This window comes from Bradyrhizobium sp. CCBAU 51627, from assembly GCF_028128765.1.
In the GTDB taxonomy this organism is placed as follows: Bacteria; Pseudomonadota; Alphaproteobacteria; order Rhizobiales; family Xanthobacteraceae; genus Bradyrhizobium.
In genome coordinates this window covers 1-93,522 of record NZ_LBJG01000012.1, presented here as the reverse complement: position 1 = coordinate 93,522, position 93,522 = coordinate 1, and the positions used below count along the sequence as shown (strand labels likewise).

The 93,522-nt window shown below is 64.6% G+C and carries 77 protein-coding genes and 1 pseudogene; 28 read left to right on the top strand and 50 right to left on the bottom strand.

Annotation, left to right across the window (positions count from 1 at the left end):
- A pseudogene (locus tag XH88_RS07145) lies at window positions 1–1,495 on the bottom strand (DUF1522 domain-containing protein); the annotation flags it as partial.
- A 361-nt stretch (window positions 1,496–1,856) separates the two neighbouring features.
- Here XH88_RS07145 and flbT point away from each other — a divergent pair.
- Entirely contained in the window at window positions 1,857–2,297 is a 441-nt protein-coding gene (flbT, locus tag XH88_RS07140; protein ID WP_271614701.1) for a flagellar biosynthesis repressor FlbT, read from the top strand.
- 71 nt (window positions 2,298–2,368) lie between these two features.
- On the opposite strand, the gene XH88_RS07135 is transcribed toward flbT, so the two are convergent.
- The 9 genes from XH88_RS07135 to XH88_RS07095 all read right to left on the bottom strand — a co-directional run bounded on the left by XH88_RS07135 (window position 2,369) and on the right by XH88_RS07095 (window position 16,435).
- Window positions 2,369–3,865 carry a pyridoxal phosphate-dependent decarboxylase family protein gene (locus XH88_RS07135; RefSeq protein WP_271614700.1) on the bottom strand — a complete coding sequence of 499 codons (1,497 nt, stop codon included), beginning with the start codon at window positions 3,863–3,865 and terminating at the stop codon, window positions 2,369–2,371.
- Entirely contained in the window at window positions 3,862–5,109 is a 1,248-nt protein-coding gene (locus tag XH88_RS07130) for an ATP-grasp domain-containing protein (RefSeq protein ID WP_271614699.1), read from the bottom strand. Before XH88_RS07130 ends, XH88_RS07135 begins: the two co-directional genes overlap by 4 nt.
- Window positions 5,110–5,128: 19 nt before the next feature.
- Complete coding sequence (locus tag XH88_RS07125; RefSeq protein WP_271614698.1) at window positions 5,129–6,730, bottom strand: hypothetical protein; 1,602 nt, start codon at window positions 6,728–6,730, stop codon at window positions 5,129–5,131.
- Window positions 6,731–6,740: 10 nt separating this feature from the next.
- Window positions 6,741–7,526, bottom strand: coding sequence for a hypothetical protein (locus tag XH88_RS07120; RefSeq protein ID WP_271614697.1), 786 nt, complete (start codon window positions 7,524–7,526; stop codon window positions 6,741–6,743).
- A gap of 69 nt (window positions 7,527–7,595) precedes the next feature.
- On the bottom strand, window positions 7,596–9,989 hold the full coding sequence (locus tag XH88_RS07115; RefSeq protein ID WP_271614696.1) for a beta strand repeat-containing protein: 2,394 nt from the start codon (window positions 9,987–9,989) through the stop codon (window positions 7,596–7,598).
- 18 nt (window positions 9,990–10,007) lie between these two features.
- Entirely contained in the window at window positions 10,008–11,882 is a 1,875-nt protein-coding gene (gene flgK / locus XH88_RS07110) for a flagellar hook-associated protein FlgK (RefSeq protein WP_271614695.1), read from the bottom strand.
- A gap of 34 nt (window positions 11,883–11,916) precedes the next feature.
- Window positions 11,917–14,172, bottom strand: a complete 2,256-nt coding sequence (locus XH88_RS07105) for a flagellar hook-basal body complex protein (RefSeq protein ID WP_271614694.1) — start codon at window positions 14,170–14,172, stop codon at window positions 11,917–11,919.
- A 191-nt stretch (window positions 14,173–14,363) separates the two neighbouring features.
- Window positions 14,364–14,876 (bottom strand): peptide-methionine (R)-S-oxide reductase MsrB, encoded by a 513-nt coding sequence (gene msrB, locus XH88_RS07100; RefSeq protein ID WP_271614693.1) that lies wholly within the window; start codon window positions 14,874–14,876, stop codon window positions 14,364–14,366.
- A gap of 86 nt (window positions 14,877–14,962) precedes the next feature.
- The gene (locus tag XH88_RS07095) at window positions 14,963–16,435 is read right to left on the bottom strand and encodes an NAD(P)/FAD-dependent oxidoreductase (protein ID WP_271614692.1); all 1,473 of its coding nucleotides are present in this window, start codon (window positions 16,433–16,435) and stop codon (window positions 14,963–14,965) included.
- A 106-nt stretch (window positions 16,436–16,541) separates the two neighbouring features.
- Here XH88_RS07095 and XH88_RS07090 point away from each other — a divergent pair, with 106 nt between their 5' ends.
- Together XH88_RS07090 and XH88_RS07085 are read left to right on the top strand one after the other, a co-directional pair.
- Complete coding sequence (locus tag XH88_RS07090) at window positions 16,542–17,078, top strand: SixA phosphatase family protein (RefSeq protein ID WP_271614691.1); 537 nt, start codon at window positions 16,542–16,544, stop codon at window positions 17,076–17,078.
- 56 nt (window positions 17,079–17,134) lie between these two features.
- Window positions 17,135–17,560, top strand: a complete 426-nt coding sequence (locus tag XH88_RS07085) for a universal stress protein (protein ID WP_271614690.1) — start codon at window positions 17,135–17,137, stop codon at window positions 17,558–17,560.
- Between the two features lie 885 nt (window positions 17,561–18,445).
- Here the strand turns inward: XH88_RS07085 and XH88_RS07080 are convergent.
- Window positions 18,446–18,682 (bottom strand): DUF1127 domain-containing protein, encoded by a 237-nt coding sequence (locus XH88_RS07080; protein ID WP_271614689.1) that lies wholly within the window; start codon window positions 18,680–18,682, stop codon window positions 18,446–18,448.
- Window positions 18,683–18,867: 185 nt separating this feature from the next.
- Between XH88_RS07080 and XH88_RS07075 the strand changes: the two genes are divergently transcribed.
- Window positions 18,868–20,211 (top strand): aminotransferase-like domain-containing protein, encoded by a 1,344-nt coding sequence (locus XH88_RS07075; protein WP_271614688.1) that lies wholly within the window; start codon window positions 18,868–18,870, stop codon window positions 20,209–20,211.
- Window positions 20,212–20,219: 8 nt separating this feature from the next.
- Here XH88_RS07075 and XH88_RS07070 read toward each other — a convergent pair whose 3' ends face one another.
- Together XH88_RS07070 and XH88_RS07065 are read right to left on the bottom strand one after the other, a co-directional pair.
- A complete protein-coding gene (locus XH88_RS07070) occupies window positions 20,220–20,798 on the bottom strand; it encodes a YdcF family protein (protein WP_442868419.1) in 579 nt (192 codons plus the stop codon).
- Between the two features lie 86 nt (window positions 20,799–20,884).
- Complete coding sequence (locus XH88_RS07065) at window positions 20,885–21,472, bottom strand: hypothetical protein (protein ID WP_271614775.1); 588 nt, start codon at window positions 21,470–21,472, stop codon at window positions 20,885–20,887.
- Window positions 21,473–21,536: 64 nt separating this feature from the next.
- Here XH88_RS07065 and XH88_RS07060 point away from each other — a divergent pair, with 64 nt between their 5' ends.
- The gene (locus XH88_RS07060; protein ID WP_271614686.1) at window positions 21,537–21,971 is read left to right on the top strand and encodes a hypothetical protein; all 435 of its coding nucleotides are present in this window, start codon (window positions 21,537–21,539) and stop codon (window positions 21,969–21,971) included.
- A 4-nt stretch (window positions 21,972–21,975) separates the two neighbouring features.
- Here the strand turns inward: XH88_RS07060 and XH88_RS07055 are convergent, their stop codons facing one another.
- Window positions 21,976–24,375: a bifunctional diguanylate cyclase/phosphodiesterase gene (locus tag XH88_RS07055; protein ID WP_271614685.1), complete on the bottom strand. Its 2,400-nt coding sequence runs from the start codon at window positions 24,373–24,375 to the stop codon at window positions 21,976–21,978.
- Between the two features lie 104 nt (window positions 24,376–24,479).
- Window positions 24,480–25,892, bottom strand: a complete 1,413-nt coding sequence (locus tag XH88_RS07050; protein WP_271614684.1) for an MFS transporter — start codon at window positions 25,890–25,892, stop codon at window positions 24,480–24,482.
- 309 nt (window positions 25,893–26,201) lie between these two features.
- Between XH88_RS07050 and XH88_RS07045 the strand changes: the two genes are divergently transcribed.
- Window positions 26,202–27,341 (top strand): MFS transporter, encoded by a 1,140-nt coding sequence (locus XH88_RS07045; protein ID WP_271614683.1) that lies wholly within the window; start codon window positions 26,202–26,204, stop codon window positions 27,339–27,341.
- A gap of 65 nt (window positions 27,342–27,406) precedes the next feature.
- On the opposite strand, the gene XH88_RS07040 is transcribed toward XH88_RS07045, so the two are convergent.
- A complete protein-coding gene (locus XH88_RS07040) occupies window positions 27,407–27,913 on the bottom strand; it encodes a YciE/YciF ferroxidase family protein (protein ID WP_271614774.1) in 507 nt (168 codons plus the stop codon).
- Between the two features lie 424 nt (window positions 27,914–28,337).
- Here XH88_RS07040 and XH88_RS07035 point away from each other — a divergent pair, with 424 nt between their 5' ends.
- The 12 genes from XH88_RS07035 (at window position 28,338) to XH88_RS06980 (ending at window position 44,837) form a co-directional block, all read left to right on the top strand.
- Entirely contained in the window at window positions 28,338–29,420 is a 1,083-nt protein-coding gene (locus XH88_RS07035) for a lysylphosphatidylglycerol synthase transmembrane domain-containing protein (protein ID WP_271614682.1), read from the top strand.
- A 110-nt stretch (window positions 29,421–29,530) separates the two neighbouring features.
- The gene (locus XH88_RS07030; RefSeq protein ID WP_271614681.1) at window positions 29,531–31,483 is read left to right on the top strand and encodes a hypothetical protein; all 1,953 of its coding nucleotides are present in this window, start codon (window positions 29,531–29,533) and stop codon (window positions 31,481–31,483) included.
- 223 nt (window positions 31,484–31,706) lie between these two features.
- Window positions 31,707–33,182 carry a DUF1800 domain-containing protein gene (locus XH88_RS07025; RefSeq protein ID WP_271614773.1) on the top strand — a complete coding sequence of 492 codons (1,476 nt, stop codon included), beginning with the start codon at window positions 31,707–31,709 and terminating at the stop codon, window positions 33,180–33,182.
- Window positions 33,183–33,197: 15 nt separating this feature from the next.
- The gene (locus tag XH88_RS07020; protein ID WP_271614680.1) at window positions 33,198–34,391 is read left to right on the top strand and encodes a DUF1501 domain-containing protein; all 1,194 of its coding nucleotides are present in this window, start codon (window positions 33,198–33,200) and stop codon (window positions 34,389–34,391) included.
- Window positions 34,392–34,592: 201 nt separating this feature from the next.
- A complete protein-coding gene (locus XH88_RS07015) occupies window positions 34,593–36,191 on the top strand; it encodes an alkaline phosphatase family protein (RefSeq protein ID WP_271614679.1) in 1,599 nt (532 codons plus the stop codon).
- A gap of 246 nt (window positions 36,192–36,437) precedes the next feature.
- A complete protein-coding gene (locus XH88_RS07010) occupies window positions 36,438–37,778 on the top strand; it encodes an MFS transporter (protein ID WP_271614678.1) in 1,341 nt (446 codons plus the stop codon).
- A gap of 122 nt (window positions 37,779–37,900) precedes the next feature.
- Window positions 37,901–38,806 (top strand): LysR substrate-binding domain-containing protein, encoded by a 906-nt coding sequence (locus tag XH88_RS07005; protein WP_271614677.1) that lies wholly within the window; start codon window positions 37,901–37,903, stop codon window positions 38,804–38,806.
- A 127-nt stretch (window positions 38,807–38,933) separates the two neighbouring features.
- A complete protein-coding gene (kdgD, locus tag XH88_RS07000; RefSeq protein WP_271614676.1) occupies window positions 38,934–39,878 on the top strand; it encodes a 5-dehydro-4-deoxyglucarate dehydratase in 945 nt (314 codons plus the stop codon).
- 24 nt (window positions 39,879–39,902) lie between these two features.
- Window positions 39,903–41,246, top strand: coding sequence for a glucarate dehydratase (gudD, locus tag XH88_RS06995; RefSeq protein WP_271614675.1), 1,344 nt, complete (start codon window positions 39,903–39,905; stop codon window positions 41,244–41,246).
- Window positions 41,247–41,273: 27 nt separating this feature from the next.
- Entirely contained in the window at window positions 41,274–42,722 is a 1,449-nt protein-coding gene (locus XH88_RS06990) for an aldehyde dehydrogenase family protein (protein ID WP_271614674.1), read from the top strand.
- Window positions 42,723–42,841: 119 nt separating this feature from the next.
- Complete coding sequence (gene garD / locus XH88_RS06985; RefSeq protein WP_271614673.1) at window positions 42,842–44,383, top strand: galactarate dehydratase; 1,542 nt, start codon at window positions 42,842–42,844, stop codon at window positions 44,381–44,383.
- 184 nt (window positions 44,384–44,567) lie between these two features.
- Window positions 44,568–44,837: a hypothetical protein gene (locus tag XH88_RS06980; protein ID WP_271614672.1), complete on the top strand. Its 270-nt coding sequence runs from the start codon at window positions 44,568–44,570 to the stop codon at window positions 44,835–44,837.
- A gap of 52 nt (window positions 44,838–44,889) precedes the next feature.
- Here XH88_RS06980 and XH88_RS06975 read toward each other — a convergent pair whose 3' ends face one another.
- Window positions 44,890–45,246, bottom strand: coding sequence for a hypothetical protein (locus tag XH88_RS06975; RefSeq protein ID WP_271614671.1), 357 nt, complete (start codon window positions 45,244–45,246; stop codon window positions 44,890–44,892).
- A gap of 344 nt (window positions 45,247–45,590) precedes the next feature.
- On the opposite strand from XH88_RS06975, the gene XH88_RS06970 reads away from it, so the two are divergent.
- Entirely contained in the window at window positions 45,591–46,736 is a 1,146-nt protein-coding gene (locus XH88_RS06970; protein ID WP_271614670.1) for a hypothetical protein, read from the top strand.
- A gap of 21 nt (window positions 46,737–46,757) precedes the next feature.
- Here the strand turns inward: XH88_RS06970 and XH88_RS06965 are convergent, their stop codons facing one another.
- Window positions 46,758–47,357, bottom strand: a complete 600-nt coding sequence (locus XH88_RS06965) for a DUF2147 domain-containing protein (RefSeq protein WP_271614669.1) — start codon at window positions 47,355–47,357, stop codon at window positions 46,758–46,760.
- Window positions 47,358–47,458: 101 nt separating this feature from the next.
- On the bottom strand, window positions 47,459–48,487 hold the full coding sequence (locus tag XH88_RS06960; protein ID WP_271614668.1) for an NAD(P)/FAD-dependent oxidoreductase: 1,029 nt from the start codon (window positions 48,485–48,487) through the stop codon (window positions 47,459–47,461).
- A gap of 182 nt (window positions 48,488–48,669) precedes the next feature.
- Between XH88_RS06960 and XH88_RS06955 the strand changes: the two genes are divergently transcribed.
- Complete coding sequence (locus XH88_RS06955) at window positions 48,670–49,137, top strand: acyl-CoA thioesterase (RefSeq protein ID WP_271614667.1); 468 nt, start codon at window positions 48,670–48,672, stop codon at window positions 49,135–49,137.
- 16 nt (window positions 49,138–49,153) lie between these two features.
- On the opposite strand, the gene XH88_RS06950 is transcribed toward XH88_RS06955, so the two are convergent.
- Window positions 49,154–49,474, bottom strand: coding sequence for a 2Fe-2S iron-sulfur cluster-binding protein (locus XH88_RS06950; protein ID WP_008143731.1), 321 nt, complete (start codon window positions 49,472–49,474; stop codon window positions 49,154–49,156).
- Window positions 49,475–49,649: 175 nt separating this feature from the next.
- Entirely contained in the window at window positions 49,650–50,024 is a 375-nt protein-coding gene (locus XH88_RS06945; RefSeq protein WP_271614666.1) for an Hpt domain-containing protein, read from the bottom strand.
- Between the two features lie 390 nt (window positions 50,025–50,414).
- Here XH88_RS06945 and XH88_RS06940 point away from each other — a divergent pair, with 390 nt between their 5' ends.
- Window positions 50,415–56,129, top strand: a complete 5,715-nt coding sequence (locus XH88_RS06940) for a negative regulator of septation ring formation (protein ID WP_271614665.1) — start codon at window positions 50,415–50,417, stop codon at window positions 56,127–56,129.
- Window positions 56,130–56,203: 74 nt separating this feature from the next.
- Here XH88_RS06940 and XH88_RS06935 read toward each other — a convergent pair whose 3' ends face one another.
- The 7 genes from XH88_RS06935 to XH88_RS06905 all read right to left on the bottom strand — a co-directional run bounded on the left by XH88_RS06935 (window position 56,204) and on the right by XH88_RS06905 (window position 65,382).
- The gene (locus XH88_RS06935; RefSeq protein ID WP_271614664.1) at window positions 56,204–56,857 is read right to left on the bottom strand and encodes a response regulator; all 654 of its coding nucleotides are present in this window, start codon (window positions 56,855–56,857) and stop codon (window positions 56,204–56,206) included.
- Window positions 56,854–60,405, bottom strand: coding sequence for a hybrid sensor histidine kinase/response regulator (locus XH88_RS06930; protein WP_271614772.1), 3,552 nt, complete (start codon window positions 60,403–60,405; stop codon window positions 56,854–56,856). The genes XH88_RS06935 and XH88_RS06930 overlap by 4 nt, the downstream gene beginning before the upstream one ends.
- Window positions 60,406–60,642: 237 nt before the next feature.
- Window positions 60,643–62,133, bottom strand: coding sequence for a monocarboxylate uptake permease MctP (mctP, locus tag XH88_RS06925; RefSeq protein ID WP_271614663.1), 1,491 nt, complete (start codon window positions 62,131–62,133; stop codon window positions 60,643–60,645).
- Window positions 62,123–62,299, bottom strand: a complete 177-nt coding sequence (locus XH88_RS06920; protein ID WP_027552712.1) for a DUF3311 domain-containing protein — start codon at window positions 62,297–62,299, stop codon at window positions 62,123–62,125. Before XH88_RS06920 ends, mctP begins: the two co-directional genes overlap by 11 nt.
- Window positions 62,300–62,571: 272 nt before the next feature.
- Window positions 62,572–63,447 (bottom strand): MlaD family protein, encoded by an 876-nt coding sequence (locus tag XH88_RS06915; RefSeq protein WP_271614662.1) that lies wholly within the window; start codon window positions 63,445–63,447, stop codon window positions 62,572–62,574.
- Window positions 63,448–63,463: 16 nt separating this feature from the next.
- Window positions 63,464–64,246: an ABC transporter ATP-binding protein gene (locus XH88_RS06910; protein WP_209957084.1), complete on the bottom strand. Its 783-nt coding sequence runs from the start codon at window positions 64,244–64,246 to the stop codon at window positions 63,464–63,466.
- Between the two features lie 2 nt (window positions 64,247–64,248).
- On the bottom strand, window positions 64,249–65,382 hold the full coding sequence (locus tag XH88_RS06905; RefSeq protein ID WP_271614661.1) for an MlaE family ABC transporter permease: 1,134 nt from the start codon (window positions 65,380–65,382) through the stop codon (window positions 64,249–64,251).
- Window positions 65,383–65,516: 134 nt separating this feature from the next.
- On the opposite strand from XH88_RS06905, the gene dgcA reads away from it, so the two are divergent.
- A complete protein-coding gene (dgcA, locus tag XH88_RS06900) occupies window positions 65,517–66,512 on the top strand; it encodes an N-acetyl-D-Glu racemase DgcA (protein ID WP_271614660.1) in 996 nt (331 codons plus the stop codon).
- On the opposite strand, the gene XH88_RS06895 is transcribed toward dgcA, so the two are convergent.
- A complete protein-coding gene (locus XH88_RS06895; RefSeq protein ID WP_271614659.1) occupies window positions 66,482–67,678 on the bottom strand; it encodes an MFS transporter in 1,197 nt (398 codons plus the stop codon). The genes dgcA and XH88_RS06895 overlap by 31 nt on opposite strands.
- Window positions 67,679–67,753: 75 nt before the next feature.
- Between XH88_RS06895 and XH88_RS06890 the strand changes: the two genes are divergently transcribed.
- Together XH88_RS06890 and XH88_RS06885 are read left to right on the top strand one after the other, a co-directional pair.
- On the top strand, window positions 67,754–69,115 hold the full coding sequence (locus XH88_RS06890) for a hypothetical protein (RefSeq protein WP_271614658.1): 1,362 nt from the start codon (window positions 67,754–67,756) through the stop codon (window positions 69,113–69,115).
- Window positions 69,116–69,371: 256 nt separating this feature from the next.
- A complete protein-coding gene (locus XH88_RS06885) occupies window positions 69,372–71,111 on the top strand; it encodes a caspase family protein (protein WP_271614657.1) in 1,740 nt (579 codons plus the stop codon).
- 193 nt (window positions 71,112–71,304) lie between these two features.
- Here the strand turns inward: XH88_RS06885 and XH88_RS06880 are convergent, their stop codons facing one another.
- From XH88_RS06880 to thiD, 4 genes are all read right to left on the bottom strand, one after another.
- On the bottom strand, window positions 71,305–72,288 hold the full coding sequence (locus tag XH88_RS06880; protein WP_271614656.1) for a threonine/serine dehydratase: 984 nt from the start codon (window positions 72,286–72,288) through the stop codon (window positions 71,305–71,307).
- Between the two features lie 62 nt (window positions 72,289–72,350).
- Complete coding sequence (locus XH88_RS06875; RefSeq protein WP_271614655.1) at window positions 72,351–73,394, bottom strand: glycosyltransferase family 4 protein; 1,044 nt, start codon at window positions 73,392–73,394, stop codon at window positions 72,351–72,353.
- Window positions 73,394–74,206 (bottom strand): UDP-2,3-diacylglucosamine diphosphatase, encoded by an 813-nt coding sequence (locus tag XH88_RS06870; RefSeq protein WP_271614654.1) that lies wholly within the window; start codon window positions 74,204–74,206, stop codon window positions 73,394–73,396. Before XH88_RS06870 ends, XH88_RS06875 begins: the two co-directional genes overlap by 1 nt.
- A gap of 204 nt (window positions 74,207–74,410) precedes the next feature.
- Entirely contained in the window at window positions 74,411–75,211 is an 801-nt protein-coding gene (thiD, locus tag XH88_RS06865; RefSeq protein WP_271614653.1) for a bifunctional hydroxymethylpyrimidine kinase/phosphomethylpyrimidine kinase, read from the bottom strand.
- Window positions 75,212–75,499: 288 nt separating this feature from the next.
- On the opposite strand from thiD, the gene XH88_RS06860 reads away from it, so the two are divergent.
- Both XH88_RS06860 and XH88_RS06855 read left to right on the top strand, forming a co-directional pair.
- Entirely contained in the window at window positions 75,500–77,473 is a 1,974-nt protein-coding gene (locus XH88_RS06860) for a hybrid sensor histidine kinase/response regulator (RefSeq protein WP_271614652.1), read from the top strand.
- 96 nt (window positions 77,474–77,569) lie between these two features.
- Complete coding sequence (locus XH88_RS06855; RefSeq protein ID WP_018642903.1) at window positions 77,570–77,815, top strand: Lrp/AsnC ligand binding domain-containing protein; 246 nt, start codon at window positions 77,570–77,572, stop codon at window positions 77,813–77,815.
- Between the two features lie 27 nt (window positions 77,816–77,842).
- On the opposite strand, the gene XH88_RS06850 is transcribed toward XH88_RS06855, so the two are convergent.
- Window positions 77,843–78,769, bottom strand: coding sequence for a c-type cytochrome (locus tag XH88_RS06850; RefSeq protein ID WP_271614651.1), 927 nt, complete (start codon window positions 78,767–78,769; stop codon window positions 77,843–77,845).
- A 154-nt stretch (window positions 78,770–78,923) separates the two neighbouring features.
- Between XH88_RS06850 and XH88_RS06845 the strand changes: the two genes are divergently transcribed.
- Window positions 78,924–79,343, top strand: coding sequence for a CHRD domain-containing protein (locus XH88_RS06845; RefSeq protein WP_271614650.1), 420 nt, complete (start codon window positions 78,924–78,926; stop codon window positions 79,341–79,343).
- 76 nt (window positions 79,344–79,419) lie between these two features.
- Here the strand turns inward: XH88_RS06845 and XH88_RS06840 are convergent, their stop codons facing one another.
- The 6 genes from XH88_RS06840 to XH88_RS06815 all read right to left on the bottom strand — a co-directional run bounded on the left by XH88_RS06840 (window position 79,420) and on the right by XH88_RS06815 (window position 85,267).
- On the bottom strand, window positions 79,420–80,703 hold the full coding sequence (locus tag XH88_RS06840) for a cystathionine gamma-synthase family protein (protein ID WP_271614649.1): 1,284 nt from the start codon (window positions 80,701–80,703) through the stop codon (window positions 79,420–79,422).
- A gap of 240 nt (window positions 80,704–80,943) precedes the next feature.
- Window positions 80,944–81,393, bottom strand: coding sequence for a cytochrome c (locus XH88_RS06835; RefSeq protein ID WP_271614648.1), 450 nt, complete (start codon window positions 81,391–81,393; stop codon window positions 80,944–80,946).
- A 99-nt stretch (window positions 81,394–81,492) separates the two neighbouring features.
- Window positions 81,493–83,802 (bottom strand): xanthine dehydrogenase family protein molybdopterin-binding subunit, encoded by a 2,310-nt coding sequence (locus tag XH88_RS06830; RefSeq protein WP_271614647.1) that lies wholly within the window; start codon window positions 83,800–83,802, stop codon window positions 81,493–81,495.
- 114 nt (window positions 83,803–83,916) lie between these two features.
- The gene (locus XH88_RS06825) at window positions 83,917–84,126 is read right to left on the bottom strand and encodes a hypothetical protein (RefSeq protein WP_271614646.1); all 210 of its coding nucleotides are present in this window, start codon (window positions 84,124–84,126) and stop codon (window positions 83,917–83,919) included.
- The gene (locus XH88_RS06820) at window positions 84,127–84,510 is read right to left on the bottom strand and encodes a DUF1127 domain-containing protein (protein ID WP_271614645.1); all 384 of its coding nucleotides are present in this window, start codon (window positions 84,508–84,510) and stop codon (window positions 84,127–84,129) included. It abuts the gene before it with no gap.
- A 307-nt stretch (window positions 84,511–84,817) separates the two neighbouring features.
- Window positions 84,818–85,267, bottom strand: a complete 450-nt coding sequence (locus XH88_RS06815) for a c-type cytochrome (RefSeq protein WP_271614644.1) — start codon at window positions 85,265–85,267, stop codon at window positions 84,818–84,820.
- Between the two features lie 495 nt (window positions 85,268–85,762).
- Here XH88_RS06815 and XH88_RS06810 point away from each other — a divergent pair, with 495 nt between their 5' ends.
- Complete coding sequence (locus tag XH88_RS06810; protein WP_271614643.1) at window positions 85,763–85,912, top strand: hypothetical protein; 150 nt, start codon at window positions 85,763–85,765, stop codon at window positions 85,910–85,912.
- A 176-nt stretch (window positions 85,913–86,088) separates the two neighbouring features.
- On the opposite strand, the gene XH88_RS06805 is transcribed toward XH88_RS06810, so the two are convergent.
- From XH88_RS06805 to XH88_RS06760, 10 genes are all read right to left on the bottom strand, one after another.
- Window positions 86,089–86,544: a DoxX family protein gene (locus XH88_RS06805; protein WP_271614642.1), complete on the bottom strand. Its 456-nt coding sequence runs from the start codon at window positions 86,542–86,544 to the stop codon at window positions 86,089–86,091.
- 2 nt (window positions 86,545–86,546) lie between these two features.
- Window positions 86,547–86,750 (bottom strand): hypothetical protein, encoded by a 204-nt coding sequence (locus XH88_RS06800; RefSeq protein WP_271614641.1) that lies wholly within the window; start codon window positions 86,748–86,750, stop codon window positions 86,547–86,549.
- Complete coding sequence (locus XH88_RS06795; protein ID WP_271614640.1) at window positions 86,747–87,406, bottom strand: NrsF family protein; 660 nt, start codon at window positions 87,404–87,406, stop codon at window positions 86,747–86,749. The genes XH88_RS06800 and XH88_RS06795 overlap by 4 nt, the downstream gene beginning before the upstream one ends.
- 4 nt (window positions 87,407–87,410) lie before the next feature.
- Window positions 87,411–87,926 carry a sigma-70 family RNA polymerase sigma factor gene (locus XH88_RS06790; RefSeq protein ID WP_271614639.1) on the bottom strand — a complete coding sequence of 172 codons (516 nt, stop codon included), beginning with the start codon at window positions 87,924–87,926 and terminating at the stop codon, window positions 87,411–87,413.
- A 46-nt stretch (window positions 87,927–87,972) separates the two neighbouring features.
- On the bottom strand, window positions 87,973–88,680 hold the full coding sequence (locus XH88_RS06785) for a cytochrome c biogenesis CcdA family protein (RefSeq protein WP_271614771.1): 708 nt from the start codon (window positions 88,678–88,680) through the stop codon (window positions 87,973–87,975).
- 38 nt (window positions 88,681–88,718) lie between these two features.
- Complete coding sequence (locus XH88_RS06780) at window positions 88,719–89,114, bottom strand: thioredoxin family protein (RefSeq protein ID WP_271614638.1); 396 nt, start codon at window positions 89,112–89,114, stop codon at window positions 88,719–88,721.
- A 162-nt stretch (window positions 89,115–89,276) separates the two neighbouring features.
- Window positions 89,277–90,803, bottom strand: a complete 1,527-nt coding sequence (murJ, locus tag XH88_RS06775) for a murein biosynthesis integral membrane protein MurJ (protein ID WP_271614637.1) — start codon at window positions 90,801–90,803, stop codon at window positions 89,277–89,279.
- A 234-nt stretch (window positions 90,804–91,037) separates the two neighbouring features.
- The gene (locus XH88_RS06770) at window positions 91,038–92,225 is read right to left on the bottom strand and encodes a DegT/DnrJ/EryC1/StrS family aminotransferase (protein WP_271614636.1); all 1,188 of its coding nucleotides are present in this window, start codon (window positions 92,223–92,225) and stop codon (window positions 91,038–91,040) included.
- A 9-nt stretch (window positions 92,226–92,234) separates the two neighbouring features.
- Window positions 92,235–93,239 (bottom strand): Gfo/Idh/MocA family protein, encoded by a 1,005-nt coding sequence (locus XH88_RS06765; protein ID WP_271614635.1) that lies wholly within the window; start codon window positions 93,237–93,239, stop codon window positions 92,235–92,237.
- A 180-nt stretch (window positions 93,240–93,419) separates the two neighbouring features.
- The coding region (locus tag XH88_RS06760; RefSeq protein ID WP_271614549.1) for a hypothetical protein at window positions 93,420–93,522 on the bottom strand (103 nt) is incomplete at its 5' end.

Below are 93,522 nucleotides of genomic sequence, written 5' to 3'. Positions count from 1 at the left end.
GCGTCTTGACCGTGCCGCCGGTGCCGTCGCCGAACGTGACGTTGACCGCCGTGCCGCCGTTGAAGGAGGTGAAGGTCAAGGTCTTGCCCGAGATGCCGCCGGCTGCCGCGGAGCGGCTCGCGGTGAACGAGGTGCCCGTACCCGTCGAGCCGGTCAGGCCGAGCGTGGACAGCGCATTCTTGGTGCCGGTGATCGACAGATCCGCGTTCGCACCGGTCGAGAGGTTGAGTGCGCCGGCCACGATCGACGAATTCTTCGCGCCTGCGGTGGTCTGCAAGGCACCACCGGCACCGGCCGTCTTGACGGTCTGCACGCCGGTCGCGAGATCAATGGCGTTCAGAACGTCGTTGACGTTGCCGGCCTGAAGGTAAACGGTCGAGTTGCCGTTTCCATCCGTGACCAAATTGCCAACCTGGGTAGAACCCGTTGCGACGGTGGTGGGCGTCTTCGCGTTCAAGAACGTAATCGTCTTGCCGTCCACGTTCAGCGTCGAGCCGTCCTGAATCAGGGTTCCGAGCGTGGCCGAAGAGGTCGACCGTGCCTGAGTGACGGTAACCTGGCCGCTGCCGGCCGCGCCGGTCAGACCGAGGGCCTTCAGGAGGTCGGACCGGCCGGTGATGCTGAGGTCAGCGCCGGTACCCGTGTTCAGGGTGACCGCTCCGCTAGCCACGCTGTTGGCAGTTGCGCCGCCGCTCAGGGTAGCAACGCCACTGGCGATAGATACCGTCTGAGCCCCGCTGGCAATGTCGATGGCATTCAGCAGGTCCTGCGCCGTACCCGTCGCAGCCGTAGCGCCGAGATAGACGGTGGAGTTGCCACTTCCGTCCGTGAGAACGTTGCCGGTCACACCGGATCCCGACGGGATGTTCGCGCCCGTCGGAACGTCCGCGGCCTTGAAGGTGATCGTATGACCATCGACGGTCAGCGTTTCGCCGTCAGAAGGTGCACCGTTGGCAGCGATGGTGCCCGCGCCGGCCGTACCGGCGAGCTTCAAGGTGGCGACGAAAGTCGTCGTGCCGTCGCCGGCCTTGACGGCTGAGCCGGTCAGCGCAGCCGAGACACCACCGAGCGTCGTCGTGCCGGTCGCAACAGTGGTGCCGCCGGCAGCGCCGGAGAACAGCACGTTGGAGAGCGCGGTCGTGCTGGAATAGGTCGTGGTGCCGCGCAGGTCGGTCGCGGTCGCGCCGGCGATCGTGGTCGAGACGTTCGACTTGGTGGAGTAGCCGACCGTGGTCTGCAGCGCCTGGTTGGCGATCGACTTGGCGGAGTCGAGCAGCTTCTGCAGCGAGGTGATGCCGGTGTTGGCGGCCTGCAGCACCTGCACGCCGTTGGCGATGCCATCGAGCAGGTTGTTGATGTCGCTGGCGCGGTTGTCGAGCGACTGTGCCGTGAAGAAGTTGGTGGGGTTGTCCAGCGCCGAGTTCACCTTCTTGCCGGTCGACAGACGGGACTGGGTGGTGGCGAGGAGATCGGCGGTGGACTGGAGGGAGAGCAGGTTCTGGCGAACCGATGCGGAGAGGACGATACCGGACATACTGTTACCTTTCTGGTAGCTACGCGTCCTGTTTGACCGACATTGATCAAACGACCGCCGGACGGTGCCTTCGAGCCTCTAACAATCCGTGAAATGAAACCGCCGGTTTGTCCGCTTCGGGCCGAAACGGCTCATCGGGAAGTTCCGGCTGGAATCTTCGCAAGCGCGCAACACGTTGGTGCCGCTTCATTTTTCGGCGACTGGGCAAATGTTTACGGCCCGTTAACCACATTCAGGAAGGATCGGACCCAAATCAGGATCGGCAGCCGTCGTTTTGGGAAGCGCGCGCCGCTCGTTACAAAAGCGTTGATGGAGAACAGGCATGGCTCTCAAGGTCGAGCTCAAACCGCACGAACGCATCATCGTCGGGAACTGCGTCATCACCAACACCGACCAGCGCGCCCGCCTTCTGATCGACGGCGAGAACGTTCCGATCCTGCGCGAGCGCGACATCCTCACGCCGGAGACCGCCGACACGCCCGCCAAGCTGGTCTATCTGGCCGTGCAGCTGATGTACATCTCGCCGGATCCGCAGAGCCAGCACGGCACCTATTTCAACCTGGTGCGCGACATCGTCACGGCCGTGCCGAGCGCCTGGTCCATCATCGAGGGCATCAACAACAACATCATGAGCGGTGACCTCTACCGGGCCCTGAAGGATGCCCGCAAGCTGATCGCTTACGAAGACAAGCTGCGTGAGCAGTTCGAGGCCACGCATCCCAAGACCGATCCGGGCAAGAGCGACGTCAGCACGGCCGCCTGATCTCAGGACCAGGCAGACGACAACGGCCCCGGATCATCTTTCGGGGCCGTTGTCGTTTCAGCCGATGACAATCACTGCGTCGCGAGCGGCGGCGCCTCGACCTCGATCAATCCGCCGGTGCGCTTCGCACCGAACTTGATCACGGCCGACACCAACGCGTCGATGTCCGTCTCGGCGGTGCGATGGTTGACGATCGCAGCGCGTATCGCGAACTTGCCGTCCAGCGTGGTGCCCGACGGCACTGCGATGCCGGACTCCTGGATGTCGGCGACGATCTCGCGATTGACCGCATCATCAGTGCGGTAACGGAAGCAGACGATATTGAGATTGACAGGCGCGAGCAGCTCGAGCCTCGGGTCGGCAAGCACGCGCGTCTCGAGATATTTTGCGAGCGCGCAGCTTCGCGCGATCACCGCACCCAGCCGTTCGATGCCGAATGTCTTCAGCGTGAACCACGTCTTCAGCGCGCGGAAGCCGCGCGACAGATCCGGACCGAGATCGCACGGCCACACCGTGCCGGCCGCAAGCCCCCTCGCTTCACGGCTCAGATAGGCCGCCGGCTGCGCAAAGGCCTGCCTGTGACGTTCGCCGTCGCGCACCAGCAGGAAGCCGGCGTCATAGGGCACCTGGCCCCATTTGTGGAAGTCGAGTGCGATCGAGTCGGCAAGCGCGATGCCGTCGAGCAGCGGCGCAAGCCCGGGCGAAAAGATCGCGAGCGCCCCGAAGGCGCCGTCGACGTGAAACCAGATCCCCTCCTCGCGGCACAGCTCCGCGATCGCCCTGAGATCGTCGATCGCGCCGATGTCGACGGTGCCGGCCGACGCCGTGACCAGGAACGGCCTGAACCCGGACTCGCGATCGACAGTAATCTGCGCGCGCAGCGCGGCGACGTCGATGCGATGGTCGGCATCGACATCGATCCTGCGCAGCGCATCGGTGCCGAACCCGGCGATGTCCATCGCGCGGGAGATGCATCCATGCGCGGCCTTCGACGCGTAGGCCGTGAGCAGCGCGCCGTCGTTGCCGAGACCGTGTTGCCGCGCCAGCGCGCCCAGCACGCTCGTACGCGCCACCAGCACCGCCATCAGGTTGGCCATCGACGTGCCGGTGACGAAGATGCCGCTTGCTCCTTTCGGAAAGCCGAACAGGCCGCGCATCCACTCGACGATCTGGCGCTCGACCTCGATCGGCATGTGATCGCGTCCGCCGAGATTGGCATTGAGGCCGGCCGCGAGCATTTCCGCGATCATGCCCACCGCAGTGCCGCCGCCATGCACCCAGCCCATGAAGCCGGGATGAACATTGCCGGTGGCGTAAGGCGCGACATGCTCGGAGAATTCATGATAGACCTCGGCGAGATCGGTCGCCTCGCGCGGCACCTCGGTCCTGATCGCCGCGCGAACCTCGTCGGGAATCGGCTGCCAGACCGGACGCGCGCGGACATTGGCAATGCCGTCGATGGCATCGTCCAGCATGCGATGAGCGAGCGCACGAAACTCGCTCCAGTCCTGCGGATCGAGCGATCCAGTCGAAACGCCGGCTTGCGGATTGCGGATGACCTCGTTCATGCCGCACTCTCCACGCCCGCCGTTGCAGTGCCCTTGGCATGCCGGGACAGCATCGCTGTGAATGCGGCAAAGATCTTGCGCATCTGTGGCGGCTTGTAGGGAAACACAACGGGAGAATCCATGTTGTGTACGACGGCGGTGTTGTCGGCTTCGAACACCAGAAGCTCGCCGTTCTGGTTCTCGGCGCAATCGACGATGAAATAATCGAGCCCGACGCGCCGGCTCATTTCGTCGAGCGCGTGTCTGTGACGCGCTGCGAAGGCATGATCGAAGTCTTGCATGAAGACGGCTTCTTCGGCGCGCTTCTCCTCGCTGAATGCCATATAGGCGTTGAGATACCAGATGTCCCAGCGATCGGCGATCGCCATGTGGCAGGCATAAGGCTTGCCGTCGACCATGGTGAGCCGGATCTTGCGAAACAGTCCGTCGGGGCTCGCATAGTTGACGAAGCGGGCGACGAAGAAGTTCTGCTCTTGCCGCTCGGCGAGGTAGGCCGCGAGCGCGGGCACATCGTCGAGCTTCGCAAGCCCGACGCCGGCATGGGTGCCGCGCGGCCGCGCGATCATCGGAAAGTGCAATTCGCCCGTGATGTCTCCGCAAGCGATCCGGCCTTCTGCGAGATCAGTCAATTGCGCACGCGTTGCGTGGGCCGTCACGGGAATGTCGAGGCCGGGGATATCGGCCAGCAGCCGGAACAGTTTGTCGCGATCGAGATTGCCGATCAGCTCGGGGCGATTGAGCAGCGGCCGCGGCCAGTGCGGCGCAGCCTTTTCGATCAATGCAAGCGCTTCGCGGCATTCCTCGGAATCGGATGCGACCACGATGGCAACGTCATGCTCGGGCAACGCTTCCGGCAGGCCTTTGTCCTTGGTCACATAGAGCGTCAAGAGTTCGATGTCCGAGCCTTCGAGCAGGAACTCGATCGGCGTGTTGCCGCCCATGTCGATGTCGGCAGCAAGCGCAAGCACGCGCAACCCCGGCTTTGGCGCAGCAGCGGGCGTACGAAACAGCTGATGAAACGACAGCACCTCGGACTGGATCACGAGGCCGGCTTCCTTTTCGCCCATCAACTGGGCAATCAGCGACAGATCCAGCCCCTCGCCCGCCTGTGCGGTGCCCTCCGCGATCCGCGCCAGGAGCTGATCACGCAACGGATGCAGATCGACGCCCTCGAAGGCCTGGCGGGTCAACTGCGCAAAGCCGATACGGTCGGCATAATTCGGCGCGGCAAGCGGATGCAACATCTGATACCTCGGATACTGACTACGCCGGCACGGCGGCCGTGCGGTCAAGCAGCAGCTCGATCTTCACCAGGACATTGGCGATGCGATCCAGGATATGCTGCATATTTGCTTGCGCCTGCGCGCGGTCGGATGACCAGGCTTCGGTGACGAGCCGCGCGCCGACACACAGCCGCAGCGCGGCTTGCGGCGCAGCATCAGCTTGCTCCAGCCGCACCGGCTGGCCGACGAGGGCGCGCTGCGCGGCAACCTGGCGGTCCGCCGCACTGCCGACGATATCGTCGCTCATGTCGCGCGCAAGCGCGCGATAGACGGCGGCGGTGTCGGCGACGGATACCGGCTTGCCGTTACGCAGCAGCGTGAATGGAAAGATCGAACGCTGCATAAATTCTTCATCATCGGCTTCACCCGTGCCGACCGCTGCCGGCACGGCCCGCAGCGACGGTGACAACGCAATCATGCTGTCGATGCCTGCCGCAAGCTCAGCCATTGCCTTGGCGCGGAACGCGCCGGGCACGGCGTAATAGCTTCCGATGTCGGCCAGCGCGGCTTCCCAACGCAGCCATTGCCCGAAATTCGGCCGACGTTCGAAGCGCGAGCGCAGCGCCGTCCATGCCATCGGCCAATCGCAGCGACCGGCATAGTCGAAGAAGCCGGGCGCGATCCCTTCGATCCGGTCGAGCGCCCGCGACAATCCTTTGGGCACCAGCAGCGCGCCACTGAAGGCAGGCCCGCCGAAGAATTTCGAACCTGATATCAGCACCATATAGCCGCGATCGAGATATGAGCGCAGCCGCCGGCGGCCGAGCCGCGCCTGACAGGCATCGACGACGACCTGAACCTTGCGCGGCCAGCGCCGCGCGATCTCATCGAGACAGGCGGCACTCGGCGCGCGCCAGCCGAGCTTTGACGAATCCATGATGTGCAACAGAACGCGCCGGCCTTGCGCGAGGCTGTCCTCGATGGCACGCACGACCGCGGCATCCGCGTCAGCTCGCATCGCAAGGCCGGCGACGTCGAGCAGCGGCACCGCGATGCTCTCGCCGGCAAGACCCGCGATTGCGGCGTCCTTGCGTACGGCGACGCCGCCCGCCGTCATCGCGCCGAAATGGTGGCCGCGCGCCGTATGAACGGTGCCGCTGCCGGTCTGGTCGGCGCCGACCACGATCGTCACCGGCGAAGCACCGAACACCGCGTGGGCCAGGAACAAGGCATGGAGCTGGGAGTCCGTGCCCGACGGCGAAAACACGATGTCGACGCGCGGCGGAAGCTGGAAGTGCCCGCGCAATTCCTCACGCATATCCTCACAGCGTCGGTCGAAGGCGATCTCGATCTCGTCGAACAGCGATTTGTGCACCAGCTCCTCGCGCGCCAGCGCGGCACGGTCATAGGCTCCCTGCGATATCGTCGATGCGGTCGACGAGGCGAAATTCCAGATCCTGGTTTCCGGCGACGGCGCGCAGCCATAGGCGTTGACGCGCTGCTTCGGGTCGAGTGCCAGCCGCCCGTCGCCGCCCGAGACAAGCAACGTATCCAGCGGCGTGAAGAGATCGCGCAGGCGATAGCGCGAGCCCGCTTCGGACGCCCGCTCGATGTCTGACAGGCGGGATGCGCCGATGCTCATCCCGACAGGCTCACGCCGCGTCCGCGGCCGCAACGGCAGGCGCGGCTGCGAATTGCGAGGCGATGTCGCCGTGGAAGACCGACGGACCGACATGGTCGAGCGAACTCTGGATATCGGCCCAGATCTCACCGCCGATATCGGTCCAGCGCTTGCAGAAGGCGAAGTCTTCGGAGAGATAGGTCCCGGTCGCCGGATCGATCATGCATTCGAACAGCGCGAAGCGGTTCGGGCTCGTGACAAGCGAGTCATGCGAATGCTCGCGGAAGAACTGCAGATTGGCATAATCAGGATGGCGGCACATCGCCTCCAGCGCCTGGCGCCGGATCATCAGGAAGCCGGTGCCGGCATAGCGCACGCGGGTGAAGCCGTTGACCACCACGATGCGATCGGGATCCTCGATCTCGAGCACGTAGTCGAGCGAGGCCGCCGGCACATCGGTGCGTCCAGACTGGATCGCCCGCGCGGCCTTGTCCCAGTTGACCCGCTTGATCGGATAGCAGCCGGCGACGACGTCGGCACCGGATTCGATCAGCCGGAACACCTGCTCCGGCTTGAAACCGATATCGGCGTCGATGAACAGGAAATGCGTCGCGTCGGGGTCATCCAGGAACATCGCGACCAGATTGGCCCGCGCGCGGGTGATCAGCGCATCGCCGTCGCGCAAGTGCACCTTGAGCCCGAGATTGGACATGCCGTGCACGGCGCGCTGGAGCGCGAAGATCGAACTCGCGTAAATGCTCGACACTTGCCCGCCGAAGCAGGGCGTCGCCACCACTAGCTGCAATTTGTCCGACATCGACCGCGCCCCCGCTCAAGTCCTCACCAAGAGGTAAACAGGCATGGTTAACGGCGCCTTAATGCGCCGTTACAGGAACTTGACCAACGAGAGCTCCGCGAGCTTGGCGGTCGTCTGGTAGGATGCCTGCAACGCGTTCTGGAGCGACAGGATTTCGCTCGCCACCTGGTCGGGCGAGGCCGATTCCGCCTGGTCGACGATGGTCTGGAGCTGCGCCTTGGCCTGGGTCTGGCGCGTGGTCGCGTCCTTCATGGTGTTCTGGGCCATCGCGATGTCGGTCTGGATGTCCTCGATCTTCTGCTGTCCCGGCTGCGGCGTCAGCGCCTGCGTGGTGCGCAGGCTCAGCGCCGCCACCTGCGCGCCCGCATACTGCCCCGTCGGCGAGGTCGAGAACGTGCCGAACACGGCGATCGCCTGCAACTGCTTGCGGATCGCACTCTCGTCGGCCTGCGCGCCATATTGCACGGTGACGGAATCGTCCACCCGCGCCACCGCGGTCGAGCGCGCCGAGCCCGGCCCGTCATTGCCGGTGTACCACTTCACGGTATTGGCCGAGCCATTCACCAGCGCCGTCGCCGAGCCTGATGGCGACGAGCCGACGCGCAGCGGAGGCTTTGCCGCCGTGACCGGGGAGGTCGTGAAGCCGAGCGCCGCGAACGCCGCGCTGTTCGAGCTCGTGATGTTGAGGCTTCCGGGATCGTCCGTGTTGATCGTGATCACGCCGACTTGGATGGTCGACGGCTTCGAGGTGCCGGTGATCTGATCGATCTTGCTCAGCAGAGTTGTGACGGTGTCGGTAATGTTGATCTGGTTTGGCCCGGTGGCACCCGAGGCGACAAAAGTCAGCGTCTGACCATTCACCGTGATCGTATCAGGGCTGACCGCGGGCGGACCCGCCGACCCCGCCTGGAACGCCGTTGCGAGGACTTCCGGGCCACCTGTGGTCGCCGTGCCGCTCAGCACGGTTGCCCCCGTGATCGGAGGCGTAGACAGCACGCTGCCGCGCGTCACGCTGCTGAGACCCAGCGCCGTGGCCGCCGCGCCGCCGGCGACCGCCACGTCTGTGCCCGTGCCGGTCGCGATCTGGATATTGCCGCTGGCGCTCAGGGTCACGTTGGCGGAGGGGATGCCGGCGGCTGTCGCGATCGCATTCAGGATATCAGACACCTTCGCGGCGCTGCCCGAAGCCAATCCGATCGTGGTATTGCCGCCGGCCGTCGTGACCGTGGTGACGTTGGGGTCGAAGGTGATCGTACGGGCGCCGTTCGCACCGGTGATGGTCAGAGTCGTACCGGTCGGAGCGTTGGCGAGCGCGTTGAGAATGGCTGCGTTGAGATGGGGTGTCGCCGAAGAATCGAGCGACGTGCTCGTCGACGCAGCCGCCAATGCGCTGTCCTGCAACGCGACCGAGCCGGTCCCGGTCGTCGAGGTATAGGAGCTCAGTTTGCCGGCGACCGCCGCATTCGCGATGGCCGACCCCGCCGTATTGAAGAAATTGTCGCCCGCCGCAACGGCGGATGCCGCCACCAGCGAGGTGCCAGCCAGCTTCTTGATCGCGGTGTTCAGCGCTGTGTTGAGATTGGATGCCGTAATGTTCGGGTCGGGCGGAACCGGCGGCACTGCGTTGGGATTGCCGGGGTCAATCGCAAAGCTGCCGACCGGCGTCGGCGTCGCGGTGGACGCAGTCAGGTTGATCTGCTCGGTCGAGCCATCGGGCAGTGTGAACTGCACGCTGAGCGTGTCGCCATTGCTCGGATTGACGCCGTTGAGATCGACGGAGAACGACACCGGCGATCCACTCGGGCCGGTGACCGTCGCAGTCGGCATCTTCGAGGACACCGCAGCGATTTTCAAGCCAAACGGCGATCCCGCGACGTCCTCCGACACCTTCACCGAGCTCGCCGTCGGCTGCGACTGTACCAGCCGGCCCATGCCGTTGGCGCCGAGGTCGGCGGCCTGACGCTCCGCCATGACGGTCTTCAGGCCTGCTTGCGTCGTGGTGCCGTTGATGATGTCGCCAGCATTGGCGACAGATTGCGTGTTGTAGGCGGTCCCGGAGAACAGATAGCGGTTGCCCGACTGGGTGTTGAGAACGCCGACCATCGAGCCGAACTGCGCGGCGGCGGTGTTCTGCGCCACGGTCTGGCCGTTGACGTTGAGGTCCTGCGCGGTGCTGGCCGAGCCCGTCTGCACGGTGTTGCGGATCGTCGTCAGCGACTGCAGCGCCGTGTTGGCGAGGTTGATGTTGACGTTGACGTTGGTAATCGTGTCGGTATAGGCGGCGATGTTCGAAAGCTGCGCGCGCGAGGCGATCGCAAAGCCTTCGTTGGTCCCCATGCCGGAATAGTTCTGCGACAGCTTGCCGGTCGAAAGCTGCGTCGACAGGTCGGTGAGCTGCTGGTTGATGTTACGGATCTGTGCGCCGAGGATTGACGAGCCGTAATTGATGCTGCTGATCGACATGTTTCAGAGCCCTACTGATTACCCTTGAGCCTGGATCAACGTATTCATCATGCTCTGCACCACCGACATGACATGGGCGTTGGCGGCATAGGCATTCTGGAGCTGGATCAGGTTCGACATCTCCGAATCCAGATTGACGCTGGACGTCGAGTTGAACTTGGCCTGGAGCGTCGAGACGACGACGCTCTGGCCCTGCTGGAGCGCCGTCGCCTGGGTCGAGGCGTTGGCCTGCACGCTCAGGAATTGCTGGAGATAGTTCGAGACGCTGCCGGTGAACGGCTGGCTCGCCGAGCCGAGACCGGTCTGCGGCGAATAGGAATACACCGCCGTGGTGAGCTGCGAATAGAGATAGTCCGAGCGCGTGGTGTCGCCCGTCGGCGTCACCGGCGAGGTGCTGTAGATCGACAGCCTGGTCGGGTCGGCGGTGAGCTGCGTGTTCACGGCGATGCGGCCGGCAAGGCCGGTCATCTGCGAGCCCGACGCGGTGATCGCGCCGGTATAGAGCGCCTGGCCGCCATCGGTGAACAGCGGCAACTGCGGACCGCCCGAGGTCAGCGAGGAGACCGTCTTGCTGCTCGACGCCGCAGTGACCTTGGCAAGGCCGCTATTATCGTCGGTGACACGCAGCGTTGTTGCGTTCGCCGGCGACGGCGAGAACGACAAATGCGAGCCCGGCAGCGCGCTGTTGAGCGCGGAAGCGATCGCGCCCATGCCGCCTGAAAAATCGACACCGATTTGCACCGGATTGGCGTTGGTGGCGTTCTGCAGCGGCAGCGCCGCCGGATCTTTCACGTTGACCAGCGTGATCTGACGCTGGGTGTTGGTGGAATCGGTATAGGTGATGTTGACGGTGTTGCCTGCTTGCGCGCCGGCGAGATCGATGTCGAATCCGGCGGGCGGACCGGAGACGGGTGTGCCCGCCGTGGTCTTGTCCGACAGCGCGCTCGACATCGTCGCGGCGAGCTGGTCGACCTGGTTCTGCGCCTGCACCAAGGTCTGGTCGCGCAGCTTCAGGTCGGCCGCGATCTGGCCGGAAGAGACGACGTTGTTGCCGGCGACGTCGACGGACGAGCCGTTCGGCAGCTTGATGGTGAGCGCTCCGACGCCGGACTTGGCTGGATCGATGTTGTAGAGCGAGGTCGCCGACAGCGCACCGGAAGACGCGAAGGAGAATTGCGAGGCCAGTCCCGCACCGACCAGCTGGATGCCGGTCGTGGTGTAGATGTTGGCCTGGTTCGATCCGTCGGTGGTGACGCGCACGTCGACATATTTCGACAGACTGTTGATGGCCTGGTCGCGCTGGTCCATCAGAGTTGCCGCGGACGGATCGGTCGGCGCAAGGCCCTGCAGCTTGGTGTTGATGTCGGCAATCTGGTTCAGCGCTGCATTGGCGGCCTGCGACGACGTGCCGAGATCCTGCTCGACATTGGAGCGCAGCGACTGGATGCCGCTGGTGGTGACGTTGAGCTGTGTCGCCAGCGCCTGCGCGGCGCCGAGCGCGACCCGCTGCGCCGACGACGAGCCTGCGCTGGTGGAGAGCGCTTGCAGCGAAGAGGTGAAATCGTTCAGCGCGTTTTCGAGCGTGCCGCTGCTGCCGGGCGTGCCATAGACACTCTGAAGCTGCTTCAGGATGTTGGCCATCTGGTCGGCATAGCCGCTGCCGCCGGTCTCGGTGCGCAGCTGGTTCTGCACATAGCTGTCGATGTCGCGGCTGACGCCTGTTGTCTTCGCCGTCGAGCCGAAATCACCGGTGGTAACTTCGATCTGGTTCGGCGTCTGGGCGACGTAACCCGGCGTCTGCGAGTTTGCGACGTTCGACGAGACGATCGAGAGCGCGGCCTGGTTGGCCCGCAGGCCGCTCATCGCACTGGCAAGGGCTGAACTCAAACCCATCTTACTTGCCGCCTTTGGTTACGTTACGCGCCGATCAGCGCAACACGTTGAGGAGATCCTGGACCATCGAATTCGCCGTAGTGATCACCTTGGTGTTGGCCGAATAGGCCTGCTGGGTCACGATCAGCTTGGTGAACTCGTCGGCGATGTCGGTGTTGGATCCCTCCAGCGACGAACCGCTGATGGTGCCCGAAGCGCCAGCGATTGCCGGGCCGGACTGATCAGTCACGGCATAGGCGCCGCCATCGAGCGCCTTCAGATAGTTGGTGCCGTTGAAGTGCGACAGCGTCACCGCGGCGAGGTCGAGGTTCTGGCCGTTGGAGAAGGTGCCGACCACGAGGCCATTGTTGTTGACAGCCACAGAGCGAAGTTGACCCGCGGCATAGCCGTTCTGGGTGATGGTGTTGATGGTCACCGCGCCGCTGGTGCTCGCATATTGAGTCAGGCCGCCCGATGAGATGTTGAAAGCCACGGAGCCGAGCTGCTGGCCGCTGACGGTAACATTGCTGATCGTGATGCCCGAGCCGCTCGGCGAAGTCAGCGAACCGTCGGCAGCAAAGGTAAAGGTCTGCCCTGTGTTCACCCAGGCCGCTTGTGTCTGGGTCGTCGCGGCCGGATCGGTCTGGTAGAACAAGTTCCAGCTATCGGTATGTCCCGGCCCCAGTGACGCGCTGTCGGTCTTGGCCCAGCGGAGCTGCAGGTTCACCGGCGTGCCCGCCGCATTGTAGGCAGTCACCGCGCCACCGCTGATCGATTCCTTCGTGAAGGTACCGACATCGCTACCCATCACAACGCCAAAACCCTGAGTACCGCCACCATTGCGGTTCTGGCTGATGGACGATGTGAAGCCGAGGGCAGCGAAGGCTGCAGTATTGGAACTGGACACGGTCAGGGTGGAGACAGAGCCGGTGTTGAGCGTAATCACGCCGCCAGTGCTGACTGCCGAACCGGAGCCTCCGGAGAGGCCGTCGATCTTGCCAAGCAGGGTCGTAATATTGTCAGTGATGTTGATCTGAGTTGGGCCCGACGCACCCGACGCCATGAAGGTTAGGGTTTGACCGTCGACGGTGATGGTATCGCCGGCAGCGAATCCCGAAGAGAGGACCTCGGCACCACCAGCGGTCGCGCTACCGCTGAGTTGGGTAGCGCCGGTGATGGCTGGCGTGGACAGCACGTTGCCGCCACGAGTCACGCTGCTGATGCCAAGCGCCGTTGCAACCGCACCACTGCTGACTGTGACGTCGTTGCTGGTGCCGGTCACAATCTGGATGTTGCCCGTCGAGGTGAGCGACGCCGTAACACCGGTACCGCCGGCGGTTTGAATCGCGCTGATGATATCGGCAACCGTAGCCGTTGTGCCCGCGCCGAGGCCGATCGTGGTGTTGCTGCCGGTCGTCGTGACGGTGGTACTGTTGTTGAAAGTGATCGTGTTGCCGTTGATCGTCAGCGTCTGGCCGCTGAGCGCGGAAAGGATGCTGGAGGCAAGGTGAGTGCCCGCGGCGGCATCGAGTGACGTCGTCGTGGCTGCGGTGGCTGAGGAGTTGTTCTGGAGCGCAACCGTGCTCGCGGCCGTCGTTGACGAATACGCCGAGCGCAGATTGCCGGTGGCAGCCGCGCCGGAGTACGTTGCGCTGGTATACGGCGGCGCGGGCGTACCTACTGGCAGCGGGTTGGATATGAAATCCGATGGATTGAGGCCACCGGCCGCGAGCAGCGTTTTTGCCGCCGCCGTGGAGCTCGCCACCGTGTTTGGCTGGGACGGCAGGTTCGCCGCATACTGGATCGAGGTCGTCGCCTGCGCCGGGACGAAGTTGTTCTGGAATTGCAGCACCGTCGGCACGCTGCCGGTCGGGTTGCCGGTCTTCGGGTCGACCGCGACGCCCATCAAATAATAACCGGCGCCGTTGACGAGGTTGCCGTTGGCGTTGACCTGGAAGTCGCCGCGACGGGTGTAATAGGTGACGCCGTCGAACACCGGCACGTTGTCGACCACCCCGCTCGCCTTCTGCACCGAGAAGAAGCCGTCGCCGGTGATCGCCATGTTGGTGGCGACGCTGGAGGAGGAGATCGTGCCCTGCGTGGTGATGGTGGCCTGCGCGTGCGCAGTGACGCCGCCGGCCACCTGCTTGTTCGGCACCGAGGCGTCGGGAATGAGATCTTCGAAGCTGGTCCCGATGCCCTTGTAACCGGTGGTGGATGAGTTCGCGATGTTCCCCGAGATGTTCTGAAGCGCGTAGGACTGCGCCTGCAGGCCACCCACCGAGGTGTTCATTGCATCGAAGATACCCATAACGTTGTCTCCAAATCCGGTCTCGGCGGCGGGTCGACCCATGGCCGCAGTCGGGGAGACAATCGCAAGGCCTGTGCCAAGGCGGGTATCCTCAGAAAATCAATGGCTTAAACAGAAATGCCCCGGTCTGGCGACCGGGGCATAATTGCCGGACCGGCAACAATTGCCGGGGAGACACGTCAAACAACGCCTCACGTCGCCGATGGCGTCGCCGGGTGGAACACCAGCCCGAAACCATCGATGCAGTAGCGCAATCCGGTCGGCTTCGGACCGTCGTCGAAGACATGGCCGAGATGGCCGCCGCAACGCCGGCAATGCACCTCGGTGCGCACCATGCCGAAGCTGCGGTCCTCAGTCTTGCCGACATTGCCCTCGATCGGCTGGTAGAAGCTCGGCCAACCCGTGCCGCTCTCGAACTTGGTCTCCGACGTAAACAGCGGCAGGTCGCAGCCGGCGCAGGCGAAGACGCCCTTGCGGTGCTCGTTCAGCAGCGGGCTGGAGCCCGGCCGCTCGGTGCCCTCCTTGCGCAGGATCTCATATTGCTGCGGTGTCAATTGTGCGCGCCACTCGGCGTCGGTCTTCTCGATCTCGAATTTTTGCGCGGCCTTCTCGCCGGCCGCGGCCGGCGTCGCCCTCAGCCAGCGGAAGGCCGAAAGGCCAAACAGGCCGGCGACAGTCGTTAGCAGGATGCGGCGGTCAAACATCTCATTCTCCGTGCGCAGGGACTACGCCCTGAGATACGGGCTCTGACGGCCGACGTTACACTTTCAGGCGGAATTTTTCTGCATGCTTATTGCGAGACGCCCTGCTCCCGAGAGGCCTCCTGGGCGGCCGGTTCCGCCTCCTCCGCCGCAGCCGGCTGTGCCGGCGGGGCCATCCGCGGCCGGATCCCTGCGGGCGGATGGCGCGGACCCGTGCCCGCGGCCCGGTTGGCCTCAGCCAGCCGCGCCTCGCGTTCCCTGTCCTTCACCCGCGCCCGCTCCCGGTAGCGGGCAAGCGACCCGGCAGCCGCGGAACTGGCCCTGCCCCACATGCCAACCAGCTGACCCGCGACCCGTCCGGTGATGCCGCCTGCCCAGACCAACTCGAACGGCGAGAACAGCTTCCAGCGCTCGTCGCCCTGCAGGATGCTGCGCGCAATCAGCTGTCCGGCCATGGCTGATGTGTTCATGCCCTGGCGGCCGAACCCGCTTGCCACCCACAGGCCTTTGCGCAGCTGGCCGATCTGCGGCATGCCGTGCACGGTCTGGCCGGTGACGCCGCCGAACATCTCGCTGATCTCGACGTCGCCGAGCTCCGGGAAGATCGACCGGATCCGCCGCCTGACGCTACCTGCAAAGCGCCGCGGCTGCGCGGCCCAGGTGGTCTCCGGGCTCTCCCACATCAGGCGGTCGCCATCGACGATGCGGAAATGATCGACGCCGTCGGAATCCATCACCGATCCCTTGAAGCCGATGATCTCGTGCAAGCGCTCGCCGAGTGGTGCGGTGATGCCGGCATAGCGCCAGACCGGCAGCAGCGTCTCCGACAGGCGCCGCAAGGGCGCGCCGAGATGAATGTTGCCGGCGAGCACGATCTGGCTCGCGCGCAGCCGCGCCGACGGCGTGACGATGCGCTTGCGGATGCCGGAATGATCGATACTGACCACCGGCGTATCCTCGAAGATGCGCGCGCCGGCCCGCCGTGCCAGCGCGGCGAGGCCATGCACATATTTGCGGCCGTCGACCTGGAACGCTTTGGGATAGTAGACCCCATGGAAATAACGATCGGTCTTCAGCGACTCGCGCACGCGATCGACCTGCCAGCCTTCGGCCTCGGTGTCGAAGTCCTCGTTCAGCATCTGAAGGCGGCTGATCAGCCTATCGCCGGCATCGACATTGGAGATCTCGAGGACGCCGTCGGTGAGGCCGATGCCCGGCATGTTCTCTTCGGTGGCGTTGGCGCGGACGAACTCGGCGCCCTCCTTCGAGAGCGACCACAATTCGCCGGCGTCCTCGAAGCCGATGCGCTCGATCAAATCGGTGAGCGGCAGCGCGAAGCCCGGCATCACCGTGCCGAACTGGTTGCCGGAGGCGTTCCAGCCGATATGGCGGCCCTCGAGCACCGCGACACTGGCCCCTAACCGGGCCGCCTCCAGCGCAATGGAAAGCCCGGCGAGCCCGGCCCCGATCACGCAGATGTCGGCGTCGAGATCGAACGACAGCCGCGCGCGTTGACGAAACCCGGCTTCTTCCTGGGATACGCTTGTGAAAGTCTCGCTCATGTCGTTTTCTTAGAGCATGATCCGGAAAAGTGTGCAGCGGTTTTGTCACCTTGTCCTCAACCGGCACCTGTAGATTATTCCGGACGTGGAACGATTCGAGAATGCCATGCGCCGTTTGATGCTGCTGCGTCACGCCAAGACCGAGACCGACGCACCGAGCGGCCGCGACCAGGACCGCCGGCTCGACGCGCGCGGCCAGCGGGATGCCGCCGAGATGGGCGACTGGATCGCCAGCCATCCGCCCGTTCCCGAGACCGTGCTGGTGTCGCATGCGGTCCGTGCCCGGCAGACCTGGGATATCGCCTGGCAGGCAATGAAGGACCGCGTCGCAGCACCCGAGATCGAGATTCTGCCGGACCTCTATGGCGCCGATCCGGCGCAGATTCTCGAGACCATTCGCACTGCAACGATCCCGGCCAACCCCAGGCGGTTGCTGCTGGTCGGCCACAATCCCGGCATGCACGAGGCTGCCCTGATGCTGATGGGCAGCGGCGATCCCGCCAGTGCCAAGGCACTCGCCGACAATCTGCCCACCGCGGGGCTTGCGATCCTCGACTTTGACGTCAAGGATTGGGGTGACGTGGCCTACCGCCGCGGCAAACTGGTGCTGTTCGTCAGCCCCAAGCTGCTTCGACTGCGATGAGACGTGCTGGCGCCGTCTCATCAGGTTGATCCGGCTTGGTCATTAGGGAGGCGCAGATGTTCAAGTCCATCCTCGTGCCCATCGACCTCGCCGACACCGATCTGGCGAAGCCGGCGATCGAAACCGCGGCAACGCTGTCGCAGAACTGGGGCGGGTCGATCCGGCTGCTCAACGTGCTTCCGATGACGCCGGTGATGCTGGCCGAATACGTCCCGGCCGATTTCGACGAACAGCAGCGCCAGACTTCCGAAGAGGCGCTCGCCATCGTGGCCCGCGAATCCGGCGTCGACCCCTCCCGCATCTCCAGCGTGGTGCGCCAGGGCGGCATCTATCACGAGATTCTGGAAGAAGCCGCGCAGATGAAGGCCGACCTGATCGTCATGACCTCGCACCGGCCGGCGATGCGCACCTATTTTCTCGGCTCCAACGCCGGGCATGTGGTGCGGTATGCCAAATGCTCGGTGCTGGTGGTGAGGCATTAAACTCGGAGCAATGTCGTGAAGCAGTGGTGGCGTATGGGGCCAAGTCACGCTCGCTTGACCTACAACATGTTGCGCTGCCTGTCGGGCAAAACACGCTAGCCGTCGGTCGATACCATCAGCCAAAAATATTCCGCTTTCCCGAAATTCGGAAATGGCGTATGTGTTGCGGCAACCCGGCCCAAGGAAGAGGGGCGTATCGCGATCGTCACGAACGCGGGCCGGGCGGCGGTGGGCGCGGGTCACATCGGCGCGGAAGGTTTTGCAGGGCGGGCAACCGTGAGCGAAAACGTCGCGCACACGACCGGTGTGATTCCTGCGTACGGCAAAATCGTGTGGTCCTGGCGCCCGAAATCTGTGCGCCAAGTCTTGCGGAGATGCGTGTGGTCCAACCGGACCTTCGCATCAGCCATCCGCAGGGCGACGGGGGCAATAGTGCAGCGCTCCCCGGGGAGATCACGACATAAGCCGTCAAACCACTGCGCAGGGAAGGCCGGATGTTTCGGCTTCACCTGTATGCCGCTGTGCAGCCTCTTGTAGCGCAACTCTTCGCACAGTGGACCGCGGGTGCCAGCCAGCACCCGGTCTTCCCTGCGCCCTCTTTCATCAGAGGGTGACGTTGAAGAGCAAAGCTCGGGCGAGATGCGCCGCGAGGATGCGAAGGTATGTCTGCGATGAAGATGCTGATTGAAGCGCGACACTGCCACCACACACTCCGTCATTGCGAGCGAAGCGAAGCAATCCAGAGTCTTTCCGCGGAGGCAGTCTGGATTGCTTCGCTTCGCTCGCAATGACGATGGGGAAGCAGTTGTGCGGGGAAGCTCTGGTCTCGTGCCCCGGACGCAGTGCAGCACCACAAGCGCGTTTACGCGCGTCCGGGACACGGGCTCACAGATAGCGCGCCAGTTCGGCCTTGAACTGTCCGTACACTGCGTCCTCGATCTGGCTGCGGGTGATGCCGATGTCGCGCAAGGCGCGGTCGTCGAGTTCGTTCAGCATCTTGACGGCGGTGCGACGCTCCAGCCGGTCGAACAGGGCATAGGCGGCGTTGACGAGCGTGGCAAAGAATCCGCTCGACGAGGATGGGCGTAAACTCCGCCCGGCAGTTTGCGAGATGGTGGTCATGTTTCTTCTCCGGCCTCGTGTCCCGCGCGGCGAAGCAGATGCCGTTGGCGCAAACGCTAGAGCGCCTGCACCCCATTTGCCGTCGGATTGCTCTCGCTCACCTCGGCTCAATCGCGGACCTTGATGGAACTTAAATGCTCCAGTACATTACTCGGAGCAAGGAAAACATTGCTCTCGGTGCAATAATGTCCAAGTTCGAGTACGTGAAGCTTGCGGATGCCATTGCCGCAGATATCGCTAAGGGCACGTTAAGACCCGGCGACCGGCTGCCCCCGCAGCGCAATTTTGCCTATGACCGGGGCATCGCGGTCTCGACCGCGAGCCGTGTTTATACGGAGCTGTTGCGCCGGGGGCTCGTGGTCGGCGAAGTCGGCCGCGGCACCTTCATCTCGGGCGACATCAGGCGTGAGGTCGAGAGCATCGCCGAGCCGCGCGACACGCGCATCAATTTCGAGGTCAATTATCCCCTGCTGCCGCAGCAATGGGCGATGATCGCCAAGAGCCTTGCCGGGCTCGAGCGCGTCGATGCGCTCGAAGCCGTGCTGCGCACCTCGACCAGCACCGGCACCAAAAGTGCGCGCAATGCAGCCGCGGCCTTTCTCGCGCGCAAGGATTTCACGCCGCAGGCCGAGCAGATCGTATTCACCGCCAATGGCAAGCAGTCGCTCGCGGCGGCGCTCGCAGCGCTCGTTCCGACCGGCGGCCGCTGCGGCGTCGAGGCCCTCACCTACCCCTACGTCAAGAGCATCGCCGCGCGGCTCGGCATCACGCTGGTGCCGATCCCGATGGACGAACATGGCGCCCGGCCCGACGCGATCCAGAAGGCGCATCGCGAAGCGCATCTGTCGGCGCTGTATCTCCAGCCCATCATCCAGAATCCGCTCGGCGTCACCATGAACGCGACGCGGCGCGCCGACATCATGCGCGTTGCCGAGAAGCTCGACCTCACTATCATCGAGGACACCGTCTACGGCTTCCTCGCCGACGACACGCCGCTCGCAGCGCTGGGGCCGGACCGCTGCATCGTGCTCGACAGCCTCTCCAAGAAGGTCGCGCCGGGCCTTGCGCTCGGCATCCTCGTCGCGCCGCCACGCTTGCGCGAGAGCGTGATGAGCGCCGTCCGCACCGGCGGCTGGATCGCCTCCGGGCACGCGCTCGCCGCAGGACAGCGGCTGATGGCCGACGGCACCGTCGCCGAACTGACACGACTGAAGCGCATCGACGCCGCTCGCCGCCAGCAGGCCGCAGCACGGCTGCTCGCCGGCTACCAGATCGCCGCCGACGCGCGCTCCTATCATCTCTGGCTGACGCTGCCGCCGCATTGGCGCTCGCAGACCTTCGTTGCCGCGGCGGCCCGGCGCGGCATCGCCCTGACGCCGTCCTCGACCTTTGCGGTCGCGCACGGCCATGCCCCGAACGCGGTGCGGCTCGCGCTCGCCCCGCCCTCGTTCGAGCAGCTCGATAGCGGCCTGCGCACGATCGTCTCGCTGCTCGGCACCAAGGAGGAGGATTTCGATTCGACGGAATGACCCCGCCGTCAGCGCTCCGGCCATTCAGCGATAAAGCCCCTCGCCTTGTACCGCTCGATCTTGTCCCATTCGTGCAGGACACGCCGGCGAAACTCGGCGTCGGTGTGCCAGAGCATGCGCGGCGTCGCAAAACTGTCGACGGTGAGCAGCAGCTTCGTCACCTCGGGCCAGTGCCGGTGCAGCGTCATGGGATAGCGTCGCGCAGTCCAGGTGTTGCCGAGGCAGATCACGGTGCGGATATTGTGCAGTCCCAGTGCCGCGTCGATAACAGGCAGCGAGAAGATCACGTTCTCGCCGGTGTTCATTGCACGGTGCTCCTCGAGGATCCGATTTGCCGGAATGCCCGCGGCGACCATCGCCGCCTTGATGATCGTGCACTCGGATTGCTCCGAGCCCGGCGTCACGCCACCGCTGACAACCGACCAGCGGAAATAGCCTTCGCGCCACAGCCGCGCGGCGGCTTCGACGCGGAGAGCTACATCCTCGCGGGTGCCGAACAGAAACAACAGGTCGGCCGGCACAAGGGGCGTGTCGATCAGATGGGTGCGATTGATCTCGGCGATCTCGTCCGCCGTCGGCAGGCGCATGCTGCGAATCCCGTCAGTCATTGCAGCAGGATGCGGGGCGGGCGGGCGACTGCGAAGTCACGTTTGATTGCGTCCTATTGCAGGCGCTACGGCAGCAAGGATCGCGGCAATTGCTCGAAACGATAGCGCCGCGGCTGGTTGCGTTGGACGAAGCCGCCGACCTGCCAGGCGAACAGCGCAGCAAAGCCGAGGATGAACAGCACGCCGGCGAATTCGCCTGTCATGAGCGCGCGGATCAACAGCGTGGCCATCACCACCGCCAGCAGCGCCAGGAACGCCAACACCGCCGCGTAGGTCTTGGCGCCGAGGCCGGCAGTCAGCTCGGCCCGGCTGCCGGCCTTTGCCATCCGCGCGTGCAGCGCGACGATGAACTCGCGAAACCCGCTGTCCTGCGGCGCCATCAGCGCCGCGGTCTGCCAGCTCGTCGACAGGATCGCGATGCGGCCACCCTCGGCGTGGCTGATATCGGCGCGAAAGCGGTGCTGCTGCATCGAGACCGGACGGAACGACAGCCTGATTGTACTGATCTCGTCATAGCGCCAGAGGCCCGAGCGACCGCCGACGTGCCAGGACAATCCCGCCTCCGTCAGCTCGAAGCGATGCGCCGAACCGATCAGCGACGCCTTGTAGGCATAGCTCGTGACCCGGTCGTCTCGCGCGTCCGAAACCTGCATCTCGATCATCATCCCGTCCGCGATCCGCTTGCGCGACCGCCCCTGCCCATCCTACAAGCGAGGCATGGCTGAGACGATCTATTTCCCGCGTCACCTGATTCTCGGAGCCGCCATGATCGCGGGCGTGCTGCTCGCGCTCGCGGTGCACATGCTCGGCGCGCGCTATGGGCTCGACCTCGGCGGCCTCTGGCGCGCCGGCACGCGCGAGTTCGTGCCGACGGGCGCGGCGATCGCATGGTGGCTGATCGCGACGGTCGGATTCTCCGGTGGCTATTTCACCGCTACCTTGATGCAGAGCGCCGTCTCGGGCCAGATCCCGCAACGGATGCGGCAATTCCTGATCGCGGTCGGCGTGCTCCTGCTTGCGGGCGCAGGGCAAGCGGCCTCGGCGCCGAGCCCGATTCCGACCATTTCCGGCGTGCTGGCGGGGCTCGCGGCGCTCTGTCTCGGCGCCGTGATGGCATTTTGCGGCGCGCATTTCGCGCTGCGCCGCGGCTAGCCGATCAGCCTGCAGCGCGCAGCTGCGGCCGTTCCAGCATCATCGCGACATCGGAGGCCGGCCGCGGCTGGCTGAACAGGAAGCCCTGTGCCTGGGTGCAGCCCTCGCGCCTCAGCAACTCGAGTTGCGTGGCGTTCTCGACCCCCTCCGCCGTGGTGACGATGCCGAGGCTGCGGCCAAGGCCGGTCACGGCGCGGATGATCGCGATCGAATCCTCGCGCGTGGCGAGCTCGGACACGAAGGAACGGTCGATCTTGATCTTGTCGAACGGGAAGCTGCGAAGGTAGCTCAGCGACGAATAGCCGGTGCCGAAATCGTCGAGCGAGATGCGCACGCCCATGGCGCGCAGCTCGTGCAGCGTTGTCAGCGTCGCCTCGCTGTTCTGGAGCAGCACGGATTCCGTGATCTCGAGCTCGAGGCGGCCCGACGCGAGCCCGGATTGTTCCAGGGCCTCGGTCACGGATGCGATCAGGTTCGGATTCCTGAACTGCACCGGCGAGAGGTTGACGGCAACGCCGATGTCGTCCGGCCAGGCCGCGGCGTCCGCACAGGCTCGGCGCAACACGAGCTCACCGAGTTGCACGATGAGTCCCGTCTCTTCGGCGAGCGGAATGAAGTTGAGCGGCGAGATCAGACCGCGCTCCGGATGCTTCCAGCGCAACAAGGCTTCGAACGCGACGACGCGATCGCTGACGACGTCGCGGATCGGCTGATAATACGGCTGAAACTCATTGCGCTGGAGCGCCGCCCGCATATCCATCTCCAGCAGACGCCGCGCCTGCGCGCGCGCATCCATTCCGGTCTCGAAGAAGCGATAGGTGCCGCGGCCGTCGGCTTTGGCCCGGTACAGCGCGAGGTCGGCATTTTTCAACAGCTCGTCAGGATTGACGCCATCCTGCGGCGACAGGGAGATGCCAATCGAGACGCCGATCACGATCTGATGGCCGTCGATCTCATAAGGCGCGGAGATCACTTCGACGAGACGGCCGGCCATCGCCCGCGCGGCGGCCTCCTCCGAGCGGCCGACCTTGACCACCGCAAACTCGTCGCCGCCGAGGCGAGCCACGGTGTCGTGCTCGCCGACCGTTGCCTTCAGCCTGCGGCCCACCTCCTTCAGCAGCGCATCGCCGATCGGATGGCCGAGCGAGTCATTGATGTCCTTGAAATGGTCGAGGTCGAGGCAGAGCACCGCAAGCTGGTCGTTCGTTTCCGCCCGGCGCAATCCCTGTTCGAGCTGCTCGTGGAACAGCACGCGGTTAGGCAGATTGGTCAACGCATCATGGCGCGCCATATGCGATATCTTCGCCTGCGCCTCGAGCCATTCGGTGATGTCCTCAAAAGTGGCGACCCAGCCGCCACCCTGCATCGGCTGATTGACGACGCGGATCGAGCGGTCGAACTTGGTCACGACATCGGTCGTGGTGCGGCCCTCGCGGGCGTCGGCCACGAGGCGCGCGAAGAATTCGTCCGCATCGCCCGTCCACTGTCCCCTCGCCTGCTCTTCCCTGATCACGTCGACCAGGAATCGGCCGGTGAGCGACATGCCGGTGCGCCCGAGCATCTGCGCATAGCGCTCGTTGAACAGGATAATCTTGCCCTCCGCGTCGAACATGCAGAGCCCTTGCGACATGTTCTCGAGCGCGGTGTCCAGCACGATCTGCTGGCGTCCCAGTTCGCCCTTGGCACGGCGGTCAAGCAACGCCGCAACCAGCGCAATCGCTATGATCGCAACCGCCGCCCCGGCAGTGAGGAACGACATCGAGGCCGGTGGGATCGACAGCCCGCTGACCACCAGGGCGGGATCGGGGGTCAACTCCAATGCGCCCATCGCAGTGAAATGGTGGGAAACAATGGCTACCGTCAACAGGACCGTCGCGCCAAGCGCGTTGGGCAGGCCATCGCCTCGTCCTGCAACGAACAGAGCGCAGGACCCGAAGACGATGCCGAGCAGGATCGATACCGTCACTGTTCCGGCGGTCCAGCCGACATGGGCGGGAATCTCGAACGCCATCATGCCGGTGTAGTGCATTGCTGCCACGCCACCGCCAACGACGGCGCCTCCGGCCGCGATCAGCACTCTGCGCGTCGTTGAAACAGAGATGCTGAGACCGATGAAGGTGACCGAGATCGCAAAGATCAGCGACAGGACCGTGACCGGGATATTGTAGGCGCCGCCCGCACCCGGCCCATAGGCCTGCATCGCGATGAAATGGGTTGCCCAGATGCCGCAGCCAGCCACGATGGCATCCAGCGTGATCCAGACCAGGCGGGCGCCACCGCGCGCCGCTCGCGCGCGATGAAACAGGCTGATCGCCGCAGCGCTCGCGAGCAGGCACACCGCCCCGCCAAGTGCGACTAGCCGCCAATCATGCTGTTCAGTAAGACAAATCAGAATTTGATGCATTGACGGCCCCTCTTACAATCGCACTAGAGCGGCAAAGGGTAGACGGTCGGTAACCAGCTATGCCCCGACTCCTGGAATGGTGAACAAAGAATGTGCGAAGCTGCTCACATTGGGCGTGCTGGCCTCCTCGCACCGAGGCCGATCACGGCAGCCGCGATCAACAGCACTGCCGCCGATATGATGAGCGACTGGTGAAGACCTGCCATGAACGCGCGGTCGGAAGCGATCAGCGAGCCGAACAGCGCGACGCCAAGGACACTGCCCGTCTGCCGGGTCGCATTGAGAACGCCGGCGGCGATACCTGAGCGCGCCTTCTCGACACTGCCGAGCAAAGTCGCGGTCAGCGGCGGCACCAAGAGTCCGAGCCCGCCGCTGATCGCGACCATTTGCACAAGGATCGCCCAATAGCTCGTCCCGGCCGCGATCCAGACGAGGCCGAGGCAGCCAAGCGCGGAGATGGAGGCGCCGACGACGATGGTCGGGCACGGGCCGATGCGTTCGGCGAGCCGCGGCGCCAGCAGATTGACCGGCAGCACAGCGCCCATCATCGGCACGAAAGCAAGCCCGGTCCACCACGCTGACAGCCCGTTGATGCGCTGAAAGTAGAGGCTCAGCACGAAGATGAGGCCGTAGATCGCAATATTGACGAGGAGCCCGACGATCGTGGTCAGGGTGAACAGCCGGTGACTGAACAAGGACAGCGGCAGCATCGGCTGCGTCGTGCGGCTCTCGCGCCAGACGAACAGCGTCGCAAGCACCGCCGAAGCCACGAACGCCGCGATCACGGCTGGATGGTCGCATCCGAGCGCGCCTGCTTCGATGACCGCGCCGGCGAGCGAGCCGAGCGCGCCGATCGCGGCAAGCTGGCCGGGCAGGTCGATCTCGCGCGAGCGCGCGCGGGTGGTCTCGCCCGCGTAGAGCCAGCTCAGCCACAGACCGGTGAGGCCGATCGGCAGGTTGACCAGGAAAATTGCGCGCCAGCCGACCAGGGTGATCAGCGCACCTCCGACGCAGGGACCGGCAGTCAGCGCCAGGCTTGCACCTGCAGCCCAGACCGCTACGGCGCGGCCACGCGCGCGGTCGTCGGTATAGGCGTGGTTCAGCAGCGCCAGCGAATTCGGTACCAGGATCGCCGCCGCCAGCCCCTGGACCAAGCGTGCGCCGATCAACACGATGGCATCGGGCGACAGCGCGCACGCCAGCGAGGCCGCGGTGAAGATCGCAAATCCCACCATGAAGATCCGCTTGGCGCCAATGCGGTCGCCGAGCGCGCCGGCTGTCAGGATGAAGGCGGCGAAGGCGATGGTGTAGGCACTGACCACCCATTGCAATTCGGCGACGCCGCCGCCCAGCGTCTTGCCCATCGCATCGAGCGCAGTGTTGACGATGGTGACGTCGAGCTGCACCACGCCATAGCCGAGGCTCATCGCGGCCAGCGTGAGCGAGGTTGCAGTTGGGGCGCCTCGCGCGTTCCACTTTATCGGAAAGGATTGCAGCTGGAGAAATTCTGCCGGCATGGTCCACCTCGTGTTTGCGGGTGAACGCCACCGTTAGGCTTTCGTTGCGGGATCATGCTTCGCCCATGATCGAAGCATCATCGCGCGGCGGAAACGTATCCTGGGATGGAAAGCATTGACGCCTCTCGCTCTGCTTGCGGTGCAAACCCCGTCCGCACGGGGGCATGGGAACAGCGCAAGATTACGCGGTGTTGACCCCGTTATTGCTTTCAAGGCAGTGAAGTCATGGCAAGAGCTGGCAGCACTTCAGTTCCGTCAATCGCAAAATCAGAGTTCGGCAGGACAGCAACCATCATTGCTGTCGGATGCATGATCGGCGCACTGTTCGCCGGCAGTACGGTCGCAACCCCACTCTACATTATCTACAAGCAGCAGCTGGGTTTCTCCCAGATCACCTTGACCCTGATCTATGCCGTCTACGTCCTCGGAAATCTGACCGCACTCCTGATATTCGGCCGGATGTCCGATCAGGTCGGGCGGCGGCGCACCGCGGTCATTGCCATCGGCATCGCCATCGTGGGCGCACTCGTGTTCCTGTTCGCGCACGGGGTCGCCTCGCTCTACGTTGCACGGGTGCTGAGCGGCCTTGCGATCGGGATTGGCGCCGGAACCGGTACCGCGTGGCTTGCCGAACTGATCGCCGAACGAGACCGCTCTCGCGCCACGGTGATCGCAACGATCGCAAACTTCGCAGGCCTCGGTCTCGGTGCACTGGTCGCCGGCTTGCTCGCCGAGTATGTCGCACTTCCTCTGCGGACGCCGTTCATCGTCTATCTCGCGGTGCTGGTCGTCGTCGCCACGCTGCTCGCCTTCGCGCGCGAGACAGTCGATCGTCCCTTGGCCGCCTTCGCGCGACTGTCGATCCGGCCGCGCGCGGGCGTTCCGTCATCGATCCGGCCGCGTTTCGTCGCGCCCGCCGTCACAGGCTTCGGCGCCATGGCCCTCGTCGCCTTTTTCGCAGCGCTCGCGCCGAGCGTTCTCGCTGGCGAGCTGCATGTCACCAGCCACGCGGTCGCGGGCGCGATCTTCCTTGAACTTGCTTCTGCCGTCGCGCTCGTCATTGCCCTGACCCGGCCGGTGTCGAGCCGCGCTGCAATGCTATGGTCGCTCGGACTGATGTTGCCGAGCCTCGTTCTGCTCGTGACCGCGCAGTTCGCGGAATCGCTCGGCGTCATGATCGCGGCGACCGCAACCTGCGGCGTGGCAGCGGGCCTCGGCTATCGCGGCAGCCTGCAGGTGGTGAACCAGATCGCACCGAACGATCGTCGCGCCGAAGTGGTGTCGGCCTATTTCATCTGCTGCTTTCTCGGCAACGCGCTTCCGGTGATCGGAATTGGCGTTCTCTCGACCCTGATCAGCTCGACCGTCGCAAGCCTGGTCTTCGCGACGACGATTGCGGTCTTTGCGATCGTTGCGGTGGCGTTCGGGCTGAAATACCAGGCCGATTAGATCCAGCCGAAAAAGAGACGCCGCGCGTGTTGCGCGGCGTCTCCGGACCGAGGCCATCTTGGCCCTTAGCTCGCCGCCCGCAGGTTCACCTTGCTCTCGGCCAGCGACGTCAGCTTCTTGTCGGTCGCCTTCTCTTCCTCGAGCGTCTTGGCGAGAACGGCGGCGCAGTCGCTGCGGCCGAGCTTCTTGGCCCACGCAATCAGGCTGCCGTAGCGGACGATCTCGTAGTGCTCCGCAGCCTGCGCCGCGTTGATCAGCGCCGCATCGAGCACCGCCTTGTCCGCGACGTCGCCCGCGGTCTCATCGGCCTCCTCGATGATGCCGTCGATCGCCGGGCAATCCACCGCCTTCACCTGGGCGCCATGCATCTTGAACACTTCTTCAAGCCGTTTGACGTGCTGCTTGGTTTCCTCGAGGTGCGTCAAAAAGCCCTGCTTCAGCTGCGGATCGGTGGCCTTGTCTGCCATTTTCGGCAGCGCCTTGGTGAGCTGCTGCTCGGCATAGTAGATGTCCTGAAGCTGATGCACGAACAGGTCGTTCATGGTCTTGATGTCTTTCGTGAACAGTCCCATCGTTCCGGTCCTCTTCGGTTTCGGGAACACGGCGGCGCCGGCCTGCACGAAAGCCGCCTGTTTCGCCATGTTCGATTGCTGATGGGGCCTAACGAACACGCGGCATCGACGTTCCGAAACAGCGCAGGTGACTTGAGCTGGAACAATGTCGGCAGGGCCCGGATATGAAATGATGTTGATGTGCGGACGCGCGGCCCGAGCTACTTACTGCGACTCGTATGCTTAACGCGCCCGATATGAACCGCGTATGACACGACCGGCTGGTCCAACGCAGAACCTATCGTTGTCAAGGGCTGCACAAGCCGCCGGTTTTGCCTTAAATGAGCTGTATCATGTCTTGCGATCGACGCCTGCCTTTGGCCACGATCGTACCCGATCTGCCAATGTCTGGCCGGATCGGATCTACCCCCCGCCGGGAGGATGAATGCACGGACTGCTGACCGCGCTGAAACGCGGCTTCAAGAGATGGATCGGCTGGCGACGGCTGGGCATTGCCGCGAGCGTGATGATCATCGCCTTCGCCGTGACCACACTCGCGCGGACCCTCCACGGGATCGATCGGAACGCCATCCTCACCGCGCTGGCCGATATCCCCCGGGGCAATATCGGCCTCGCGGCGATCTGCGTATTTTTCGCGTTCTGTACACTGACCTTCTATGACTTTTTTGCACTGCGAACGATCGGCAAGAAGCACGTGCCTTATCGCATCGCAGCGCTGTCGAGCTTCACGTCCTATTCGATCGGCCACAACATCGGCGCCACGGTCTTCACCGGTGGAGCGATCAGATTCCGCATCTACTCGGACTATGGGCTGAACGCGATCGATGTCGCCAAGATCTGCTTCCTTTCGGGCCTGACTTTCTGGCTTGGTAACATCTTCGTGCTGTCGATCGGTATGGCCATCCATCCGGATGCGGCCTCCTACATGGATCAGCTGCCCTCGTCGATTAACCGGCTGATCGCATTCGGCGGCCTCGCCTCCATCGCCGCCTACCTGGTCTGGCTCGGCATGGGCGAGAAGCGCCGCGAGCTCGGCCAGAAGGGCTGGAAGGTGGTATTGCCGTCGGCGCCGTTGACGCTGGTGCAGATTCTGATCGGAGTGGTCGATCTCGGCTTCTGCGCCTTCGCGATGTACCTGCTGATACCGGCCGATCCGCCGATCGATTTCCTGTCGCTCGCTGTTGTGTTCATCCTGGCGACGCTGCTGGGCTTCGCCAGCCATGCCCCCGGCTCGATCGGCGTGTTCGACGCGGCCATGCTGGTGGCGCTGCCCGAATTCGGCCGCGAGCAGCTGCTGGCGACCCTGCTCGTCTTCCGCATTCTCTACTTCGTGATCCCGTTCGGCATCGCCATCTCGATCATGGGCACCCGCGAGCTCTGGATGAACGTGGTCCAGCCCTGGCAGGAGCGGCGACGGCTGGCGGAAGCCTGCGCGCAGGCCAACCTGCCCAAGCAGGTGACTGCGATGGAGCACGAGCGGTCGCTGCGCCAGGCCAGCAAACGGTAAGGCTGCCAGCCATCACGCCGGCCGCGCGTGAGGGCGGCGGACAAAGGTTGCAGGCAGGCGGGCCATGCTCTCTTATTTCTGCCTCAACTTTGCCGTTGAAGACGCGGACCATGATCCCTGTTTCCCTTCGCCGATGTCTCGTGGGCGCCCTGCTGCTGGCCGGGCTGCTCTCGGTTTTGCCGCTTCAGCCCGCAGCCGCCCAGGATGCCGGCGCCATGCAGATCAATTGGGAGGTCCGCAACCGCTTTCGCCTGTTCCGGGAAGAGCGCGACTTCCTGCTGCATGTGGAGAGTGCGCGTAACCGCAGCATTCTCGCAGCCGAACAGTCGCTGGAACTCCAGAGCGAGGGCCGCGGCTGGGCTCGCAATATGGTCAACCGGCTGTGCATCGACCTCCAGGGTCGGGTCAACCAGCCCTGCACTCGTGATAACGTCAAAGAGAACTACATCACCCCGATCGACCACGCCATCACCGTGCGCCTGACCGGCGCAGTGCCGGTCGGTGCCACCTGCGCCTGGTCGTTCGACGACGGCGACGGACCGCAGACCTCGACCTTCGACTGCGCCGAGCCGGTCAATCTGCGGGTGCGCTACGGCAAGCAGACGGTGGCGACCGTCGACGTCTCCTCCGGCTCCGATCCGAGCCAGCGGATCCAGACCGAGATCCAGGTCCGCGACATCTTCATCGCCGGACTTGGCGACAGCATCGCCTCCGGCGAAGGCAATCCGGACCGGCCGCTGGCGCTGTCCGACGAAGGTTTTTGCTTCCGCTCCTATCTCGGCACCGCCGGCGCACAGTATTACCGGCCGAGCCGCGCCGGCTTCAAAGGCGGCCGCGCGTGCGAGGCCCCGGACACGCTCGCCAACTGGCAGCATTACAGCGCGGTCTGGTTCAACTCGCCGTGTCATCGTTCGCTCTACAGCTACCAGACCCGCACCGCGCTCGCGCTCGCGGTGCGCTACACCCATATCGCCGTCACCTATCTGCCGCTGGCCTGCACCGGTGCTAGCATCGGCGACGGGCTGCTCGGTTCGCAGCGCGCCCGCGAATGCCCGCCTGGCAAGTCCGGCGTCTGCAACACCAGCGTGAACGCGCAGATCGCCGAACTGCGTGAGGCGCTCACCGCGGCGAAGAAGCGCCAGCCAGACCGCAATCTCGATCTCGTGCTGCTCTCGATCGGCGCCAACGACGTCTACTTCTCCGGCCTCGTCGCCGACGTCATCGTCGACACCGCGACCGAGCGTGCGCTATTCCGTCGCTCGGGCGTGATGGCAAGCGTCGATGATTCCCGTGACGCGCTACAACGCGAACTGCCGCAGAATTTCGTCAAGCTGCGCGAGGCGCTGAAGCCACTGGTCGGCGGCGATCTCTCGCACGTCGTCTACGTCTCCTACGCCAATCCCGCGCTGGCCGACGGCGGCGTGCCCTGCCGCGGCGGCCGCGCCGGCTTCGACATCCATCCCGCCTTCAATGCCGATCCGCAGCGGCTCGCCCGCGTCTCGACCTTCGTCGACACGGAATTCCTGCCCCAGCTGAAGGGGCTCGCCACCTGCACGCGCGGCGCGCTGTGCCGCGATCCCGAGGCCGACCGCATGACCTTTGTTGACGCGCATCAGGCGGCGTTTGCCGATCATGGCTTTTGCGCCCATGCGGGCAGCGATCCCGAATTCGATCGCACCTGCTTTGCCGAGAATGGCCAGAGCTTCAACCCCGATATCGTCAGCGCGGCAAGCCAGCCGATGCTGTGCGGCCGCGGCGCCTCCGAGTACCGCGCCTATCTGCCGCGCGCACGCTGGATTCGCGACGCCAATGACAGCTATTTCGCGGCGATGACCTATCCGCAAGGCCTGCCGGCGGCGAGCCAGCCGACCGACATCCACGACGCGACCTGGGGCGTGCTCTCGGCCGTTTATGGCGGTGCCGTGCATCCCAGCGCCGAAGGACACGCCGCAATGGCGGATGCGACGCTGCCTGCTGCAAGCGCCGTGCTTGGCCTGGATGCCGTGCCGCCAAGCGTCACGCGCGGACTGTTGGCTCCGCTGCTGCCGGGCGCGCAGCAATAACCGACGGCACGGGAACCCGTTGCCCCTCGCTGGAATTTGATGGCGCTGCCGTCAATTGATTCCATTCTATTCAGGGCAGGTTCAGCCGACCGGCGCATGATGACACACGCCTGATGGGACGTGGGCGTCCTCGAGCCCGCCGGAATCGATCGTGGATAGCAGAATCGCATATCGTCGGCTGCGTTGGTCGCGTCTGGCGACGCTCGTGGCGCTCTCCGTTGGGATGGTGCCAAACATCGCCCGTGCCGACGACCTCAATACGCATGATCTCGCTTTGCTCGATCGATTGACTTTTGGCGTGAGCACCTCGAGTGCCACGCACATGCACGGCATCGGTGCCGAGCGCTGGCTCCAGGAGCAGTTGCATCCGGCCGGCAATCCGGCATTGCCCGACGCGGCCAAGGTGCAGATCGAAGCGATGCCCGACGTGCACCGCTTCCCGTTCGACATTGCGGTCGCCTTCGAACAGCAATCCAAGAGTGCCAGTCAGGTCGCCGATCCCGACCAGAAAAAGGCGGCGCAGCAGGTGTTTCAGCAGGCGATGAACGATCGCGCCAAGCAGGCCGCGGCGCGCACCATCCTGCACGCGCTCTACGCGCCCGACCAGTTGCGCGAGCGCATGGTCTGGTTCTGGTTCAATCACTTCAATGTCCACCAGTACAAGTCGAATCTGCGCGTGCTGGTCGGCGACTATGTCGATCATGCCATCCGCCCCAACTCGCTCGGCAAGTTTCGCGACCTGCTCGCGGCGACCGTGCGTCACCCCGCGATGCTGCGCTATCTCGACAATGCCGACAACGCGGCCGGCCACCTGAACGAAAACTACGCCCGCGAGATCATGGAGCTGCACACCATGGGTGTCGGCTCCGGCTACACGCAGGCCGACGTCGAGTCGCTGGCGAAGATCCTCACCGGGGTCGGCATCGACACCAAGTCGGAGGACCCGAAACTCAGGCCGGAATTGCAGCCCCAGCTCGTGCGCGAGGGCGCTTTCGAATTCAATCCGTCCCGCCACGACTACAGCGACAAGACATTTCTCGGCCACACTATCAGGGGACGCGGGCTCGCCGAGGTCGATGAAGCCATCGACATCCTGGTCCATCATCCCGCAACCGCCAGCCATCTGTCGCGCAAGATCGCGACCTACTTCGTTTCGGACAATCCGCCGGAAGCGCTGGTGCAGCGGATGGCCCAGACCTTCAAGTCCACCGACGGCGACATTGCCTCCGTTCTCGCCACCATGATCCATTCACCCGAATTCGAGGCTGCACTGAAGCCCGGCACGCGCTTCAAAGATCCCGTGCAATACGTGCTGTCAGCAGTTCGCCTCGCCTATGACGACAGGGTGATTCTGAACACCGCACCGATCCAGGGCTGGATCAATCGCCTCGGCGAAGGCCTGTTCAACCATGAGACGCCGGACGGCTATGCGCTGACCTCGGCGGCGTGGAACGGCCCTGGACAGATGATGGTTCGCTTCGAGATCGCGCGTCAGATCGGATCCGGCTCGTCCGGTTTGTTCAAATCCGACGGCCCCAACCCGATCGAGCAGCCCGCCTTCCCGCTGCTCCAGAACGCGCTGTACTTCAACGGCCTTCGCAAGACCCTCGGCCCGGCGACGCTGGCATCGCTCGACAGGGCAATCTCACCTCAGGACTGGAATACGCTTTTCCTGTCGTCACCGGAATTCATGCACTGAGCCACGGAGATCGCCATGAACCGTCGCGAGCTGATCAAGACTTTTGCTGCCCTTGCTCCGCTCACGGTGGCGGGCCGTGTCTGGGCTGCGCCGGCGACCGATGCCCGCATGCTGGTCGTGTTCTTGCGCGGTGCCTATGATGCGGCGAATGTCGTCGTACCGGTCTCGAGCGATTTCTACCGCGCATCGCGGCCGACGCTCGCCATCGCCAAGCCGGATGTCGGCAATCCCAATGCCGCGCTTGCGCTCGACGCCGATTGGGGTCTGCATCCGGCCTTGCGCGACAGCATCTATCCGCTCTGGGCCAAGCGCGAGATCGCCTTCATTCCCTTCGCCGGCACCAGCGACGATCTGACAAGGAGCCATTTCGAAACCCAGGACACGATCGAGCTCGGCCAGTCCGCCGGCGGCTCGCGCGACTATCGCTCGGGCTTCATGAGCCGGCTCGCCACTGAGCTGACGCGCGCCAAGCCGATCGCCTTCACCGATCAGCTTCCGCTGATCTTCCGCGGCAAATCGCAGGTGCCGAACACCGGCATCAACAATGTCGCAAAGCCCGGCGTCGACGACCGCCAGGCTGATCTGATCAAGAAGATGTACGCGCGGTCCGGTCTCGCCTCCTCGGTCTCTGAGGGCTTTCGGGTCCGCGACGACGTTTACCGTTCGGTCTCAGAGGAGATGAAGGCCGCCAATCGCGGCGCCGTCTCGCCGCGCGGCTTCGAATTGTCGGCACGGCGTATCGGCCGCCTGATGCGCGAGCAATTCAATCTTGGTTTCGTCGACGTCGGCGGCTGGGACACGCATGTCAACCAGGGCGCCGCCAACGGTTATCTCGCCGACCGGCTTGGTGAGCTCGGTCGCGCCCTGGTCGGCTTCTCCGAGGAAGTCGGGCCGGCAGCCTGGCGCGACACGGTGGTGGTGGTGATCTCGGAATTCGGCCGCACCTTCCGCGAGAACGGCGACCGCGGCACCGATCACGGTCATGGCAGCGTCTATTGGGTGCTCGGCGGCGGCATCAATGGCGGCCGTATCCTGGGCGAACAGGTCAAGGTCGAGCAACCGCACCTGTTCCAGAACCGCGACTATCCTGTGCTCACCGACTATCGCGCGCTGTTTGCCGACCTGTTCGGCCACGTCTTCGGCCTCGGTAACGAGAACCTCCAGCGCATCTTCACGGGCGTACACCCGACCAACCTGGCGGTAGTTTGAGTTGACGACCCCGCGCACAGAAAAATTTTCGCGTGCCGCACGGTCACGACGTCATCCAACGGTCATCGCAGCTACCTAGTTTTCCCAGCGCTACAATTTGACGCAGGAGTTGACGCCCACGGCGAGAGCGCAGGCTCTCCGCTGCGCGGAGTCCCACGCCTGCACGTCAATCGGCAACAGACATCACTGGGGAGCTCAACAATGACGATCGAAAAGCGGCCGCGCACGGCCGTCGCTATCGCTTTTGCCTCGACGCTTGGTCTTTCGCTGCTGGCTCCCTCGTTCGCGCATGCGGACGACAGGGACAAGGACAAGGGCGACGTCAAACATGTGCTGTTGATCAGTGTCGACGGCATGCATGAGGTCGATTTGCAGCGCTATGTCAGTTCCCATCCGTCGTCGAGCTTCGCAAGGCTTCTCGCGCATGGCGTACATTTCGCCGATGCGCACACCTCCCGGCCCTCAGATTCCTTCCCGGGCCTCCTCGCGTTCATGACCGGCGGCACGCCGAAGACGCATGGCGTGTTCTATGACGATTCCTACGATCGCACGCTGTTCGCGCCCGGTAGCAACTGCCAAGGCAGCCCCGGAACCGAGACGCTCTTCGATGAATCGATCGACTACGACCTGACCAAGCTCGACGGCGGTGGCGCCGCCGGGTCCGATCACATCAATCCAGCGCATCTGCCCATGCGCCTGAAGAACGGCAAATGCGAGCCGGTCTATCCGCACCAATTCCAGAGGCTCAATACCATCATGGAAGTGATCCACGAGGCGGGTCGGCGCACCGCCTGGTCGGACAAGCACCCAGCCTACGAGATCATCAGCGGTCCCTCCGGCAAGGGACTCGATGAGCTCTATGCGCCCGAGATCAATTCGACCACGGTACCGGGACAGCCCGGCGCCGACTGGACCATCGACCCGAGCTTCACGCGCAGCTATGACCAGCTCAAGGTCACCGCCGTGCTCAACTGGATCAAGGGCTTTGATCACACCGGCAAGACCAGGGCCGGCGTTCCCGCGATCTTCGGCATGAACTTCCAGGCCGTCAGCGTCGGCCAGAAAGTCACCGCCGACGGATATCTGGATGCAGCCGGAACGCCGAGCCCGCAACTCCAGGCGTCGCTCGACTTCGTCGATGCCTCACTCGGCCAGATGCTGGATGCGCTGGCGGACCAGCACCTCGCCCGTGACACGCTGGTCATCGTCGGCGCCAAGCACGGTCAGTCGCCGATCGACGTGAACAAGCTCCACATGCTGACCGGCAGCACCAATCCGAAGCTGGGCGGCGGCGCGCGCGCCGACGTGACCGATCCGGCCGACTTGCTGACGAATGGCGGCGTCGCGCTGGCGCAGGAGACCGCCGACGACGTTGCGCTGATCTGGCTCAAAAACCAGGATGACGCCGAGAAGGCCGTCGCGCTTCTCGAGGCCGACCGCAAGGGCGCCAACCAGGCTCACATCGAGAAGATCTATGCCGGCGAGCAGCTCGTCGACCAGTTCGGCGATCCGGCAGCCGGCCGTACGCCGGACATCATCATCCAGCCGATCCCCGGCACGATCTACAGCAAGAGCAAGAAGAAAATCGCGGAACATGGCGGTTTCGCCGAGGACGACACGCACGTCCTGCTCGTCGTCTCCAATCCCAAACTCGCGCCGACGCTCGTTCACGAGCGCGTGGCGAACCGGCAGGTCGCTCCCACCATCCTGAAGGCGCTCGGCCTCGAGCCGGACGAGCTCGAGGCGGTGCGCGGCGAGGACCACACCCGCCTGCTGCCGGCCGTGCGATTGAAGGACTGATCCTTCGCAGAGCCGCGAGTGGCGACAGTCCTTTCGGCACATTCAAATCGTCGCCCGCTTCGTGCGCAGTCGCGCACCGGAGCGGGCGGTGTCGTTTCTGACGACATTCACGACAGGGCTCGGCTTCTAGCCGTTCCATCAATTCAAAAACGGTATTAATCGATACCCCCTTGAACTTGGACAGTTTCCCGCGTGCGCCTCTAGGAGTCGCTTCGAGGAAACATTCGAGTTCTAAGGAGGCGCGTGATGAGCGCAGTGGTGTCCGCGGCGGACGTGAGGAGGTCTCGCGTCAGGCTGTTCATCGTGACCATGTTGTTCCTGGTCACGACCGTCAACTATGCCGACCGCGCCACGCTGTCGATTGCCGGCCCTGCGCTTTCCAAAGAACTCCATCTCGATCCCGTGGCGATGGGTTGGATCTTCTCGGCCTTCGGCTGGTCCTACGTCGTCGCGCAGGTGCCGGGCGGCTGGCTGCTCGACCGCTACGGCTCGCGCCTCGTCTACGCTTTCAGCATCATTGTCTGGTCGCTGTTCACGATGATGCAGGGCTGGGTCGGCTTCCTCAGCGCCGGTGCGGCCATCATCGTGCTCTTCGCGCTTCGTCTCCTGGTCGGCATCGCCGAGGCGCCCTCCTTCCCCGCCAACGCCCGCATCGTCGCGGCCTGGTTTCCCGGCAATGAGCGCGGCACCGCCTCGGCCTTCTTCAATTCGGGGCAGTATTTCGCCACCGTGATCTTCGCGCCGCTAATGGGCTGGATCGCCCATGATTACGGCTGGCGTTACGTGTTCTTCGTGATGGGCGGGCTTGGCGTGGTTATGGGCCTCGCCTGGATCAAGACTGTCTACGGGCCGAAAGAACATCCCGCGATCAACGAAGCCGAGTTCGACTACATCAAGGACGGCGGCGCGCTGGTCGATCTCGATACGCCCAAGGAGGAGCGTGCGCCGGATTCCGGTCCGAAGTGGGACCACATCCGCCAGCTGCTCTCCAACCGCATGATGCTCGGCGTCTATCTCGGCCAGTACTGCATCAACACGCTGACCTATTTCTTCCTGACCTGGTTCCCGGTGTACCTGGTCAAGGAGCGCGGCCTGTCGATCCTGCAGGCCGGCTTCGTCGCCACGCTGCCGGCGCTGTGCGGCTTCATCGGCGGCGTGCTCGGCGGCATCATTTCCGACGCCATCCTGCGCAAGACCGGCTCGCTGACCATGGCGCGCAAGATCCCGATCGTCGGCGGCATGCTGCTGTCGATGTCGATCATCGCCTGCAACTATGTCGACGGCCAGGCGCTGGTGGTCGGCTTCATGGCGCTCGCCTTCTTCGGCAAGGGCATCGGGGCGCTCGGCTGGGCTGTGGTCTCCGACACCTCGCCCAAGGAGGCCGGCGGCGTGTCGGGCGGCCTGTTCAACTCCTTCGGCAATCTCTCCTCCATCACCACGCCGATCGTGATCGGCTACATCGTGGCCGCCACGGGCTCCTTCAATGGCGCCCTGGTGTTCGTCGGCATCAACGCGCTCGTGGCGGCCTTCGCCTATCTCGTGGTGGTCGGCAAAATCGAGCGGGTGGTGCTCAAACCTTCCTCCTGAGGGCTCCATGGGAACTTGACCAGGCAACTCAACGGCGGCTCGCAAGGCCGCCGTCTTTGTTTTGGGGATGATCGATGCTAGAAGTGCCGGGGAAACGCCTTATTCATCTAAGGCATGTATCGATGTTCGACCTCAACCAGCTCCGCTGTTTCGTCACGGTGGCGGAGGAACTGCATTTCGGCCGCGCCGCCGTGCGGCTGAACATGACCCAACCGCCTCTATCCCGGCAGATTCAGGTGCTGGAGCACATCATCGACGCGCCGCTGCTGGAGCGCACCAGCCGCTCGGTGCGCCTGACGCCCGCGGGGCGCAGCTTCCTCCCCGAGGCGCGCCGCATCCTGAAGCTTGCGGAAAGCGCCTCGCAGGTCGCCCGACGCATCGCGCTCGGCAAGACCGGCTCGCTGAAGATCGGCTTTACGGCGGCCGCCGCCTACGGCTTCCTGCCCGAGCTGGTCGCGGCCTGCCGCGCCAAGCTGCCTGAGGTGGACTTCTCGTTGAAGGAGATGGTGTCGGGCGACCAGTTCGAGGCACTGACCTCGGGCCAGATCGATGCCGGCCTGCTGCGCCCGCCGATCGCGCGGCCGGAACTGACCAGCCGCCGCGTCGTCGCCGAGCCCCTGCTCGCCGCGATCCCGAAAAAGCACCCGCTCGCCAATGCCGACAGCATCACCATCAAGGACTTCGACGACCAGCCCTTCGTGATGTATTCGCCCTATGAGAGCCGCTACTTTCACGATCTCCTGGTGGCTTTGTTCACCCGCGCCGACATCCTGCCGCGCTATGTCCAGCATCTCAGCCAGATCCATTCGATCCTCGCGATGGTCCGCGCGGGCCTTGGCCTCGCCATCGTGCCGGCCGCGGCGGCCGGCCTGAAGATCACCGACGTCCGCCTGCGTCCCCTGAAGCTGCGCACGCGCGTTCCCGTCGAGCTCTTCATGGTGTGGCGCCGCGACGACGAGAACCCGCTGCTGTCCGCGCTGGTCAAGATCGCCTGCGAATTGTCCTCGGTGGAGGCGGTGGAGGATTGATGCTCAATCCGCATCGGTCGATATAGGGATTGGCTTGGACGCGCATCGAACGGTCTCCTAAACACCAGCGCATGGACGCGCAGCCTCTTTGCGTCCTCCGCAACACTGGAACTAGGGAGCAGCGCCCATGAGCAAGATGACCCCGCAGGAAATGGCCCAGACGATCGGATCCGGCCTGCTGTCCTTCCCCGTCACGCCGTTCAAGGTGGACTATTCCTTCGACGAAGCGACCTACCGCGCCAACATGGATTGGCTGTGCGGTTATGACGTCGCCGGCCTGTTCGCCGCCGGCGGCACCGGCGAATTCTTCTCGCTGACCCCGACCGAAGTCCCTGAAGTGGTCAAGGTCGCGGTCGACGAGACCAAGGGCCGCGTGCCCGTGCTCGCCGGCACCGGCTATGGCACCGCGATTGCCCGCGAGATCGCCATTGGTGCGGAAAAGGCCGGCGCTGACGGCCTGCTGCTGCTGCCGCCCTATCTCACCCATTCCGAACAGGAAGGCCTTGCCGCCCATGTCGAAGCGGTCTGCGCTTCCGTGAAGATCGGCGTCATCGTCTATAACAGGGACAACGCCATCCTGCAGCCCGACACGCTCGCCCGCCTCGCCGAGCGCTGCCCGAATCTCGTCGGCTACAAGGACGGCATCGGCGACATCGAGCTGATGACCCGCGTCTACACCAAGCTCGGCGACCGCCTCACCTATGTCGGCGGCCTGCCGACAGCAGAGACTTTCGCGTTGCCCTATCTCGATATGGGCGTGACGACCTATTCCTCGGCCGTGTTCAACTTCGTGCCTGAGTTCGCCACCAATTTCTACGCCGCCGTGCGCAAGCGCGATCATGCGACGATCCATGCCGGCTTGAAGGATTTCATCCTGCCGCTGATCGCGATCCGCAACCGCAAGAAGGGCTACGCTGTCTCGATCATCAAGGCCGGCATGAAGGTGATCGGCCGCGATTCCGGCCCGGTCCGCCCGCCGCTGACCGACCTCACCGAGCAGGAGGTTGCGGAATTGACCGCGCTGGTGAAGAAGCTGCCCGCCGCACGATCGTCACAACAGGCTGCAGAATAGCAAGATAACAGGGAGGAGCGTGCGATGGCCCAGACTGAGATCTCCGGCGCGCCAGTCGTCACAGCGATGCAGGTGATCCCGGTCGCCGGCCGCGACAGCATGCTCCTCAATTTGAGCGGCGCGCACGCGCCGTTCTTCACCCGCAACATTGTCATCCTCACAGACAATGCCGGTCACACCGGCGTCGGCGAGGTGCCCGGCGGGCAAATGATCTGGCAGACGCTGCAGGACGCCCGCGATCTCGTGATCGGCAAGGCCGTCGGCGCGATGAACAATATTCTCGCCGATATCAGGACCACCTTTGCCGACCGCGATGTCGGCGGTCGCGGCAAGCAGACCTTCGACTTGCGCGTGATGATCCACGCGGTCACCGCGATCGAATCCGCCCTGCTCGACCTGCTCGGTCAGCATCTCAATCTGCCGGTCGCTGCGCTCCTCGGTGAAGGCCAGCAGCGCACCAGCGTCGAGACGCTCGGCTATCTCTTCTTCGTCGGCGACCGGCGCAAGAGCAAGCTCGACTACGTCACGGGCGAGACCGGCAAGCCCGACTGGTTCAACCTCCGCCACCAGGAAGCAATGACGCCCGAAACCGTGGTACGGCTTGCGGAATCGACCCAGGACCATTACGGCTTCGCCGACTTCAAGCTGAAGGGCGGCGTGCTGCGCGGCGAGTTGGAGATCGAGGCCGTCACCGCGATCGCCAAACGCTTTCCCAGCGCACGCGTCACGCTCGACCCCAACGGCGCCTGGTCGCTCGATGAGGCCATCGGCCTCTGCAAGAACATGCACGGCATCCTCGCCTATGCCGAGGACCCCTGCGGTGCCGAGGCCGGCTTCTCCGGCCGCGAGATCATGGCCGAGTTCCGCCGCGCCACAGGCCTGCCGACCGCGACCAACATGATCGCCACCGATTGGCGGCAACTCTCCCATGCGTTGCGCCTTGGAGCGGTGGACATTCCGCTGGCTGACCCCCACTTCTGGACCATGCAGGGATCGGTGCGCGTCGCCCAGACCTGCCGCGACAACGGCCTGACTTGGGGCTCGCACTCCAACAATCACTTTGACATTTCGCTCGCCATGTTCACCCATGTCGGTGCCGCGGCTCCCGGTAAGGTCACTGCGATCGACACCCACTGGATCTGGCAGGACGGCCAGGCGCTCACCAAGGAGCCGCTCCAGATCAAGGGGGGCAAGATCGCGGTCCCGGATCGTCCGGGCCTCGGCATCGAGATCGACCGTGCGGCCATCGAGGCCGCGCATGAGCTCTACAAGAAGCATGGACTTGGCGCCCGAGATGACGCTATCGCCATGCAGGATTTGATCCCCGGCTGGACCTTCAACGACAAGCGTCCGTGCCTCGTGCGTTAAGACAAGACTTCCTTGGAGGAAAAAGAGATGACTGCGATCCTCAAGAACTTCATCGGCGGCGAATGGGTCGACGGCTCCGGCGTCACCAGGAACATCAACCCCTCCAACACCAATGACCTCGTCGGCGAATACGCCAAGGCCGACAAGGCGCAGACCGAGAAGGCAATCGCCGCTGCGAAGGCCGCCTTCCCTGCCTGGGCACAGTCGACGCCGCAGGTGCGCTACGACGCGCTCAACAAGATCTCGACCGAAATCCTGTCTCGCAAGGAAGAGCTCGGCCGCCTGCTCGCCCGCGAGGAAGGCAAGACGCTGCCCGAGGGCATCGGTGAGGTTGCTCGGGCCGGCCAGATCTTTGCGTTCTTCGCCGGCGAAGCATTGCGCCTGATCGGCGAGAAGGGCGCCTCGGTGCGTCCCGGCCTCGACGTCGAGCTCACCCGCGAGCCGGTCGGAGTCGTCGGCATGATCACGCCCTGGAATTTCCCGATCGCGATACCCGCCTGGAAGATCGCGCCGGCGCTCTGCTACGGCAACACCGTCGTGTTCAAGCCGGCCGAGCTGGTGCCGGGCTCCGGACATGCACTCGCCGAGATCATCACCCGCTCCGGAATTCCCGCCGGCGTGTTCAATCTCGTGGTCGGCTCCGGCTCCGTGGTCGGCCAGACCCTGCTCGAGCATCCTGACGTCGCCGCGATCTCGTTTACCGGCTCGGTGCAGACCGGACGCAAGATCGCGCAGGCTTGCGTGCTCTCGAACCCGATGAAGAAATTCCAGCTCGAGATGGGCGGCAAGAACCCGCTGGTCGTGCTCGACGACGCCGACCTCAAGACCGCGGTCGAGGTCGCCGTCAACGGCGCGTATTTCTCCACCGGCCAGCGCTGCACCGCTTCCTCGCGCCTGATCGTCACCGAGGGCATCCACGACCGCTTCGTCGCGGCGGTGGCCGAGCGGCTGAACGGCCTGTCGGTGGACGACGCGCTCAAGGCCGGCGTGCAAATCGGCCCGGTGGTCGACCAGAGCCAGCTCGACCAGGACCTGCGCTACATCAAGATCGGCCAGGACGAAGGTGCCAAGCTCGCCTTCGGCGGCGAGCTGCTCAAGCGCGAGAATCCCGGCCACTATCTGCAGCCGGCGCTGTTCACCGAAGCCAACAACAACATGCGCATCGCGCGTGAGGAAATCTTCGGACCGGTCGCCGCCGTCATCCGCGCCAAGAATTACGAGGAAGCGCTGGCGATTTCCAACGACACCGAATTCGGTCTCGCCTCCGGCATCTGCACCACCAGCCTGAAATACGCCTCGCACTACAAGCGCAACAGCGAGTCCGGCATGGTGATGGTCAATCTGCCGACCGCCGGCGTCGACTATCACGTGCCGTTCGGCGGCCGGAAGGGCTCGAGCTACGGCGCCCGCGAGCAGGGCTCCTACGCCCGCGAGTTCTACACGACGGTGAAGACGGCTTATACCTATCCGGGTTGATATCATAGGGTGGGCAAAGCGGAAGCGTGCCCACCACTTACGCTCGGTGTGAAGACGGTGGGCACGGCGGGTTGCGCCTTTGCCCGCCCTACGACTTCAGTTTCTGAGAGCTAAAGCAGATGGACCAGGACGTCGCAGCGAAAGAACAGCCCCGCTACATCAAGCTCAACGCGCGCGACAACGTCGCGATCGTGGTCAATGATTTCGGGCTTCCCGCCGGCTCCCGCTTTGCCTGCGGGCTGACGCTGCGCGCCTTCGTGCCGCAAGGGCACAAGACCGCCCTGGTCGACATCGCACAAGATGAGCCGATCATCCGCTATGGCGAGGTCATCGGCTACGCGCTCTCCCCGATCCTGGCCGGCGAATGGGTGGACGAGGCCCGCATCCGCATGCCGGAAGCGCCTGCCCTCGACAAGCTCGAAATCTCCACCGCCGTCCCCGCACCGCTGCCGCCACTCGAAGGCTTTACCTTCGAGGGCTACCGCAATCCGGACGGCTCGGTCGGCACGAAAAACATTCTGGGCATCTCCTCCTCAGTCCAATGCGTCAAGGGCACGATGGAATATGCGGTCAAGCGCATCCGCGCCGAGCTGCTGCCGAAATACCCGAACGTCGACGACGTCGTGCCGCTCACGCACGCCTATGGCTGCGGTGTCGCCATCACCGCGCCCGACGCAGTGGTGCCGATCCGCACGTTGCAGAACCTCGCGCTCAATCCCAATTTCGGCGGCGAGATCCTGGTCGTCGGCCTCGGCTGCGAAAAGCTCGCGCCTGAACGGCTGGTGCCGGAAGGCGTCAGCGATGCCATCGTGCGCATGCAGGATGAAGCCTTCGACGGCTTTGGCGCGATCGTCGAAGCGATCATGACCCAGGCTGAAGCGCGGCTGAAGGTCCTCAACAAGCGGACCCGAGAGACCTGCCCCGCCTCCGATCTCGTCATCGGCCTGCAATGTGGCGGCAGCGACGCCTTCTCGGGTGTCACCGCGAACCCCGCCGTCGGCTTCGCCGCAGACCTCTTGGTGCGCGCCGGCGCCACCGTGATGTTCTCCGAAGTCACCGAAGTGCGCGACGCCATTCAGCTGCTCACCCGGCGCGCCATCAATGAGGACGTCGGCCGCGCGCTGGTGCGCGAGATGGCCTGGTACGATTCCTATCTGGCCCGCGGCGGCGCGGACCGCAGCGCCAACACCACGCCCGGCAACAAGAAGGGCGGCCTCGCCAACATTGTCGAGAAGTCCCTCGGCTCGATCGTCAAGTCGGGCTCATCAGCCATCACCGGCGTGCTCTCGCCCGGCCAGAAGGCGACGCAGAAGGGCATGCTGTTCGCGGCAACGCCGGCGAGCGACTTCATCTGCGGCACGCTTCAGCTCGCCTCCGGCATGACCTTACAGGTGTTCACCACCGGCCGCGGCACGCCCTACGGCCTTGCGGCGGCTCCCGTGATCAAGGTCGCCACCCGCACCGAGCTGGCGCGCCGCTGGAAGGACCTGATCGATTTCGATGCAGGTGGTATCGCCACCGGTGCCAAGACGATCGAGGAAACCGGCTGGGACCTGTTCCGCCTGATCCTCGACGTCGCCTCCGGCCGCACCAAGCCGTGGTCGGACCGTTGGGGCATCCACAACGATCTCACGCTGTTCAATCCTGCGCCGGTGACCTGAGCGCCGGCGCCCGGTGAAACCGGCCTGAAACAAAGGCGCGAAAAGCTTCGCCTTCGCTTCATGATGGTCGCGCCGCGCAACCAAACATCTCAATCATGGGAGACGAATGTTCGCACATAAGCGAACCTCTCGTCGCACCGCCGCGACCAAACCTCCGATTGATATCTTCCACGGAGATTTTGATATGCGTGTTCTCACAATGACTGCCATTGCCAGCGCGACGATTGCAGGCGCAGCCAGCGCTTTCGCCGGCGAGCTTCCCTCCTATGAGGTGAAGTCGTTTCCGATCTCGTCGGTGCAGGTGCAGGTGCTCGGCGGGGCAGGCATTGAGCAGCAATCGACCGCGCCCGCGATGGTCATCGCCGGCATGCCGGCCTCGCCGGCGCAGATGTCGGTGCTGTCACCGCGTGTGAAGCGGCTCGCCAGCGCGAACTCCGACAGCGAAGCACGCTGATCCGTCGCATCACTGACGGCGCCCGCATCTCGTGTGGGCGCCGTCAGCGTTCTCAGGTCATGCTGCCCGGCATGAAGCACCGGACCCGCGGATGGCCATCGATATAGTGCTTCCACACCATGGTGCGGCCGATCTTGTTCGGTTCGGTGATCACGGCTCCATCGGGAACGACGACCCACTCCTCGTCGAGATGCACGCGATAGTGCCCCTTGTCGGACTCCCAGTCGACATCGGCGACGACATAGCCATCGGCGTCCGAGCAGCACTGCCCATACTCGCTACGCAGGCCCTCGAACCAGGGCCTGAGCGGCGAGTTGGCGTAGCGTCCGTCGTCGCGCGCAAGCGCCGATGTTGCCAGGAGCGTCAGCAGTCCCAGCAGCGTCACCGCACACAGTCTTGCAAGCCTCATTTGCGTCATCTCACGGATGGATCTCGGCGTCGCAAGGAACAAGCGACACCGCTCACACCCTTGAACAGGCGCGGCAGCGGCGACTCGTTCCTCCGGCGGCTTTGCCGACAACTATGCAAATCCGGCGCCAGCACGCATTCCGGGGAACTACTGGCGCGACAAGCCCACCCGATCTGTCCGCCGCTCCCGCATGTGTGACCTGCCGACGGTCCGCCGTTCCGCCTCGGAGACTTTCCTTGTCGGGTCAGGACGTGTACGAAGCGGGCGCGACCGCAAGCGTTTAACCGACTGTTTCGAATGGAAGAATTGGATAACGGCGTAACGGGCATTGGACCGTCGGCGCTATGAGCGACTCCAGAGACCTGCTTCCCGGTCAACAAGACCCGACCGATCTGCCCGCAAACCAGGTGCAGTTCGCGCTGGTGATTTCGCGCATGCTCGATACGGTGAAGGACGACGCCGAAGCCAGACGGCAGATGGTCTACGATCTCGCGCGCTACAAGCTCCAGGAGCAGTTCACCTACGCCGACGCAAAGAACATCGAGGAGGTGAAGCAGGCCCTCGAGGTCGCGATCGATGAGGTCGAAAAGTTCTCACGCGAAGAGGCGCCGCTGGAGCGTCTGCCGCAACAACAACTCACGTCATCCAAGATGAGCGAGCCAGGCGGTGTTCTGGTCTCCGGCGCAGCGACCGTCCTGGCATCGGGCGTCGGAAGCTCCCGCAGCAAGCTGCCTGCGGTCCCGGGCCCTCTCTGGCCGGTCATGAAGCGGACGGCAGCCATCCTGGTTGTCGTTAGCACAACCATCCTGATCGTCTCGCAGCGAGACAAGATCGCTGCGCTGCGCCGGTTGATTTCGTCGCAGACCCCGGCGATCGCGCTGGTCGCGCCCAAGCCGGAGACGACCATCACAGTCGCCAAGCCGGAAATGGTCCCCTCAGCCCCGCCTCCACCAACGCGCGTGCTTCCGACCGACTACGGCATCTACGCCCTGATCGACGACAAATCGCTGGCCGAGTTGAACGCAATCAGCGTGATGGCGCCGGACATGCGCATTGCGATTTCGCCAGAGTTCAGGAAGCCCGACCGGCCGCATCTGCCGAATGGGCACGTCAAGTTCATCGTGTTTCGCCGGGACATTTCAAATGTGATCCCGGAGCGCCTCGAGGTCCGCGTGGTCGCAAAGATCAGGGAGTTTTCGACCAACGCTGCCGGCAAGACGTCGGGCGACGGAGAGGACGTCGGCGTTATCAGAAACTTCTCCTATCCGTTTCGGATCGCGCCGATTCCGGGCAAACCCGAAATGTATGAGCTTCACGCCAGCGATGCTGAGCTCGACCTTCCCCCGGGACATTACGTCCTGAGCCTGGGATTGCAGGCCTATTATTTCCAGGTCGACGGCGAGATCACCGATGCCCGCCAATGCCTCGAGCGGGTCGAGGCCGGCAACGGAACTTTCTATGCGCCTTGCAGGAAGGCGCGGACGTATTGAGGCTCGTAGCCTTGGCAACGCCTACTGCTTGGGCACTGGCGCCATCATCGCGCCGCCTTTCTTCGCCGCAGGCGCGGACTTCGGCACGGTCGCTGCGGCCTGCGCGGGAAGATATTTGGCGATAATGGCCGGATCGACCTGAGCCAAGCTGGCGTCCGGCAAGCGCTGCCAGGTCTCATCCTTGCCGAACAGGGAAATGCCGAGGAAGCCGCGCATGGTCAGGACCTGGCCATCCGGACTCACGCTCATCTTGGCCTTCCAGATGTTGCCGTCGCGCGGATTGACCACGTTGCCGCCCTCATACTTCAACCCGTCCCGCTTCATGTCGCGGATGAAGGACAGCCCGAGCACCGGCTGGTTCTTGCGATCGTCGGTGCATTTCGAGCAGACCTCGTTCGGATTGTCGCCGGGGCGCGGGAAGGTCTTGGCGATGATGCCTTCGAAAATCCCGTTGTGGTCAACAAAGAGAAACCAACCCACCGGCCTGCCGTCTTCGACCTTCTGCCAGAGACCCGCGGCCGTTGGCTGTTGAGCGGCAGCCGGTTTCGCCGCGCCAATCGTCGCCACGACGGCGAGCGTAAGGAGCGAGAGCAGCCGAAAGCTCGAAAAACGATTCCGCATTATGATCACCTTGCTAGCTGCCACTGCAATGGCCGCAGACTACGGCGATTTCGCGAACGGTTCCAGCACCAGAAACATGGGGTGTTCCGCTAGCGCAGCGGTCAGTTGACACCGAGCTTCTTTTGCAGGCTGGAGGACGACGTCGTGTACTGGAACACGAGCCGCTTCTCCGGATAGACGTAGCGGTGGGCTTTTTGCGACATCAGCGCGCCCTCGTGGAAGCCGCACAGGATCAGCTTGATCTTGCCGGGATAGGTGTTGATGTCGCCGATGGCGAAGATGCCTGGTACGTTTGTTTCGAACGCACTCGTCTCGACCGGCACCAGGTTGTTCTCCAGCGCAATGCCCCAGTTCGCGACCGGCCCGAGCTTCATGGTCAGACCGAAGAACGGCAGCATGGTGTCACACGAGATTTCGCTCACGCTGTTGTCGTTGCCCTTGATGGTGGCGCCGGAGAGCTTGCCATCCGCGCCGGACAGCGCGGTGACCTGGCCGAGCTTGAGATCCATCTTGCCGCCGGCCACCAGCGCGCGCATCTGCTCGACACTATGGGGCGCGGCGCGAAACTCGTCGCGCCGGTGTAGCAGCGTGATGCGCTTGGCGACTGGATGCAGATTGAGCGTCCAGTCGAGTGCAGAATCGCCGCCACCGACGATCAGCACGTTCTTGTCGCGGAAGGTCTCCATCTTGCGCACGGCATAGTGCACCGAGGTGCCTTCATAGGCCTCGATTCCCGGCACCGGCGGGCGCTTGGGCTGGAACGAGCCGCCGCCGGCTGCGATCACCAGCACCTTGCATTCGAACACCTTGCCGGCATCTGTGGTGCAGCGGAACGCGGGATCGCCGATCTTCTCCACGGTCTCGACCATCTCGCCGAGATGGAAGGTCGGGTGGAACGGCTTGATCTGCTCCATCAGCGCATCGGTGAGGCCCTGGCCGGAGACCTGTGGAATCCCGGGAATGTCGTAGATCGGCTTTTCCGGATACAGTTCGGCGCATTGGCCGCCGACCTTGTCGAGGATGTCGACGAAATGTGCCTTCATGTCGAGAAGGCCAAGCTCGAAGGCGGCGAACAGGCCACAGGGGCCCGCGCCAATAATCAGCACATCGGTTTTGATCACGTCGCTCATGTCGTCTCTTTATCGATCGTTATCGGTTGGACGGCGCCCGCCGGGCAGAGGTGACCCTGCCTGTCTAGCCAACGGGGATGGATCAGGGAAGGCATAAAAGCGGGAGCGCCCCGCAGCCGCGCCCACTTGCCGGGTCAGCATAACTGGGCTGTAACGGAATGCGATATGACGGAGATCAATCGGTGAACGCACCAAGCCGCCTCGATACGACACCGCGCCTGGAGGACTTCCCTTTTCGCCTCAGCGACAATGTCCGTTTCGGCGATCTCGATCCGAACCAGCACGTCAACAACGCGGTCTACGCCACCTATTTCGAGACCGGCCGTGTCACGCTGATGAAGCTTCCCCAATACGGACTGACACCGCCGGGGCTTGCCTGGATCATGGTGCGGCTCGACATGCATTTCCGCGCCGAGCTGCACTGGCCGAACACGATCCAGCTCGGCCTCGGCGTGGTGAAGCTCGGGCGGACGTCGGTGACCTTCGAGCAGGTCGTGTTCTCGGAAGGAAAATGCATCGCCTCGGCAACGTCGGTCGGCGTCTTGCTCGACGAGACGACGCGCCGGCCGGCCCCGCTGACGGCGGAGTTGATCGAGAAATTCAAACCCTGGCACAAGCGCGGCATCGAAGTCGCGCCGCCGAACAGCTGATAGCTGGGAGAGACGATCAGGCCTGCCGTTCCGGCGTCGCCACCACGAGCCCGTCGAGCTCGTCGGAGACCTTGATCTGGCAGGACAGGCGCGAGTTCGGGCGCACGTCGAAGCCGAAGTCGAGCATGTCCTCCTCCATCGGCGTCGGGCTGCCGACCTTCTCGCGCCAGGCTTCGTCGACATAGACATGGCAGGTTGCGCAGGCACAGGCGCCGCCGCACTCGGCCTCGATGCCGGGAATGCTGTTGCGGATGGCGGCTTCCATCACGGTCGCGCCGTTCTCGATTTCCACCGTGCGGGTTTCGCCCTTGTGGTCGACAAAGTGAATCTTGGCCATGTGTTCTCGTGCTGCCGCGATGTTGATTGGGAGTAAATGAGGGTCCGGGGCTGTCCTATAACGGGTCGGTCAGGCGGGCGCCATAGCGTTTTGTCGCGAAGTCGGCCCGTTTCGCGTGAGGAAAGCCCGTCGAAACAAGCGACTAGCCTATCGTCGCCGGCGAGCCCGCGTCGAGCTAGCGCTTCAGGATCGTTTCGATCGCGGCGCGAGCCTCGGCGACCGCCTCTTTCAGCGCTGTGAAGGCGTGCGGCTGGTTACGGCCGAGCCGGATCGCGGTCTCCAGGCTGGCAGCGGCATCCGCGACCGCAAAGGCGCCGATTCCGCGCGCCGAGCCCTTGAGCTTGTGTGCGAGCACACCGGTCTCGGGCGTCAGCGTCGCCATGGCCGCCAGCAGCCTGACTGCCTGCTCGGCGAACATCGCCAGCACTTCCTGCTCCAGCTCGGCATCGCCGAGAGTCATGTGGGAGAGGTGGTCGAGGTCGAGCGGGCTGTCGATGGGGGCAAGCGGGGGAGAGGGCATCCAGTCCATCCGTTGCAGTTCAGGTGTCATGGCGCAGGCCCCGGCATCGCGCGATGGTCCGCCGGTCCGGCGGTTCCCCCACCGAAGCATGGAAATGGTTAACGAAGTGTTTGGGCCGTTTTACGCAAATCTGCCCGTTTGTTGACGAAAAGTTGCCGCAATCGGCCTCGTTCGGTGGAGAATTTCATTTAGAGCTAAGGCGTTACGGGTCGATGCTGTTAACGATGATTAAGATTGTCTTAATCGCGGGCATTTCATTCGCGACGCTCTGCCAATAGGATGTTGCAGAAATTGGCGGACAAGCCGTCCGGGTGGGGATGGCTCGAAGATCCGCGCAAGCGGCATGATCCGGACTGTGGGCTTGCGTCGCGCGCAGGGCTCGCGGGGGACGCGTACAAGTAACGAGGGCTCGGACTGAACATGGCCAATACTCCCAAAAAGGTCAAAGACCCCACAGAAGTTGCGCTTTCTGCGATCCAGGAAGCTCTCAACATCAGCGACACGGCTGCCGATACCAGCCGCAACGCATCCATGCACAATGAAACGGTGCCTCCGGTCGCACCGCCGACGCCCTCGGCGTTCGACGAGCCTGCCTTCGAGCCGCGTCCGGCCGCCAACGAGCGCGCCGTTTTCGATTCCATCGAGGAACCGCGTCCCGCGCGCCGCGCCGCCAATGACGATCGCGCCACCATCGGCCAGCTGCTCCAGTCGCTGCAAACGGGCCGCCCTGCCCGCAGCATCTATACCGGCGCGACCATCTTCACCGTGGTCTGGCTCGCTGCCTGCGCCGCGCTGACGGTCGGCTTCCTGCCCTCGATCCGTGCCGCCATGGGCGAGAGCGGCGGCGTGCTGGCCATCGCCGGCCTCGCTACGATGTTCTTCGCGCCGATCATGCTGTTCTACTTCCTCGCCAGCCTCGTCTGGCGCGGCCAGCAGATGAGCCAGGTCGCGCAGGCGATGGCGCAGGTCGCGATCCGCTTCTCCGAGCCCGAAGGCTCGGCATCCGATTCCATGGTCACCGTCGGCCAGGCCATTCGCCGTGAGGTCGCGGCGATGGGCGACGGCATCGAGCGCGCCATCGCGCGCGCCGGCGAGCTCGAGACGCTGGTCGCCAACGAGGTCGCGGCGCTGGAGCGCGCCTATTCCGACAACGAAGTCCGCATCCGCGCCCTGCTCCAGGACATCGCCCATCAGCGCGACAACCTGGTCGGTCAGGCCGAGCAGGTCCGCAGCGCCATTTCCGGCGTGCAGATCGACCTTCGCCACGACATTGCGCTGATCTCGGACGCGATCGCCTCTCGCGTCGACGAGGTGGCGAAATCAATCACCGGCGCCCTGGAAGAGCGCGGCGCCCACATCACGCAGGCCCTGAGCCACGCCGGCGACAACATGATCCTGGCGCTCGGTGAGCGCGGCGGCGACCTGCTCGACCGCCTCGAGGAGGCCAGCGCCGAGACCACGCGCGCCGTGCTCGATGCCAGCGAGCGGCTGACCACGAGCCTCAACTTCAAGACCGGCCACGTCCACGACGAGTTCGTCGACCTCGCCGACCGCGTCCACGAGATGCTGAACGAGCGCATCGACCGCATCACCGGCGAGTTCGAGCAGCGTTCCGCCGCGATCGTCGACGGCATCTCCGAGCGCACCGAGCAGGTGCACGACAGCCTCAAGAACTCGTCGGACTCGCTCCTGCTCGAGCTCGAGCTGCGCTCCAACGATCTCTCCGCCAAGATCGACGACGCCGGCAACCGCCTCGCCGGCCAGATCATGACCTCCGGCGACAAGGCGAGCGAAGCGCTCGATGCCACCGTCAACAGCCTCGTCGCCAAGGTCGTCAGCCAGACCGAGACCGCGCACGACTCGCTGTCGCTGCAGATGAGCGCGTTCGACGAACTGGTGAAGAACCAGGGTTCCGAGCTGGTCGAGAGGTTCGCCCGCGATTCCGGCACGCTGGGTGCCCTGATCACGCGCCACATCTCCGAGTTCGACCGTACCGTGAAGACCTTCGGCGGCGAAATCGTCGAGCGCATGGGCCAGCGCACGCACGAAATCCATGAGTCACTGAAGACCTATGTCGACAATTTCGACTCCCGCTTCAGCTCCAACGGCGGCGCGATCACGGCCATTCTCGACCAGCGCCTGGTGCAGTTCGAGACCACGATCGGCGAACGCGTTTCCAACTTCGACGCCTCGCTGAACGGCAAGATCGCCGGCCTCGACGGTGCGATCGAAGGCCACATCAAGACCTTCGACCAGCAGCTCGGCGGCCGCGTTGGCGCGCTCGAGCAGTCGTTCGATGCACGTGCGAAGTCCGTCACCGAGACGATCGACGGACGCCTCAACATGCTGTCCACGACGCTGACCGACGGTGCGGCGCAGGCGATCCAGTCGATCGACTCCCGCCTCACCCACCTTACGACGACCCTCACCGGCGGTGCGGCGCAGGCACTCGAATCCATCGATGGCCACCTTACGCACCTCACGACGACACTGACCGACGGCGCCTCGCAGACGATCCAGTCGATCGATACGCGCCTGACCCACCTCACCACGACGCTGACCGGCGGCGCGACGCAGGCACTTGAATCCATCGACTCCCGCCTGACCTACCTGACCTCCGCGCTGACCAACGGCGCCTCGCAAGCCGTGCAGTCGATCGACACCCGCCTCACCCTGCTGACCTCGACGCTGACGGACGGCACGGCGCAGGCGATCGAGGCCGTCGACCGCCGCATCACGAGTGTCGGCGAGATCATCGATGGCCGCAGCATGCACCTGACCGACACGGTCACCGCGCGCTTCCAGGACATCCAGCAGGCCATCGAGACCAAGGTCGGCTCGGTCGCGAGCGATATCGACGTCCGCGTGGCGCAGTTCGAAGACCTGCTCGGCTCGCGTGTCGAGGCCGTCGCCGGCCGCATCGAGAGCAGCGGCCGTCAGGCCAGCGAGGACATGATGTCTCGCGCCGAGATGATCTCGACCGCGATCCGCTCGCATGTCGAAGACGCCGAGCGTTCGCTCACCAACCTCGTGGTCAACACCAGCGAGACCATCCAGACCGGTGCGCGCGCCGCGCAGCAGTCGCTGTTGACGGTCTCCTCCGACGTCAACGCCCAGCTCAAGATGACCTCCGCCGAGGTCGAGCGCGCGCTGACTGCGGTGGGCACGGGAGCAGCGAACTCCATCCTGACCAGCGCCCGCGAGGCGCAGTCGAGCCTGGTCGCCGCCTCGGGCGATGCCTCCAACCAGATCAAGGGGCTCGCGGCCGACGTCGAACGCACGCTCTCCGCGGCCGGCTCGGCCACCGCGGCCTCGATCCTGGCCGGCGCCCGCGAGGTGCAGACCACGCTCGTCACCGCCTCTTCGGACGCGGCCAACCACGTCAAGACGCTCACCGCCGACGTGCAGCGCTCGCTGTCGCTGGCCGGCACCACCACGGCCGAGTCGATCACCGCCGGCGCCCGCGACGCGCAGAGCTCGCTGATCGCGGCCTCGACCGAGACCGCCAACCAGATCAAGGCGCTGTCCTCCGACGTGCAGCGTTCGCTCTCGATGGCGGGCACCTCGACGGCCGAAACCATCATGGCCGGCGCGCGCGAGGCGCAGAGCACGTTGGTCAATGCGTCCTCGGATGCGGCAAGCCAGGTCAAGTCGCTTGCGGCCGAAGTGCACCGCTCGCTCTCGCAGGTCGGCCAGACCACCGCCGAGACGATCACGGCCAGCGCCCGCGACGCCCAGAGCACCCTGCTCGCGGTTTCGGCCGAGCAGACCGGCCAGGTCCGCTCGCTCGCAGCCGAGATGCAGCGTGCACTGGCGACCGCCGGCGGCGCCACGATCGAGGCGCTCACCAGCGGCGTACGCGAGGCGCAAGGTACCCTGATCACCGCGTCGACCGACGCGGCGAGCCAGATCAAGTCGCTGACGACGGACATCGAGCGCACGCTGACCGCGGTCGGCGCCGACACCGCCTCGACCATCCTCAACAGCGCCCGCGAGGCGCAGACCTCGCTGACCTCGACTTCGGCGGATGCCGCAAGCCAGATCCGCACGATCTCGACTGAGATCGAGCGCGCGCTGAGCACGGCCACGGCGAACGCGACCAGCGACATCCAGAGCAGCGCGCTCAATGCCCAGAACGCGCTGATCTCCGCCTCCAACGAGGCGAGCTCGCGGGTCAAGTCGAGCTCGGCCGACGTCGAGCGTTCGGTGCTCGCGGCCAGCTCGAGCTTCGGCCAGGCCATGACCGGCAAGACCGACGAGATCGTCACCTATGTGCAGCAGCAGGCCGACCGCCTCTCCAGCATGATCGACGCCAAGCGCGGCTCGCTCGTGGACGCGATCGGCACGAAGGCCAGCCAGCTCACGCTCGACATCGACCGCGTCACCTCCGACGCGCTGAAGTCGATCGAGACGCGCGGCCAGGCCTTCTCGCAGACCATGATGGGCAACGGCAACGAAGTGGCGCGCACCATCAACGCGGCGAGCGAGGTCGCCACCAGTGCCGTCGGCCGGTCGCTCAAGGACCTCGAGCAGGCTTCGCGCGCGGCGATCGACCAGTCGCGCCAGGTCTCGATCGCAGCCGTCACCGAGATGCAGGAGACCAGCAAGATCCTGCGTACCGACACCATCGCCCTGTTCGAGCGCCTGCGCGAAGGCAACATCCTCCTCCAGGAGGTGCTGACCGGTGCGCACGACAACCTCAACTCGCTCGAGCGGGCACTGGTGACGCGCGTCGCCGACTTCGTCTCGGCGATGAACGACGTCACCTCGCGCAACGGCGCGGCGACGCAGAACCTGGAAGACCAGCTCAACGTGTTCAATTCGAAGACCACGCGGGCGCTCCAGGATCTCGGCGAGCTGTCGACCCAGTTCGACGCCCACGGCAAGGCGCTGGTCGATGCCGCGCAGGTGGTCGAGCAGAGCAACAAGAACACTACCGCCTCCCTCGCTGAACGCAAGGCGGCGCTGGAATCGCTCGTCACCACCATCGACCTGCGTACCGCCGATCTCGACCAGCGTCTGTCGCGCTTCACCGGGTTGCTCGATGAGTCGCTGGCCGCCGCGGAAGAGCGCGCCCGCGACATCGCCCGCGTGGTCGCGGAGACCGCCGGTGCAGGTTCGGCCGCGATCACCCGTCAGTTCGAGGCGGTGCGGTCGGCGTCCGAGGAAGAGCATCGCCAGACCATCGAGGCCATGCACGACATCTACCGCCAGACCACCGACGAGGCGGATGCGATGTTCAAGCAGTCGACCGAGAAGTTCGGCAACCTCGTCGCCAGCATGAAGCAGATGGCGTTCGAAATGCACAACGAGCTGGAGGCCACCCGCAACGAGCTGCGCCGCGGCGTGCTCGAGATGCCGCAAGAGGCCGCCGAGAGCACCGCGCAGATGCGCAAGGTGATCGTCGACCAGATCGAGGCGCTCGCCGAGCTCAACCGCATCGTGGCCCAGCACGGCCGCGGCCTCGACGTCACCACGGCGGGCCGCGCTTCGGTCGCCGTCCAGCGCCAGGAAGAGCCGATAATGGCGACTGCGGGCGGTCGTGGCACCGAGACCCGCATGCGCGACACCGGCAGCGCCTCGACGCTGCCGCCGCCGGACCTCGGCATGCCCGCCCCCTCACGTCGCACCGAGGCCCCGCCGGTCGCCCCCGGCGGCAACGACCCCGGCCGCGACGGCTGGCTGTCGGATCTGCTCAATCGCACGGACGCGGGCCAGGCCGCTCCGAGCGGACGCGAGGCTCCGCGTGGCCGCCAGGCTGCCCCCGCCCCGCAGCCGCAGGCCCCGCAGGCCAGCAGCAATCCGCTGGAGTCACTGTCGCTCGACATCGGCCGGCTGATGGACCGCAACCTCGCGGCCGAGATGTGGGACCGCTACCAGCGCGGCGAGAACAAGGCCTTCACCAAGCGCCTGTACACGCCCGCCGGTCAGAAGGCCTTCGACGAGGTCGCCCGCAAGTATCGCGCCGACCGCAACTTCAAGAGCACGGTCGACCGCTATATTGGCGAGTTCGAGCGCCTGCTCGACGAAGTCGCCCGCGACAATCGCGGTCCGCAGGAGCTGCGCAGCCACCTGACCTCGGAGACGGGTCTGGTCTACACCCTGCTCGCCCATGCGGCGGGGCGGCTGGGGTAAACGGCAAAGCTCGCAAACAATGAGATGAAAACGGAGGCCTCACGGTCTCCGTTTTTGTTTTTGACCGTGCGAAATCAGGTTCCGCTTGGCTGTCCGAACGAGAGCCGCTCGGCGAGGACGGCAGCCTGGGTCCGCGACCCGACACCGAGCTTGCGCAGGATTGTCGAGACGTGTCCTTTCACGGTCTGCTCGGCGATGTCGAGTTCGCCGGCGATCTGCTTGTTGAGCTTGCCCTCGACGATCATCGCGAGAATGCGCAGCTGCTGCGCCGACAGCGAGGCCATGCGGGCGGCGAGCTCGACATCGGCACTCTGGATCGAGCCGCGGCCGCCGACATTGGGCGGCATCCAGATTTCGCCGGCGAGGATCTTCGTGATCGCATCCGCCATCTCGGGCAGGCCAAGCGATTTCGGGATGTAGCCGGAGGCGCCATAGGCGATGGCGCGGCGGATCGTGGCGGCATCCTGTCGCGCCGAGATGATCGCAACCGGCACGGTCGGGAATTGCGCCGACAGAATGAACAGTGCGGCAAATCCCTGGATACCCGGCATGGTCAGATCCCACAGGATCAGGTCGATCTCGTCCGACCGTGCCGAGAGAACGCTCACCGCTTCGTCGAGCGACTGGCAGGCGATGATGTCGAGATCGGGCAGCACGGTCGATAGCGCACTGCGGAGCGCGGCCTGCACCAGCGGATGATCATCGCCGATAAGGATGCGCATCGTCACGCCGGGGAAGCTCCCTGTTTGGTCCCGAACTGCCGGCTCAAGGCTTCGCCGCCGAGGAAGCGCCGCAGCGCCGCCGGCTTGACCGGCTTGGACAGGACCTCGCAGCCGCGCGCACGCGCGGCTGTCCGGACCGCCTCGCTGCGATCGCCGGTGACGACCAGCGCGCAGACGCCGCGTCCCGACTTCTGCACGAGATCGTCGAGAAAGTCCAAGCCCGTGCGCTGTCCATCGAGATGATAATCGACCAGCACGACGTCGGGCGGGCTTGCCGCTGCCGAAGCCATCGCGCCGGCGCCATCGGTTGCAACCAGCACACGATGACCCCAGCCGCCGAGCAGCGCCGCCAGGCCGTCCAGGATCGACGCATCATTGTCCAGACACAGGATCGTCAGCGCTCGCTCCGTCATCGCTGGCGCCGTGGCCGCCGCCTTGCGCTGGAGCGGCGTTCCCGGTCCGTGCGCGCGCGGCACCGTGACGGCAAAGCATGAGCCGCGTCCAGGCCGCGAACGGACATCGACGGGATGACCCAGCAGCCGCGAGACGCGATCGACGATCGCAAGCCCCAGGCCCAGCCCCTTCTCCGACCCGGGCGCCAGGCGCTGGAACTCCTCGAAGATTCGCTCCTGATCCGCGGCGGCGATGCCGATGCCGGTATCCCAGACCTCGATGCGCAGATCGCCGTCGCGCCGCCGGCAGCCGAGCAGGATGCGTCCCTTCGGCGTGTAGCGCAGCGCATTCGACAGCAGGTTTTGAAGAATGCGTCGCAACAGATGCGGGTCGCTGCGCACCGTGAGAGAGCAATCGACGACGCGGAGCACCAGCCCGCGTTCGCGCGCCATCGCCGAGAATTCCACGTTCAGCTGAACGAGAAGTTCCGCGATCGGGAAGTCGAATGGCTGGGCCCGAACGGCACCGGCGTCGTAGGAGGAGATGTCGAGCAGCCTGTCGAGCACATGCTCGGTCGAGCGCAACGCCGTGATGGCGCTGCCGGCAAGCATTCTCTCCTTCTCGGCGTCGTCTGCATGTGAAGAGGCATGCAGGCTCTCGTCGAGCGCCGACATGAACAGACGTGCCGCGTTCAGCGGCTGCAGAAGGTCATGGCTCGCCGCCGCCAGGAAGCGGGTCTTGCCGAGATTGGCCTGCTCGGCCTCCGCCTTCGCCTGCTCCAGCGCCTCGGTCCGCTCGCGGACGCGAAGCTCAAGGTCCTCATTGGCGCGCCGCAAGGCTTCCGCGGCGCGATGACGCTCGGTCACGTCGGTGTAGGTCGAGACATACCCGCCCTCAGCGGCGCGGTCGTAGACGATCTCGAGCACCGTGCCGTCCGGCCGCTTGCGCTCGTACAGATAGGGCCAGCTCTGGGTCGCGACGTCGCGATTGACCAGGAGCGCGGCAAATTCGGACGCGGCATATTCGCCGCGCTCGACGTTGAAGGCAATGACCTCCGCGAGCGGAAGGCCGACGCGCACGAAATCCGGCGGCAGGTCGAGCAGCGCGATGAATCGCCCGTTCCAGGCCGTGATGTTGAAATCGGCGTCGAAGGCGCAGATGCCCTGCGGCACGCTCTCGAGCGTGCTCTGCAGGAGACTGCGATTGAAGCGCAAGGCTTCCGAAGCCTCGTCCAGCATCGCCATCGCCGCCCGTCGCGACAGCGAGTGCCCTTCAAGTGACGCCGCGATCACCACGCGCGCCGATGCCGCACCAATCGCGCCGGCAAGGAGGTTCTCGGTGAAGCGGATCGAATCGAGGTCGACCAGGCCGGACGGATCGAGGCGCGGCCCGGTGCCCGACATGCGCGCCGCGAGATAGCCGTCGAAGGCTGCCTCGCCGCGCTCCGCACCGACAAAGCGTCGCGCCAGTGCGCGGAGATCGTCGAGCCGCACAACCACGCGCGAGGACAGTTTCGGCACGGTGTCGCGGACGACACCATCGGCGAATGCCGCCGCCTGGTTGCGCTCGACGGTCGTTTGTCCCCCCAGCAACGAGAACAGGACGAAACAGACGAGGTTCGCGGCAAGGCTCCACAGCGTCGCATGCGAGATCGGATCGAGCCCTTCGAGGCCGAACAGCGCGTTCGGCTTGAGGACAGCGAGCTGCCCCGGGCCGTGGCGAACGATGTCCTCGAAGGCGGGCCAGAGCGGTGCCGCCGAGGGCAGCAGCAGCGTATAGGCCCAGATGAAAAATCCGGCCGCGATCCCGACCGAGGCGCCGATCTTGTTGGCACGCTGCCAGAACAGCCCTCCGACGAACGCCGGGCCGAATTGCGCGACCGCGACGAACGACAACAGGCCGATTACGGTGAGCGGATAGGCCTGGTTGACCAGGCGGTGCATCAGATAGGCCAGCAGCAGGATGCCGAGGATCGAGAGCCTGCGCACCGTCATCAGCACCGAGGTCACCGGCCGGCTTTGCGCACGCAGGCCGAAGAAGCGCGAGCGCAGCAGCAGCGGCATGATGACGTCGTTGCAGAGCATGGTGCTCAGCGCGACGGAGGTCATGATCACCATGCCGGTCGCGGCCGACAGCCCGCCCAGGAAGGCGATCAGGCTGATCGTGCTCGCATCCGCCGCAATCGGCAGCGAGATGACGTAGGTGTCGGGGTCCATCATCGCACCGAACCTCGTCAGTCCGGCGGCCGCGATCGGCAGGATCAGCAGGCTGAACAACGCAAGATAGGCAGGATAAAGCCACGCCGCGGTGCGCGTGTGACTCGGGCTCTCGTTCTCGACGACCGCGACGTGAAACGCCTGCGGCAAGCAAAGAAAAGCAATCGCCGAGATGACGATCGTCGAGGGCCAGACCGGCTGGGTCGGATCGAAGGCCAGGATACCAGCCAGTTGCGGATCGGAGGAGAACTGGGACAGCAGCCCAGCCGGTCCTCCCGACAGGCCGAACAGCACGAACAGCGCGACGACGAGGAATGCGACCAGCTTGACGATGCTCTCGAAGGCGATCGCGAGCATCAAACCGCGATGATGCTCGCTGGCATGGACATGGCGCACGCCGAAGACGATCGCGAACAGCGCCATCGACGCGGCGACGCCGAAGGCCGAGTCCTGCCAGAACTGCAGCGCCTCGCCGCCCGCGCGCTCCGGCTGGAGGATCAGATAGTCGAAGCTCTTGCCGACGGCCTTGAGCTGAAGCGCGATATAGGGGAGCACGCCAAGCAGCGAGGCGAGCGTCACGAAAGCCGCAAGCACCTGGCTCTTGCCGTAGCGTGCGGCGATGAAGTCGGCAATCGAGGTGACGTTCTGCGCCTTCGCGATCGCGATCACCTTGGACAGCAGCGGCTGGCCGAACAGCAGTACCAGCGTCGGGCCGATGTAGATCGTCGCGAAGTCCAGCCCGCTGGTGGCCGCGCGGCCGACCGATCCGTAGAAGCTCCACGAGGTGTTGTAGACCGCAAGCGTCAGGCAGTAGCTCACTGCGGCCGCCCAGGATCGTGGCGACACCAGCGGTCCGTCCACGCTCCGTCGATCGCCCCACCAGGCAACCAGGAACAGCGTGGTCACATAACCGGCCGCGACCGCGAGAACGAACCACGCCTGCACGACATCCTCACTCGACACCGATCCGGCTACCACGAACGGGGCCGGAACGCGGCGGATACTAGAGCCTTTTCCGGCGAAGTGGACACCGGTTCGAGCAAAGAAAACGCGTCAAAACAAGAATCCAGAGCTTTCCGTTCCAATTCGATCGGAACGGAAAGCTCTGGAAGCGTTTCAATCGTGCGGAAGGCAGGTTTGGGATCGGCGGCCGGATGTCCGGCCGCCGATCAACACTTGAGGTCAGGCCGCCTCGCGCGACAGTCGGGCCTGCGGCAGCGCCTTGAGCAGAAGGTTGACCGCAACTGCGACCACGATGTTGAGGACGAGCGCCAGCAGTCCGGTGTAGATCGCGACCTTGCCGGCGCCGAAGTCGATGCCGTGCAGCGGCTTCAGTCCGTCCGACCAGGCGAGCCACGATCCACCTGCCAAGCCGACGGCCCAGCCGATCAACAGCGCCGTGCTGGAAAACCAGTTCAGATAGAGCCCGAACACCAGCGCCGGCAGCGTCTGCAGGATCCAGAGGCCCCCAAGCAGCTGCAGGTCGAGTGCGAACTGCGTCGGCATCAGGAGGATGGCGAGCAGCGCGCCGACCTTCACAAGCATGGAGGTGATCTTGGCGACCTTCGCTTCACCCGCCGGCGTCACCTTCGGATCGACCCACACCTTCCAGAAGTTGCGGGTGAACAGATTGGCCGCGCCGATGCTCATGACAGCCGCCGGCACCAGCGCGCCGATCGCGATCGCCGCGAACGCAAAGCCTGCGAACCAGCTTGGGAACAGCGTCTTGAACAGTTCCGGCACGACGTCGTTGTTGCTCGCGAGCTTGAGCCCGGCGGCATGACCCATGTAGCCGAGCAGCGCAAGCAGGCCGAGCAGCAGCGTGTAGGCCGGCAGCAGCATCGCATTCTTGCGGATGGTGTTGCCGCCTGATGAGGCGAAAATGCCGGTCAGCGTATGCGGATACATGAAGGCCGCCAGCGCCGAGCCCAGCGCCAGCGAGGCGTAGGGCACGATCTGCGCCGGCGACAGCAGGATTCCGCCCGAACCTTTCGCCGAAAACGCTGCATCCGCCGCCGTGAAGATCGCGCCATAACCGCCGAGCTTGGACGGCACGATGGCGACTGCGGCGATCACCACGATGTAGATCATGACATCCTTGACGAAGGCGATCAGCGCCGGCGCGCGCAGGCCCGACGAGTAGGTGTAGAGCGCCAGCACCAGGAAGGCGAGAACGAGCGGCACCTCGCCGCTCAGCCCGAGCGCCTTGATCGCCACTTCCATGCCGATGAGCTGGAGCGCGATGTAGGGCATGGTCGCCAGCACGCCGGTCGCAGCAACGGCCAGCTCGAGCCCGCGCGAACCATAGGCGCCGCGCACGACGTCGCCTGCGGTGACGTAGCCGCGCTCCTTGGCGACCTTCCACAACACCGGCATCACCGCGAAGACGAAGGGATAGACGATGATGGTGTAGGGCAGCGCGAAGAAGCCGTAGGCGCCGACCGCATAGACCAGCGCGGGCACGGCGATCACGGTGTAGGCGGTATAGAAGTCGCCGCCGACCAGGAACCAGGTGATCCAGGTCCCGAACTTGCGGCCACCGAGGCCCCACTCGTCGAGATGGGCGAGCGTCTCCGGCTTGCGCCAGCGCGCAGCGACGAAGCCCATGCCGGTGACCAGGATGAACAGAGCGAGGAATACGGCAAACGCCGCGCTATCGACATTAGTCAGCACGGCGCACGCTCCTGTAGACGATGTAGGTGAGCAGCGAGGTCAGCGGCACCCAGGCGAGCTGATACCAGTAGAAGAACGGAAAGCCGAACAGATGCGGCTCGCGGATATTGTAGAACGGCACGATCATCAGGCCGATGAACGGCAACAGCAGCAGCAAACGTATCACGCTCTCTCCTCCCCTGTGAGTGAAGTCGGCGCGCTCTTCGTGAAGCGCGCCTTGAGCGCGATATAGCGGACAACGCCCGCCGCCCCTCCCCCTACCTTGGCTCGGCCAGACCCCCATACTTTCGTATCGTCAGAGCTGCGTCGTCATTGCGAGGAGCCCGCGACAAGATTGCGTAGCAATTTTGTCGCGGCGCGATGAAGCAACCCAGAAATGCCTCTACGGAGGCAGCCTGGATAGCTTCGCTTGCTCGCAATGACGGAGGAGACGGACGCCTATTGCCTTCGGCTGGTCGCGGCCGGGGCCGGCCTCGGCGGCTCGGGCGCGGGCGCCGGCTGCGACGAGTTGCTGGCGCCGAACAGCACGCGGGTCGGGTTGCGATCGAAATTGTTCACGGCGCGGCTGATGTCGCCGAGCGTGCGACGACCGTCGGTCATCAGCGCACCGGAGCGCTTGTCGAAATCTTCGGCCAGTTCACGGATCGATTTCACCGTCAGGAACAGCTCGCCGCCGTCCTTGCCGCCGGCAAGCGTATTGAGGCCGAGCATCAGGTTGTCAGCCTTGAGCATCACGCCGTCGACCTTGGCCATCACGCCGTCGATCTTCTCGGAGTTGCGGGCGAGCGAGTTGGTGAAGGTCTCCAGATTCTTCAGCGAGTTCTTCACCGACTCCTGATTGTCGGCAACGATCTTGTTGATGTTCTGCAGCGTGCCGCGGATCGCTTCGGTGACGTCCTGGAGCCTGTTCGGATCGGCCATCAGCGTCGGAATGCCGTCCTCGTCGAGCGGCGGCGGCGGCGCGGCCTCGTCGCCGCCCTTGAGCGAGATTGCGGCAACGCCGGTCAGCCCCTGGAATTCGAGACCGACCAGGGTGTCCTTGCGAAGCGGGGTGTTGTTCTCGACCATGGCGAGTGCGACAACCCGTCGCGGATTGTCGAGCTTCACCGAGACCACCTCGCCCACCCGGATACCGTTGAAGTTGACGCTGCCGCCGTTGCGCAGGCCCGCCGCAGGGCCCTCGAACACGACGCGCAGGGGGCTGCGCAGCTTGGTGGTGTGCAGCGACTGGAACCAGAGCACGAAGCCGATCGCGGCCGCGATCACCGCCAGCGTGAAGGATCCGATCAGTACGTAACTCGCCCGCGTTTCCATCAGGTGCTCCGGCTACTCAACTCATCACCGCGCGGGCGCGCTTGCCGTGGAAATACTGCCTCAGCCAGGGATGCTGCGAGGCCTGCATGTCGGCGATCGACCCTGCCGCAATGATCTTACCGTTCCCTAAAACGGCGATGCGGTCGCAAGCTGTGTAAAGGCTGTCGAGGTCGTGAGTTACCATGAAAACGGTCAGTCCCAAAGTGCGCTGCAGCGTCCGGACCAGTTCGTCGAAATCGCCGGCGCCGATCGGATCGAGGCCGGAGGTCGGCTCGTCCAGGAAGACGAGGTCGGGATCGAGCGACAGCGCGCGTGCGAGCGCGACGCGCTTGATCATGCCGCCGGAGAGTTCCGAGGGGAAACGCTCGGCGACCTCAGGCTTGAGGCCGACCATGGCCAGCTTGGCCATGGTGATCTCGTCCATCAGCCGCTGCGAGACGCGCAGATATTCGCGCATCGGAAACTGGATGTTCTGCCGCACGGTGAGCGAGGAGAACAGCGCGCCCTGCTGGAACAGCACGCCCCAGCGCCGCTCGACATTGCGGCGCTGCGACGTGCTGGAGGAATCGAGATCGACGCCGAACACTTCGATGGAGCCCGCGACCTTCGGCACGAGGCCGATGATGGTGCGCGTCAGCACCGATTTGCCCGCGCCGGAGGGGCCGACGAAGCCGAGGATCTCGCCGCGCTTGACGTCCAGGTTGAGTCCGTCCAGCACGCGCGTCGATCCGAACTGCACGGTGATGTCGCGGACGCGGATGATGGGATTTTGAATCGCGTCTTGGGTTTCCTGCGCCATCGTCACATTCCAATCGAGGCGAAGAAGATGGCGAACACGCCGTCCATGACGATGACGAAGAAGATGCCCTTCACCACTGACGCGGTCGTGTGCTGTCCGAGCGATTCCGCGCTGCCCTGTACGGCAAGGCCTTCGACGCAGGCGACGATGCCGATCACCGCGGCCATCACGGGCGCTTTCACCATGCCGACGATGAAATGATCGATCGAGATGGCATCGCGCAGGCGCAGCAAAAACGCTTCGGGATCGACGCCACCATAGAGCCAGGCGACCAGGCCGCCGCCGTAGAGCGCGGCCATGGCGCCGAGAAAGGCGAGGATCGGCAGCGCCAGCACCAGCGCCAGCATGCGCGGCAGCACCAGCACCTCGATCGGGTCGAAGCCCATGGTGCGCAGCGCGTCGATCTCCTCGCGCATCTTCATCGAGCCGAGCTCGGCGGTGTAGGCGCTCCCCGAGCGGCCCGCGACCATGATCGCGACCAGGAGCACGCCGATCTCGCGCAGCACGAGCACGCCGAGCATGTCGACCACGAAGATGTCAGCGCCGAACCTCCGGAAATGGAAAATGCCCTGTTGCGCGATGATGCAGCCGATCAGGAAGGTGATCAGCACGATGATCGGCACCGCGCGCCAGCAGACCTGCTCCATGTGATGCACGGTCGAGGTCAGGCGGAACGAGCGTGGATGGATCAGCACCCGACCGACCGCGGCGAGCACCGCGCCGAGCATATCGACGAGGCCGGCCACCGTGCCGGCGAGGCCCACAACGGTGCGGCCGATCTGCTCCAGCATGCCGGTGATGGTGATCGTGGAGGTCTCGATCACGGGGGTCGCCCTGACACGGCGCACCTCGTCGACGAGGCTCGAATAATTCGCGGACAGCCCGGCGATCTGCGCCTCCACGGGCCCTTGCGTCAGGCTGCGACGCAGCCGTTCGATCAGCCAGGCGCCGAAGGTATCGAGCTTGGCGACTTCGGAAACGTCGATGAAAATGCTTTGGGGACCGCCGGCGAGCTTCTCGGCGTCAGCCACCATCCGCTCCAGCACCGGCGCGAAGCTCGCGGTCCAGGTTCCGGTGGCGCAGAGGGCCAGCGCATTGCCTTTGGCAATCCGTTCCAGCTTGGGATCGCCGTTCAAGATGTCCGCTCCCGTCCCGGGGCGGAGAAAATCAGATCGTTGCGCACGCGCCCTTACCCGGAAAAGGTATCCCCAACTGGTTAATGTTAGTTGCTACAGGTAACCAGCAGGTTCAGATTTCGCCAGAGTTCAAAATGACTTCCAGCAATGTTCCCGTCCTCACGGTGCGAATCGAGCGGTTTCCGATTGCCGGCAGTTTCACGATCAGCCGGGGCGCCAAGACGGAAGCCGTGACCATTGTGGCCGAAGTGAGCCAGAATGGGCTGACCGGCCGCGGCGAATGCGTGCCCTATCCCCGCTATGGCGAGACCCCCGAGGCGACGCTGGCCGCGATCAAGGCCATGCAGGCGGCCGTGGCAGGCGGGCTGACGCGGCAGGCCCTCCAGGCTGCCATGCCCCCCGGAGCCGCTCGCAATGCGCTGGATTGCGCCCTGATCGATCTCGACGCCAAGGCGGCCGGCCGGCGGGCCTGGAGCTTGCTCGACCGCCAGTTTCCGGGGGAGCGCACCACCGCCTACACGATCTCGCTGGGCACGGCGGAGGCGATGGCGGTGGCGACCGCCAAGGCGGCGCACCGGCCGCTGCTCAAGATCAAGCTCGGCGGGGACGGCGACGGCGAGCGGATCGCGGCGGTGCGCAGGGAGGCCCCCGAATCCGAACTGATCGTGGACGCCAACGAGGCCTGGACCGAGGCCAATCTGGAGCAGAACCTCGCCGCTTGCGCCGCCGCCGGCGTCACCCTGGTGGAGCAGCCGCTGCCATCAAGCCAGGACGAGGCGCTGGCGCGGATCAAGCGGCCACTCGCAGTCTGCGCCGACGAGAGCGTGCATGACCGCAGCTCGCTGGCGCCGCTCCGCGACCGCTACGACGCCGTCAACATCAAGCTCGACAAGACCGGCGGCCTCACCGAGGCGCTGGCCATGGCCGATGCCGCCCAGGCGCTCGGCTTCGAGATCATGGTCGGCTGCATGGTTGCGACCTCGCTGTCGATGGCGCCCGCGATGCTGGTGACGCCGCAGGCGCGCTTCGTCGATCTCGACGGCCCCTTGCTGCTCGCGCGCGATCGCGATCATGGGCTGCGTTACGATGGCAGCCTGGTCTATCCGCCCGATGCCTCGCTCTGGGGCTGAGCGATCAGCCGATGCCGCGCCGACCAGATCACCAGCGCACCGGCCGCGGCCATCGCCGCCATGACGTAATACAGGCTGTCGCCGATGCGGGCGTAGATCGCGCCTGAGGCGATCGAGGTCACCGCGCCCAACAATCCGCTGCATGCGGCGAGGTAGCCCTGCCCGCGCGCGACTTGATGCGACGGCACGCGCTGCACCAGCAGTTTCATGGTGCCGACGACCGTCATCCCGAAAGTGAGGCCGTGACCGAGTTGAGCGAGCGCGAGCAGCGCCAGCGGCGGCTCGTTCGCCGTGACAATCCAGCGCAGCACGGCGCCTAAGCCCCCGATCGCCATCAGCGTGGATGGATGCAGCGAGAAGCGCGGCGACAGCGCGAAGACGATGATCTCGGCGATCACGCCCAGCGTCCACAGCCCCGCGATCGTCAGCCCGCCCAGACCATGGAGCTGCCAGTTGATGGCCGAGAACGTGTAATAGGCGACATGGCTGCCCTGGATCAGCGCAGCCGACGCAATCACCGCCCAGAAGCCGCCATCGCGCAGCAAGGCTTTGCCGGCCTGCGTCCCCGTCGTCTTGCGCCTGACCTCGTCGAGCGGCCGCAGCAGCAGGCTGGCGAGCACCGCAATCACGGCCCATGCCACGATGATCCAGATCAGGTCACGCGCGGCGATGATGTCGACGAGATAGCCGCAGGCGAGCGAGCCGGCGGCGAAGGCCGCCGAGCCCCATAGCCGCAAGGGCCCATAGTCGAGCCCGTAGCGCGCGACGCCGCGAAGCGCATAGGCATCGGTGAGCGGCGTCGTCGGCGTCCACATGATGCAGGTGAGCGCGTAGATCACAAACAGCGCCAGCGGCTGATGCTGCAGGCCGATAGCCGCAAAGCCGATCGCGGTCGCCAGCACCGAGATCATCATGCCGGCGCGAATCGCCCGTCGCCTTTCGGCGAAGGCGGTGATCTGCGGCAATGTGGTGAAGCGCGTCAGCGCCGGTAGCGCATTGATGAGGCCGATCCAGGACGCGTCGATGCCGATCGCCTTGAGCCAAACCGGGAAGAATGGCAGATGCGTGCCCGATACCGCGAACACAGCCGAATAGAACAGCGCAAGACTCACGGCGAATCGCCGTTTGACCGATGCTGGTGTGGAGATTTGTGATTCGGGTGGCATCAAACCAATTGCGATTCGGTCGATATCGTGGTGATCGTTACAGTAACGCGCAGTGATTTGCGCGACGAGATTGTCATGGCCAACGAAGCATTCGCCCTTTCGCCCATGTCTGCCCGCGCGGCCGAGCCGAACGAGCAGGATTACGACGCGATCCGCGAAGCCTTCATGGAGACCGCGCGCGGTCGCTGGTTCCTCGGCGAATATGCCAAGCGCAACCGCAATGCCGATACGCGCATGGTGCTCGACGCGGTCGCGAAAATCGAAGAAACCCTTGCGGCACAGCGACAACCTGTTGTCGAGGACCGCCTGCCCGAAGCGCTGGTCGCGATCCGCCGTGCCGTCGAGGACGCAGAAAGCGCCGCCAGCAGGGCCTTCGATCCCGCCGCGATCGCGGCGGGCCTTGCGCCTGTTACGCGCGGCGTGCGCATCATCAAGGAGATCTCCTGGCGCTGGCGCGAGATCGGCGCCGACGGGCGGATCTGCGACCTCATTGATTCGCAGCTCGCCTCGATCGAGGCGGCCTGCGCCCAGGCCTCGACCATCGACCCGCGCGCCGACCTCAAGGCCGCCTTCGATCTGCTCAAGGACCGGGTCGAGCAGACCGAGGCTGGCAGCGGCGCAGCGCCGCAGAGCTCGGCGCCTGCGCAGGGAACGCCGCCGCTGGCGGAAGCGCCTGACGCCGGGGCGCCTGCGGCGATGGCGAGCGACACCCCCGTGGCTTTTACGGAGATGCCGGGGGAGATCGCTCCCGAGCCCGAGCCTGAGTCAGCCGTTGATGCGAGCGGGGTTGCCGGGGAGGCGATGGCGGACGTCGCGATCGCGCCAGAGATCGCCGAAAGCCACGCCGCCATCGAGGAGAGTGTTGCTGCAGTTGACGAAGGCCTCGCCGAGCCCGCAGCCATCGCCGGGATCACCGACGAATTCTCGCTCGATGCCGCCGCGGAGGCCGAGGACGAGGCCATCCTCGAGGCCATCGCGCTGGAGATGGCCGCGCCCGATCCGGAGTTCGATGCAATCGTCGAGCCCATGGAGATGGAAGCAGCCACTCCCGAACCGGCGCCGGAGCCGATCGCCGCGGAGATCGCAGAGCCGGTCGCTATGGAGGCGCCGATCGCGCCGCCCGTTGAAGCGCCCGATGTCGAAGAGCCGGTTACTGAGGCGCCGATCGCGATGGAATCGCTCGCGCGCCTCACCGATGCTATCGCCGAAGCCGCCGCCGAAGTCATGGAGCAACCGGCTCACGCCATGGCGGCCGCCGCCTCATCAGACGCAGCGCCCACCGCAACGCTGCCGATGCCCTCGCCCCTTGCAACGCCCTCGCTCGGCGCCACCATCCTGGCCAGCGGCATCGTGCAAAAGCCCCGCCCCGCCGCCAACGACGCACTGGCTCCGATCCGCCGCATGACCCAGGCCGAGAAGATCGCGTTCTTCTCGTAAGGCGGCACACGTTCTCTTTCTCGTCATTGCACTCCGCCAAGCAATCCAGAATCCCTCCGTGGAAAGAGTCTGGATTGCTTCGCGGAGCTCGCAATGACGAAGCAAGAGGCGGCAACGAGATCCATCCAATAAGCATTTGCGTGATCTAGATCACGCACCTCGCCATGGTGATCGCGATCACGGACCCCGGGCTCGAACGCGACCTAGCTTCCTTGCAACCAATCTCGCATCGAGATGAGTGCCAAAGGAGCACGCCATGTTCCGCCTGAAATCCGCCCTGATGACGGCCAGCCTGCTGGGAAGCCTGTTCGGCTTCGCCTGCGGCCCGGTTTCCGCGCAAGTCGCCCCCGTCGAACCCGCCCCGACCGCGCTGCAAGGCCCGGAGCAGCGGGTGGCGCTGGTGATCGGCAATTCCAACTACCAGAACGCACCGCAACTCGCGAACCCCGACAATGACGCGCAGTCGATGGCGCAATTCCTCAACTCGGCCGGCTTCGAGGTGATCTCGGCGACTGACCTCGGCCAGAACGACATGCTGCGGGTGGTGCAGGATTTCTCGGCCAAGGTGTCCGCGCGCGGCCCGAACACGGTGGCGATGGTCTATTACGCCGGTCACGGCGTACAGCTCGCCGGCGAGAACTATCTCGTTCCGGTCGATGCGAAGGTCTCGAACCAGACCGAGCTCGTCAACGACTCGGTCCGCCTGGTCGACGTGATGTCGACGCTGGAGACGATCCCGAGCCGGATGCGCATCGTCATCCTCGATGCATGCCGCAACAACCCGTTCCCGAAGGTGAACGACGCCGGCCGGGGCCTTGCCATCGTCGATGCGCCGAACGGCTCGATCGTCGGCTATTCGACCGCGCCGGGTGCTGAGGCGCTCGACGGCACCAACGGCCACAGCCCCTATACGCAGGCCTTCCTGAACATCGCGCGCGAGCCCAACGTGCCGATCGAGCAACTGTTCAAGCGCGTGCGTCTCGCGGTGAACCAGAGCACCAGCGGCGCGCAAGTTCCCTGGGAGAGCTCCTCGCTCACCTCCGACTTCACCTTCTTCGGTGACACCGTGGTTGCCGCCAACCGCGCGCCCGTGCATGCGCCGGCGGTGCAGATGGCCTCGAACCTGCCGAGCCGTTCGGCGCGCCAGGCCTATGACTACGTGCTGTCCGAGGGCAGACCTGAGTACTATCAGGAGTTCGTCGCGATGTATCCGCACGACCCGCTGTGCGACCACATCCGCTGGCTGCTCGCGAACCTCTTGATCTCGCAGGCCTGGCACCAGGCGGTGCTCGCCAACTCGCCGATCGCCTACAAGGCCTTCTACGACAGCTACGGCAACAGCCCCTATGCGCAAGCCGCGCTGAAGCTCGAGGCGCAGCCCAAGCTGATCCCGCTGATGCAGGCGACGAAGTTTTTGGCTCCGCAGAACATTGCCCCGACCTTGAAGATCGGCAATCTGGGCGCGCCCAAATACATGCCGCTGATGCAGCACGGCAATGGCGTGATGCAGACGAACGCCAACCTGCCGATCGTGCAGAAGCCGGTGGACGGCAACGTCATTGGCAAGCTCGGCAACGGCACGCCGTCGCAGGCTCCGGGCAAGATCATCACCCTGCCCGCGCCGACCCACACGGCGAACACCGGCGCCATCGGTAAGATCACGACACTGCCGGTGACCACCACGACGCAGAACACCGGCAACACCAATACCGGCAATCCGGGTAAGGTCGTGAGCGTGCCGGTGACTGTTGGCAAGGGCGGCTCGACCGTCGATGTGAAGCCGGTGAACGTTCAGACGCAGGGCAACCCGATCCGCATCAACGACGGCGTGAAGCTCAACAACAACCCGGTGAACAAGGTCCAGGTGCAGAACAACCGCCCGCAGTTCAGCACGATCAACCGGATCAACAATGGCGGCGGCAACAACTTCCGCCAGTCGATGAACCAGGCGCCGATGATGAGCGGCGGCGGCAATCACCGCGGCTTCATGCACTGATCACGGCACCACGCATAACAGAAGGGGCAGAGCGAAAACGCTCTGCCCCTTCTTCGTGTCAGCAATCGATCTTGTCATTCCAAGATGCGCCGTGAGGCGCAGGCCCGGAATCCATACTCACTATCGTGGTTATGGGGTCTCAGATGCGCAATTGCACATCGTAGCTCACGCTTCGCGTGCCCCGGAATGACGGCTAGGCCACCAGCTCGGCGAACAGATCCGCATCGACATTGCCGCCGGAGAGCACGATGACGACGTTCTTCCCGGCGACATCGAGACGTCCCGCCAGCAGCGCGGCAAGGCCGACCGCCCCGCCGGGCTCGACCACGAGCTTCAGCTCGCGATAGGCAAAGGCCACCGCCGCGCCGACTTCCTTGTCCGACGCAGTGACGCCGCGCGCGAGCAGTTTGCTGTTGATCGCAAAAGTCATCTCGCCGGGGATCAGCGCCATCAGCGCATCGCAGATGGTGCGGCCGGCCGGCGGATGCGGCTCGCGATGGCCGACGCTGAGCGACAGGCTGTGATCGTCGAACGCCTCCGGCTCGGCGACCACGATCTGCGCCTGCGGATAGCGCGCCTTCACGGCCGTGGCGACGCCCGCGATCAGGCCGCCGCCGGAGGCCGGCGCCACCACGATATCGGGTGCAAGGCCGAGGGTTGCCATGTCCTCCGCAATTTCGCGGCCGGCCGTGCCCTGGCCTGCGATCACGAAGGGATCGTCGTAGGGCCGGACCAGCGTCGCGCCGCGCTTCTCGGCGATGCCGCGCGAGATCGCCTCGCGATCGTCCTTGTCGCGATCGTACAGCACGACCTCGGCGCCGTAGGATTTGGTGCGCTCGCGCTTGGAAAGCGGCGCGTCCGCCGGCATCACGATGGTCGCCTGCATGTCCAGGATCTTGGCCGCCGCCGCCACGCCCTGGGCGTGGTTGCCGGAGGAGAAGGCGACGACGCCGCCGGCGCGCTTGTCCTGCGGGATCGAGAACACCTTGTTGAACGCGCCACGGAACTTGAAGGAGCCGGTGCGCTGGAGCATCTCCGGCTTCAGGAAGACGTTGGCGCCGACGCGCTCGTTGAGCACGGGAAAGGACAGCAGCGGCGTGCGGACCGCGAACGGCGCGAGCACGCGGGCTGCGGCGTCGATATCGGCAGGGCCGATCGGAAGGGGCTGTTCGGACATTTGGCGATGTTATCGCGGCTGGCGAGGCCCGGGCAAGACACCTCCGCGCGAGGATTTCCCTCTTAGGCAACGAAGCGCGGCTGTTCCGCCCCGTTCCGGCCCGGCAGCACCGCGCCGACTGCGCGGATGCTGTCGATGAAGGCCCTCGCCGAGGCCTCCCAGGTGTGGGCGGTGGCGAATTCGACGCAGGCCTGCCGCGAGACATCCAGCGCGGCAAAGCAGGCGTTGCGCAGGTCATGATCCAGCGCCCCGACCGGCGCATCGCCGATGACATCGCGCGGTCCCTTCACCGGAAAGGCGGCGACCGGCAGGCCACTCGCCAGCGCCTCGAGCAGGACCAGGCCGAACGTGTCGGTCTTGCTCGGAAACACGAAGACGTCGGCCGCGGCATAGATATCGGCCAGCTCCTCGCCATGCTTCTCGCCTAAGAAGATCGCGTCGGGATAGGCCTCCTCCAGCGCGTTGCGCGCCGGGCCGTCGCCGACGATCACCTTGGTGCCGGGCAGATCGAGGTCGAGGAACGCTTCCAGATTCTTTTCCACGGCGACGCGGCCGACCGAGAGGAACACCGGAGCCGGCAGGCAGAGGTCGACGGCGCGGGGGTGGAACAGATGGGTATCCACGCCGCGCGGCCACAGCACCACGTTGTCGAAGCCGCGCTCGCCGAGTTCGCGGGCCAGCGCAGGCGTTGCCGCCATCACCGCCCGGCTTGGGCTGTGGAAGCGGCGCAGCGCCCGCCAGATCAGCGAGCCCGGAACCGGCACGCGGGCGCGGACATATTCGGGAAAACGGGTGTGGAAGCTGGTCGTGAACGGCAGCTTGCGTTGCCGGCAATAGCGGCGAACCATCAGGCCTATCGGCCCTTCCGTCGCGATGTGGATGCTGTCGGGCTGCGCCTCCGCGATCAGCTTTGCGATGCGCGCGGGGCGCGGCATCGCGAGCCGCACGTCGCGATAGCTCGGCATCGCGAAGGTGCGGAACGCGTCAGGCGTGAGAAAACGGAACTCGACATCGAGCGCGGCAGCCGCATCCGCAAGCTTGGTCAGCGTCCGAACCACACCGTTGACTTGCGGGTGCCAGGCGTCGGTCGCGACCAGGATGCGCATCAGGCCGCCTTTGCGGCCACCTGCGCCACCGGCGCGGGCTTTTGCAAGTGATCAGCCCAGGTGATGATCTCGAACTGGCCGTCGTCGTGCTCGACGATCGCGGTGCAGCTTTCCACCCAGTCGCCGCAGTTCATGTAGCGGATACCGGCCTCGTCGCGGATCACGGCGTAGTGGATGTGCCCGCAGATCACGCCGTCGGCGTCATGGCGGCGCGCCTCGGCCGCGAGCGCCTCCTCGAATGCGCCAATATAGTTGACGGCCTTCTTGACCTTCTGCTTGGCCCATTGCGAAAGGGACCAGTAGCGCACGCCGAACATGCGGCGGAAGAAATTGACGAGCCGGTTCATCCGGATCGCGAAGTCGTAGGCCCTGTCGCCGAGATGGGCGAGCCAACGCGCGTTCTGCACCACCAGATCGAAGATGTCGCCGTGGATGACGAGATAGCGCTTGCCGTCCGCGCCGATGTGAACGGTATTCTCGATGACATCGATGCCGCCGAAATGCGTGCCGTAGTATTTCCGCAGGAACTCGTCGTGATTGCCCGGGATGTAGATGACCTTGGCGCCCTTGCGCGCCTTGCGCAGAAGCTTCTGCACGAGGTCGTTGTGTGACTGCGGCCAGTACCAGCCGGATTTCAACGCCCAGCCATCGACGATGTCGCCGACGAGATAGATGGTGTCGGCATCGTGGTAGCGCAGGAAGTCCAGCAGAAGGTCGGCTTGCGAGCCGCGGGCTCCGAGATGGACGTCGGAGATGAACAACGTGCGAAAGCGCCGCTCCGGGCTCTCGTCACTCACATCGTAACTTCCCATGCGACAGCCTGTAACAATGTCCCGTGACAGGGGGATGACGATTGAACCTTTGAGGCACCCTCAGATACGAATCAGACCTTGCCTCGCCCTCCCCGCGGATATCAGCCGCATGCGACAATCAGGCGACATGGGCTCGCCACGGTTCTCCGCAAAATGCCGGGAAACCCGGGAAATGTCGGTTGGCGGCGGACAGAAACGACCGCGTCAGTAGAACCTGTGGAAATGATGGATCGGCCCGTGGCCGTGACCGACGCTGAAGCGGTCGGCGGCAGCGATCGCCGCGCTGATCCAGCTCTTGGCCTTGCGCACGGCCGTCTCGAGATCCTCGCCCTTGGCAAGGCCCGCGGCGACGGCCGAGGACAGCGAGCAGCCGGTTCCGTGCGTGTTGCGGGTCGTGACGCGCGGCGCGGCAAGTGCGACCGTCGTGTCGGTGGTGACGAGATAGTCGATGCTCTCGCCGCCCTCGCCGTGCCCGCCCTTGATCAGGACCGCGCGGCAGCCGAGCCCGAGCAGCCGGCGCCCCTGATGTTCGATCTCGACCTCGCTTCGCGCGACCGGCTCGTCGAGCAGCGCGGCTGCCTCCGGCAGATTGGGCGTGATCACTGATGCAAGCGGCATCAGCTTCTTGCGCAACGCTTCGACGGCTTCAGCGGCCAGCAGGCGATCGCCCGACGTTGCGACCATCACGGGATCAAGCACGACATGACGAGGCTTCCAGCGCGACAGCGCAGCAGCAATCGCATCGATACTGCCGGCCTGCGCCACCATGCCGATCTTCACCGTGCCGACGCCGAGATCGGCGAACACCGCATCGATCTGCGCGGTGACGAAATCGGCGGGCACCGCATGAATCCCGGTGACGCCCTTGGTGTTCTGCGCCGTCAGCGCCGTGATGGCGGACGCGCCGTACACGCCAAGCGCGGCGAAAGTCTTCAGATCGGCCTGGATGCCGGCGCCGCCGCTCGAATCGGAACCGGCGATGGTGAGCGCCACGGGCGTCGTCATGGGCAGTTTTCCGCGTTTTCGAGGCCTGGCTTTTTGCGGCCGTGGCCTGTCCTACCCCGCCCCCGGCAGCCCAGCAAGCTGGACAGCCGGCGCCGCTCGCCCATCGGCGAATCAGCCCGCCGGGACGTTGCACGAGCCTGTCGTCCCGCGAGCGTGCACATCCGATGAAAAGTGACCTCGGTATTGCCCGGCCTTGGCGTGCCCTCAAGATGGTGGAAACGTTGGTCGATTCGCTGGCGACGCGACGTTGCGGGCCGCCCCGGCCTGCAACCCTCTCGGGATTGCATCATGTGGGCCTATTTTGAACGCCTCCTCGACACATCAATGGTCTCGCCGCACGGCCTCTGCCTGCTATGGGAACCTGAGCTGATCTGGCTTCATGTCGTCTCCGACGCCAGCATCGCGATCGCCTATTTCTCGATTCCGTTTGCGCTCGCGATCCTCGTCACCAAACGGCGTGACCTCAAATTCGGCTGGGTCTTTTGGGCATTCGCGGCCTTCATCATGGCCTGCGGCCTGACGCATGTGCTGTCGATCTACACGCTCTGGGTGCCGATCTACGGCATCGAAGGCCTGGTCAAGGCGGCAACCGCGATTGCGTCGATCTTCACGGCGGCCGCGCTCTGGCCCCTCCTGCCGAAGATCCTGACGATCCCCTCCCCGTTCGAGCTGCAGAAGGTCCAGGCCGCGCTCGAGGAGGAGGAGATCAAGAGCCGGGACGCGGCGCTGCTGCTCAAACAGGTCGGGGACGCCCAGCGCGCGATGCGCGAAAGCATGACGCGTCTTACCGCGGTCGTCGAGACTGCGGTCGACGGCGTCATCCTGTTCGACGCGCAAGCCCGCATTCTCCTCTTCAACCCTGCCTGCGAACGGTTGTTCGGCTATCGCGCCGACGAGATCATGAATTGCGACATCGGCATGCTGATGTCCAATGAGAGGCCGTCATCCGCAGGTGATGCGCGGCCTATCGCAACCGGCGAAGCCGTCGGTCTGCGCAAGGACGGCTCGACGTTTCCGATGGACCTGTCGGTGGGCCAGGCGTGGCAGGATGGCGAACTGATCCACGTCGGCATCATCCACGATCTGACCACGCGCAAGCTGACCGAGCAGCAGCTCCAGCAGGCGCAGAAGATGGAGACGGTCGGCCAGCTCTCCGGCGGCATCGCCCACGACTTCAACAACCTGCTGACGGTGATCATCGGCAACGCCGAGCATCTTGGCGAACAACTCAAAGCCCGGCCCGATCTGCGCCAGTTCGCCGACGATATTTGCCAGTCCGGCGAACGCGGTGCGGAGCTGACGCAGCGATTGCTCGCCTTCAGCCGCCGTCAGCTTTTGCGACCGCAGACGATCGATTGCCGCGAGCTCATCGAGTCCATGCTCAAGCTGTTCAAGCGCACCCTGCGCGAGAACATCGAGATCAGCACCGCCTTCGGGCCCGGCACGATCAAGGCTTTTGCCGACCGCTCCCAGCTCGAATCCGCCGTGCTGAACCTGGCGCTGAACGCGCAGGACGCGATGCCGTCAGGAGGACATCTGATGCTGAGCACGGAACTCGCCGCGATCGACGAAGACTATCGCGCCCTGCACCCGGAGGTGGCGTCCGGCGCCTACGCGCTGATATCGATCACGGACGACGGTGAAGGCATGACGCCGGAAGTGATCGAGCGCGCCTTCGAGCCGTTCTTCACCACCAAGGAGGTCGGCAAGGGTTCTGGCCTCGGGCTGAGCATGGTCTATGGCTTCGCCAAGCAATCCGACGGCCATGTCTCGATCTATAGCGAGCAAGGCCTGGGGACGACCGTCCGGATCTACCTGCCGCGCGCCGGCGGCGGACAGCCGCTGACCGACGTGCTGGAGAGCGAAGAGGCCGCGCCGCGCGGCCATGAGACCATCCTGATCGCCGAGGACGATCCGTTCGTGCGCTCGTCGGTGATCCAGAGGGTGGAAGCGCTCGGCTATCGCGTCATCGCCGCCGTCAACGGCCAGGAGGCCTTGCAGCGCCTGCGCGCCGACCCCGGCATCGACATGCTGTTCACCGACATCGTCATGCCCGGCGGAATGAGCGGCTGGGAGCTTGCCGATCAGGCCCGGCGCATCCGCCCCGCCCTGCCGGTGCTGTTCACTTCGGGCTATGCGCTGGAGACCCTGGTCGAGCAGGGTCGCGGGCACGCCCATTCGGTTGTCCTGACCAAGCCCTATCGCAATGCCGAGCTCGCCCAGCGGCTCCGGGACGCTTTTGCCGCGGCGGTGACTTCGTAGCGTGCCGAATGGCATCTGGCGGCCGGCCCGGCCGCTTGCTAAATCCGGCCGGTTTTGGCCTATTAGCCGGCAAGAGATGCCTTCGGAGTGACTGCAATGGTTCCTTTCTTCGTCCAGATCAAATGCAAGCTCGGCCAGTCCTATACAGTGGCCAACGCGCTTGCCGAAGCCGAGATCGCCTCCGAGATCTACTCCACAGCCGGCCAATATGATTTGCTGGTGAAGTTCTATGTCGACAAGGACACCGACATCGGCCACTTCGTCAACGAGAAGGTGCAGGTGCTGCCGGGCATCCAGGACACCCTGACCATCATCACCTTCAAGGCGTTCGGCACGGGCTAGCAGCGTGCCAATTGGAAAGAGTCTGATCTAGCCGCCAGCTTCCTTGCGCTTGGGCGGCGTCGGCCCGTCGACCGGCGGAAGCGACTTCAGATATGCCGCCATCGCGGCGCGATCCTCCGGCTTCAGCTGCGCGAGGTTCTTGATCACCGGTCGCATCGAGCCCGACGCGCTGTCGCCCTCGGGCATGTCGCCGGTCTCGAGAAAGTCGGCGATATCATTCTCACTCCAGCTGCCGATGCCCTTCTGCGTGATGTTGGGCACCCAGCCCTCGCCTTCGGGATTGGGGCCGCCGGCGAAACGCTGCGTGCTGATGACGCCGCCGAGAACATTGCGCGGACTGTGGCATTCGGCGCAATGGCCGAAACCGTTCACGAGATAGGCGCCGCGGTTCCACTGCGCCGAATGCGTCGTCGCCGGTACCAACGGCCCGGCATCCATGAACAGCAATTTCCAGATGCCGACATTGCGGCGGATGTTGAAGGGAAACGGCAGGTCGTGGTCGCGCACCCGACCCGACACCGGGGGCAGTGTCTTCAGATAGGCAAAGAGATCGCGAACGTCATCGACCTTGGCGATGTGGTAGGACGTGTAGGGAAACGCCGGGAAGTAGTGCGTGCCGCCAGGCGAAATGCCGCGCATCACCGCGTTGACGAAATCCGCCTCGCTCCAGCGGCCGATGCCATCGGCGGGATCAGGGGAAATGTTCGGGGCATAGAACGTGCCGAACGGCGAGCCGAGCGCCAGGCCGCCGCCAAGCTTCAGACGATCGGGCTGGTTGGGCACGGCATGGCAGGACGAACAGCCTCCGGCGTTGAACAGCTCCTGTCCGTTGGCAAGATCCGGCCCGCGTGTCGGTGCCGGCAAGGCCAGGGCGGTCGGCGCAGTCAGCCACCAGTAGACAGCAAAGGCTGCGACGGCAGCAATCAGGGCAGCAAGAATTGTCCGTCGCAGCATTGAATATCCCGGTTGAACTCTGGCGAACTTACGGACCATCCCGCCACCGCTCCAGCCACGAATAATTTAGATGGTGTGACCGGAATCCGGGAATAAAGTCGGAACCGCACTGTTTGCAAGTTGATCGCAATCAGGCGTCAACAGGGAGAGACCCATGAACAAAGCGCTTTTTGCCACGCTGGCACTCGGAGCTGCCGTCGCATTCGCAGGCCCGGCCAGTGCGGAGAAACTGAAGGCGACGCTGAACGGCAAGTCCGAAGTCCCCGCCACCACCAGCAGCGGCACCGGCACCGCCGATCTCGACTATGACGCGGCCACCAAGAAGCTCTCCTGGAAGCTGACCTATTCCGGCCTGTCCGGCCCCGCGACCGCGGCCCATTTCCACGGCCCCGCCGAGGCTGGCAAGAACGCCGGCGTCGCGATCCCGATTCCCGGCGCCGCCAAGAGCCCGGTCGAAGGCTCGGCGACGCTGACTGATGCGCAGGCCTCCGATCTCCTCTCCGGCAAGCTCTACGTCAACATTCACACCGCGGCCAACCCGGGCGGCGAGATCCGCGGCCAGGTGACGAAGTAGTTTCACGGCGACCTTTTCGACGACGGCCGGGCGCAGGAATGCGTCCGGCCTTTTCGGTTTTCAGGTTGAAGAGCGCTCACGTCGCACTCAACGCCTGCTCGAGATCGGCGATCAGATCCGACGGGTTTTCGATGCCGATCGACAGCCGGATGGTGCAATCGAGCACGCCGATCTTGCGGCGGATGTCGGCGGGAACGCCGGAATGGGTCATCGTCGCGGGCAGGCTCGCCAGCGACTCCGTGCCGCCAAGGCTGACCGCGAGCTTGAAGATCTGCAGCGCATTAAGGAATTTCTCCGCCGCCGCCTGGCCGCCGACGATGTCGAACGAGAACGTCGATCCCGCCCCCAGGCATTGCCGCGCGAACACGCGCCCCGCAGGCGAGGTTTCCTCGTGATGGCCGAGATAGTGCACCTTCGCCACCTTGGCGTGGTCGCGCAGGAAATCCGCAACGAGACGCGCGTTGCTGTTGGCCTTCTCCATGCGCAGGCTCAAGGTCTCGAGCGAGCGGTTGATCATCCAGCAGGAATGCGGATCGAGCTGGGTGCCGATGGCGCCGCGCAGCGCCTTGACCCCCTTCATGACTGCCCTGGTGCCGAGCGCGGCGCCCGCGATCAGGTCGGAATGACCGCCGACATATTTGGTCAGCGAATACAGCGAGATGTCGGCGCCGTGCTCGATCGGCCGCTGAAACACCGGGCCAAGCAGCGTGTTGTCGCAGGCGATGATCGGCGTGTGGCCCTGGGCCTTGCCGATGGTCTCGGCGACGCGGCGCATCAGCGCGATGTCGACGAGGCCATTGGTCGGGTTGGCCGGCGTCTCGACCAGGATCATCGAGACCCGGCCCTTGCGCATCGCCTCCTCGGCGGCCCGGTTGACCGTCGCCTCGTCGATGCCGTCGGCAAAGGCGACCGCGCCGATCGAAAAGCGCGACAGCGTGTTCGTCAGCAGCGTTTCCGTGCCGCCATAGAGCGGCTGGGAGTGCAGGATGACGTCGCCCGGACGGACGAAGGCCAGAATGGTCGTCGAGATGGCCGCCATGCCGGAGGAGAACAGCGCGCAGCTCTCGGTGCGCTCGTAGATCGCGAGCCTGTCCTCGACGATCTCGCTGTTGGGATGATTGAAGCGCGAATAGACGAGCCCGGCCCCCATGCCTTCCGGCGGCTCGCGCCGGCCGGCGACGTAATCGAAGAAATCCTGCCCGTCCTCGGCCGTTTTGAACACGAAGGTCGAGGTCAGGAACACCGGCGGCTTGATGGCACCTTCCGACAGCTGCGGGTCGTAGCCATAGGTCAGCATCAGCGTTTCCGGATGCAGCATATGGTTGCCGATATGGGTTTTCGACGGGAACGGTTTTGCCATGGCCTGTCTCGCTATTGCCTGGGATCGCCGCCGCGCCGGAACGCCTGACAGCGTGAGGCATCAACGCCGCGGCGCGAGCAAACATAGTCCTTCTGACCGCGATCCGTCAGACCGTGGCAGGAGAATTTGACGATGCGCCGCGTAGCCCGGATGGAGCGCAGCGCAATCCGGGACAGCTGCATCCGCATGAACAGCTCACCCGGATTTCGCTGCGCTCCATCCGGGGTACGAATTCAACTGCTACTTCAGCTTCAGCCGATACGTCTCGTGGCAATCGTTGCAGCGGTCGTTGATCGTGGTGTAGGCGGCCTTCAGGCTGGCGACATTGTGGATCTTGCCCTTGACGTCGGCGATCGCCTTCTGCACCGGCGGAATCTTGGAATCGAAATCGGCCTTGTTCTGCCAGACTTTTTGCGACGCCCCGTACCACGCGTTGACGACGTCCTGCTTGGGATTGACCTCGAAGGTCTTGGAGATCTTGGCGACACTGGCCTCCAGGTCGTCCACTGCCTTGTCGACGGCTTTCTGATTGTAGGGAATAGTTCCCTTCGACATCTTCTGCATCACATCGTACAGGCTCTTGGCCTGCGAGCGCATCAGATTGTCCTGCTCAACCGCGACCTCCTGCTGCGCCATCACGGCGCCCGCACCCAGAAGCAGGGTGCCTGCGACAATCAGCGTACGTTTCATAGGCTTGTTACTCCGGCTCGCAAGTCGGTTTGGGGGATGACCATTGAGGATAGAACCCGGCCGCGGGCAATTAATTCCCGTGGGCCGGGTGGCCCCGCCTTACAGGCTGTGGCGGCGATGGTGCTCGTTGATCGCGATCCACACCCGCTCCGGCGTTGCCGGCATGTCGATGTGGTCGATCTTGTATTCGCGCCAGAGCGCATCGACGATGGCGTTGACGACGGCCGGACAGGAGCCGATCGCGCCGGCCTCGCCGGCACCCTTCACGCCGATCGGATTGGTCTTGCAGGGGATGTTATGGGTCTCGAATACGAAGGACGGACCATCGGCTGCGCGCGGCAACGCGTAGTCCATGTAGGTGGCGGTGATGAGCTGGCCGTCCGTCGCGCCATAGACCACCTGCTCCATCAAAGCCTGGCCGATACCCTGCATGGCGCCGCCATGCACCTGCCCCGCCAGCAGCAGCGGATTGAGCGTCTTGCCGAAATCGTCGACGATCACGTAGTTGACGATTTTGATGATGCCGGTGGCCGGATCGATCTCGACTTCCGCCAGATGCGTGCCGTTGGGATAGGTGCCGTCGGCGCTGGCGAAGGTTGCGCTGCCATTAAGCTTCGATGGATCCACGCCAGGCCGCTTGGCGAGATCGGCAAACGAGATCGAACGATCGGTGCCGGCGATGCGGATCACGCCTTCCGAAATCTCGAGGTCGCCGGCGCTTGCCTCCAGTGCCTGCGCTGCGATCTCCTTGAGCTTCTTACCCAGCTCGCCCGTGGCACGCTCGACGCAGACGCCGCCTGTCGGGATCGAGGCCGAGCCGCCGGTGCCGAGGCCCGTGGCAATCTCCGCGGTGTCGCCCTGGCGGACGTGCACGCGCTCGGGCGCAACGCCGAACTGCTCGGCGACGATCTGCGCATAAGCGGTCTGGTGGCCCTGCCCGCTCGACTGCGTGCCGATCAGGACGGTGACGTCGCCATTCGCTTCGAGCCGCACATTGGCGGTCTCCTCGCCCATCACGCCGCAGATCTCGACATAGCTCGCAAGGCCGATGCCGCGGATCAGCCCGTGCTTCTTGGCCGCCTTGGCGCGCTTTGGAAATTCCTTCCACTCCGCGATCTCCATGGCGCGCTTGAGATGCGCGGCGAAGTCGCCGGAATCGTAGACCTTGCCGGTCGCGGTCTTGTAGGGCAGCGCCTTCGGCGGAATGAAGTTCTTGCGGCGGATCGCATCCGGCGCCATGTCGAGTTTTCGTGCGCAGGCATCGACCAGGCGCTCGATGACGTAAGCGGCCTCGGGCCGCCCCGCCCCCCGATAGGCATCGACCGGAACGCTGTGGGTGAAGATGGTGCGCACCCGGCAGTGGAAGGCCTGGATGTCATAGAGGCCCGGCAGCATGCCGGCGCCGCCATGCGGGATGTAGGGCCCGAAGGTCGACAGATACGCGCCCATGTCGCCCATCAGGTCGCAATCCATCGCGAGGAATTTTCCGTCCTCGGCGAGCGCCATCTTCGCGGTGGTGACATTGTCGCGGCCCTGCGCATCGCCCATGAAATGCTCGGAGCGATCGGCCGCCCATTTGACCGCCTTCTTCAGTTTGCGCGCCGCGACGGCCATCAAGGCATATTCCCGATACGGAAACAGCTTGGTGCCGAAGCCGCCGCCGACGTCGGGGCAGATCACCCGCATCTTGTCGGTGGGGATGTTGAGCACGTTCTGACAGAGGATGTCGCGCAGGCGATGGCTGCCCTGGCTGCCGACCGTCAGCGTCAGATGATCGTTCTTGGCGTCGTATTCGCAGACCGCCGCGCGCGTCTCCATGAAGCTCGCGACCACGCGCGGATTGACGATGGAGATTTCGGCGATCGCATGCGCCTTGGCGAAGGCAGCTTCCGTCGCTTTCTTGTCGCCGATCGAGACGTCGAACAGCACATTTCCTGGTTTGTCCGGCCAGACCTGCGGCGCGCCCTTCTTCACGGCGTTGACGACGCCGGTCACCGCCGGCAGCGGGCTCCATTTGACGTCGACCGCCTCGATCGCATCGCGGGCCTGGTCAATGGTCTCGGCGACCACGAAGGCGACGGCATCGCCGACATGCCGCACCTCGTCCTTGGCGAGGATCGGGTAAGGCGGGCCGGTGAACGGATCGGTCTCGAGATTGAACAGGCAGGGCAGATTGCCGAGATCCTTCACATCGTCTGCAGTCAGGATCAGCGCGACGCCGGGCAGGCCGCGGGCACGGCTCACGTCAATGGTGTATTTGGCATGCGCATGCGGCGAACGCAGCATCAGGCAGCGGAGCGCCGCCTGCGGCGCATAATCGTCGGTATAGCGGCCCTTGCCGCGGATGAGCGCGTCATCCTCCTTGCGCAGCACGCTTTGGCCAACGCCGAATTTGATGGGAGCCGCCATTCTATCTTCCCGTTTCTCATGGTTGTTTTGGCGGCATATTGCCGTGGAAAAACGGGCAGTGCAAACGGGATTAGGCAGCCACGGCCCGCGAAAAATTGCCCCGTGCCCCGCCCGTCAGAGCGGGATCGGACGAGACGGCCGCAGTTCGGTCATTTCCCAGTAATGATCGACGATCCTGCGGACGTCCTCGGTGCGCTCGGTCCCGGCCAGCCTGCCGATACAGGGATAATTGCCAAAGCAGCGCCGCAGCGCACGCCCGAGAACAAGCGGCCATACCGGCCGCCGCTTGTTCTCGGAGCGCATGTCCATCTCGCGATCAATCATTTACATCCCGCCACGGTTCCAGAGATACCGCGTGCTGTCTCTCAGTTGATCGATGGCGCGCTGAGGCGAGAGGTAGTCGATCTCGCCGCGCGTCAGGCCGATATCCAACAGCTCCCTGTCGCTCAGGTCCTGCAAGGTGAGCTGCGGGTTCTGACGCCGCGCCAGAAACGCAAGCCAGGCTTGCTTGAGCAGACCGAGGACGCTTCGCGTCGATGCCGCATTTGCTCCGGAAGCATCCTTGTCCAGCGCCGTGGCGGACGCCTTGAGGCGCGCGGCCAACACCTGGTCGATCGCGTCCTTTGCCTGCACGAAGGAGAGATTGAGGCCGCGCCTTGCGGCCTCGCCGTCAATTCCGTGGGAGATATCCGTTAGTTGTGGTGGCATCGCACGCTCCTGCTGTTGTGCCGGCAGGGAGCGTGGCCAAACAAAAGGCCCCGTCCGATGCCGGCGGGGCCTGGTGGAAAGGTGTCGTCGTCGAGATGCTAGCGCACGACTCCTCCCACGGCCCAGCCGAAGCGGGTCATGCGGTTGAAGTTGACTTTGCGCGAGCATCTAATCATGAGGACGCGAATACCACGGCGGCCGTGCGAAATCAAGAGATGTGCGACGGCCCGCTACATCTTTGAGGCGAGCCTTCGCCCCGCTGCCAAATTGTGCTGCGCGGACAAGTCGCCTCGACGCTTGTCGGTTGCTACTTTTGCTGAATTCGACTCAGATAGTCGACAACAGAGAGGATGCGTTTTCGCACGACGAGTTCTGGGCTTTGCTCCGGCCCGGCGAGCTTCCAATAAGATGGATCCACATAGTGAGGCAATTTGATAATGGGATTGAATCGTTCTCCCCAAATCGGCATTTCACGCGTGCCGTGAGCGGGAATTGTTTTCGATCCATCTATGGTTTCGTAGACAGTGTTCGTCGGAAACACGCCGTTGTTGTTCCTGGCCAACATCGTCAAATCGGGAGGCGGTGTCTTAAGCTGGTCGCCAACCGGTCCTTTGCCCCTCGCATCCGTGCCATGGCAACTCGCGCACGACGACTGAAACTCTGACTTGCCGACATCGAGATCTTCGGCCTGAGCCGCGGCGGCGCAACCAGCGGCAAGACCGGCAATGATCAAACATTTCACAGCAGATTTTACCATGTCCCGCTCCGACGCCGGCTCGTAAGACTTTACTCCTAGCGGCTTCGCCCGCCGACAGTTTGACCCATATCAAGACCGGCTTGCGGTCTAGCTTCCGCGGAGTCCGGTAGATTCGGACGGGGCTCCGAAAAGGTCGCGACGAACGTATCGACGGCGACTGTTCCACGCCTGGCCCCGCACCAGCGAGACCAGCCAGCTGCGGCCGAACACCACCATGATCACGGCCGCTTGGATAATTGCCTCCGACGGCCAATCGCACGAGAACGCCGCGCCGCACCACGGAGAACGGCACCGGCGGCAGATTGGTCCGATGGCAGTCGCAAGCGCCAGGTGGGTCTCGAACGCCCGACCCATCCTGTGTCCAGGCGAATGTCGCGGCGAGATGACGCTATTCCGTGCATTTCGGCCTCTTGCCACTTTTTGGAGGACTTGTCACACGGATTTCGTTCGGCAAGACTGCTCGCATTTCAAGTACTTATATGAAAGAGCATTCCCATGCCCGAAACACTGGAAAATCTATTGTGGTGTGCCGCACTGGCGACGTGGCTGATGCTTTTTTTCGGGATCATTACCCAGCGCCTGAAGCCTCTCTCGAAATTCCTCAGCCATCTGCTCGAGGTTACGTTTAGGCTCAGGGCGAAATGACGCAGTAATCGCCGTACGACGTTGGCTTCTGCCAAACTGGCGGGACTGCGTATCGCTTTGATGATGCAAGGTCGAACGAACCGAAGAACGCACATCGTCGCGCGGCGCTCTCTCTTTCGGCTCTGCGAGGGAGCGGCGATATCTTGCTCGAGAGAGCGGCTGAAACGGATACGCTGCTAGCTTGCCAGTCTCCGATCGAGGGAAAACCGTCCCCCTCCGGTGACCAGGATCAGCAGAGCGCCGCCCAATATTGACATGTTCTTCAGGAAATTATTGTACTGCCCGATCTGTTGCGGGCCGACGGGATATTCCCAGTAACGATGCGCGATTGCCGTAGCCGACAATACAAATAGAAGAACCAAAATTGCGCAGTAGCGCGTACCGATGCCGAGTATCAAACCAACCGACATCAATATTTCCAGAGTGACGGTGATGATCGTGAACAGCTGCGGCACTGGAACGTTCAGCGAGCGGAAATAGCCCACCGAGCCACTGAAGTTTGTGAGGGCTCCGTAGGCGCTTCCAACGAAGACCCATGCAAGCAGGATGCGGCCGACCAGGATCAGCAGATCGGCATTGCCAGCGGCAAACGCGTCGATCCGAGATGCGGGCGTCGAAAAGCGGAATGCCATATTCACTTCCTCATCGCGTGTTGCCCGAGGACGGCACCTGAACATTGCCAGCATATCACGATCGGCGACCCGCATGAAGGCCCCGGCTGGGCTTTGGAGAACGCACCGCGGGCGAACACCGCGCGCATGATCTCGTCGGGCACGGTGAGGAAGGCCGCGACGATAGGGATCGAGAACAGCAGCGAAAAATCGAAGGCGGCGCTCAACCTCCATCCGCATCTGCCATCCGCACGAGGACGCGTCGTCCAACGATGGCCTCAATGATCACGATCAGTACTGCCGCCCCAAGATTCCAGATCAGGTTCAGGACCGTGGCATCAAGGCGGTAGAGAAGCGACATCGCCGTCGACGTCATGCCCGCAACGGCCAGTCCCGCCACCAGCATGACCAAAGACGGGCGCAAGCGGGCGGCATGACGCAACATCACGAAAATCGATGCCGATAGCGGCAGGCTGACGAGAAGCACCGTGGCAAAACACTGCAATGTCGCGCCAATCCGCAAGCTACCTGCCTCGTAGCTCACCCAATCCGTCAAGCAACCATAGCCAAGGGTTGCCATCCACACCGCAAGCGACGGCAACGGAAGCAACAACCAGAACCGCGAACGATCGGGCAGGCCTGCCATCAGGCAACTCAGCGCGGAGAGTGCGCCCGTCAGGAAGGAGGCCATGATCCCAACGACGAAAGCCGGATTGCGCAGCTGATCTGCAATGTCCGACCGAAGACCATGTTCGACGGCGAGCAGGATCACGATGGCAAGTGCGATCAGAAGCCAACCGCCGGCCCGAAAGAGCGGAGGGCGAAGGACGCGCACCGGCTGCGCCGCGTTCGCGAGGATCTGAATGAGATCGGTAGTATCCATCGTTTCAGTCGCTCCCCTCGCCCAGGAGGCGCCTGAGCGCCCTGATGCCCCGATGGGATGAAACTTTCAAGGATGCAATCGACATTCCGCTCTGCTCGGCGGCCTCCTTCAATGATCTCTCCTGCAGCTTCAAAAGCGTGATGGCTTGACGCTGGCTGGTCGGAAGGGTCTGCAACGCGGCGTCCACAGCCCGGCTATCCAGCGCCAGGTCATCAGGTTGCTCGGCCGCAAATGCCTCATGCTCGGTTTCCAACATCACTTCTCCTGCCGACACGCGTCCCAGGGCGCGCAAGCGATCCGCAACACGATGTCGCGCGATACCGGCCAGCCAAGGCTTGAACGGACGTGACGGGTCGTATGTCTGCCGAACCTCATGCAGTGTCAGCAGGATATCCTGGACGGTATCTTCGGCATCACTGGCATTACGATGCGCGCGGTTCGCAATCGCCCGCAGATAAGGCGTGATGCCGAGCAACAGCCGGCGATAAGCGTGTACGTCCCCACGCTGCCCCAGCACCATGAGCGCCGACCACTCCTGCGGATCTGCTACACGCAAGCCGGACACTTCAAAACCGGGTGGTGAAATCGGTCAACCAAGCGGGCGACGCAGCAACGAGCGCAGCTTCCAGTGCATGATCCGCGCCGGTAAGGATGAGAACTGCCACTGCCACCGCGCTGCCGCCCATCAAAAGCTTCCCCATCCTTCCGGCATTCATCATTTTGCCGCGCCAGCGCATCAATGCCGCTCGGGAAAGTGATCCGACGATCAGCAAGGGAACGGATGTCCCCAACCCGAATGCAACCATGACGGCTGCCACGCTTGCGAGATTCCGACCCTGGGATGCTAGTACCGACGCCGCGCCGAGCGTTGGCCCGACGCAGGGGCTCCAGACGGCGCCCAGCAGAACGCCGACCACGAACTGCCCCTTGATGCCGGTCGGGGTCATGCGGGCGAGAAAGCGGCTTCCGGCATTGCTGACGCCGCCGGTTGCCAATGCGAAGCGTTGCTGCAATGCGCCGCTCAGCAGGACGCCGCCCAATCCGGCCAACAGGACGGCGGAAATGTCGCGGAAGACGTCACCATCGAGACCGATCGCGAAGCCCACGGTCGCGACGAACAGCCCGATGCCGGAGAAAGACAGTACCAGGCCCGCCAGCAACGCAGCGACACCCAGGCGATGCGCAGCAAGCGCGGGCCCGAGCACGAGGGGCAGCAGCGGCAGGACACATGGGGACAGGGTCGAGAGCATGCCCGCGACGAACCCGACTCCCATGCTGACGAATGGCAAGGTCACGGCGATGTTCCCCGGATCTAGTCTGTCGCCTTTTGGAGCAGCGTCTTGATCGAATTGGCTTCGGTATCACCGGTTGAGCGCCCCTTCTCGACGGTACCGTGGAATACGATCAGCGTGCTTTGCTTCTGGGCGCCCATTGCACGTACGAAGTCCTTTTGAGTATCGAAATCGATATTGTAGATGACCAAATCCTTGAATGCGGGGTCATTCTCCAGGTTGTTCAGGATCGGCTGCTGCTTGGCGCAATATGGGCACCACGGAGCGATGATGTGGACCAGGATTGGCTTGCCCTCATGCTGGGTTGCTTCGAAGGCCTGCTGGGTGAACGGCACCTCCGTCGCAGCGAAAGCGGCGGAGCCGAACTCCACCGCAACAGTCAACAAGGCCACAGCAGTCATTCTCGTGAAGCGCATCATAATCTCCTGGCAACTCATGAACCTTCCAGCAACGCGGCTGGCTCGTTACCCAAGGTTCGGATGTTTCTGCCGAAAGGTTACAGCCTCGGCGGCCGAAATTTCACATGGCGCCCCAAAGGGCTGACTGGGCATCGGCTGGCCGCCTCACGAGTACACGCCCTAGCCGCGCACCAGCGAAACCAGCCAGCTGCGCCCGAACAGAGCCATGATCACGAGCCCATAGACGATCGTGCCACCGAGGGCCAATAGCACCAGCGTCACCTCGTCGTGGAAGTGCATCGCGCCCAGCGCAGAGCCGCTGAAGCGCGCGATCAACCAGAACGCGGCGGCGAGGATGATTCCGGTCAGCAGGAATTTGGCCAGCGACATCAGCCAGGCACGATCCAGCACGAGAAAGCCGCGCCGCACGGCGAAGAACAGCACCAGCAGCAGATTGGTCCAGACGCCGACGGCGGTTGCCAGTGCGAGGCCGATCTGGGCGAGCGATCCCATCAAGGCCACCTTCAGGGCGACGTTCACGGCAATGCCGGTCAATGAGGCACGGACCGGCGTCGCGGTATCCTTGCGGGCATAGAAGGTCGCGACCGCGCTGCGGATCAGCACGAAGGGGATCAGGCCGATGGCATAGGCCGCAAGGGTGCCGCCGGCGGCGACCGCGTCGGCCTTGGAGAACGCGCCGCGGGCGAACAGCGCGCGCATGATCTCGTCGGGCACGGTGAGGAAGGCCGCCACAAAGGGAATCGAGAACAGCAGCGTGAAATCGAAGGCGCGGCGCTGCGCCTTCATCGCGCCGTCATGGTCATTGGCCGTGATCCGTTTCGACATCTCGGGCAGCAGCACCGTGCCGATGGCGATGCCGATGACGCCGATCGGCAATTGATTGAGGCGGTCGGCGTAATAGAGCGCCGACAGCGCGCCGGCGGGCAGGAAGGTCGCGATGACGGTGTCCGCGAACAGCGCGACCTGCGTTCCCATCGAGCCCAGTGTCGCCGGGCCCAACGCCTTGAAGAAGCCGCGAACGTCTTCGTCGAGCCTGAGCGGCGCAAAGCGCGGCAGGCCGCCATGGCGCGCCAGATCGCCGGCGAGCAGGAAATATTGCATGAAGCCGGAAATGAGCACACCCCAGGCCGCGGCATGACCGGCGGTCGGAAACCAGGCGGCGAGCGCTAGCGTCATCATCATTGCGACATTGAGGAAGATCGACGCGGCTGCGGCGCTGGCAAAGCGCTGCATCACGTTGAGCATGCCGCCATAGAGCGTCACCAGCGTGATCAGCAGGAGGTAGGGAAAGGTGATCCGGGTCAGCTCGATCGCAAGCTTACGCTGCTCGGCATCCTCGGAAAAGCCGGGCGCAAGCAAGCTCATGGCCTGCGGCATGAACAGCCAGGCGACGATCAGCAGCACCACCTGCGAGGCCAGGAGCAGGGTGAAGATGCGGTCGGCGAACAGGTGCGCGGCCCCCTCCCCTTTCTCGCCATGGACATGGGCATAGGCCGGCACCCAGGCGGCGTTGAAGGCGCCTTCGGCAAAGATCGCGCGGAAATGATTGGGCAATCGCAGCGCGACGAAAAAAGCATCGGCCACCGGGCCGGCGCCGAGAATCGCCGCGAGCATGATGTCGCGGGCAAATCCCGTCAGCCGCGAGAGCAGCGTGTAACCACCGACCGTGAAAATGCGTCCGAGCATGCGCCTGTTTTAGAGCATGGCGCGACCAGGTCTAGGTACTAGCCGCGGCGGAGGTGTGCCCCTCCCCCGCTCTTGTCTTGCCGAAGCCCGCCTTCGGGCGAAGGCGGACGCGGGGGAGGGTTGAGGAGAGGGTGTCTCGACAACGAAGACTCCCCCAGAGGAGAGAACCCTCACCCGGCGCTTCGCGCCACCCTCCCCCGCAAGCAAGCGGGAGAGGGAAGAAAGGTAGCAACATCAGCCCGCGAGCGCGCCCCGCACGGCGGCGATGATTCGCTCCTGATCGGCTTCGGTCAGATAGGCGTGCATCGGCAGGCTGATGACATCCTGCGACAGGCTCTCGCAAGCAGGCAGGCCGCCGTCGGCGACCGGATACTGCTTGTAGGCCGTCTGCTGATGCATCGACTTGCCGTAATAGACCGCGGTCGGCACGCCCTGGGCCTTGAGCGCGGCCGCGAAGCCGTCGCGGTCGGTACCTTCAGGCAGGCGGATCGTGTACTGCGCCCAGACCGAGGTATTGCCGGCCGCGAGCCGCGGAACGGTGACCACGTTGGACAGGCCGCGCGCGTAACGCTCAGCGACCTTGTTGCGGGCGGCGATCTCGTCGTCAAAGATCTTCAGCTTCTCGATCAGGATCGCGGCCTGCATGGTATCGAGCCGACCGGTCAGGCCGAGGCGGATATTGTCGTACTTGTCGACGCCCTGCCCGTGGACGCGGATGCTGCGCAGCGTCGCTGCAAGAGCGTCATCGTCGGTGAAGATCGCGCCGCCATCGCCGAAACAGCCGAGCGGCTTTGCGGGGAAGAAGCTGGTCGTGGTGGCGAGGCCGAAAGTGCCGAGCTTGCGACCCTTGTAGCTTGCGCCGAAACTCTGCGCAGCGTCATCGACCACGAACAGGCCTTCGGCCCTGGCGATCTCGGCGATGGCATCGTGGTCGGCAGGCTGCCCGAACAGGTCGACCGGAATGACGGCGACCGGCCTCAGCCCGGCCTTGCGCGCAGCCGCAATGCCGCGCTTGAGCGAGTCCGGGCTCATGTTGAAGGTTGTCTCGTCCACGTCGACATAGACAGGTGTCGCGCCCAACCGCGCCGCCGGCGACGCGGTCGCGATGAAGGTGAAAGACGGACACAACACGGCATCGCCGGGACCGACGTTCTTCGCCATCAGCACCATCAGAAGCGCATCGGTGCCGCTGGCGCAGCCGATGACGTGCTTGGCGCCGCAATAGGCCGCAAGCTGCTTTTCGAGCTCGAGAACCTCGGGGCCGTTGACGAACTGGCAATGGTCCATCACCCGCTTGACCGCGGCATCGAGCGAGGCGCCGAGCCGGACGCGCTGCGAGGCGACGTCGATGAAGGGAATGGGTTCGGAACGCAGATGCTGGTTCATGGCCTGGTTCTTGGCGCCTTCTCGAATAGTCGACATGGAAAGCTTTTAGCCGGCGACGCGGCGCGGCCCCTTGCGGGCGGACGACGTGGCGGCGGGCCGCGACGGTGTCTCCAGGCACTGCGTGGCGATCTCGAGGCTGGCGACGCCTTCATCGCCGGTCACAGCCGGCGTCTCGCCGTTGCGCACGGCCTTGAGGAAGGCGATCAGCTCGGCGCGCAGCGGCTCGTCATGGCCGACAGGCAGATGCCGCATCGAGTAGCTGCCGTCAGGCTTGAAGCCGAAGCATTCGGTGACCTGGCGCGTCAACAGATCGCCCATCACGTATTTACCGCGGGTCGCGACCGTGACGCTGCGCGCCTTGAACGGCGTCAGCCAGTTTGTGTTGATGTGCGCAAGCACGCCGCTGGCGGTGCGGAATTGCAGCAGCGCGATGTCCTCGCGCTCGGCGACCGCACTCGACAATTGCGGCTGCACCTCGACGATGTCGGATTCGGTGAACCAGCGGATCAGGTCGATGTCGTGCACGGCGAGGTCGATGACGACGCCGACATTGGACATGCGCGGCGGAAACGGGCCGACGCGCGTGATTGCGATCGAGAGGATGTCCTCGCCCGCGATCGCCTGCTTGACGGCGGCAACGGCCGGATTGAAACGCTCGACATGACCGATCATCAACGTGACGCCGGCCTTCTGCGCGGCGGCGACGATCTCGCGGCCCTCGTCGACCGTGGAGGCGATCGGCTTCTCGACCAGCACGTGGATGTTCTTGGCGATGCAGGCGAGCGCGACCTCGTGGTGCAGATGGGTCGGCGCCGCGACGGTGACGGCATCGACGCCCTCGGCGAAGAGCTCGTCGAGCGTCTCGAAGCTGTTGCAGCCGGCGAGTTCAGTGGCACGCGTGCGATGCGTCGGCGACGGATCGACCACGCCGACAAGGCTGACGCCGGGCAGACCGGCGAGCACGCGCGCGTGGTTGCTGCCCATCACGCCGGCACCGATGACGCCGACGCGCAAGCCGGCCTTGGCCGGTTGTGATCCCTTGGAACTCATCTGATCGAACCCCGATTCAACGCAAATCCCCGGGCGCTTCTAGCACGGTCGCCACAGATGTGGCGAATGCCAGCCTGATTGACCGGACACGATTTGATTCAAAAAATTACACGTTCCCCGGGCCTTAGCGCCAAGACGGAGTGCCTTTTGGCCCGGATCGCGTGATTCGGAGTTCGCTGGTTACGACCTTTGATAGTCGTCTTCAATCCGGATGATGTCGTCTTCCCCGAGATAGGAGCCGGTCTGGACCTCGATCAGTTCCAGCATGATTTTACCGGGGTTC

Bases quoted from the DNA above. Each gene is read 5' to 3' on its own strand.
- flbT (WP_271614701.1), top strand. From the start codon at position 1,857: ATGGCTCTCAAGGTCGAGCTCAAACCGCACGAACGCATCATCGTCGGG.
- XH88_RS07135 (WP_271614700.1), bottom strand. From the start codon at position 3,865: ATGAACGAGGTCATCCGCAATCCGCAAGCCGGCGTTTCGACTGGATCG.
- XH88_RS07130 (WP_271614699.1), bottom strand. From the start codon at position 5,109: ATGTTGCATCCGCTTGCCGCGCCGAATTATGCCGACCGTATCGGCTTT.
- XH88_RS07125 (WP_271614698.1), bottom strand. From the start codon at position 6,730: ATGAGCATCGGCGCATCCCGCCTGTCAGACATCGAGCGGGCGTCCGAA.
- XH88_RS07120 (WP_271614697.1), bottom strand. From the start codon at position 7,526: ATGTCGGACAAATTGCAGCTAGTGGTGGCGACGCCCTGCTTCGGCGGG.
- XH88_RS07115 (WP_271614696.1), bottom strand. From the start codon at position 9,989: ATGTCGATCAGCAGCATCAATTACGGCTCGTCAATCCTCGGCGCACAG.
- flgK (WP_271614695.1), bottom strand. From the start codon at position 11,882: ATGGGTTTGAGTTCAGCCCTTGCCAGTGCGATGAGCGGCCTGCGGGCC.
- XH88_RS07105 (WP_271614694.1), bottom strand. From the start codon at position 14,172: ATGGGTATCTTCGATGCAATGAACACCTCGGTGGGTGGCCTGCAGGCG.
- msrB (WP_271614693.1), bottom strand. From the start codon at position 14,876: ATGTTTGACCGCCGCATCCTGCTAACGACTGTCGCCGGCCTGTTTGGC.
- XH88_RS07095 (WP_271614692.1), bottom strand. From the start codon at position 16,435: ATGAGCGAGACTTTCACAAGCGTATCCCAGGAAGAAGCCGGGTTTCGT.
- XH88_RS07090 (WP_271614691.1), top strand. From the start codon at position 16,542: ATGCGCCGTTTGATGCTGCTGCGTCACGCCAAGACCGAGACCGACGCA.
- XH88_RS07085 (WP_271614690.1), top strand. From the start codon at position 17,135: ATGTTCAAGTCCATCCTCGTGCCCATCGACCTCGCCGACACCGATCTG.
- XH88_RS07080 (WP_271614689.1), bottom strand. From the start codon at position 18,682: ATGACCACCATCTCGCAAACTGCCGGGCGGAGTTTACGCCCATCCTCG.
- XH88_RS07075 (WP_271614688.1), top strand. From the start codon at position 18,868: ATGTCCAAGTTCGAGTACGTGAAGCTTGCGGATGCCATTGCCGCAGAT.
- XH88_RS07070 (WP_442868419.1), bottom strand. From the start codon at position 20,798: ATGCGCCTGCCGACGGCGGACGAGATCGCCGAGATCAATCGCACCCAT.
- XH88_RS07065 (WP_271614775.1), bottom strand. From the start codon at position 21,472: ATGCAGGTTTCGGACGCGCGAGACGACCGGGTCACGAGCTATGCCTAC.
- XH88_RS07060 (WP_271614686.1), top strand. From the start codon at position 21,537: ATGGCTGAGACGATCTATTTCCCGCGTCACCTGATTCTCGGAGCCGCC.
- XH88_RS07055 (WP_271614685.1), bottom strand. From the start codon at position 24,375: ATGCATCAAATTCTGATTTGTCTTACTGAACAGCATGATTGGCGGCTA.
- XH88_RS07050 (WP_271614684.1), bottom strand. From the start codon at position 25,892: ATGCCGGCAGAATTTCTCCAGCTGCAATCCTTTCCGATAAAGTGGAAC.
- XH88_RS07045 (WP_271614683.1), top strand. From the start codon at position 26,202: ATGATCGGCGCACTGTTCGCCGGCAGTACGGTCGCAACCCCACTCTAC.
- XH88_RS07040 (WP_271614774.1), bottom strand. From the start codon at position 27,913: ATGGGACTGTTCACGAAAGACATCAAGACCATGAACGACCTGTTCGTG.
- XH88_RS07035 (WP_271614682.1), top strand. From the start codon at position 28,338: ATGCACGGACTGCTGACCGCGCTGAAACGCGGCTTCAAGAGATGGATC.
- XH88_RS07030 (WP_271614681.1), top strand. From the start codon at position 29,531: ATGATCCCTGTTTCCCTTCGCCGATGTCTCGTGGGCGCCCTGCTGCTG.
- XH88_RS07025 (WP_271614773.1), top strand. From the start codon at position 31,707: ATGGTGCCAAACATCGCCCGTGCCGACGACCTCAATACGCATGATCTC.
- XH88_RS07020 (WP_271614680.1), top strand. From the start codon at position 33,198: ATGAACCGTCGCGAGCTGATCAAGACTTTTGCTGCCCTTGCTCCGCTC.
- XH88_RS07015 (WP_271614679.1), top strand. From the start codon at position 34,593: ATGACGATCGAAAAGCGGCCGCGCACGGCCGTCGCTATCGCTTTTGCC.
- XH88_RS07010 (WP_271614678.1), top strand. From the start codon at position 36,438: ATGAGCGCAGTGGTGTCCGCGGCGGACGTGAGGAGGTCTCGCGTCAGG.
- XH88_RS07005 (WP_271614677.1), top strand. From the start codon at position 37,901: ATGTTCGACCTCAACCAGCTCCGCTGTTTCGTCACGGTGGCGGAGGAA.
- kdgD (WP_271614676.1), top strand. From the start codon at position 38,934: ATGAGCAAGATGACCCCGCAGGAAATGGCCCAGACGATCGGATCCGGC.
- gudD (WP_271614675.1), top strand. From the start codon at position 39,903: ATGGCCCAGACTGAGATCTCCGGCGCGCCAGTCGTCACAGCGATGCAG.
- XH88_RS06990 (WP_271614674.1), top strand. From the start codon at position 41,274: ATGACTGCGATCCTCAAGAACTTCATCGGCGGCGAATGGGTCGACGGC.
- garD (WP_271614673.1), top strand. From the start codon at position 42,842: ATGGACCAGGACGTCGCAGCGAAAGAACAGCCCCGCTACATCAAGCTC.
- XH88_RS06980 (WP_271614672.1), top strand. From the start codon at position 44,568: ATGCGTGTTCTCACAATGACTGCCATTGCCAGCGCGACGATTGCAGGC.
- XH88_RS06975 (WP_271614671.1), bottom strand. From the start codon at position 45,246: ATGAGGCTTGCAAGACTGTGTGCGGTGACGCTGCTGGGACTGCTGACG.
- XH88_RS06970 (WP_271614670.1), top strand. From the start codon at position 45,591: ATGAGCGACTCCAGAGACCTGCTTCCCGGTCAACAAGACCCGACCGAT.
- XH88_RS06965 (WP_271614669.1), bottom strand. From the start codon at position 47,357: ATGCGGAATCGTTTTTCGAGCTTTCGGCTGCTCTCGCTCCTTACGCTC.
- XH88_RS06960 (WP_271614668.1), bottom strand. From the start codon at position 48,487: ATGAGCGACGTGATCAAAACCGATGTGCTGATTATTGGCGCGGGCCCC.
- XH88_RS06950 (WP_008143731.1), bottom strand. From the start codon at position 49,474: ATGGCCAAGATTCACTTTGTCGACCACAAGGGCGAAACCCGCACGGTG.
- XH88_RS06945 (WP_271614666.1), bottom strand. From the start codon at position 50,024: ATGACACCTGAACTGCAACGGATGGACTGGATGCCCTCTCCCCCGCTT.
- XH88_RS06940 (WP_271614665.1), top strand. From the start codon at position 50,415: ATGGCCAATACTCCCAAAAAGGTCAAAGACCCCACAGAAGTTGCGCTT.
- XH88_RS06915 (WP_271614662.1), bottom strand. From the start codon at position 63,447: ATGGAAACGCGGGCGAGTTACGTACTGATCGGATCCTTCACGCTGGCG.
- XH88_RS06910 (WP_209957084.1), bottom strand. From the start codon at position 64,246: ATGGCGCAGGAAACCCAAGACGCGATTCAAAATCCCATCATCCGCGTC.
- dgcA (WP_271614660.1), top strand. From the start codon at position 65,517: ATGACTTCCAGCAATGTTCCCGTCCTCACGGTGCGAATCGAGCGGTTT.
- XH88_RS06895 (WP_271614659.1), bottom strand. From the start codon at position 67,678: ATGCCACCCGAATCACAAATCTCCACACCAGCATCGGTCAAACGGCGA.
- XH88_RS06890 (WP_271614658.1), top strand. From the start codon at position 67,754: ATGGCCAACGAAGCATTCGCCCTTTCGCCCATGTCTGCCCGCGCGGCC.
- XH88_RS06885 (WP_271614657.1), top strand. From the start codon at position 69,372: ATGTTCCGCCTGAAATCCGCCCTGATGACGGCCAGCCTGCTGGGAAGC.
- XH88_RS06880 (WP_271614656.1), bottom strand. From the start codon at position 72,288: ATGTCCGAACAGCCCCTTCCGATCGGCCCTGCCGATATCGACGCCGCA.
- XH88_RS06875 (WP_271614655.1), bottom strand. From the start codon at position 73,394: ATGCGCATCCTGGTCGCGACCGACGCCTGGCACCCGCAAGTCAACGGT.
- XH88_RS06870 (WP_271614654.1), bottom strand. From the start codon at position 74,206: ATGGGAAGTTACGATGTGAGTGACGAGAGCCCGGAGCGGCGCTTTCGC.
- thiD (WP_271614653.1), bottom strand. From the start codon at position 75,211: ATGACGACGCCCGTGGCGCTCACCATCGCCGGTTCCGATTCGAGCGGC.
- XH88_RS06860 (WP_271614652.1), top strand. From the start codon at position 75,500: ATGTGGGCCTATTTTGAACGCCTCCTCGACACATCAATGGTCTCGCCG.
- XH88_RS06855 (WP_018642903.1), top strand. From the start codon at position 77,570: ATGGTTCCTTTCTTCGTCCAGATCAAATGCAAGCTCGGCCAGTCCTAT.
- XH88_RS06850 (WP_271614651.1), bottom strand. From the start codon at position 78,769: ATGCTGCGACGGACAATTCTTGCTGCCCTGATTGCTGCCGTCGCAGCC.
- XH88_RS06845 (WP_271614650.1), top strand. From the start codon at position 78,924: ATGAACAAAGCGCTTTTTGCCACGCTGGCACTCGGAGCTGCCGTCGCA.
- XH88_RS06840 (WP_271614649.1), bottom strand. From the start codon at position 80,703: ATGGCAAAACCGTTCCCGTCGAAAACCCATATCGGCAACCATATGCTG.
- XH88_RS06835 (WP_271614648.1), bottom strand. From the start codon at position 81,393: ATGAAACGTACGCTGATTGTCGCAGGCACCCTGCTTCTGGGTGCGGGC.
- XH88_RS06830 (WP_271614647.1), bottom strand. From the start codon at position 83,802: ATGGCGGCTCCCATCAAATTCGGCGTTGGCCAAAGCGTGCTGCGCAAG.
- XH88_RS06825 (WP_271614646.1), bottom strand. From the start codon at position 84,126: ATGATTGATCGCGAGATGGACATGCGCTCCGAGAACAAGCGGCGGCCG.
- XH88_RS06820 (WP_271614645.1), bottom strand. From the start codon at position 84,510: ATGCCACCACAACTAACGGATATCTCCCACGGAATTGACGGCGAGGCC.
- XH88_RS06815 (WP_271614644.1), bottom strand. From the start codon at position 85,267: ATGGTAAAATCTGCTGTGAAATGTTTGATCATTGCCGGTCTTGCCGCT.
- XH88_RS06810 (WP_271614643.1), top strand. From the start codon at position 85,763: ATGCCCGAAACACTGGAAAATCTATTGTGGTGTGCCGCACTGGCGACG.
- XH88_RS06805 (WP_271614642.1), bottom strand. From the start codon at position 86,544: ATGGCATTCCGCTTTTCGACGCCCGCATCTCGGATCGACGCGTTTGCC.
- XH88_RS06795 (WP_271614640.1), bottom strand. From the start codon at position 87,406: ATGGATACTACCGATCTCATTCAGATCCTCGCGAACGCGGCGCAGCCG.
- XH88_RS06790 (WP_271614639.1), bottom strand. From the start codon at position 87,926: ATGGTGCTGGGGCAGCGTGGGGACGTACACGCTTATCGCCGGCTGTTG.
- XH88_RS06785 (WP_271614771.1), bottom strand. From the start codon at position 88,680: ATGGGAGTCGGGTTCGTCGCGGGCATGCTCTCGACCCTGTCCCCATGT.
- XH88_RS06780 (WP_271614638.1), bottom strand. From the start codon at position 89,114: ATGCGCTTCACGAGAATGACTGCTGTGGCCTTGTTGACTGTTGCGGTG.
- murJ (WP_271614637.1), bottom strand. From the start codon at position 90,803: ATGCTCGGACGCATTTTCACGGTCGGTGGTTACACGCTGCTCTCGCGG.
- XH88_RS06770 (WP_271614636.1), bottom strand. From the start codon at position 92,225: ATGTCGACTATTCGAGAAGGCGCCAAGAACCAGGCCATGAACCAGCAT.
- XH88_RS06765 (WP_271614635.1), bottom strand. From the start codon at position 93,239: ATGAGTTCCAAGGGATCACAACCGGCCAAGGCCGGCTTGCGCGTCGGC.